General features: G+C 67.9%; 32 protein-coding genes, 1 tRNA gene and 5 pseudogenes. 23 read left to right on the forward strand and 15 right to left on the reverse strand.

Going from position 1 to position 81,101, the window contains the following annotated elements:
• Nucleotides 1-92: 92 nt before the first annotated feature.
• From ACFXHE_RS39235 to ACFXHE_RS39245, 3 genes and pseudogenes are all read right to left on the reverse strand, one after another.
• Nucleotides 93-21,449 (reverse strand): SDR family NAD(P)-dependent oxidoreductase, encoded by a 21,357-nt coding sequence (locus ACFXHE_RS39235; protein WP_379390037.1) that lies wholly within the window; start codon nucleotides 21,447-21,449, stop codon nucleotides 93-95.
• Nucleotides 21,450-21,501: 52 nt separating this feature from the next.
• Nucleotides 21,502-37,164, reverse strand: a pseudogene (locus ACFXHE_RS39240) (SDR family NAD(P)-dependent oxidoreductase); the annotation flags it as partial.
• A gap of 110 nt (nucleotides 37,165-37,274) precedes the next feature.
• Nucleotides 37,275-51,008 carry a type I polyketide synthase gene (locus tag ACFXHE_RS39245; RefSeq protein ID WP_379390039.1) on the reverse strand — a complete coding sequence of 4,578 codons (13,734 nt, stop codon included), beginning with the start codon at nucleotides 51,006-51,008 and terminating at the stop codon, nucleotides 37,275-37,277.
• 613 nt (nucleotides 51,009-51,621) lie between these two features.
• Here ACFXHE_RS39245 and ACFXHE_RS39250 point away from each other — a divergent pair.
• Nucleotides 51,622-51,852, forward strand: a complete 231-nt coding sequence (locus ACFXHE_RS39250; protein ID WP_379390040.1) for a hypothetical protein — start codon at nucleotides 51,622-51,624, stop codon at nucleotides 51,850-51,852.
• Between the two features lie 133 nt (nucleotides 51,853-51,985).
• Nucleotides 51,986-52,062, forward strand: a tRNA-Pro gene (locus tag ACFXHE_RS39255).
• Between the two features lie 81 nt (nucleotides 52,063-52,143).
• Here the strand turns inward: ACFXHE_RS39255 and xerC are convergent.
• Complete coding sequence (gene xerC / locus ACFXHE_RS39260; RefSeq protein ID WP_379390042.1) at nucleotides 52,144-53,385, reverse strand: tyrosine recombinase XerC; 1,242 nt, start codon at nucleotides 53,383-53,385, stop codon at nucleotides 52,144-52,146.
• 906 nt (nucleotides 53,386-54,291) lie between these two features.
• Between xerC and ACFXHE_RS39265 the strand changes: the two genes are divergently transcribed.
• Both ACFXHE_RS39265 and ACFXHE_RS39270 read left to right on the forward strand, forming a co-directional pair.
• Entirely contained in the window at nucleotides 54,292-54,681 is a 390-nt protein-coding gene (locus ACFXHE_RS39265; RefSeq protein ID WP_379390044.1) for a hypothetical protein, read from the forward strand.
• Nucleotides 54,678-54,968, forward strand: a complete 291-nt coding sequence (locus ACFXHE_RS39270) for a hypothetical protein (protein ID WP_379390046.1) — start codon at nucleotides 54,678-54,680, stop codon at nucleotides 54,966-54,968. The genes ACFXHE_RS39265 and ACFXHE_RS39270 overlap by 4 nt, the downstream gene beginning before the upstream one ends.
• Nucleotides 54,969-55,047: 79 nt before the next feature.
• Here the strand turns inward: ACFXHE_RS39270 and ACFXHE_RS39275 are convergent, their stop codons facing one another.
• A complete protein-coding gene (locus ACFXHE_RS39275) occupies nucleotides 55,048-55,263 on the reverse strand; it encodes a hypothetical protein (protein WP_379390048.1) in 216 nt (71 codons plus the stop codon).
• 186 nt (nucleotides 55,264-55,449) lie between these two features.
• Between ACFXHE_RS39275 and ACFXHE_RS39280 the strand changes: the two genes are divergently transcribed.
• The 4 genes and pseudogenes from ACFXHE_RS39280 to ACFXHE_RS39295 all read left to right on the forward strand — a co-directional run bounded on the left by ACFXHE_RS39280 (nucleotide 55,450) and on the right by ACFXHE_RS39295 (nucleotide 58,988).
• Nucleotides 55,450-55,602: a CopG family transcriptional regulator gene (locus ACFXHE_RS39280; RefSeq protein WP_379390050.1), complete on the forward strand. Its 153-nt coding sequence runs from the start codon at nucleotides 55,450-55,452 to the stop codon at nucleotides 55,600-55,602.
• A 44-nt stretch (nucleotides 55,603-55,646) separates the two neighbouring features.
• A pseudogene (locus tag ACFXHE_RS39285) lies at nucleotides 55,647-57,122 on the forward strand (DHA2 family efflux MFS transporter permease subunit).
• 24 nt (nucleotides 57,123-57,146) lie between these two features.
• The gene (locus ACFXHE_RS39290; RefSeq protein WP_379390052.1) at nucleotides 57,147-57,494 is read left to right on the forward strand and encodes a VOC family protein; all 348 of its coding nucleotides are present in this window, start codon (nucleotides 57,147-57,149) and stop codon (nucleotides 57,492-57,494) included.
• Nucleotides 57,495-57,524: 30 nt separating this feature from the next.
• Entirely contained in the window at nucleotides 57,525-58,988 is a 1,464-nt protein-coding gene (locus ACFXHE_RS39295) for an aldehyde dehydrogenase family protein (RefSeq protein WP_379390054.1), read from the forward strand.
• 293 nt (nucleotides 58,989-59,281) lie between these two features.
• Here the strand turns inward: ACFXHE_RS39295 and ACFXHE_RS39300 are convergent, their stop codons facing one another.
• Nucleotides 59,282-59,428 carry a hypothetical protein gene (locus ACFXHE_RS39300; RefSeq protein ID WP_379390056.1) on the reverse strand — a complete coding sequence of 49 codons (147 nt, stop codon included), beginning with the start codon at nucleotides 59,426-59,428 and terminating at the stop codon, nucleotides 59,282-59,284.
• Between the two features lie 564 nt (nucleotides 59,429-59,992).
• The gene (locus tag ACFXHE_RS39305; protein WP_379390058.1) at nucleotides 59,993-60,592 is read right to left on the reverse strand and encodes a beta/gamma crystallin domain-containing protein; all 600 of its coding nucleotides are present in this window, start codon (nucleotides 60,590-60,592) and stop codon (nucleotides 59,993-59,995) included.
• A gap of 641 nt (nucleotides 60,593-61,233) precedes the next feature.
• Here ACFXHE_RS39305 and ACFXHE_RS39310 point away from each other — a divergent pair.
• From ACFXHE_RS39310 to ACFXHE_RS39320, 3 genes are all read left to right on the forward strand, one after another.
• Complete coding sequence (locus ACFXHE_RS39310) at nucleotides 61,234-62,025, forward strand: alpha/beta fold hydrolase (protein WP_379390060.1); 792 nt, start codon at nucleotides 61,234-61,236, stop codon at nucleotides 62,023-62,025.
• Between the two features lie 302 nt (nucleotides 62,026-62,327).
• The gene (locus tag ACFXHE_RS39315; protein WP_379390061.1) at nucleotides 62,328-62,726 is read left to right on the forward strand and encodes a hypothetical protein; all 399 of its coding nucleotides are present in this window, start codon (nucleotides 62,328-62,330) and stop codon (nucleotides 62,724-62,726) included.
• An 87-nt stretch (nucleotides 62,727-62,813) separates the two neighbouring features.
• On the forward strand, nucleotides 62,814-63,500 hold the full coding sequence (locus ACFXHE_RS39320) for a hypothetical protein (RefSeq protein WP_379390062.1): 687 nt from the start codon (nucleotides 62,814-62,816) through the stop codon (nucleotides 63,498-63,500).
• A gap of 506 nt (nucleotides 63,501-64,006) precedes the next feature.
• Here ACFXHE_RS39320 and ACFXHE_RS39325 read toward each other — a convergent pair.
• The 3 genes and pseudogenes from ACFXHE_RS39325 to ACFXHE_RS39335 all read right to left on the reverse strand — a co-directional run.
• On the reverse strand, nucleotides 64,007-64,666 hold the full coding sequence (locus ACFXHE_RS39325) for a hypothetical protein (RefSeq protein WP_379390064.1): 660 nt from the start codon (nucleotides 64,664-64,666) through the stop codon (nucleotides 64,007-64,009).
• A gap of 819 nt (nucleotides 64,667-65,485) precedes the next feature.
• A complete protein-coding gene (locus tag ACFXHE_RS39330) occupies nucleotides 65,486-65,686 on the reverse strand; it encodes a hypothetical protein (protein WP_379390066.1) in 201 nt (66 codons plus the stop codon).
• 411 nt (nucleotides 65,687-66,097) lie between these two features.
• Nucleotides 66,098-66,217 (reverse strand): annotated as a pseudogene (locus tag ACFXHE_RS39335) (NADP-dependent oxidoreductase); the annotation flags it as partial.
• Between the two features lie 130 nt (nucleotides 66,218-66,347).
• Between ACFXHE_RS39335 and ACFXHE_RS39340 the strand changes: the two are divergent.
• Nucleotides 66,348-66,926, forward strand: coding sequence for a TetR/AcrR family transcriptional regulator (locus ACFXHE_RS39340; protein ID WP_379390068.1), 579 nt, complete (start codon nucleotides 66,348-66,350; stop codon nucleotides 66,924-66,926).
• Nucleotides 66,927-67,297: 371 nt separating this feature from the next.
• Here ACFXHE_RS39340 and ACFXHE_RS39345 read toward each other — a convergent pair whose 3' ends face one another.
• Entirely contained in the window at nucleotides 67,298-67,978 is a 681-nt protein-coding gene (locus tag ACFXHE_RS39345; RefSeq protein ID WP_379390070.1) for a hypothetical protein, read from the reverse strand.
• 603 nt (nucleotides 67,979-68,581) lie between these two features.
• Here ACFXHE_RS39345 and ACFXHE_RS39350 point away from each other — a divergent pair.
• From ACFXHE_RS39350 to ACFXHE_RS39385, 8 genes are read left to right on the forward strand one after another with little or no spacing between them, the layout of a single operon-like run.
• Nucleotides 68,582-69,127 carry an MSMEG_0572/Sll0783 family nitrogen starvation response protein gene (locus tag ACFXHE_RS39350; RefSeq protein ID WP_379390093.1) on the forward strand — a complete coding sequence of 182 codons (546 nt, stop codon included), beginning with the start codon at nucleotides 68,582-68,584 and terminating at the stop codon, nucleotides 69,125-69,127.
• 10 nt (nucleotides 69,128-69,137) lie between these two features.
• Complete coding sequence (locus ACFXHE_RS39355) at nucleotides 69,138-70,196, forward strand: MSMEG_0568 family radical SAM protein (protein ID WP_379390072.1); 1,059 nt, start codon at nucleotides 69,138-69,140, stop codon at nucleotides 70,194-70,196.
• A gap of 40 nt (nucleotides 70,197-70,236) precedes the next feature.
• Nucleotides 70,237-71,667 (forward strand): MSMEG_0567/sll0787 family protein, encoded by a 1,431-nt coding sequence (locus ACFXHE_RS39360; RefSeq protein ID WP_379390095.1) that lies wholly within the window; start codon nucleotides 70,237-70,239, stop codon nucleotides 71,665-71,667.
• Nucleotides 71,664-72,587 (forward strand): carbon-nitrogen hydrolase family protein, encoded by a 924-nt coding sequence (locus ACFXHE_RS39365; RefSeq protein WP_379390074.1) that lies wholly within the window; start codon nucleotides 71,664-71,666, stop codon nucleotides 72,585-72,587. The genes ACFXHE_RS39360 and ACFXHE_RS39365 overlap by 4 nt, the downstream gene beginning before the upstream one ends.
• Nucleotides 72,580-72,900, forward strand: a complete 321-nt coding sequence (locus ACFXHE_RS39370; RefSeq protein ID WP_379390076.1) for an MSMEG_0570 family nitrogen starvation response protein — start codon at nucleotides 72,580-72,582, stop codon at nucleotides 72,898-72,900. Before ACFXHE_RS39365 ends, ACFXHE_RS39370 begins: the two co-directional genes overlap by 8 nt.
• Entirely contained in the window at nucleotides 72,897-74,168 is a 1,272-nt protein-coding gene (locus ACFXHE_RS39375) for an MSMEG_0569 family flavin-dependent oxidoreductase (protein ID WP_379390078.1), read from the forward strand. The genes ACFXHE_RS39370 and ACFXHE_RS39375 overlap by 4 nt, the downstream gene beginning before the upstream one ends.
• A gap of 10 nt (nucleotides 74,169-74,178) precedes the next feature.
• Nucleotides 74,179-75,030: a carbon-nitrogen hydrolase family protein gene (locus ACFXHE_RS39380; RefSeq protein ID WP_379390080.1), complete on the forward strand. Its 852-nt coding sequence runs from the start codon at nucleotides 74,179-74,181 to the stop codon at nucleotides 75,028-75,030.
• Nucleotides 75,030-76,154 carry an MSMEG_0565 family glycosyltransferase gene (locus tag ACFXHE_RS39385; protein ID WP_379390081.1) on the forward strand — a complete coding sequence of 375 codons (1,125 nt, stop codon included), beginning with the start codon at nucleotides 75,030-75,032 and terminating at the stop codon, nucleotides 76,152-76,154. Before ACFXHE_RS39380 ends, ACFXHE_RS39385 begins: the two co-directional genes overlap by 1 nt.
• Before the next feature lie 111 nt (nucleotides 76,155-76,265).
• On the opposite strand, the gene ACFXHE_RS39390 is transcribed toward ACFXHE_RS39385, so the two are convergent.
• Together ACFXHE_RS39390 and ACFXHE_RS39395 are read right to left on the reverse strand one after the other, a co-directional pair.
• Nucleotides 76,266-76,751, reverse strand: coding sequence for a PAS domain S-box protein (locus ACFXHE_RS39390; RefSeq protein WP_379390083.1), 486 nt, complete (start codon nucleotides 76,749-76,751; stop codon nucleotides 76,266-76,268).
• A 64-nt stretch (nucleotides 76,752-76,815) separates the two neighbouring features.
• The gene (locus ACFXHE_RS39395) at nucleotides 76,816-77,364 is read right to left on the reverse strand and encodes a flavodoxin domain-containing protein (protein ID WP_379390085.1); all 549 of its coding nucleotides are present in this window, start codon (nucleotides 77,362-77,364) and stop codon (nucleotides 76,816-76,818) included.
• A 330-nt stretch (nucleotides 77,365-77,694) separates the two neighbouring features.
• Between ACFXHE_RS39395 and ACFXHE_RS39400 the strand changes: the two are divergent.
• Nucleotides 77,695-77,925 (forward strand): annotated as a pseudogene (locus ACFXHE_RS39400) (cytochrome ubiquinol oxidase subunit I); the annotation flags it as partial.
• 155 nt (nucleotides 77,926-78,080) lie between these two features.
• On the opposite strand, the gene ACFXHE_RS39405 reads toward ACFXHE_RS39400, so the two are convergent.
• A complete protein-coding gene (locus ACFXHE_RS39405) occupies nucleotides 78,081-78,308 on the reverse strand; it encodes a hypothetical protein (protein ID WP_379390087.1) in 228 nt (75 codons plus the stop codon).
• A 178-nt stretch (nucleotides 78,309-78,486) separates the two neighbouring features.
• Nucleotides 78,487-78,940 (reverse strand): annotated as a pseudogene (locus tag ACFXHE_RS39410) (acyl-ACP desaturase); the annotation flags it as partial.
• A gap of 766 nt (nucleotides 78,941-79,706) precedes the next feature.
• On the opposite strand from ACFXHE_RS39410, the gene ACFXHE_RS39415 reads away from it, so the two are divergent.
• Together ACFXHE_RS39415 and ACFXHE_RS39420 are read left to right on the forward strand one after the other, a co-directional pair.
• Nucleotides 79,707-80,435: a hypothetical protein gene (locus ACFXHE_RS39415; protein WP_379390089.1), complete on the forward strand. Its 729-nt coding sequence runs from the start codon at nucleotides 79,707-79,709 to the stop codon at nucleotides 80,433-80,435.
• Nucleotides 80,436-80,512: 77 nt separating this feature from the next.
• On the forward strand, nucleotides 80,513-80,899 hold the full coding sequence (locus ACFXHE_RS39420) for a hypothetical protein (protein WP_379390091.1): 387 nt from the start codon (nucleotides 80,513-80,515) through the stop codon (nucleotides 80,897-80,899).
• The last annotated feature ends 202 nt before the right edge of the window (nucleotides 80,900-81,101 follow it).

The following is an 81,101-nucleotide window of genomic DNA, read 5'->3' on the forward strand; positions in this document are numbered from 1 at the left end:
CTCGCGATCAACGAATCCAGTTCGGCCACAGCATGATCCAACACCACCCGACAGGTCTACCAGCAACGAATCACGCGAGTGCAGTTGCAGTACTAACCCGCGAGCCAGCCCTCGATCACGTCCGCGGCATCCGCCGAGCCGTCCTCCAGGATCGTGAAGTGATCGGCCTGGACCGGCACGACGGAATGCGTTGCGTCCCAGGGCTGGGCCTGCCAGTCCGCACGCTCTTCCGAACCTCCCAGGAATGACTGGGCGCACTGGACGAACAAGGTCGGCGTGGCAACGGGACCGGGCGCCATCTCCTGGAGCAGCCGGACATACCAGCCCATACCGGACAAGCGGGCCTGGTCGAAGCGGCCGAAGGTCGCCTCGTTGGACACCATGTGCTCGGCCATCGCCCGCAGCAGCCATTCGCCGCCGCCATCGTCCACCCGGTAGGTGTCGAGCATGACCACGCTCGCGGGCGCGGGTCCGCCCACCGCCTCGAGGTGCTCAGTGAGGAGGTAGGCCAGCAGGCCGCCCGAGGAGTACCCGAGCAGCACGAACGGATCTCCCTGTGCCGCTTCGAGAACATTGCGCGCCAGGGCCTCCAAGGCTGCCGTCGGCGTCGCCGGCAGGGGTTCTCCCGTCCGGCAGCCGACCGGCGACAGCGCCACGACCTCACGGGCAGTGCGCAGGTGCGAGGCGATCCTGGCGTACTGATGCGCGCCGCCGGTGGCCAGTGGCGGTGTGAGGCAGATGATCCGCGGCAGAGCCGAACCCGCCGCGACTCGCGCCGGCACCGGTAGCCGATCCAGCTCGGACGCCGACGCGAACTGCTCGCGCAGCTCCGCCGCCAGATTCAACAGGGCGAAGCCGGTGCCGACCCGGCCGGATTCCACTGCACCACGGAACATTCCGTACAGCGAGTCGTCCTCGCTCACCCGCTCACTGTCGGTTCGCGTGGATGTGGTGAGCTCCTTCCGCAGGTATCGGGCCAGTGCCGCGGGCGTTTTGTGATCGAAGATCGCGGCGGTCGGCAGGGTCAGGCCGGTGGAGGCATTCAGCGTGGTCCGCAACTCCATGGCGGCCAGTGAGTCGAACCCGGCTTCGAGGAAGTCGCGCTCGGGGTCGAGAGCATCGGCGCTCTCGTGCCCGAGCAGTCTGGCGGCGTTCTCGAGGATGTGGGTCCGGAGCCACTGTTCCTGTTCGGACTCCGAGAGCTGTGCCAGCTGCCTGCGCAGCGCGCCCGCGTCCTGTGCTCCGCTGCTGTGCCGACGCCCGGACCGCTTGGCCAGGTCGCCGAGCAGCGCGGGCACCGCGTCCCGGGCGCGCAACGCCGCCAGGTCGATCTCGACCGGCACGTGCACCGGACGCGTCGTGGACACGGCCGCGTCGAACAATTCGAGCGCCTTGTCCGCGGCCAGCGGCGGCATGCCCTGGCGACGCATGCGCAGCCGGTCGGCCTGGCTGAGCCACTGCGACAGTCCGGTTTCGATGTCCCACAGGCCGTAGGCGAGCGAGGTGGCCGGTAGGCCCTCGGCGTGCCGGGAGGTGGCGAGGGCATCGAGGAACACATTGGCCGCCGCGTAACCGCCCTGCCCGGCAGGCAGGATCGAACCTGCTACCGAGGAGATCATCACGAATGCGGACAGTCCTGCGTCGCGGGTGAGTCCGTGCAGATGCCACGCCGCGTCGGCCTTGGCACCGAGGCAGTAGTCGATCTGCTCAGGCGTCAAGGTGTCGACCAGACCGTTGTGGGCGACGCCCGCCACGTGGACGACCGCACCCAGCGGATGCTCCGCCGGTATCGAAGCGAGCAGGTCCCGCAACGCATTTCGGTCGGTGACATCGCAGGCGGCCACGCGAACCCGGGCGCCGAGAGCGCCGAGTTCGTCGATCAGATCCGCAACGGCGTCCGGTCCGCGACGACCGGCCAGCAGCAGGTGCCGCACACCGTGTTCGGTCACCAGATGCTCGGCGAGGTGGCGACCGATGCCGCCGGTGCCACCGGTAATCAGCACCGTCCGTTCGGGATCCCACGGTGCCTGCGGCTCCGTTTCAGGCGACGCGGCGCGCACCAGGCGCGGCACCCGCGCCCCGTCGGCGTCGACCGCCAGTTCCGGCTCACCCGAGATCGCCGCGGCGACAAGGCGATCCGCCGCTGTCTCCGCACGCGCCTCGATGAGCACGATCCGCCCGGGGTTCTCCGCCTGCGCCGCGCGCACCAGACCCCACACCGCGGCCGCGGCCGGGTCGGCCCCGGAGTCGGTGATCACAGCCAAAGTGGTTGCAGCGTACCGCTCTTCGCTCAGGAACTGCTGGATGACGCCGAGCGTGCGGTGCAGCGCCGCACGCAACCGGACCGGCACGTCGTCGCCGTCGACCGGGGGCCGGAAGAACAGGACCGACGCCGGCTCCGCCGCGCCCCATTCGGCCCACGAGACTCCCGCCGCCGGACGCAGTTCCGGACCGGGCCGCCAGGCGAACTCGTACAGCGCGTCCTGCGAGGACAGGGCCGCCCCCGAGAGCAGTTCGACCGACAGCGGGCGCAGGGCGAGCGACCGCACCGAAAGCAGCGGCGCACCACCGGAATCGGCCATCGCCAGGGTGACTTCTCCCTGATTCAGCCAGGTCAGCCGGACCCGCACCCGCCGGGCGCCGTCCGCGTGCACACGCACCGAAGACCACGCGAACGGCACCAGGGTCGGCCGCTCGGCCTGCTCGCCCACGCCCTCGGGCAGGCCGAAGGACAGTGCGTGCATGGCCGAGTCGAGCAGCGCGGGATGCACACCGTAGCCCTGGGCCGAGGTCAGCTCGGGGAGAGCGACTTCGGCGAAGAGGTCCTCCCCGCGACGCCACAGGGCCGAAAGCCCTTGGAAGGCGGGCCCGTAGTGGTACCCGTTCTCCGCGAGTTCGTCGTAGGCCCCGTCCAACGGGACGACCGTGGCACCGGCCGGTGGCCACTGCACGAAGTCGGCCCAGCCGTCGTCGCCGGCCGCCTGGCCCGGGCTCACCGTGCCGTGCGCATGGTGGGTCCACGAGAGCGACGGATCGTCCTCGTCCTTGCGCGAGTAGATGTCGAGCCCTCGGCGACCGGTCTCATCGCTGTCACCGACGATCACCTGGATCTGCACTCCGCCATGCCCGTGCAACACCAGCGGGGCCAGCAGTGTGAGTTCCTCGAGTTCCGGGCAGTCGACCTGGTCTCCGGCGTGCACGGCGAGCTCGACGAACCCGGTGCCGGGGAGCAGCACCGTGCCGAGCACGTCATGATCGGCCAACCAGGCATGGGTGGCCGTGGACAGGCGGCCGGTGAACCTGACGCCGCCGCTCTCCGGCTGTGCCACCATCGCGCCGAGCATGGGGTGCTCGGTGGACCGCAGGCCGAGCGCGTGCGCCTCGCCGGTGTGCAGTGGGCCGGTGGCCCAGAAGCGGCGGTGCTGGAAGCTGTAGGTCGGGAGGTCGGTCTTCGTGCCACCGACTCCGGCGTAGTAGCTGGACCAATCCACCGTCGCACCGGTGACGTGCAGACGGGCGAGGCCCGTCAGCAGTGTCACGGGGGTCGCGTTGTCCCGTCTGGTGAGAGCGATTGTGGTTGCGGTGTCGAGAGTTTGGGCGATCATCGGGGTCAGCACCGCATCGGGACCGACCTCGGCGAACCTGGACACGCCGAGCTCGGCGGCCGTGGCGACCGCGTCGGCAAACCGGACGGTCTCCCGGACCTGACGCACCCAATACGACGGATCCGACATCTCGTCGGTCACCCGTGCAGCGGTCACCGTCGACACCAGCGGGATCCGGGGGCGGGCGAACGTCAAACCCTCTATCGCCGTGGCGAATTCGGCCAGCATCGGTTCCATCGACGCCGAATGGAAGGCATGCGAAACACGCAACCTGCGCGTGCGCCAGCCCTTTTCGGCACAACGGTCGGCGACAGCGACGACATCGTCCTCGACGCCGGAAAGCACCACCGACGCAGGGCCATTCACCGCGGCGATCGACACCTCACCGGCCAGCAACGGCAGCACGTCGGCCTCGGGCGCACCGACCGCGACCATCGCTCCGCCAGTGGGTAGTGCCTGCATCAACCGGCCACGCGCGGCCACCAGCACACACGCATCCGTCAGAGACAGCACCCCGGCCACATGCGCGGCAGCCACCTCACCGATCGAATGACCGGCCACCACATCCGCACGCACACCCCAGGATTCGAGCAGCCTGAACAACGCCACCTCGAACGCGAACAGGCCCGCCTGCGCAAACACGGTCTGGTCCACGAGGTCAGCACTGGCCAACGCGGCACTCAGCGAAACCTGCTGTCCCAGGAGCGGATCCAGCTCGGCGACAATTGCGTCGAATGCCTCGGCGAACACCGGGTACGCGGCGCGCAGCTCAGTGGCCATACCGGCCCACTGCGCACCCTGACCCGAGAACACCAGACCCGTCGAGCCCGACGCCACGCGGCCGGTCACCACACCGGGGGCCTGCTCACCGGCAGCCAACGACCGCACGCCCGTGAGCAGGCCATCACGGCTCTCGGCCACCACAACCGCGCGATGCTCGAAAACAGCACGCGTGGACGCCAGGGAGAAGCCGACATCCGCCGGATTCAGGTCGCGATCACCCACATGGGACGCCAGGCGAGCAGCCTGACCGCCGAGCGCCTCGCCGCTTCGTGCCGAAACCACCCAGGGCAGCAGTCCATCTGCACGGTCCGTCGTCACCGGCGCCTGATCCACCACCGGAGCCTGCTCGACGATGACGTGAGCATTCGTGCCGCTGATACCGAACGAGGACACACCCGCACGACGCGGACGATCCACCTCCGGCCACGCCACCGACTCGGTCAACAACCGGATATGGCCTTCGCTCCAATCGACTTTGGTGCTGGGTGCATCGACGTGCAGGGTCTTGGGCAGCACGCCGTGGCGCATGGCCATCACCATCTTGATCACGCCACCCACACCGGCCGCGGCCTGAGAGTGACCGATGTTGGACTTCAACGACCCCAACCACAGCGGACGATCCGCCTCCCGGTCTTGGCCGTAGGTGGCCAGAAGCGCCTGGGCTTCGATGGGATCGCCCAACGTCGTACCCGTGCCGTGGGCTTCCACCACATCGACCTCGACCGGCGAGATCCCGGCGTTGGCCAATGCTTGGCGAATCACTCGCCGCTGTGAGGGCCCGTTGGGTGCGGTCAGACCATTCGACGCGCCATCCTGATTCACCGCCGAACCAGCGATCACCGCGAGCACCTGGTGGCCGTTGCGGCGGGCGTCGGACAGTCGTTCCAGCACCAGCATTCCGGCGCCCTCGGACCACCCGACACCATCGGCGGTGTCGGAGAAGGACTTACACCGTCCGTCGGGTGCGAGCCCGCGCTGACGGCTGAACTCCACGAAGGTCTCCGGGGTGGCCATCACCGCCACACCACCGGCCAGCGCCAGGTCGCATTCACCCGACCGCAGCGACTGCGCGGCCAGATGCATGGCCACCAGGGACGACGAGCAGGCCGTGTCGACCGAGACGGCCGGGCCCTCCAATCCCAGGGTGTAGGCGATGCGACCGGAGACGAGACTGCCGGTCGCGCTGTTCCCGCTGCCCTGGGCGTAGTCGTGGTACATGACGCCGGTGAACACACCGGTCGAGCTGCCGCGCAGCACCGCCGGATCGACACTGGCGCGTTCCAGCGCTTCCCAGGTCGTTTCCAGGAGTTGCCGCTGTTGCGGATCCATCATCGTGGCTTCGTTGGGGCCGATGCCGAAGAAGTCCGCGTCGAATTCCGCAGCGGTGTGCAGGAATCCGCCTTCCCGGGTGTAGGACTTGCCCGCGCGGCCCGGTTCCGGATCGTAGATGCCGGTGATGTCCCAGCCTCGATCGGTCGGGAGGGTCGACACCGCATCCCCGCCCACCCGGACCAGTTCCCACAGTTCCTCGGGGGACGTGACGCCTCCGGGGTAGCGGCAGGCCATGCCGACGACGGCGATCGGGTCCGTGTCGACGGCTCTGCTGGCGGTCACCTCGACGTCGCGGCTGGTGCCGGCGAACTCGTCGGCCAGATATTTCGCGAGGGCCTGAGGTGTGGGGTAGTCGAATACCAAGGTCGCGGGCAGCTGCAACCCCGTGACGGCCTTGAGAGCGTTGCGGAACTCGATAGCGGTGATCGAGTCGAAACCCAACTCGCCGAAGGCTTTGTCCGCCGCGACCGTGTTCACGTTCTGATGCCCCAGAATCGTGGCGACCTGCGCACGCACGATCTCCACGAGCACGTCGAAACGTTCGCTCTCGGGAGTGTTCGCCAGCCGAGCCCGCAGCGCCGTGAAGGCGCCCGAGGCCGCCTTGCGGCGAGCCGGGATGAGGCCCGCGAAGAGCGCCGGCGCGGCAGTACCCGCGCTGCGGATGCTCTCGAAATCGAGACGGGCAAGAACCGGAGCCGCCACGTCGATGTCGAGAGCGGCATCGAACAGTGCGAGGCCCTGTTCCTCCGACAGCGGCAGCATGCCCGAACGCGAAAGGCGTTGACGGTCAACGTCACTGAGTTGCCCGGCCATGCCACCGTCCCACAGGCCCCAGGCCAGGGAACTACCGCGGCCACCCGCAGCCCTGCGGTGCGCCGCCAGCGCATCCAGGCATGCGTTGGCCGCGGCGTAGTTGCCCTGGCCGGGGTTGCCGAAGGCTCCGGCGACCGAGCTGAACAGCACGAACGCCTGCAATGGCAGTCCGGCGGTGAGTTCGTGCAGGTGCAGCGCGGCATCGACCTTGGGCCCCAGCACCGTATCCATGCGTGCCGGGGTCAGCGAGGCGATCGCACCGTCGTCGAGGACGCCGGCCATGTGGAACACGCCGGTGAGCGGACGATCGGCGGGCACGCCCGCCAGCACCTCGGCGAGGGCGCCACGATCGGCGACATCACACGCGGCGAACTCGACCTCCGCACCCAGCTGCCGCAGCTCTGCGCCCAGTTCCGCAGCACCGGGCGCGGATTCGCCGCGCCTGCTCAACAGCAGCAGGCGACGGACGCCGCGGGTGGCGACCAGATGCCGGGCGAACATCCCGGCGAGCAATCCGCTCGCGCCGGTGATCAGAACGGTGTCGTCCGGATCGAAGGCGGGAGCGGCGGTCGCCGCGGTGGCGGCCGCGCGGCCCAACCGCGCGATGTGCACCTGCCCGTCGCGCACGGCCAGCTGCGGTTCGGCGGCGGCCACGATCCCGCCGAGCAGCCCGTCGAGTGCGGAGTCGCTGTCGATCAACACGATCCGGCCGGGGTTCTCCGCCTGCGCGGAGCGGACCAGACCACCCACGGCGGCACCGGCCAAGTTCGTAATGTCTTCCCCGGCAACCGAAACCGCGCCGCTGGTTCGAACCACCAGCACCGATTCGGTGAATCGCCGGTCTGCGATCCAAAACTGAAGGACCGCCAGAACGTCGTGCGTCGCAGCATGAATGGCGGCCAGATCGTCGCCCGTGGGGCACTCCAGCACGACCACCGGCGGGACCTGCTCACCGAGATCCAGCCACACTGCGGCGGTGACCTCGGTAGGACGCACCGTGATCGGCGTCCAGTCGATCTGGAACAGCCCATTGCCGACGACGGATGCGCCCGTGGTCAGCTGCGCGGGATCGATCGGCCGGGAGGCCAAGTGCCGCACGGTGGCCACCGGAGCACCGGTCGAGTCCGCCAGATCGATGGCGACGCCATGCTCACCGGCACGGGTGAGCCGGACACGCAGGGCATCGGCGCCGGCCGCGTGCACGCTGACACCGGACCACTCGAACGGCAGCGCCAGCTCGGCGCCCTGCGCCGATGTGTCCTCGGCAAACCGCAACGCGTGCAACGCCGCATCCAGTAGCGCCGGATGCAGACCGAACCGCTCCGCCTCGGCGCGGGCCGCCTCGGGCAGTTCGACCTCGGCGTAGAGCAGCCCGTCCGCGGTGCGCCACACCGACTTCAGTGCCTGGAACACCGGACCGTAGTGGTAGCCCTGCGCATCGAGCGAGTCGTACGCACCGTCGATGTCCACGGCGACCGCACCGACCGGCGGCCATTGCACCAGATCGTCAGGCGCACTGCTGATTCCGGGTGTAAGCACACCCTCGGCGTGCAAGGTCCACGCCGGCGCCGCATCGACACCGTCCTCGGGGCGGGAGAAGATCCGCACTGCGCGACGGCCAGCCTCGTCCGGAGCACCGGCCACCACGCGCACTGCGAGTCCTGCGGACTCCGGGAGTGCCAGCGGGACCTGGAGGACCAGTTCCTCGAGGGTCGAGCAGCCGACCTGTTCGCCGACGTGCAGGGCGAGTTCGACCAGCCCGGTGCCGGGGAACAGCACGGTGTCCATGACCGTGTGGTCGGCGAGCCAGGGGTGCGCCTGCACCGACAGCCGACCGGTGAGGGTCACCGCGTCGGAATCCGGTTGGGACACCACCACCGAGGCCAGGGGGTGTCCGGTGGCGGCGAGACCCATGGCCCGGGCGTCACCGCCGGCGGCGGAGCCGTCGAGCATCCAGTAGCGGCTGCGCTGGAAAGCGTAGGTGGGCAAGTCGATTCGCCCGGCTCCGGTACCGGCGTAGAAACCGGCCCAGTCGACGGGAGCGCCCGCCACGAACAGCCTGGCCACCGCGTTCAACACGGCTGACGCATCGGCATGGTCTCGACGCGCCAACGCCACCACCGCGGCAGCACCGTCATCGAGGGTCTGGGCGACCATCGGGGTCAGCACCGCGTCGGGACCGACCTCGGCGAATCTCGACACACCCATACCCGCCATCGCGGTGACCGCATCGGCGAAACGCACGGTGTCCCGGACCTGACCGACCCAGTACGACGGAACCGTCATCTCGTCACCGATCCGGGCGCCGGTCACCGTCGACACCAACGGGATGCTCGGGCGGGCGAACGCCAAACCCTCGATCGCCGAAGCGAACTCGGCCAGCATCGGCTCCATCAACGCCGAATGGAAGGCATGCGAAACCCGCAACCGGTGCGTCCGCCAACCCTCCTCGGCACACCGCTCAGCAACAGCCACGACAGCCTCTTCCACGCCGGAGAGCACCACCGACGACGGGCCGTTGACCGCCGCGATCGACACCTCACCGGCGGGCACGTCACCGGCCGCCAGCAGCGCCCGAACGTCGCTCTCGGAGGCACCGACAGCGACCATCGCGCCACCGGTGGGCAATGCCTGCATCAACCGGCCACGCGCGGCCACCAGCACACACGCATCCGCCAGAGACAGCACACCCGCCACGTGGGCAGCGGCCACTTCCCCGATCGAGTGACCGGCCACGACATCGGTACGGACTCCCCACGATTCGAGCAGCCGGAACAACGCCACCTCGAACGCGAACAAACCCGCCTGCGCGAACACTGTCTGGTCGATCAGGTCGGCACCGGCCAAGGCTTCACTCAGCGAAACCTGCTGCCCCAGCAGCGGATCCAGCTCGGCGACAATCGCGTCGAAAGCCTCGGCGAACACCGGGTACGCAGCACGCAGCTCGGCAGCCATACCGGCCCACTGCGCACCCTGACCCGAGAACACCACACCGGTCGAACCCGGCATCACACGACCGGACACCACACCCGGAGCCGTTTCGCCGCGCCCCAGCCCTCGAGTGCCGGCCCTCAGGCCGTCCTGCTCGGGGGACAACACCACGGCGCGATGGTCGAACAGCACTCTCGAAGTCACGAGCGAGAAGCCGATGTCGATCGGGTCGTGATCGTGGTCGTCCGTATGGGACGTCAGGCGGGCAGCCTGCTCGGCAAGAGCTTCGTCGGTACGTGCCGAGAGCACCCACGGCAGCACTGCACCGGCCGGGGCGGTCTTGGCCGCCGGAGCCGGGGCTGCTGCCGGAGCCTGTTCGACGATGAGGTGGGCGTTGGTGCCGCTGATACCGAAGGAGGACACACCGGCACGACGCGGACGATCAACGTCCGGCCACGCAACCGCCTCGGTCAGCAACCGGATATGGCCTTCGCTCCAATCGACTTTGGTGCTGGGCTGATCCACGTGCAGCGTTCGCGGCAGCAGGCCATGGCGCATCGCCATGACCATCTTGATCACACCACCCACACCGGCCGCGGCCTGAGCGTGACCGATGTTGGACTTCAACGAACCCAGCCACAGCGGACGATCCGCCTCGCGGTCCTGTCCGTAGGTCGCCAGTAGCGCCTGGGCTTCGATCGGATCGCCCAAAGTCGTTCCCGTGCCATGAGCTTCGACCACATCCACGTCGGCCGAAGTCACCCGGGCATTGGCCAGTGCTTGGCGGATGACCCGTCGCTGCGAGGGACCGTTGGGTGCGGTCAGACCATTCGACGCGCCATCCTGATTCACCGCCGAACCGGCGATCACGGCGAGAATCTGGTGACCGTTGCGCTGGGCGTCGGAGAGTCGCTCCAACACCAGCATTCCGGCGCCCTCGGACCAGGCGACGCCGTCGGCGGCGTCGGCGAAGGACTTGCATCGTCCATCCGGTGCGAGCCCGCGCTGACGACTGAACTCGAGGAACATGTCCGGGGTGGCCATCACAGCGACACCACCGGCCAATGCCAGATCGCACTCCCCCGACCGCAGCGACTGCGACGCCAGATGCAGCGCCACGAGCGACGACGAACACGCCGTGTCCACCGAGACGGCCGGGCCCTCCAATCCCAGCGTGTAAGCGATCCGGCCCGAGACCAGACTGCCGCCGGTGCTGGCTCCGGTCCCGGTTCCCTGGGCGTAGTCGTGGTACATCACGCCGGTGAACACACCGGTCGAGCTGCCGCGCAGCACCGCCGGATCCACACCGGCGCGCTCCAATGCCTCCCACGAGACCTCCAGCAGCAATCGCTGCTGGGGGTCCATCATCGTGGCTTCGTTGGGGCTGATCCCGAAGAATTCCGCATCGAATTCCGCTGCGGAGTACAGGAATCCGCCTCGGCGCGTGTAGGTCCTGCCTGCTTTGCCGGGTTCGGGATCGTAGATGCCGTCGATGTCCCAGCCACGATCCACCGGCAATTCACCGGTGGTGTCGGCACCCGAGACGACGAGGCTCCACAGATCCTCGGGCGACATGACGCCACCCGGATAGCGACATCCCATCGCCACCACGGCAATCGGCTCGTCGTCGGCTCGGACTCGACTGGTCGCGAGCTCTTCGACGACTCCGGTGCCGGTGAGTTGCGAGCCGATGAACTCCGCGACGACCTGCGGATTGGGGTAGTCGAAGACGAGGGTGGCCGGTAGGTGCAGACCGGTCGCGGTATTGAGTTTGTTGCGGAACTCGACAGCGCTCAGCGAGTCGAAACCGAGCTGCTGGAAAGCCTGCTGGGGTTCCACAGCTGCCATGGAGGCGTGCCCGAGAATGTCTGCGGCAGTGGACCGGACGAGTTCGAGCAGCGCGCTGTCGCGATCGCTGTCGGAGAGACCGGCCAGCTTCCGCAGGAAGGCCTGGCCTGCCGCTGTCCGACTCTGGCGGCGCACGGACGTCGGGACGACCGAACGGAGGAGCGCCGGGATCCGCTCGCCCTGGGTTCGCAGGATGGCCGGATCGACTCGCAGCGCGACCAGTTGGGCCTGGTCGGTGGCAATCGCCGAGTCGAACAGTGCCAGGCCCTCGGCCTCGGTCAGCGGCGGGTAGCCCTGCCGCCGCATCCGGTCGAAGTCGCTCTCGGACAGCTCAGCGCCGAGCGCGGTGGACCGCGCCCACAACCCGTAATCGATGGATGTCGCGGGCAATCCCAGGCCGCGACGGTGGGCGGCGAGCGCGTCCAGGAAGACATTCGCGGCGGCGTAGTTCGCTTGGCCGGCGGCCAGCACCAGGCCACCCGCCGACGACACCAGGACGAACAACTCCAGCGACCGGTCGCGGGTGAGTTCGTGCAGATGCCACGCGGCGTCGACCTTGGGCCGGAAAACCTGCTCGATGCGGTCGGGCGTGATCGATTCGATCAGGCCGTTGTCGGCGGTTCCGGCCGCGTGGATCACTCCGGCCAGCGGGTACTGGTCGGAGATGGTGGCGAGCAGGGCGGCCAGCGCGTCTCGATCGGACACGTCGCACGCGGCGATGGTGACCTCGGCGCCGAGCTCGACGAGTTCGTCCCGAAGTTCGGTGGCTCCCGGCGCATCCGGGCCACGACGACCGGTCAGAAGCAGTTGGCGCACACCGTGTTCGGTCACCAGATGCCGGGCGATCACCGCACCGAGGCCACCGGTGCCGCCGGTGATCAGCACCGTGCCCGACGCCGCCGATCGAACAATCGTGCCCGATGCGTGGCGGCTCAAACGCGGCACGAGCACGCTCGTGCCCCGGAGGGCGACCTCGGGTTCCGAAGCGACCGCTGCCACCGCGGTCACGGCAGCGAGCAGCTCACCGTTGTCATCCAGATCCAGAAGCTGGAATCGCCCCGGATGCTCCGCCTGTGCGGCCCGCACCAACCCCCACACCGGGGCCTGATCCAAGCGCACCTGCTCAGCATCGGCGACGGTCACCGCTTGCCTGGTGAGCACCACCAAACGGGAACCGGCGAAACGAGATTCGGCCAGCCACCGCTGAACGGTATCGAGGACGCCGGTGACAACCTCCCGTGCGGCCTCCGGCTCGGGGCCGTCACCGCGGGGGCAGTCCAGCAAGACGATCTCAGGGACAACCGCGTCGGGGTTCGCATCCAGATCGGCGATCAATGCCGCGAGATCACGGTGGCCGGGCACCCCGTCAGCGCCCTGACCAGAACCCAGGAGCGCCAACCGATCCGGCTCGACCGCCGCCTCCGCCGACAACCCGGCGGCGACCCACTCCACACCGAACAGGGCTTCCGACGTGCGCCGGCCGCCGAGCCGATCGGCCGACACCGGCCGGGAAACCAGAGCATCCACCGACAACACCGGTTGCCCTTGGTCATCGGCGAGCTGGACGGCGAACCTGTTGTCCTGCAGCGCGATACGCACTCGCACTGCGGCAGCGCCGACCGCGTGCAGCGCCACCCGGTTCCAGGTGAAGGGCAGCACCGGCGAGTCACCGCCGCCGTTGCGACGGCCGTGCACGATTCCGGCGTGCAGAGCGGCGTCGAACAATGCGGGATGGATGCCGAAACCGTTGGCTCCCTGCGGATCCGGGAGCGCGACCTCGGCGAACAATTCTCCACCGCGCTGCCATGCGGCCTGCAAACCCTGGAACAGGTGGCCATAGCCGTATCCGAGATCGAACAGCTCGTCGTAGACACCATCGATATCCATCGGCTGCGCACCGGCCGGAGGCCACGCGGCAAGATCGAAATCCGCCGTCACCTCGTCCGGCGCGAGCACACCTTCGGCGTTCAACGTCCATGACGACGCGGAATCGACGCCACTGTCGGGGCATGAGAAGATCCGCACACCGCGCCGACCCGCGCCATCGGGGGCAGCGACCACCACGCGCACCGCGACCCCGGCCGACTCCGGCAGCACCAGCGGCGCTTGCAGAACCAGCTCGTCCAGGGTCGGGCAGCCGACGTGTTCTCCGGCCTGCAGGGCAAGTTCGACCAGTCCGGTACCGGGCAACAGGACAGTGTCCATGACCTGGTGATCGGCCAGCCATGGCTGGGTCTGCGCCGACAAACGGCCACTGAGCGTGACCACCTCGGAATCCGGCTGCGCGACCACGGCCGAAACCAGCGGATGCCCGCTGGCCACGAAACCCATCGACCGGGCGTCGCCACTACCGGTGGACGTCGGGGCCATCCAATGGCGCCGACGCTGGAAAGCGTAGGTGGGCAGGTCGATTCGCCGAGCGCCGGAACCGGCGTAGAGAGCGGCCCAATCGACCCGGGCGCCGGTGACGAACAACCCGGCCACTCCGCCCAGCAGAGTCATCACATCGGCCCGAGCCCGACGCGCCAATGCGACCGCCGCGGCGGCGCCGTCATCGAGGGTCTGGGCGATCATGGGGGTCAGCACCGCGTCGGGACCGACCTCGGCGAACCTGGACACGCCCGAATCAGCCATTGCCACAACAGCATCCGCGAAGCGCACCGACTCCCGGACCTGACCCACCCAGTACGACGGATCACACATTTCGTCGGCAATCCGAGCGCCGGTCACCGTCGACACCAGCGGGATGCTCGGGCGGGCGAACGCCAAACCCTCGATCGCCGTGGCGAATTCGGCCAGCATCGGTTCCATCAGAACCGAATGGAAAGCGTGCGAGACACGTAGTCGGTGAGTGCGCCAACCCTGCTCGGCGCAACGATCGGCAACAGCCACGACGTCGTCCTCGACACCGGACAACACGACCGAGGACGGGCCGTTGACCGCCGCGATCGACACCCCACCCGCCACCAGCAGCGGGAGCACATCTGCTTCGGAGGCACCGACGGCGACCATCGCCCCACCGGTGGGCAATGCCTGCATCAACCGGCCGCGAGCGGCCACCAGCACACACGCATCGGTCAGAGACAGCACCCCGGCCACATGCGCGGCAGCGACCTCACCGATCGAGTGTCCGGCCACCACATCGGCACGCACGCCCCAGGATTCGAGCAGCCTGAACAGCGCCACCTCGAACGCGAACAGGCCCGCCTGCGCAAATACCGTCTGGTCGGCCAGATCACCGTCCGCCAAAGCCTCGATCAGTGAAACCTGCTGCCCCAGCAGCGGATTCAGCTGCCCGACGATCCCATCGAAAGCCTCGCCGAACACCGGGTAAGCCGCACGCAGTTCGGTAGCCATACCGGCCCACTGCGCACCCTGACCCGAGAACACCAGACCTGTCGAACCCGACACCGTCCGACCGGACACCACACCGGGTGCCTGCACACCGGCAGCCAACGACCGTAGTCCCGAGAGGAGACCTTCACGCCCCTCGGCCACGACGACCGCACGATGCTCGAGCACAGCGCGCGTGGACGCCAGCGAGAAGCCGATATCGATCGGATCGTGTTCGCCCACAGACGATGCCAAACGGGCAGCCTGGCCGGCGAGAGCGTCACTACCGCGCGCCGAAACCACCCACGGCAGCGCCGCCGGAACGGTCTCGACCACCGGCACCGGCTCCGCCACCGGAGCTACCGGAGCCTGCTCGACGATGAGGTGAGCATTGGTGCCGCTGATACCGAAGGACGACACACCCGCACGACGCGGACGATCCACCTCCGGCCACGCCACCGCCGCGGTCAGCAACCGCACATGGCCCTCGGACCAATCGACCTTGGTGCTGGGCTGATCAGCGTGCAGCGTTCGGGGTAGGACCCCGTGCTGCATCGCCATCACCATCTTGATCACGCCACCGACACCCGCCGCGGCTTGGGCGTGACCGATATTGGACTTCAGCGACCCCAGCCACAATGGCCGGTCCGCGTCACGATCCTGGCCGTAGGTCGCAAGCAGCGCTTGGGCTTCGATCGGATCGCCCAGCGTTGTACCGGTGCCGTGGGCCTCCACCACATCGACCTCGACCGGCGCGATCCCGGCATTGGCCAGCGCTTGGCGAATCACTCGCCGCTGCGACGGACCGTTCGGCGCGGTCAGACCATTCGACGCGCCATCCTGATTCACCGCCGAACCAGCGATCACCGCGAGCACCTGATGGCCGTTGCGGCGGGCGTCGGACAGGCGCTCCAGCACCAGCACACCGGCACCTTCGGACCAACCGACCCCATCGGCGGTGTCGGAGAAGGACTTACACCGACCATCCGGGGACAAGCCTCGCTGACGGCTGAACTCCACGAAGGTCTCCGGGGTGGCCATCACCGCCACACCACCGGCCAGCGCCAGGTCGCATTCACCCGACCGCAGCGACTGCGCGGCCAGATGCATTGCCACGAGCGAGGATGAACACGCCGTGTCCACGGTAACCGCAGGGCCTTCGAGGCCGAACACATACGAGACCCGGCCCGAGACCAAGCTCCCGGTTGCATTGTTCCCGGATCCCTGCGCGTAGTCGTGGTACATCATGCCGGTGAAGACACCGGTCGAGCTGCCACGCAGCACATCCGGATCCACACCGGCGCGTTCCAGCGCCTCCCACGACACCTCCAGCAGCAACCGCTGCTGCGGATCCATCATCGCGGCTTCATTGGGGCTGATCCCGAAGAAGTCCGCGTCGAATTCCGCTGCGGAGTACAGGAATCCGCCTTGGCGGGTGTACGTCTTGCCCGCGTGACCGGGTTCGGGGTCGTAGATGCCCTCGATATCCCAGCCTCGATCCGTCGGCATCTCACCGGTGGCATCGATGCCGGAGGTGACAAGATTCCACAGGTCTTCGGGCGAGGCGACGCCGCCGGGATAGCGGCAGCTCATCGCTACCACCGCAATCGGCTCGTCGTCGACGGCCGCGCTGGCGGTAACCTCGACGTCGCGGCCGGTGCCGGTGAATTCGTCGGCCAGATATTTCGCCAGCGCCTGCGGTGTCGGATAGTCGAATACCAGTGTCGCGGGCAGCGATAGGCCGGTGACGGCTTTGAGGGCATTGCGGAACTCGACAGCGGTGATCGAGTCGAAGCCCAGCTCGCCGAAGGCCTTGTCAGCCGCGATCGCGTTCGTGTTCTGATGACCGAGAATCGCCGCGACCTGACCGCGCACGATCTCCACGAGCACACCGAAACGCTCGCTGTCGGGAGTGTTGGCCAGACGAGCTCGCAATGGCGTCGCCGCACCCGAGGCCGCTCGGCGGCGAGCCGGGATCAAGCCGGAAAACAGTGCGGGCACGGCGAATTCGGCGCCACGCAGGCTATCCAGGTCCAGGCGGGCGAGGACCGGGGCGGTCACGTCGCTCGCGGTGGCGGCGTCGAAAAGCGCCAGGCCCTGGTCCTCCGACAGCGGCAACAGGCCCGAACGCGAAATGCGGTGCAGGTCAGCGTCGCTGAGCTGCCCGGCCATGCCCCCGTCCCACAGACCCCAGGCCAGAGACTGCCCGTGGCTGCCCGAGGTCCTGCGGAGTGCCGCGAGCGCATCGAGGCACGCATTGGCCGCGGCATAGTTGCCCTGTCCGGCATTGCCGAACGCACCGGCCACCGAGCTGAACAGCACGAACGCCTTCAACGGAAGCTGGGCGGTGAGTTCGTGCAGGTGCAGCGCGGCATCGACCTTGGGCCCCAGCACCACATCCATCCGGGCCGGGGTCAGCGAGGCGATGGCGCCATCGTCGAGGACGCCGGCCATATGGAACACGCCGGTGAGCGGGTGCGCGGCAGGCACATTCGCGATCGCCTGCGCGAGTGCGTCGCGATCGGCGACATCACACGCGGCGAACTCGACCTCCGCGCCGAGCCGCTGCAGCTCCGCGCGCAACTCCGCGGCGCCGGGAGCGGCCTCTCCGCGTCGGCTCAGCAGCAACAGGCGGCGCACGCCATGGGTGTCGACCAGGTGCCGGGCGAACAGTCCACCGAGCAGACCACCCGCACCGGTGATCAGAACGGTGTCGTCCGGATCGAAGGGGTCGGTCGCCGAAGCGGTCGCCGCGGTGGCCCGGCTCAGCCGCGCACCGTGCACCTGCCCGGCACGCACGGCCACCTGTGGTTCCTGCGCGGTGAGAATCCCGCCCAGCAGCCCGTCGAGCGCGGAGTCGGTGTCCACCAAGACGATCCGGCCGGGGTTCTCCGCCTGCGCGGAACGAACCAGGCCGCCGACAGCAGCACCGGCCAGGTTCGTAATGTCCTCCCCGGCGACCGATACGGCTCCACTGGTCCGAACCACCAGCGTCGACTCGGCGAACCGAGAATCGGCGATCCAGGACTGAACCACCGCGAGAGCTGCATGGGTCGCGGCGTGGATGGCCGCGAGGGCGTTGCCCTCCGGGCAATCGAACACGACCACGGCCGGAATCTCGTCACCCAGATCCGCCCACGACACCGCGCGGACTTCGGCCTCCCCCACCGAGATCGGCGCCCAGCCGACCTGGAACAGCGCATTGCCGACCGCGGATGCGCCGCCCATGAGCTGCGCGGGATCGATGGGCCGGGAAGCCAGCTGCCGCACCGTCGCCACCGGGGTACCGGTCGGGTCCGCCAGATCCAGGGTGACCGCGTGCTCGCCGACGCGGGTGAGCCGGACGCGCAGCGCGCCCGCTCCGGTCGCGTGCACGGCGACACCGGACCACTCGAACGGCAAGGCCAGCCCGGCACCCTCCGCGGGCATGCCATCGGCGAAGCGCAGGGCATGCAGGGCGGCATCGAGCAATGCCGGATGCACGCCGAACCGCTTGGCGTCCGGACGGGCCTGCTCCGGCAGCTCGACCTCGGCGTAGAGCAGGCCGTCGGTGCCCCGCCACACCGAGGTCAGCGCCTGGAACACCGGACCGTAGTGATAGCCCTGCGCATCGAGGGAGTCGTACACACCGTCGATTTCGACGGCGGTGGCGCCGGCGGGCGGCCACTGCGCCAAATCCGCTGGCGCGCTGTCGAATCCCGACATGAGAACGCCTTCGGCGTTCAAGGTCCACAACGGCACCGCATCGACACCGTCATCGGGGCAGGAGTAGACCCGCACTCCGCGTCGGCCTGCGGCGTCCTGGGCACCGACCACCACGCGCACCGCGACGCCGGCCGACTCCGGCAGCACCAGCGGCACCCGCAGGACCAACTCCTCGAGGGTCGAGCAGCCGACCTGCTCCCCGGCCTGCAGGGCGAGTTCGACCAAACCGGTGCCGGGGAACAGCACAGTGTCCATCACCCGGTGATCGGCCAGCCATGGATGCGTCAGTGCCGACAGTCGGCCGGTGAGGGTGACCGCGTCGGAATCCGGTTGCGACACCACCACCGGGACCAGGGGATGTCCGGTGGCCGCCAGGCCCATCGCCCGGGCATCGCCACCGACAGCGCCTGCGGCGATCCAGAAGCGCCGATGCTGGAATGCGTAGGTGGGCAGGTCGATTCGCTGAGCTCCGGAGCGGGCATAGAAACCGGCCCAATCGACGTCGGCACCGGATACGAACAGCCCGGCCACGCCGGACAGCACGGAGAACGAATCGGCCCGATCCCGGCGCGCCAAGGCCACCACCGTGGCGGCGTCGTCGAGAGTCTGGGCGATCATGGGGGTCAGCACGGCATCGGGTCCGACCTCGGCGAAGCGGGACACACCCGAATTCGCCATCGCGGCAACCGCATCGGCGAACCGCACGGTGTCGCGGACCTGACCGACCCAATACGACGGATCGATCATTTCGTCGGTGATCCGGGCGCCGGTGACCGTGGACACCAACGGGATGATGGGGCGAGCGAACGCCAAACCAGCTATCGCCGTCGCGAACTCGGCCAGCATCGGCTCCATCAGAGCCGAATGGAAAGCATGCGACACCCGCAACTTGTGTGTACGCCAACCACGCTCGGCACACGCCTCGACGACGGCGGCGACCGCGTCTTCGACACCGGAGAGCACCACCGACGCAGGACCATTCACCGCCGCGATCGAAACCTCGCCGGCCAGCAGTGACAGCACATCGATCTCGGACGCACCGACAGCGACCATGGCCCCACCGGCGGGCAGCGCCTGCATCAACCGACCACGCGCAGCGACCAACACACACGCATCGGTCAGAGACAGCACACCCGCCACATGCGCGGCAGCCACCTCACCGATCGAATGACCGGCCACCACATCAGCACGGACTCCCCACGATCCGAGCAGCCGGAACAACGCCACCTCGAACGCGAACAAACCCGCCTGCGCGAACACCGTCCGATCGACCAGATCAGCGCTCGCCAACGCCTCGCTCAACGAAACCGACTGCCCCAGCAACGGATCCAGCTCGGCGACAATCGCGTCGAACGCCTCGGCGAACACCGGGTACGCGCCGCGCAGTTCGGTAGCCATACCGGCCCACTGAGCACCCTGACCGGAGAACACCACACCGGTCGAGCCCGCCACAACACGACCGGACACGACGCCGGGAGTGGTTTCGGTGCGGCCCAGCGCCCCGACTCCCGCCAGCAGACCATCGCGGTCCTCGGCCACCGCAACTGCACGATGCTCGAAAACAGCACGCGCGGATGCCAGCGAGAAACCGAGATCGATCGGATCATGGTCGGCCGCATGCGATGTCAGGCGAACAGCCTGATCGGCGAGAGCCTCGCCGCTGCGTGCCGAAACCACCCACGGGAGCAGCCCACCGGCCGGAACGGTCTTCGCCGCCTGCACCTGATCCACGGCGGGCTCGGACGCCGGGGCCTGCTCGACGATGACGTGTGCGTTGGTGCCGCTGATACCGAACGAGGACACACCGGCACGACGCGGACGATCCACCTCCGGCCACGCCACCGACTCGGTCAGCAGACGCACATGGCCCTCGGACCAGTCCACCTTCGTGGAGGGCTGATCCACATGCAGGGTCTTGGGCAGCACGCCATGGCGCATCGCCATGACCATCTTGATCACACCGCCCACACCGGCCGCGGCCTGGGCGTGACCGATATTGGACTTCAGCGAGCCCAACCACAATGGCCGGTCCGCGTCACGCTCCTGCCCGTACGTCGCCAGCAGCGCCTGGGCTTCGATCGGATCACCCAGCGTCGTACCGGTGCCGTGGGCTTCGACGACATCCACCTCCGCCGGGGACACCCCCGCATTGGTCAGAGCCTGGCGGATGACCCGTCGCTGCGAGGGACCGTTGGGTGCGGTCAGACCATTGGACGCGCCATCCTGGTTCACCGCCGAACCGGCGATCACAGCGAGAATCTGATGCCCATTGCGCTGGGCGTCGGAGAGTCGCTCCAACACCAGGACGCCGACGCCCTCGGACCAGCCGACCCCATCGGCCGTGTCGGAGAAGGACTTACACCGCCCATCCGGAGACAAACCCCGCTGACGGCTGAACTCCACGAAGGTCTCCGGCGTCGCCATCACGGCCACACCACCGGCCAGAGCCAGATCGCACTCCCCCGACCGCAGCGAGGCCGCCGCGGAGTGCATTGCCACCAATGAGGACGAGCACGCCGTGTCCACGGTGACCGACGGCCCTTCCAGGCCGAACACGTACGAGACCCGGCCGGAGGCAATGGATCCCGAGTTCGCATTGGCCGGATAGTCGTGGTACATCATGCCGACCCATACGCCGGTCCGGCTGCCCTTCAGTGAGCCGGGGTCGACACCGGCCCGTTCGAACGCCTCCCAGGAGGTTTCCAGCAGCAGGAACTGCTGCGGATCCATGAGTGCGGCTTCATTGGGACTGATGTTGAAGAACGCGGGGTCGAATTCACCTGCGGAATGCAGGAATCCGCCCTCGCGGGTATAGGTGCTGTTCGGTGTCTCCCCGCTCGCGTCGTAGAGGCGATCGATATCCCAGCCACGATTGCCGGGGAACTCCGAGGTCGCGTCCGTTCCCTCCGCGACCAGATTCCACAGCTCCTCAGGCGAACTGACCCCACCCGGGTACCGGCAGGCCATACCCACAATCGCGATCGGTTCGCGAAGAGCCGCGTCGAGCTTGCGATTGCGGGCACGCAACCGCTCCGTCTCCTTGAGCGAGACGCGCAATGCCTGAGCGAGCTTCTGAGTATTGTCTTCGGGCTTCGTCATTAGTGTGCTAGCTCTTCCTAGGGTCAGCGTGACTCGTCGGCGAATTGCGCCGTCAGTCTTCTGAGGAGTTGTTGTAAGCCAGGTCGATCAGGTCGTCGATATCGAGCTCGTCGATCGATTCCTCGGTGATGCTCTGCTCGATCTCGCCGGGGCTGTCCTGCCCGCCGGCCAGTTTCATGAGGGCATCCAACAGGCCCGCGTCGCGCAGGCGGGTGAGCGGAATCGTCTGGAGAGCTCGGCGAATATCGTTCTCCGACAGATCTGTCGATTGGCCGGCGTGGTGCTCGTCGGTGAACTCGTCGGCCAGGTACTCGGCCAGCGCCTGCGGCGTCGGGTAGTCGAATACCAGCGTGGCCGGCAAGCGCAGCCCCGTCGCGGTTTTGAGGGCATTGCGGAACTCGACGGCGGTGATCGAATCGAAGCCCAGGTCGCTGAAGGCCCGGTCGGCCGCGATCGCATTCGCGTTCTGATGACCGAGTACCGCCGCGACCTGACCGCGAACGATTTCGGCGAGCACACCGAGGCGTTCGCTCTCGGGAGTATTCGCCAAACGAGCCCGCAGTGCCGCGGGCGCGTCCGAGGCCGCTTTGCGGCGCGCGGGGACCAGGCCGGACAACAACGCCGCGGCGAACCCCGCATTGCGGAGGCTCTCCAGATCGAGACGGGCGAGGATCGGAGCCGCCGTATCGATTCCGGTGGCCGCGGCGAACAATGTCAGGCCCTGTTCTTCCGACAGCGGCAGCATGCCGGAACGGGACATCCGCTGCCGGTCGACGTCGCTGAGCTCCGTCGCCATACCGCCGTCGGTGCCCCACAGACCCCACGCCAGCGACTGTCCACTACGCCCGGATGCCCTGCGGTGCAATGCCAAGGCATCCAGGCAGGCGTTGGCCGCCGCATAGTTGCCCTGACCGGGGTTGCCGAATGCACCAGCCGCCGAACTGAACAGCACGAACGCCTTCAACGGCAGATCGGCGGTCAGCTCGTGCAGGTGCAGGGCGGCGTCGACCTTGGGCCGCAGGACCGTGTCCATGCGATCCGCGGTGAGCGAACCGATGGCGCCATCGTCGAGCACACCGGCCGTATGGAACACACCCGTGAGCGGGCGGTCCGCCGGGATGGCGGCCAATACCTGCGCGAGCGCGCCACGGTCGGTGACATCGCAGGCGACGAACTCGACCTCGGCACCGAGATGTTCCAGTTCCGCGCGCAACTCGGCTGCGCCCGGAGCGGATGCACCGCGTCGGCTCAGCATCAGCAGGTGCCGGACACCCTGGGTGTCGACCAGATGCCGGGCGAACAGTCCGCCGAGGAAGCCGCTGGCGCCGGTGATCAGAACGGTTTCGTCCGGACCGAGAGCGGAACTCGGCGCTGAGGCGGTCGACGTAGCTGCTCGGGCGAGTCGCGCGACATGCACCTGACCGCCACGTACCGCGGCCTGGGGCTCCCCGGAGGCCAGGATTCCGCCGAGCAGCCCGTGCAGGTCGGAATCGGTGTCCACCGACATGATCCGGCCCGGGTTCTCCGCCTGCGCGGAACGCACCAGACCACCGACGGCGGCACCGGCCAGGTTCGTAATGTCTTCCCCGGCAACCGATACCGCGCCACTGGTCCGAACCACCAGCACCGACTCGGTGAACCGGTGTTCGGCAATCCAGGATTGAAGTACTTGCAGCACACTGTGAGTCGCGGCACGAACTCCGGCGGGATCATTACTCGCCGGGCAGTCCAGCACTACGGCGGCCGGAACCTCGTCACCGAGATCCGCCCAGGACACGGTGCTGATCTCGGACGTGGATACCGAGAGCGGTGTCCAGTCGACCTGGAACAGCGCGTTGCCGACGGTGGATGCGCCGGTGGTCAGCTGTGCGGGATCGATTGGCCGGGAGGCCAGATGCCGCACCGTCGCCACCGGAGCGCCGGTCGGATCTGCCAGCTCCATGGCCACCGCATGCTCGCCGACGCGGGTCAGTCGGATGCGCAACGCGCCCGGTTCCGCCGCGTGCACGGTGACACCGGACCACTCGAATGGCAATGCCGGTCCGGTTCCCTCCGCGGACAGGTAGCCCGCCAGGCGCAGTGCGTGCAGCGCGGCATCGAGCAGCGCGGGATGCAGTCCGAAACCCTTGGCGTCCTGCGGATCCGGAAGTGCGACCTCGGCGAATACGTCATCGCCGCGCTGCCATGCCGCCTGCAATCCCTGGAAGAAGGGACCGTAGCCGTACCCGGCATCGAGCAGCTCGTCGTAGATACCGTCGATGGGCAGGGGCTGCGCACCGACCGGAGGCCATGAGGTGAGGTCGACGGGGGTCGCCACCTCCTCCGGCGCAAGTGCGCCTTCGGCGTTCAGCGTCCACGACGTGGCGGAATCGACGTCGCCATCGGGGCAGGAGTAGATCCGCACCGCGCGACGGCCGGTTTCGTCCTCGGCCGCGACCACGATGCGCACCGCGACACCGCCGGACTCCGGCAGCACCAGCGGAGCCTGAAGCACCAAGTCCTCCAAGCTCGTGCAGCCCACTCGCTCTCCGGCATGCAGGGCGAGTTCGACCAAACCGGTGCCGGGGAACAACACGGTGCCCAGGACCCGGTGATCGGCCAGCCACGGATGGGTCTCCACCGAGAGACGACCGGTCAGGATCACCGCGCCGGAGTCCGGTTGTGACACCATCGCCGAAATCAGGGGGTGTCCGGTCGCCGCCAGACCCATGGCCCGGGCGTCACCGGTACCCGCGGACCCCTCGCGCATCCAGTAGCGGCGACGCTGGAAAGCATAGGTGGGCAGGTCGATTCGCTGGGCTCCCGTCCCGGCGTAGAAGCCGGCCCAGTCGACGGGGGCGCCGGCCACGAACAGTGCGGCCACGGCGTTCAACGCTGCCGACGCATCGGCATGGTCTCGACGCGCCAACGCCACCACCGTTGCGGCCGAGCCATCCCCGTCATCGAGGGTCTGGGCGACCATCGGGGTCAGCACCGCGTCGGGACCGACCTCGGCGAATCTGGACACACCCATACCCGCGATCGCGGTGACCGCATCAGCAAATCGGACGGTCTCGCGAACCTGATCCACCCAGTACGACGGAACCGTCATCTCGTCACCGATCCGGGCGCCGGTCACCGTCGACACCAACGGGATGCTCGGGCGGGCGAACGCCAAACCCTCGATCGCCGTGGCGAACTCGGCCAGCATCGGCTCCATCAAGGCCGAATGGAAGGCATGCGAGACGCGCAACCGATGCGTCCGCCAACCCTGCTCGGCACACCGCTCAGCGACAGCAAGGACATCGTTCTCGACCCCGGAGAGCACCACCGACGACGGACCATTCACCGCCGCGATCGAAACCTCGCCGGCCAGCAGTGACAGCACATCGATCTCGGACGCCCCGACAGCGACCATGGCCCCACCGGCGGGCAGCGCCTGCATCAAACGACCACGCGCAGCGACCAACACACACGCATCGGTCAGAGACAGCACACCCGCCACATGCGCGGCAGCCACCTCACCGATCGAATGACCGGCCACCACATCCGCACGCACACCCCACGATCCGAGCAGCCGGAACAACGCCACCTCGAACGCGAACAAACCCGCCTGCGCGAACACCGTCCGATCAACCAGATCAGCACTCGCCAACGCCTCGCTCAACGAAACCGACTGCCCCAGCAACGGATCCAGCTCAGCGACAATCGCATCGAACGCCTCGGCGAACACGGGATACGCCGCACGCAATTCGGCAGCCATACCGGCCCACTGGGCACCCTGACCCGAGAACACCACACCCGTCGTACCCGCCACCACACGACCGGTCACCACGCCGGGTGCCTGCACACCCGCAGCCAGTGCCCGCGCTCCCGCGAGAAGACCATCACGGTCCTCGGCCACGACCACAGCGCGATGCTCGAACACGGCACGCGTCGATGCCAGCGAGAAGCCGATATCGATCGGATGATGGTCGGCCACAGCCGATGTCAGGCGGGCGGCCTGATCGGCGAGCGCCTCGTCGCTGCGTGCCGAGAGCATCCACGGCACTGCAGTCGGCACAGAGTCCGCCACGGGAGCCTGTTCCACCGTGGGCGCGGTCGCCGGGGCCTGCTCGACGATGACGTGCGCGTTGGTGCCGCTGATACCGAACGAGGACACACCCGCACGACGCGGACGAGCCACCTCCGGCCACGCCACCGACTCGGTCAACAACCGCACATGGCCCTCGGACCAATCCACCTTCGTGGAGGGCTGATCCACATGCAGGGTTCGGGGCAGCACCCCGTGCTGCATCGCCATGACCATCTTGATCACACCACCCACACCGGCCGCAGCCTGAGCGTGACCGATGTTGGACTTCAACGACCCCAGCCACAGCGGATGATCGGCATCCCGGTCCTGCCCGTAAGTCGCCAAAAGCGCTTGAGCCTCGATCGGATCACCCAGCGTCGTACCGGTGCCGTGGGCCTCGACCGCGTCCACCTCGACCGGCGAGACACCGGCATTGGCCAGCGCTTGGCGAATGACACGCCGCTGCGACGGACCATTCGGCGCGGTCAGACCATTCGACGCGCCATCCTGATTCACCGCCGAACCAGCGATCACCGCGAGCACCTGATGCCCATTGCGCTGCGCGTCGGACAACCGCTCCAACACGAGAACACCAGCGCCCTCGGACCAGCCCACGCCATCGGCCGCGTCAGCGAAGGACTTGCAGCGTCCATCCGGGGACAGACCCCGCTGACGACCGAACTCGAGGAACATGTCCGGGGTGGCCATCACAGCGACACCACCGGCCAATGCCAGATCGCACTCCCCCGACCGCAGCGACTGCGACGCCAGATGCAGCGCCACCAGCGACGACGAGCACGCCGTATCCACGGTGACCGCAGGGCCTTCCAGGCCGAACACGTAGGACACTCGGCCCGAGACCAAACTGCCTGCGGCGCCGCTACCGGTGCCGGTCGCCTGGGCGTAGTCGTGGTACATCACACCGGTGAACACACCGGTCGAGCTGCCGCGCAGCACCGCCGGATCCACACCGGCGCGCTCCAACGCCTCCCACGAGACCTCCAGCAGCAACCGCTGCTGGGGGTCCATCACCGTGGCCTCATTGGGACTGATCCCGAAGAAGTCCGCATCGAATTCCGCTGCGGAGTACAGGAATCCACCCTGGCGGGTATAGGTCTTGCCCGCCTTGCCGGGTTCGGGATCGTAGATGCCGTCGATATCCCAGCCACGGTCTATCGGCATGTCGCCGGTGGTGTCGATGCCCGAGGTGACCAGCCCCCACAGGTCTTCGGGCGAGGCGACGCCACCGGGGTAGCGGCAGCTCATCGCCACTACCGCGATCGGGTCATCGCCGGTTCGGACCCGGCTGACCGCGACCTCCTCGACGACTGCGCTGCCGGTGAGCTGGGAGTCGATGAACTCGGCGACGATCTGCGCGTTGGGGTAATCGAAGACGAGCGTCGCGGGCAGTTGCAGACCGGTCGCGGCATTGAGCTTGTTGCGGAACTCGATGGCGCTCAACGAATCGAAACCGAGCTGCTGGAAGGCCTGCTGGGGTTCGACAGCTGCCATGGAGGCGTGCCCGAGGATCTCGGCGGCCACTGATCGGACGAGGTCGAGCTGAGCGGTCCTGCGATCGGCGTCCGACAGTCCGGCCAGCGTGCGCAGGAAGGCCTGACCCGCCTCCGGCGTCCGGCGGCGGACCGGGGCCGGTACGAGCGCGCGGACCAGGGCGGGAATCTGCTCGCCCCGGGTCCGGAGCACGGCCTTGTCGACCCGCAGCGCCACCAGCTGGGCGGTATCGGTCGATATCGCCGCATCGAACAGCGCCAGACCCTCGGCCTCGGAGAGCGGCGGGAAACCCTGTCTGCGCATCCGGTCGAAGTCGTCCTCGGACAGTTCGGTCCCGAGTCCGCTCGAGCGCGCCCACATTCCGTAATCCAGGGACGTGGCAGGCAATCCCAGGCCGCGGCGATGAGCCGCCAGCGCGTCCAGGAAGACATTCGCCGCGGCGTAGTTCGCTTGGCCGGCAGCCAGCACCAGGCCGCCCGCGGACGACACCAGCACGAACAATGACAGCGAGAGGTCGCGAGTGAGCTCGTGCAGATGCCAGGCCGCGTCGACCTTGGGCCGGAAGACGCCGTCGATGCGATCCGCGGTGATCGACTCGATCACACCGTTGTCGGCGGTTCCCGCCGCGTGCACCACACCCGTCAGCGGATGCTGATCCGACATGCTGTCGAGTAGCGCCGCGAGCGCGTTTCGATCGGACACGTCGCACGCGGCGATGGTGACCTCGGCACCCAAATCGGCCAACTCCTGTCGCAGCTCGGCAGCGCCAGGAGCATCCAGGCCACGCCGAGAGGTCAGAAGTAGATGGCGCACATCGTGTTCGGTCACGAGGTGCCGTGCGATCACCGCGCCCAGACCACCCGTGCCACCGGTGATCAGAACAGTGCCCGGTGTGGCCGAACGATCGATCGTGCCGGGTGCGTGAGCGGTCAGACGCGGCACGAACACGCTCGCGCCCCGGAGGGCCACCTCCGGCTCCGACGCGACAGCGGCGGCCACGGTCGCCACGGCGGACGGATCGTCGTATTCATCCAGATCGAGAAGCTGGAAACGACCCGGGTTTTCCGCCTGCGCGGCACGCAGCAAGCCCCAGACCGGCGCCTGCGCCAGATCCACCGACTCGGAATCATCCACGGACACTGCGTGTTTGGTGAGTACCACCAAACGAGAACCGGCGAAACGAGTGTCGGACAACCAACCCTTGACGGCGTCGAGGACGCTGGTCGCGACCTGGCGTGCGGCTCGAGGCGGCACATCGTCGAAGTGAGGGCACTCGAACAAGACGATCTCGGGAACACCCGAATCGGGATCGGCATCCAGATCGGCGATCAATCCCGCGAGGTCACGATGATCGACGGTCGTCGGCGACGGCGCGACAGCGACCCAATCCACCCCGAAGAGGGCTTCCGACACCCGGTCCGTGCCCAGGCGTTCAGCGGATACCGGCCGAGAGACCAAGGCCCCCACCGACATCACCGGCCGGCCCTGCTCATCGGCGAGCTGCACAGCGAACCGGCCCTCTTCACGCGCGATGCGCACCCGCAGCGCGGGAGCACCGGCCGAATGCAACACGACCCGGTTCCAGGTGAACGGCAGCACGGCGGCGCCACCGTCACGGCCGTGAACGATCCCGACATGCAAGGCGGAGTCGAACAGTGCCGGATGGATCCCGAAACCCTTGGCGTCCTTCGGGTCCGGCAGCGCGACTTCGGCGAACAACTCATTGTCGCGCTGCCAGGCCGCCCGCAATCCTTGGAAGAACGGGCCGTAGCCATACCCGATGTCGAGCAGCTCGTCGTACACGCCATCGACGGGCAACGGCTCCGCACCGGCCGGAGGCCAGGCGGTGAGGTCGAAGTCGGCCGCCACCTCGCCCGGGGCGAGAACACCTTCGGCGTGGAGCGCCCACGGGCCCTGCGCCGTCTGCTGCGAATGGACGGTCAGCCGTCGACGACCGGCGTCGTCGGCCGCGGCCGCCACCACCTGCACTGCGACACTGCCGTCGGCCGGCAGCGTCAGCGGGGTGTGCAGCACGAGCTCCTCCACCACCGCGCAACCCAGCAGACCGCCGACGTGGCCGGCCAGCTCGACGAAACCGGTTCCCGGCAGCAGCACGGTGCCGAGCACGCTGTGGTCGGCCAGCCATTCGACGGAGTCCAGCGACCATCGGCCGGTGAAGCTCACCGCACCCGAATCCGGGTGCGGCACCAGCGCACCGAGCAGGGGATGGTCCACCGCGTCGAGACCGACCGAGGTGACTCCGCCCAGTTCGGCGCCGAGCCACGACTGGGCCAGCATCTGCCGGGCATCGAGCCAGAAGCGCTCGTGCTGGAAGGCATAGGTGGGCAGGTCGATTCGCCGAGCCCCGGTACCGGTGTAGAAACCGGCCCAGTCCACCTCCGCGCCGGAGACGAACAGCCCGGCCACCGCACTTACGACGGTCGTGGCGTTCGCGTTGTCACGCCTGGTCAGCGCGATTGCGGTTGCGGTATCGAGAGTTTGGGCGACCATCGGGGTCAGCACCGCATCGGGGCCAACCTCGGCGAACCTGGACACGCCCAGGCGGGCCATTGCGGTGACCGCGTCGGCGAACCGCACCGTGTCCCGGACCTGACCGACCCAATATGACGGAGCCGACATCTCGTCGCCGACCTCGGCGCCGGTCACCGTCGACACCAAGGGAACACGCGGACTGCCGAAGGTCAAACCCGCTATGGCCGTGGCGAATTCGGCCAGCATCGGCTCCATCAGGGTCGAGTGGAAGGCATGCGAAACGCGCAGCCGATGTGTCCGCCAACCCTGCTCGGCACACCGCTCGACGACAGCGGCGACGTCGTCCTCGACGCCGGAAAGCACCACCGACGCAGGGCCATTGATCGCCGCGATCGACACCTCACCAGCCAGCAACGGCAACACATCGAACTCGGGAGCACCAACGGCGACCATCGCCCCACCGGTGGGAAGAGCCTGCATCAGCCGACCGCGCGCCGCGACCAGCACACACGCATCGGTCAGAGACAGCACCCCGGCCACATGCGCGGCAGCGACCTCACCGATCGAGTGTCCGGCCACCACATCAGCTCGCACGCCCCAGGATTCGAGCAGACGGAACAGCGCCACCTCGAACGCGAACAGGCCCGCCTGCGCAAACACGGTCTGGTCGACCAGATCAGTGTCCGCCAGCGCCTCGCTCAGCGAAACCGACTGCCCCAGCAGCGGATCCAGCTCGGCGACAATCGCGTCGAACGCCCCGGCGAATACCGGGTACGCCGCACGCAGTTCGGTAGCCATACCGGCCCACTGCGCACCCTGGCCCGAGAACACCACACCGGTCGAACCCGACACCACGCGACCGGACACCACTCCGGCGGCCGGTGCACCCGCGGCCAATGCCCGAACACCTGCCAGCAGACCATCGCGGCCCTCGGCCACGACGACCGCACGGTGCTCGAAAACACTGCGCGTCGACGCCAGCGAGAAACCGATATCCGCCGGATCCTGGTCGCCCGCAAGCGATGTCAAACGCTCGGCCTGAGCGGCGAGAGCCGCGCCACCGCGCGCCGAGACCACCCACGGCAGCACTCCACCAGCCGGGACGGTCTCGACCACAGCCGGAGCCGGGTCCGCCGCCGGAGCCTGCTCGACGATGACGTGAGCATTCGTGCCACTGATACCGAACGAGGACACACCCGCACGACGCGGACGATCCACCTCCGGCCACGCCACCGCCTCGGTCAACAGCTGGACATGGCCCTGGGTCCAATCGACTTTGGTGCTGGGCTGATCGACATGCAGCGTCTTGGGCAGCACGCCGTGGCGCATCGCCATCACCATCTTGATCACGCCACCCACGCCCGCGGCGGCCTGGGCATGACCGATGTTGGACTTCAACGACCCCAGCCACAACGGACGATCGGCATCCCGGTCCTGCCCGTACGCGGTCAAGAGCGCTTCGGCCTCGATCGGATCACCCAGTGTCGTGCCGGTGCCGTGGGCTTCCACCACATCGACGTCGGCCGAGGACACCCCGGCATTCGCCAGCGCTTGGCGGATCACCCGACGCTGCGACGGACCGTTCGGAGCGGTCAGACCATTCGACGCGCCATCCTGATTCACCGCCGAACCCGAGACCACTGCGAGCACGTCATGACCATTGCGCTGGGCGTCGGACAGCCGCTCCAGCACCAGCACACCGGCGCCTTCGGACCACGCCACACCGTCGGCGGAATCGGAGAACGACTTGCTCCGCCCGTCCGGGGCCAGCCCGCGCTGGCGGCTGAACTCCACGAACGTTTCCGGCGTGGCCATCACCGCGACACCACCGGCCAACGCCAGATCGCACTCCCCCGACCGCAGCGACTGCACGGCCAGGTGCATCGCCACCAGCGACGACGAACACGCCGTATCCACGGTGACCGCCGGGCCCTCCAGCCCGAACACATACGAAACCCGGCCGGAGGCAATGGATCCCGCGTTCGCGTTGACCGGATAGTCGTGATACATCATGCCGGTGAACACCCCGGTCGAACTGCCGCGCAGTTCCACCGGATCGACACCGGCCCGCTCCAACGCCTCCCAGGAGGTTTCCAGCAGCAGGAACTGCTGGGGATCCATCACCGCGGCTTCATTGGGGCTGATGCCGAAGAACGCGGGATCGAATTCGCCTGCGGAGTGCAGGAATCCACCCTCACGCGTGTAGGTCGTGTGCGGCGTCTCGCCGGTGGGGTCGTACAGACGGTCGGTATCCCAGCCTCGATTCACGGGGAACTCCGACGTCGCGTCGGTCCCGTTCGCGACCAGATTCCACAGCTGCTCGGGAGAACTCACCTCGCCCGGGTACCGGCACGCCATGCCGACGATCGCAATCGGCTCGTCGTCGGCGGCCTTGGTGGCGGTGACGGCGATGTCGCGCCCGGTGCCGGTGAGCTCGTCGGCCAGATAGGCGGCCAGGGTGCGCGGTGTCGGGTAGTCGAAAACAACTGCGGCCGACAGTGACAGGCCGGTGGCGGTCTTGAGCCGGTTGCGCAGCTCGACCGCGCTCAGGGAATCGAATCCCAGGTCCTGGAAGGCGGAATCGGGTTCGATCGCTGACGCACCCTCGTGACCGAGGACGGCCGCGATATGGGTGCGCACGGTCGCGAGTACCGCCTGCCGCTGCTGATCGGTATCCAGACCGGTAAGTCGTTGCCGGAGACCGGATGCCGCCGCCGAGGTCGTCACCGCCGGACGCCGGGCCACGGCCGGCGCCAGTTCCCGCAGCAGCGGCGGCAGGAGTCCCGCCTCGGCGCGAGCGCGAATCGCGGTGGTGTCCACGGCCGCGATCACCGCCAGCGCGGTGTCCTGTGCGAGCGCCGCATCCCATCCGGCCAACGCCTGCTCGTCCGGCATCGCGGTGAAGCCGCCGCGGCTCATCCGCGCCACATCGGTCTCACCCAGGTGTCCGGTCATGCTGCTCGAGCGTGCCCACGGACCCCAGGCCAGCGATTGCCCGGCCAGTCCTCGTGCACGCCGGTGCGCCACCAGGGCGTCGAGGAAGGTGTTCGCGGCCGCGTAGTTGGCCTGCCCGGGTCCGCCGATGGTGCCGGACACCGAGGAGAACACCACGAACGCAGCCAGATTCAGATCCGCGGTGGCCTCGTGGAGGTACCAGGCGGCGTCTGCCTTCGGCGCCAGGACCGCGTCCACCCGCTGCGGGGTCAGGGACGCGATGATCCCGTCGTCGAGCACACCCGCGGCGTGGATCACGGCGGTCAACGGCTCGGGTGCGTCGGCCAGGAGTCGGGCCACCGCGTCGGGGGCGGTGACGTCACAGGCCGCGACTCGCACCTGTGCGCCCAGGTCGGTCAACTCGTCGCAGAGCGCTGTCACGCCCTCGGCCTGCGGACCGCTGCGGCTGACCAGCAGCAGCGACCGCACGCCGTGCTCGACGACCAGGTGCCGGGCCACCACGGCACCCAAACCGCCTGTGCCGCCGGTGATCAGCACCGTTCCCGCGCCGAAGGCGGATTCCTCCCCGCGTGTGGATGACACGGGTGCAGGCCGGGTCAGTCGAGCGGTGTGGGTGACGCCGGCGCGCACGGCCACCTGGGGTTCGTCCACGACCAGGACGGTGGCCGCGAGTCGCTCGTCGAGGCCGGTGTCCGCGTCCACCAGGACGATTCGGCCCGGGTCCTCCGTCTGCGCGGTGCGCACCAGGCCCCACACGGCGGCACCCGCGAGGTCGGTGAGATCTTCACCGGGCAGGGCGACCGCGCCGCGTGTGGCGACCAGCAGGGTGCTCGAGGCGAACCGGTCCTGATCCAGCCACGCCTGCACCACCTCGAGGATTCGTGCGACCTCGGTGTGGGTGGTGGCCACCACGTCGGTGCCGGTGTGTTCGTTCCAGCCGGACCCGGCCTCGACGATCACCACCGGGGGCACCGGCGACTGCGGATCCAGCCGATCCCACCGGCCCACAACGGCATCCGCCACCACGGGCTCGGACGCGGTCGGCGACCACACCAGTTCCAGCAGCGGATCGGCCGCGCCGCTCGCACCGGCGGCGGCCAGCTGCGCCAATGGCATCGGGCGGGGCGTCACCGAACCCGACAGCACGGGCTGCCCCTGCTCGTCGCCCGCCCACACCGATACCGACGATCCGGTCGTGGTCAGACGCACGCGCAGCACCGACGCTTCGGCCGCGTACAGCGACACCGACTCCCAGAAGAACGGCAGCACCACCTGGCCCGCCGCCACCGTGAACGGTGAATCCGGCTGTCCCGCAGCCTCTTCGGACACCCCGGCCAGCAGTCCCGCCTGCAAGGCCGCATCCAGCAGCGCCGGATGGATCCCGAAACCCTCGGCCCGCATCCCGGAGTCCGCATCGATGGCGACCTCGGCGAACACCTCGTCGCCGCGTCGCCACAGCGCCCGCACGCCTTGGAACGCCGGGCCGTAGTCGTAACCACGTGCCAGCAGGGCCGTGTACGCGGCCGAGACATCGAGACCGGTCACCTCGGCAGGCGGCCAGGTCTGCGATGGGGGTTCGGTCGCGTCGTCGCGGGCGGTCAGCAGACCCCGCGCGTTGAGTACCCACTCTCCGTCTCGATCGTGTTCGGCGCGAGAGTAGATCGATACCGGCCGTTGCGTGAGTTCGCGTTCCGGCCCGCCGACAACGACCTGGATCTGGACACCGCCGGACGCGGGCAGGACCAGGGGCGCCCGCAGCGTCAATTCCTCGATCGCCGGGCACCCGGCTTCGGCGCCGGCGCGCAATGCCAGCTCCACGAAACCGGTCCCGGGCAGCAGCACCGACCCGGCCACCGCATGGTCGGCCAGCCAGGGATGGGTCGCCACCGACAACCGGCCGGTCAACAGTACGCCACCGGATTCGGGTTCTGAGACCACCGCGCCCAGCAGCGGATGCTGCACCGCACCCAAACCGGCGGACTCGACACCGGCGGCGCCCTGCGCAGGCTCGAGCCAGTAGCGGCGGCGCTGGAAAGCGTAGGTGGGCAACGACACTCGCGAGACCGGCCGACCGGCGAAGAACGCCGTCCAGTCGACCTCGAGGCCGACCGTGTGCGCGTGGGCCAGGCAGGTGACGAACTGCTCGACCTCGGCCCGGCCTCGGCGGGCTCCGGCGATCACCGACGACTGGGATTCGAGGTCCTCCGGCAGGCATTGCCGGGTCATGGCCGTCAGGACCGCATCGGGACCGATCTCCAGGAACCGGCGCACACCCGAGGCCGCGAGGGTCTCGACGCCCCGGGCGAACTGAACACTCGCCCGCACCTGCTGGACCCAGTACGCGGGCTCGAGTACCTCATCACCGGCGATCCGGCCGGAGAGATTCGAGACCAGGGGAATCTGCGGGCGGCGATAGGTCACTTCCCGTGCGACAGTGGCGAACTCGGCCAGCATCGGGTCCATCCGGTGGGAATGGAACCCATGCGACACCCGTAGCCGCGAGGTCTTGCGGCCACGGTCGGTGAACCACTGCTCGAGCGCCGTCACCGCGTCCTCGTCACCGGAGACCACCACGGCCGCAGGCGAATTCACGGCCGCGATGGACGCGCGGTCCGTGTGGTCGGCGAGCGCCTCGGACACCTCGCGCTCGGTGGCCGCGACGGCCAGCATCGCGCCGCCCTCGGGCAGCCGGCCCATGAGGCGGCCGCGCGCCGCGACCAGCCGGCACGCGTCCGGGAGCGACCACACACCGGCGATGTACGCGGCGGCCAGCTCACCGATCGAATGGCCGATCAGGAAATCCGGTGTCACATCGAAGGATTCCAGGAGCCGGCACAGTGCGACTTCGTAGGCGAACAGTGCGGGCTGGGTGAACTCGGTCCGATCCAGCACGGCGGTATCGGTAGCGCCGACCTGCCGGCCGGTGAACATCACCTGCTTCAGCGAACCGCCCAAGAGCGGGTCGAACTGCGCACACACCTCGTCCAACGCGGCGGCGAACGCCGGGAACGCCTCGGCCAGTTCACGTCCCATTCCGGCCCGCTGTGCGCCCTGCCCGGTGAACAGGAAGGCTGCCTTGCGCGTAACCGCCTGCGCTGCGGTCACGCCCGCGGCGGTGCTCGCCGATCCGTGTTCCGCCAGCGCGGCCAGTCCGGCGAGCATGGTGTCCCGGTCGCCGGCGACCACCGTGCCCCGCCAGTCCAGCCGGGCGCGGGTCGTCAACAGCGAATAGGCGATCTCGTCGGTGGTCAGGTCGGGGTGTTCGGTCACCCACTGCCGCAGTTTGCCCGCCTGCGCACGCAGGCCGTCCTCGGTCTTCGCCGAGACCAGCCAGGCGGAGACATCGGACGCCACGACCGGCGCACCCTGATCGGGGGCCTCGTCCGCCGGTTCGGAGGGGGCCTCCTCCAGAGCGGGGGCCTCTTCCAGGATCAGATGAGCGTTCGTGCCGCTGGCGCCGAAGGAGGACACGCCGGCGCGACGCACCCGCTCCCCCGCCGGCCACGGTTCAGCCGCGGTGAGCAGCCGCACCGAGCCCGCCGACCAGTCCACGTGCGGGGTCGGAGCGTCGACATGCAGTGTCGCGGGCAACGTTTCGTGCCGCAGCGCCTGCACCATCTTGATCACGCCGCCGACACCGGCCGCGGCTGAGGTGTGCCCGACGTTCGACTTGAGCGAGCCGAGGCGCAGCGGAGCTCCGACGCGACCGCGACCGTAAGCGGCGATCAGGGCCTGCGCCTCGATCGGGTCGCCGAGAGTGGTGCCGGTGCCGTGCGCTTCGACCACATCGACGTCGCCGGGCGTCAGACCGGCATTGGCCAGGGCCTGCGCGATCACCTTTTCCTGCGACGGACCGTTCGGTGCGGTCAGACGGTTGCTGGCGCCGTCCTGGTTGATCGCGCTGCCGCGGATGACCGCGAGAACGGGGTGGCCGAGACGGCGGGCATCCGAGAGTCGCTCGACCGCGAGCATGCCGAGACCCTCGGAGAATCCGGTCCCGTTCGCCGCCGCCGCGAAGGCCTTGCACCGCGCGTCCGGGGACAGTGCGCGCTGGCGGCCGAAGGCGATCAGCAGGGCCGGATCGGACATCACGGTGACGCCGCCGACCAGGGCGAGCGAGGTGTCGCCCTGCCGCAGCGCCTGGCACGCGAGGTGCAGGGCGACCAGCGACGACGAGCACGCGGTGTCCACCGAGAGCGCCGGACCCTTGAAACCGAAGGTGAAGGCGACCCGGCCGGAGAGGATGCTGGAGGAAACACCCAGGTAGGCATGGCCTTCCGCCTCGGCGGTCAGGCCCGGCGAACCCACGCGGGGGCCGTAGTCCTGATGGATCACACCCGCGAACACGCCGGTATCGCTGCCGCGCAGCGACACCGGATCGATGCCCGCATCCTCCAGGGCCTCCCAGGCCGCTTCCAGGAACAGGCGCTGCTGCGGATCCATCGCCAGGGCCGCGCGCGGGCCGATCCCGAAGAATCCGGCGTCGAAATCGCCTGCCGCATCCAGGAATCCGCCTTCGCGGGTGTAGATGGTGCCCGGCGTATCGGGATCGGTGTCGAACAGCCGCTCGAGGTCCCAGCCGCGGTCGGCCGGGAAGGGCCCGATGGCGTCGGTGCCCGAGGCGACCAGATCCCACAACTGCGCCGGAGTTTCGACCCCGCCCGGATAGCGGCAGCTCATGCCGACGATCGCGATCGGTTCGCCGGCCCGGTCCTCCAGATCCTGGATGTGCTTCTTGGCGGCGCGGAGGTCTCCGGTGAGCTTGCGCAGATACCGGCTGAGCCGTTCCTCGTTGCTGGTGCCGGGGTTGCTCATGCTGGGCCAAACTCCTCGTCGATCAGATCCAAGAGCTCACTGTCGGATAGCGCAGTGTCGGAATCGAATTCGAGATCGTCGTAGCCGCTGCGCGCCCACGTACCGCCCAGGTGGGCGACGAGGCGCTCGTTGACGCCCCGCAATCCGGTGACGATCTCGTCGTTGTCGCTGCCGTTGGCGATGATTCGCTCGAGCAGTGCCTCGAGCCGCGCCAGGTCGTCGGCCGTCGCCGACGGCGGTTGCGCCGGCGCGGTCACCACGGTCTGCGCCAGCAGGTAGTCGGCGACATCACCCGCCGTCGGATAGTCGAATACCAGGGTCGAGGGCAGCGACAGCCCCGTCACCTTCGCCAGCCGGTTTCGGAATTCGACGCCGCCGAGGGAATCGAAACCGAGTTCGTTGAAGCCCCGATCGGGTCCGATGTCGTCGGCCGAGCCGTAGCCCAGCACCGCCGCCACATGCTCGCGCACCAGGTCCAGGACGAACCCGCGGCGCTTCGCCTCCGCCACACCGTGCAGACGGTCCCCGAGCGACTGCGCACTGCTCGGCGCGGTGACCGACCGGGCGCGGGTGCGAACGAATCCGCGCAGCACCGCGGGCACCGGACCGGAATGCGATTCCATACGCAGTTTGTCGGTGTCCAGCCGCGCCGGCACCGACACCGGTTCCGCCGTGGTCAGCGATTCGTCGAACAGGCGCAGGCCCTCGGCACGATCCAGCGGGGCCAGGCCCAGTCGCTCCAACCGGTTCATGGCGGCACGATCCAGGACGCCGGTCATACCGATGTCCTGCTGCCACGGCCCCCAGGCGAGCGCGAGCGCCGGGAGTCCCGCGGCGCGGCGCTGCACCGCGAGGGCGTCCAGGAAGCTGTTCGCGGCAGCGTAATTCGCCTGCCCGGCCGAACCGATCATTCCGGCGATCGACGAGAACATCACGAATGCCGACAGCTTCAGGTCGCGGGTGAGCTCGTGCAGAGTCCACGCCGCCTCGGCCTTGGGGGCGAACACCCGGTCGATCTGGTCGCCGGTGAGCGTGTGGAACGCGCTGTCGTCGAGCACGCCCGCGGCGTGGACGACGCCGGTCAGCGGATGCTGCGCGGGCACGGCGGCCAGCAGGTCCCGAAGCGCGTCGCGGTCGGTGACGTCGCAGGCGGCGATCCGCACTTCGGCACCGGATCGCGCCAGTTCCGCCGCGAGTTCTGTTGCACCGTCCGCACTCTCGCCGCGGCGTGAGACCAGCAGCAGGTGCCGCACCCCGTGTTCGGCGACCAGGTGGCGGGCCAGCAGCGCACCCAACCCCCCGGTACCGCCGGTGATCAGCACCGTCCCGGGACCGAACGACACCCGCTCGGCCGCCGAGGATGCCAGCGCCTGTAGTCGCGGCACCAGGACACCATTGCCCCGTACCGCCGCCTGCGGTTCTCCGGTCGCGATCACGGCTCGGATCGAGTCGGCCGAAAGGTGCTGCACACCAGCGGATTCCTCGGCGTCGAGCAGTACGATCCGCCCCGGATACTCGGTCTGGGCGCTTCGTATCAGCCCCCACACCGCGGCCGATCCGGTGTCCGGTGTCTCTTCGGGCAGCGCTGCCGCCCGTCCCGTCACCACGACCAGCTGCGACCGCGCGAATCGCTCGTCGGCCAACCAGTCCCGCACCGTACGCCGGGCGGCATCGACCCGTTCGCGTGCGGATGGCTGCGAATCATCGTGCAGCGCTAGGGCTTCGGACCACACCACGACAGCTGGAACGATCGGAGCCGAGGCGAGTGTCGCCAGATCCGGGTACTGCTCATCGATTCCGGCCACGTGCCCGGCCCCGAGCACGGCCATGCTCCCGGCCGAAGCGTCGGCGAGCACCTCCGCCGGTGCCCAGCGCAACCCGTACCGTGCCGCGCGGCCGCCGGGCAGCGCGGCCCGGAACTGCTGGACGTCGTAGGAGCGCATGAGTACTTCGTCGATGCTGACGACCGGGTTGCCGTCCTGGTCGACGGCCACGACGGAGATCGCCTCACTGCTGCGCTGGATGGCCATCACCCGCAGCCTCGTCACCGTGGACGTGGTGTGGAATTGCGTTCCGCCCCAACGGAACAGCAACTTGCCCTCGGATGCGTCGCCCTGGTGGTCGGGCCAGATCAGACAGGCGAGTCCGGCATGCATCACCATGTCGAACAGCGCCGGGTGCAGCTGGAACCGGTCGGCCGGGGTGTCCTCGGTCAGGGCGACCTCGGAGAAGACCGTGTCGCCGCTGCGCCAAGCGGCCTCGATGCCGAAGAACGCGGGTCCCCATTCCAGTCCGGCAGCACGCGCAACCTGGGCCGGAATCCATTCGGGGTCCACCGGTTCGGCATCGGCGGGCGGCCAGGAAGCGGCGCGCACCATGTCCACCAGCCCGATGTCGATCAACTGCCGGGCGCTGAGCACGCCGCTGGCATTGCGGGTCCATTCGCCGTCGGCGGCATCGCCGGTCAGGCGGTAGTGGAAGGTGAACGATCGGCGTCCCTCGGCGTCCGGTTCCCGCACCAGGACCTGGAGTTCGACCTCGCCCTCCGCCGGCGGCAGGATCGGCGCCTCGAGGGTGAGCTCCCCCACGGCGTCGCAGCCGATCCGCCGACCGGCGACCAGCAGCATCTCCATGAGCGCGGCGCTCGGGACGAGCACCACGCCGTAGGTGGTGTGGTCGGCGATCCAGGGCTGGGCGCGCAGCGACAGCCGTCCCGTGAACAGCCACTCGTCACGGTCGGCCACCCGCACCACATCGGTGAGCAGCGGGTGTTCCGAGGCAGCGCCACGGTGCTCCTCCGGACCGGGTTCGAGCCAGTAGCGCCGATGATCGAAGGCGTAGGTGGGCAGGGCGATTCGCGCCATCGGGCGGGCGGTGAACAGCTGATTCCAGTCGACCGTCACCCCGGCGTTGTGCGCCTGGGCGAGCATCGTCAGGAACTGCTCGACCTCGTCGTGGTCCCGGCGGGCCGCCGCGGCGACCACCGATCGGGCCTCGGCCTCCGCGGAGAGCGTCTGTCGGGTCATCGCCGCCAGCACCGCGTCGGGGCCGATCTCGAAGAACCGGCGCACGCCCGACGCCGTCAGCGTCTCGACACCGTCGGCGTAACGCACCGCGGCGCGCACCTGGGACACCCAGTACCCGGGCGCCAGGATCTCGTCGCCCGCGATCCGGCCGGAGACGTTCGACACCAACGGAATCCGCGGTGCATTGAACGTTATGCGCGCGACGAAGGTCTCGAACTCGGCCAGCATCGGCTCCATCCGAGGCGAATGGAACGCGTGCGATACCCGCAGACGGTTCGTCTTGCGTCCCTGCTCGGTGAACCGACGGTCGATCTCGTCGACGGCGTCCTCGTCACCCGAGACCACTACGGCCGCAGGCGCATTCACCGCGGCCACCGAAACCCGGTCACCGTATCCGGCGATCATGGCAGCGACTTCGGTCTCGGTCGCGGCGACCGCGAGCATCGCACCGCCTGCGGGCAGCGCCTCCATCAGTCGTCCGCGGGCCGCGACCAGCTCGCAGGCGTCGTCCAGGGACCACACACCGGCGACGTACGCTGCAGCCAGCTCGCCGATCGAGTGCCCGACCACCAGGTCAGGGGCGAGGCCGAAGGACTCGAGGAGCCGGTACATCGCCACTTCGAACGCGAACAGCGCGGGCTGGGTCAGTCGGGTCCGATCCAAGGTGCCGGTCTCCGCGGCGACTCTGTGATCGTCGATCAGGTGTCCGGTGAACATCACTTGCTTCAGGGAACATCCGAGCAAGGGATCGAACCGGGCACATACCTCGTCCAAGGCCGCGGCGAACACCGGGAAAGCGGCGGAGAGACTCGCGCCCATACCGACTCGCTGCGCGCCCTGACCGGTGAAGAGGAAGGCGGTCTTCCCGGAACCCACGGTGCCGGAAACCACTCCCGCAGAGGCGGATCCGGCGGCGAGCTTCGCGAGCCGCGCCATCAGTTCGTCGCGATCACCGCCGAGGACTGCTGCTCGCCACTCGTGCCGGGCACGTGTCGTGACGAGCGAGTAGGCCACGTCCGCCGCGTCGGCGTCGGGGTGATCGATCAGCCACCGGTGCAGTTTCGCCGCCTGTGCGCGCAGGGCGTTCTCGCTCTTGGCCGACACCAGCCACGGCAGCACCGTGCGCGGGCCGTCGGCGGCCGGTGACGAGACGACCGGTGCGGTGGGCGCTTCCTCCAGGATCAGGTGGGCATTGGTGCCGCTGACTCCGAACGACGACACACCGGCCCGGCGGGCCATTCCCCCGGCAGGCCAGGGTTCCGGGCGGGTCAGCAGGCGCACCGCCCCGGCCGACCAATCCACGTGCGGAGAGGGAGTTTCCGCGTGCAGGGTCGGGGGCAGGGTCTCGTGGCGCAGCGCCTGCACCATCTTGATCACGCCGCCGACACCGGCCGCCGCGACGGTGTGACCGATATTCGATTTGATCGATCCCAGGCGCAGCGGCTCGCGGTCGCCGCGATCCTGCCCGTAGGCGGCGATCAATGCGTTGGCTTCGATGGGATCACCCAGCGGGGTGCCGGTCCCGTGCGCTTCGACCGCATCCACGTCAGCGGGTGTGAGCCCGGCATTGGCGAGGGCCTGCGCGATCACTCGCTCCTGCGACGGGCCGTTCGGCGCGGTCAGGCCATTGCTGGCACCGTCCTGATTGACCGCGCTGCCGCGAACGACGGCCAGGATGTCGTGGCCCAGTCGCCGCGCGTCCGAGAGCCGCTCCAAGACCAGGACGCCCACGCCCTCGGCGAAGGCCACGCCGTCTGCTGTGGCGGAGAACGCCTTGCAGCGGCCGTCCGGCGACAACCCGCGCTGCCGCGCGAAATCCACGTAGAGATACGGGGTTGCGGCCACGGTGACGCCGCCCGCCAACGCCAGCGAGGTCTCGCCCTGACGCAATGCCTGACACGCCAGGTGAAGCGCGACCAGTGAGGACGAGCAGGCGGTATCGATGGTGACCGCCGGTCCCTCGAGGCCGAACACGTAGGCCACGCGGCCGGAGACGACGGAGTGGGTGGTGCCGGTCAGCCGGAATCCCTCCAGGTCGCCGGTGACGTTGTCGACATAGCCCGAGGCGCACGCGCCCGCGAACACGCCGGTGTCGCTGCCGCGCAACGTGATCGGGTCGATGCCGGATTCCTCCAGTGCTTCCCAGGAAGCCTCCAGCAGCAGCCGCTGCTGGGGATCCATCGCCAGGGCCTCGCGCGGGCTGATTCCGAAGAAGCCGGCGTCGAAATCTCCTGCGTCGTCGAGGAATCCGCCGCCGCGGCTGTAGACCGTTCCGGGCTTGTCCGGATCCTGGTCGATCAGGCGCTCGAGATCCCAGCCGCGATCGCCCGGGAATTCCGTGGTGGCATCGGTCCCGGACCGGACCAGGTCCCACAACTGCTCCGGGGTACGGACGCCGCCGGGGAATCGGCAGCTCATGCCGACGATCGCGATGGGCTCGTCCACGCGGGCGCGGCGCGAGACGCGGGTCGGCCTGGAACCGGATTCGGTTCCCTCGATCTTGCTGTGCAGCAGGGCGGCGACCGCCGCGGCGGTGGGGTGGTCGAAGACCAGGGTGGACGGCAGTTGGACACCGGTGGCCTTCGCCAGCCGGTTACGGAATTCGACGCCGCCGAGCGAGTCGAATCCCAGGGCGTCGAATCGTTCGGTGGGACTGATGTCTTCGGCGGAACCGTGTCCGAGCACGGCTGCCGCGTGCTCGCGGACCAGGTCGAGCACCACCTCGGCACGGTCGGCCTCGGGTACCCGGCTCAGGCGCGCGCCCAGCGAACTCGACGGGGCCGCAGCCTGAGTCGTGGTGCGGGGCAGGAAACCACGGAGCACCGACGGCACATCGCCGGTGCCCGCTTCGCGGCGCAGTTCGGCCGGGTCGAACCGGATCGCCGCCAGGTGCGCGGCGGCGCGGCCGGTGGCCGCATCGAACAGCCGCAGGCCTTCGTCGTGCGCGAGCGGGTGCAGGCCGAGCCTTTCCCAGCGGGCGAGGGCGCTGCGGTCCAAGCCACCGGTCATGCCACCGGCGGAGTTCCAGGGCCCCCAGGCCAGGGAAATCGCCGACAGCCCTTCGGCGCGGCGACGGTGCGCCAGGGCGTCGAGGAAGGCGTTGGCCGCCGCGTAGTTGCCCTGTCCCGCCGAGCCGATCGTTGCGGCGACCGACGAGAACAGGACGAAGGCGGACAGGTTCCGGTCACGGGTGAGTTCGTGCAGGTGCCATGCGGCGGCGGCCTTCGCGGTGAACACGCGCCGCAATTGCTCGGTGGTCAGGCCCGCGAGGGTGCCGTCGTCGAGGACGCCCGCGGCATGGACCACGGCGGTCAGCGGATGATCGGCGTCGAGGGAATCCAGCAGCGAGACGAGGGCGTCCCGATCGCCCACATCGCAGGCCGCCGCACGGACGGAAGCACCGGCTTCCGACAGCTCGCGCACCAATTCGGTTGCGCCGTCGGCGGTTTCGCCGCGCCTGGACACCAGCATCAGATGGCGGACGCCGTGCGCGGTGACCAGATGCCGAGCCAGCAGTGCGCCGAGGCCACCGGTGCCGCCGGTGATCAGGACGGTGCCGGCGCCGAACGAGGATCCGGGCTCGGCGTCGTGGTCGGCTCGCGTCTTCGCCAGCCGGGGCACGAGCAAGGCTCCGGCGCGCACCGCGACCTGCGGTTCGTCTGTGGCGATCACTGCGGCGACCAGAGCTTGGTCGACAGCGGGCACGTCGGCCGACGGGTCGGTGTCGAGGAGAACGAATCGGCCCGGGTATTCGGTTTGGGCGCTCCGCATCAGGCCCCAGACCGTTGCCGCGGCGAGATCCGGTGTCTCGCCGGTCAGCGCGGCGCCGTTCGAGGTCACCACGACCAGTCGGGTGTCGGCCAGACGTGGTTCCGTGAGCCAGGACTGTACCGTCGCCAGCACCGATTGCAGGTAGCCGCCGACGGCCGTGGGATCGCCGGCCGCGGCGTCGCCGTGCGGAAGCCAGGTCACGATATCTGGAATCGATTGTGCTGCAATGAGTTCCGAGGGGGCCGCGTAGGTGGCGATACCGGCGACTGGCGCTGAACCGAGCACGGCCATCCGGTCCGCGGCGGGACCCGGTGTCGCTGCTGCCGTCGGCGTCCACTGGATGTCGTAGAGGTCGGCGTCATCCGCGGCGAGGGTGCCGCGCATCTGTTTCACGTCATAGGGCCGCATGACGACGGCATCGACGGAGACTACGGGTCGCCCCGAATCGTCAACGGTCGCAACGGAGATGGTCTCCCGGCCGCTCTCGACGGCGATGACCCGCAGCGTGGTTGCCTTGACCAGCGGCTGATGTAGTCGCGCGCCGCCCCAGCGGAACAGCAATCGGCCGGTGTCGGGGTCGCTGTCCTGATCGCGCCAGATGAGTCCGGCCAGCCCGGCATGCATCACCAGGTCGAGCAGGGCCGGATGCAGATCGAATCGCTCCGGTTCGGGCGCGGCGGCCGTATTCAGGGTGATCTCGGAGAAGACGGCCCCGTCCCGCTGCCAGGCGGCGTCGACACCGAGGAATGCCGGGCCGTATTCGAGTCCGGATCCCTTCGCGATCCGCTCGGGAATCCATGCGGTATCGAGGGTTTCGGCGTCGGTCGGCGGCCATGCCTCGTCGCGCAGCTGGTCCAGCAGGGCGTCATCGCCGTCCCAGGCGGGGGCGAGGACACCGCTGGCGTTGCGGACCCATTCGCCCGCGCGGCCGGCCTTGCGGAAGTAGAAGCTGAACTGGCGTCGACCGGTCGGGTCCGGCTCCTGCACCGATACCTGGAGTTCGACCTCGTCGGTTTCCGACGGGAGGATCGGAGCCTCCAGGGTCAGCTCCTCGACGACGCCGCAATCAATTCGGCTGCCCGCGACGAGCAGGAATTCGATCAGGGTCGCGCTGGGCAGCACCACGGTGCCGTAGGTCATGTGGTCGGCGACCCACGGGTCGGTGGGCAGCGAGAACCGGCCGGTGAAGACGAACTCGTCCTTACCGGCCACCGGGAAGACACCGGTGAGCAAGGGGTGAGTCTGGGGGTCACCGGTGGCTTCGCGACGCGGCGGCAGCCAGAATCGCTGATGCTGGAAGGCGTAGGTGGGCAGGGGAATTCGTCGGGTCGACCGGCAACCGAGCAGGGGTGTCCAATCCACCCGCACACCGGCGGTGTGAGCGTGTGCCAGCATCGTCGAGAACTGTTGGGGCTCATCGTGATCCCGGCGCGCGGCCGCGGCCACCACCGAAGCGGACTCGACGTCCTCAGGAAGGGTCTGCCGGGTCAGCGCCGCCAGCACCGCGTCGGGGCCCACCTCCAGGAATCGGCGCACCCCCGAGGCGATCAGCGTCTGGATACCCGGCGCGAATCGCACCGCGCCCCGCAGCTGGCGAACCCAGTAGGCGGGCTCCATGATCTCGTCCCCGGCCAGCTGACCGGAGACGTTCGAAACCACGGGAAGCCGGAGCGGGTTGTAGGTCAAATCCTGTGCGACAGACTCGAATTCGGCCAGCATCGGCTCCATTCGATGCGAGTGGAAGGCGTGGCTGACCCGCAGCCGCGACGTCTTCGCGCCTCGCTCGGCGAAACGGGCCTCGATCTCGGCGACGGCGTCCTCGTCACCCGAGACCACCAGGGCCTGCGGCGCATTCACCGCTGCGACCGAGACGCGCCCCGGATAGCCGGCGACGACCTCGTTCACCTCGGACTCGGGCGCTCCGACAGCCAGCATCGCACCGCCCTCGGGCAGCGCGCCCATGAGACGGCCGCGCGCCGCCACCAATCGGCAGGCGTCCTCGAGCGACCACAGACCCGCGACATGCGCGGCCGCGATCTCGCCGATCGAATGACCGATCACCACATCCGGGGTGACGCCGAACGACTCCAGCAGGCGGTACAGCGCCACCTCGAAGGCGAACAAGGCCGGCTGGGTGAACTCCGTCCGATCCAGGACAGCGGTACCGCCATCGGGGGAACCGTTGAACATGACGTCCCGGAGCGAGCACTCCAGCAATGGATCGAAGTGGGCGCACACCAAATTCAGCGCGTCGGCGAACACCGGGAATGCCTCGTACAGCCCGGCTCCCATGCCGATCCGCTGTGCGCCCTGCCCGGTGAACAGGAAGGCCGTCGTCCCTGTGCCGATGACACCCGTGACAACACCGGCACCGGTCCCCGATTCGGCGAGATTCGCCAGCTGCTCGAGCAACTCCGCGCGATCGCGACCGAGGACCACGCCGCGTGAATCCAGCTGCGCCCGCGAATTCGCCAGCGCCTCGGCCGCATCCGCGATGTCGATGTCGGGGCGCTCGGACAGCCATGCACCCAATCGAGCGGCCTGAGCACGCAGACCCGCCTCGCCCTTTCCAGACACCAGCACTGGGATGAGCGGTGCGGTACTACCCGGCTGGCCTTCGGCGGCCACCACCGGTACGGCTGGCGCTTCCTCGAGGATCACGTGTGCGTTGGTGCCGCTGATCCCGAACGACGACACACCGGCCCGGCGTACCCGATCGCCCGCGGTCCACGGTTCGGCGTCGGTCAGCAGGCGCACCGCGCCCGCGGCCCAATCCACGTGTGGCGACGGCGTTTCGGCGTGCAGTGTCCGCGGCAGGCGCTCGTGCCGCAGGGCCTGCACCATCTTGATCACGCCGGCCACACCGGCGGCGGCCACCGCATGGCCGATATTCGATTTCAATGAGCCGATCCGCAGCGGTTCCCGCTCGCCGCGATCCTGGCCGTAGGCCGCGATCAACGCCTGGGCCTCGATCGGATCACCCAGGGCGGTGCCGGTTCCGTGCGCCTCCACCGCGTCGACGTCGACCGCGGTGATGCCCGCATTGGCGAGGGCCTGGGCGATCACTCGCTGCTGCGACGGACCGTTCGGCGCGGTCAGGCCATTGCTCGCACCGTCCTGGTTCACGGCGCTACCGCGCACCACGGCCAGGACATGGTGACCGAGCCGCTGTGCGTCCGAGAGTCGCTCGAGGACGAGCACACCCGAGCCCTCCGACCACGCCACACCATCGGCGCCCGCCGAGAACGCCTTGCACCGGCCGTCCGGTGACAGGCCGCGCTGGCGGGCGAAGTCCACGTACAGGTACGGGCTGGCCGCGACGGTCACGCCACCGGCGAGCACCAGCGAGCTGTCGCCCTGGCGCAGCGCCTGGCAGGCCAGATGCAATGCCACCAGCGACGACGAGCACGCCGTATCCACCGTCACCGCCGGGCCCTCCAGGCCGAACGCGTACGCGACGCGGCCGGAGATGACGCTGTGCGAGGTGCCGGTCAGGCGGAAGCCCTCCAGGTCGCCGGTCACCCGGCCGGCGTATCCGGACGAGCAGGCGCCGGCGAAGACACCGGTGTCGCTGCCCCGCAACGACACCGGGTCGATGCCCGCGTCTTCGAGTGCTTCCCAGGATGTTTCGAGCAACAGCCGCTGCTGCGGGTCCATCGCCAAGGCTTCGCGCGGGCTGATGCCGAAGAATCCGGGATCGAAATCTCCTGCGCTGCTGAGGAATCCACCGTGACGGGTGTAGACCTTGCCCGGCTTGTCGGGGTCGGGGTCGAACAGCCGGTCCAGGTCCCAGCCACGATCCTCGGGGAATTCACCGATCGCGTCCCGGCCCGCCGCGAGCAGGTCCCACAGGTCCTCGGCGGAACGCACACCGCCGGGGAATCGGGCGGCCATGCCGACGATCGCGATCGGTTCGTCCGTATTCGCGCGCCGCGAGATCCGGCGCCGACCCCGATCGGCCCCGGTGACCCGGGCCTGCAGCAGTGCCGCAACCGCATTCGCGGTCGGGTGGTCGAAGATGAGCGACGACGGCAGGGGCACACCGGTGGCGCGCGTCAGGCGGTTCTGCAACTCCACGCCGCTGACGGAGTCGAAGCCGAACTCGGTGAAGGGCAGGTCGGGGTGAATGGATCGGGCCGACTCGTGGCCGAGGATGGCGGCGGCCTGCTCACGGACAAGCTCGAGAACGACGGTGCCGCGCTGATATTCGGGGGTCGCCTGCAATGTCCGTGCCAGCGGGCTGTCATCCCACGCCTGCTCACTGCCCTCGGGCGTGTGGTCCTCGGTGACCTCGATGATGTCGGTCGAGCCGCCGGACATGGCCGGCGTACCGGCCCAGAAGTTGCGGCGCTGGAACGCGTACGGCGGCAATTCGATCCGCGCCCCGCCGGAGACCAGCGCACCCGGATCCACCTGCACGCCGGCGCAGTGCGCCTGTGCCAGCGAGGCCAGGAAGCGGTCCGGGCCGCCCTCGCCACGCCGCAACGAGCCGACAACGGCGACGTTCTCGGCCGCGTCGGCGGCCTCGGCGGTCACGCCGATGCCCATCGTGAGCACCGGATGCGGACTCGACTCGATGAATCCGTTGACACCGTCGGCGATCAGCGCCGTGACGGCATCGGCGAATCGGACCGGCTCCCGCAGGGATCGATACCAGTATTCGGCGTCCAGTTCCGCGGTATCGAGCCGGTCGGCGGAGACCGTGGAGAAGAACGACACGGACCCGGATTGCGGGCGGATCGGCGCGAGTTCCGCGAGCAGGCGATCACGCAGCCGCTCGACCGCTTTCGAATGCGACGCGTAGTCCACCGGAATCGGGCGGGCCCACACACCGTCGCGGGCGCAGGCGGCGAGGAAGTCCTCCATCGCGGCGACATCGCCGGCGATCACGGTCTGCGCCGGACCGTTCACGGCCGCGAGCGAGAGCCGATCCCCGTACGCCGCCAACCGTTCCCGGACCGCATCCGCGCCGAGTCCGATCGAGGCCATACCGCCCTGACCGGCCAGTTCCTCGGCGACCGCGCGCGATCGGAGCGCCACCACGCGCGCCGCATCGGGCAGCGAGAGTCCGCCGGCGACATAGGCGGCGGCGATCTCGCCCTGGGAGTGGCCGATCACCACGTCCGGCTCCACGCCGGCCGCTCGCCACATCCGGGCCAGGGAGACCATCACCGCGAACAGCACCGGCTGCACCACGTCCACGCGATCCAGCGGGGGCGCGCCGGCCTCGCGGCGCAGTACCGCGGTCAGCGACCAGTCCACGTACGGCGCAAGCGCCGCTTCACATTCCGCGATCGACTCCGCGAACGCGCCGCCCGCGTCCAGCAGGCCCAGCGCCATACCCTCCCACTGGCTGCCCTGCCCCGGGAAGACGAACGCGATGCGGCGCTGCTCGGCCCGCCCGGTGGCGGGCTCGATCGCCACGGCGGGTGCGGTCGGGTCGGCCAGGGCCGCCAAACCGGCCAGCAGCTCGGAGCGATCCCGGCCGACAACGCTTCCACGCCACTCCATCTGGGCGCGCGTGGCCAGCAGTGAGTACGCCACATCGACCGCGGTCGAATCGGGATGCCGGAGCAGCCACTCCCGCAGCCGGGCCGCCTGCGCACGCACACCGGCCTCGCTGCGGGACGACACCACCCACGGCACCGCACCGGCCTCACCGGCGGCTGCGGCGGATCCGACGGCGGGCGCCTCCTCCACGATGACGTGGGCATTCGATCCACCCATGCCGAACGACGACACGGCCGCCCTGCGCACATCGGTCACGGGCCAGTCCTCGGTGCCCGTCACCACCCGTAAACCCAGGTCCTCGAGCGGAATTCGCGGATTCGGCGTATCGAAGTTCAGGCTGGCCACCAGTTCCTGGCGGCTCAGGCAGAGCACCGTCTTGATCAGGCCCGCGATACCGGACGCACCTTCCAGATGCCCGATATTCGTCTTGACCGATCCGACGGCCAGCGGGGCGTCCTGCGCCCGGCCCACACCGTAGGTCTCGCCGAGCGCGGCGGCCTCCACCGGATCACCGGCGGGTGTGCCGGTGCCGTGCAATTCGACGTACTGCACCGACGGCGCCTCGACGCCCGCGGCGGTCAGGGCATCGCGAATCGCCGCGGCCTGCGCATCCCGGCTCGGGGCGCTCAGCACTCGGCGCTCGTTGCCGGTGTTGATCGCGCTGCCACGGATGACGCCATGAATACGGTCGCCGTCGGCGATTGCCTGCGCGAGGGGCTTCAGCAGCACCATGCCGCCGCCCTCGCCGCGCACGAACCCGTCGGCCCGCGCGTCGAAGGTGTAGCAGGCGCCAAGCGCCGACTGCGCGCCGAACTGCTCGATCCGCTCACCGCTCGTCGGCGACAGAATCAGGTTCAGGCCGCCGGCCAGGGCCACATCGCTCTCGCCGCTGCGCAGGCTCTCACAGGCCAGATGCACCGCGACCAGCGAGGATGCCTGGGCGCTGTCGACCACGATGCTGGGGCCGCTGAAACCGAAATAGTTCGAGATGCGGTTCGCGATGATGCCGCGCCCGACACCCCACAGCGAGTGGCGGCTGACCCCCGGGCCGCCCCGGGAGGCCAGAATCTCGGCGAAATCGCTTCCGGTGCAGCCGAGGAACACACCGCAGCGCCGAGCCTCGCGCGCCGTGGCGGCCAAGCCCGCGTCCTCGAGCGCCTCCCAGCTCAGCTCCAGCGCCAGCAGCTGCTGCGGATCGAGTGCCCGCGCCTCATTCGGCGAGACCCCGAAGAAATCCGCGTCGAACTCCCCTGCGGTGCCGACGAATCCGGCCCGCTCGGTAATACTCCCCCGGCTCTCGGGAGCCGCGCCGATCGCGGCGCGCCCCTCCGTGAGCAATTGCCAAAAACTGTCGAGATCGGCCGCCCCCGGCATCCTGCAAGACATACCCACGATAGCGACGGCAAACGCCGATCCGGTCACCTCTGCAAATCCTTCCTCATGGCACGCACCCACTTCGCGCCCTCATCCACCGCCGGACAGTCGAAGACGACCGCGGCCAACAAGTTCCGTTCTTCTACCCTGGCCAACCCGCGGCCAAACACCATCGCACCGAGCGCTCAGCGTCCGGATCCAGTCGACAGCATGCCGACGACACAGATGATTCCTCTTTCGACACAACGGATTTCGATGCGACAGCGACCTAGAGAAGAGCCCGCATGATATGGGGTGCTTCCGCAGGGACCCTGGCCGAGGAGATGTTTCAGACCAGGTCAACCGACCCAGCTGTGCCGCCAGGCTCAGTCCAACAATTGATCAGCAACGATGCTGAAGACTGCCACACTACGTGGCCATGCCAACCCAATGAGGCATGTGTACCAGGGGTTTTCGAGCGGCGGGGGTCATCGTACTGAACAGTAGTTCGAACGATCTTGACTTGTCAATCGTCCAATTGCCCCCTAAACCACCGGCAGCACAGCCGAGGCAACCCACCCCACTTAGCCCCCGAGAGCGGCAATGAAAGCCGCACCCTTTTGCACTTTATTACCCTGCCGCACAAACGATTTCGAACATATGTCGAAACTATTGCCGTCCCATGACCGCCGCCGCAGGCACGCGGGTCCCGGCCGACACGTCGACCACCTATGCCGCACCCCTCCGGCACATGGAACCGACATCGCTCGAGGAGGATTCCGACCACCACGCCAGCGAGGGATCATGCGCCACACCGAAGCCTCGGATCACCCTCGGCTCGGTATACCCGCCCGACTCCGAGGCCATCCAGGACGAGGGACCACGCGGTGCGCGCAACCCGAGCACCAGATGAACCCAACCCTGCGACCACTTGACCCCCGTTCAAGTGCGCCCCACTACCCCACCACACGCCAAGTACCAGCCGATTTGGATGTTCAGGGGGGTCCTGGGGTAATCTCATCGAGCACAAGCGAGAGCGAATGCAACGGGCTGTGGCGCAGCTTGGTAGCGCACTTGACTGGGGGTCAAGTGGTCGCAGGTTCAAATCCTGTCAGCCCGACCAAGAAATCCCCTCCGACCAGGGTCGGAGGGGATTTTTTGTGTCACCGAACTCGTCCAAAATCGACCGTTTCTCACAGAAATCTCACGTTTTCGGCCGCTCTCCCCGCGCCCACCGCTCGAGAACCTCCCGGTTGTCGGGTGCCGTTTCGGGGATGTCGATGTAGTGAGCCTTGGCAACCGCTTTGGTGTTGCCGAGTTGTCGCGCGGCCCGCTCGGGATCGCCGTAGGCGTTGTCGACCGCCGTGCCGACCCCGCGCCGGAACGTCCGCGGAGTGACCCAGGAGTAGTTCTCCCCGCGGGCGGCGCGCCAGCTGCGCCCGAAGTTGGTGGGGTTGCGCAGCGACCCGTTACGCGCGGGAAACAGGACCCCGTGGGGGTTGGGTTGCCCGGTGACCTCGAGGTCCTTCAGCGCTTCGCGGCAGGCCTGCGCGGAGTGCTCCGGCAGCAGTATCCGCCGCCACCCGTTCGCCGACTTGGGGAACGGCTGACGCACCCACCCGCCGGTGCCGGATCCCTTCACCTCCACCAGCGTCCCCGTGACGTCGAGGTAGGGAATCGTGGCATCGAGATCGATATCCTCGAGCAGGACCGCGAACACCTCGTGCGGCCGCAGCCCGGTGCCGCAGATCAGGTCAGTCACCCACACCACCGACCAATCGCGCGGTGGGCCCGACGTGTATGCCGGCGTGCCGGGAACAGCCTCCCCAGATGCCCAGGCACGCACCTGAGCCCTGAAGCCCGGCAGTGCATCCTGGTCTCCGGCCTTGCCACGGGCGCGGGTACTGCGCCGGGTGAACGGGCTCACTCCGTCGACGGGATTGGTATCGACAGCACCGTGCCGGACGGCGATCTGCATCATTGCTCGCAGAATAATCTTGTGCTGCTTGGCCTTACGACGCATTCCCATCGCAACCAACCGCTTGAGATGACGGTCGAGCTCGCCAGCAGTCGCCTGCCACACCTGCAGATTCCCAATAGAATTCTCGATCTTGATGGTCTTCGGATCCGCGCGCTTGTCGGTCGACACATAGATCTCACGCCGGTAGTCCTCGACATTGCCGGCTGTGTAGGCATTATCGGCCTCGAGTTCCGTGATGAGCTCGGCCGCAAGCTCGATCAGCTTCGTGCTGCGCGTGATTCGTTGATACCCCAGCTGCTCTCGGTAATCGCGCATCGCCTCGGCGAGTCGGTTGCTGGCGTCGTCGGCACTGCGGCCGACACGCTCGATCTGATGAGACCCTGCCGCGCCATAGAAGCGAACAGTCGTGCGCCATCGCCCGTTCTTCTGCTTCTTCGGCTTCGTCGGAACACCGAACGTGCCCACCGGCTTCGGTATCCGACCTCCCATCTGTTACCTCCGTAAGTCTGGACCGTTGCGGGCGTCCGCTCGATCAATCAGTTGGGCTGGTTGTGATTTCTGTGCCTGCAAGCCGCGATGTCGGTGCATCGCGGTCAAATGTCGAACGTCTCAAACTGCCGACACCCACGGCGCTCAAGCCTGAGGGCCGCCAGGAAGTCGATCAAGAGTCAAAAGTTTGCTATCTAATTGCTCCCATGCCGGGTCATCGGCCCGCTCCCGAACAGTTGGCCGTTCCGACAAGGGCCGACTGTCCGGCGCGGATAGGAGGCGCTCACCTCGATCGTCATCCCCGCCGCACAGTTTGCCAAGAGCTTCATCAGGTCGTGACCGGCTGTGTGGACGCTGCGCCGATCGAACCAGGCAACGACACACCAAATGCCATCAGCGGCCCCGCTCGCCCTTGCCCATGAATCCCGGTCCGCCACAAGTCGACGGTGGGTGAGAACCGTAGTCGGACAAACCATTCGCCAGCACGAACATCTACAACGCGCCCCGATCAGTACCAGAAGGTGTACCGATGACTTCAGACTCCTCGACCACGAAACCCACTCGACAAGCGCGACAGCACGGTGTTCGATGGACCCACGCAACGCATCATCGAGAACCAAGACAGGCGTGGTTCGCGGCGACCGTGACCCCCGCGGCGCAACCGCACCGGGACGGAACGTCACCGTGGGAATCGACATCACATGTCGGACTTGCGGCCACTACGACCAGGTTCAGAGCGTTCCTGCGATCCGGGCGTCCGGCACGTCGACAGTCCACGGCATCGACTACCACTCAGGAATCGGCCTCAGCTCCGTAGGCCTGATTCCAGTTGTCAGCTCGGGCCGCGGTGTGGCGGGGACCCTTCTGCGGTGGGAGCAGCCCATGTCGATGACCCCGTTGGTGACAATCGCGATCCTCACACCCGTGGTGGCGGTGGCCGCCGCCTACGCGACGGTCGCGGCGACATACTGGTGGGAAAGCCGCCGCCGGGCAACACCGCTGAGCGCGCCCAACTCGGTGAACTACATCCGGATCGAGGACGTGCCGGCGCGGCTGCGGATCCACTGGCCTGACGCTCGGATGCTCCGACATGACATGGTGTCACCGAGTGATCGCACTGCACACTTCAGGGGGTATCAGTTAGTGGAGTCGCTGACGACCGTAACCCGCTGCGGGACAAAAGGTCGGAACACATGTAGCTCGGGACACGGGCTCGAATTCCCGCCGAACCTGTCGGCTGACGGTGCCATGCTGGGTTCGCTTTCGCCATGAAGGCGAGGTTGGTGATGATCTGCTACGCCTGCACGAACCCGACGTGCCTGGATTCGTGGCAGTACACCTCGGTATGCCCGCATGAGCAGCCGCGGCTGGGATCGTTCACGGCCGCTGATCGGGATGTCCGTGACCATCTGCGCAAGCTGAAGGCCGATGGTGTCATCGAGGCGCCGCTGCCGGGCGAGACCAGCCTGTTCCGCTGGATGCTGCCGTTCCTGCTGCTGTTCGAGCTGCCGGTGGCGCTGTTCTTGTTCTTCGTGGTGGTGCTGGTGTTCGCCCGCTGACCACTTCCGGTCTTGAATACGAGGCAGCCCCGGCAAATTCGGCCCGCCGGGGCTGCCTCGTTTTGAGCGTTACCGAAGGTTATCGGCCGATCTCGTGGTAGTTCTTCCGGTGGGTGGCGGTGCGGGCCTGCGGGCGCTCCTGCACAAGCTCAAAGCCCAGGTCCAAACCCGGTGGGGTGTGGTGCCGCTGATCGACATCCTCAAAGAAGCGATTCTGCGCACCGGGTGCCTGCGGCCGGTCACCTCCGTCGCCGATCGTGGCACTGCCCGAAGACGTTCTGGCGGAACGGAACACGGGGTTCTCCTCGGGCTGCTGGTTTTCCGCGCCAACGTTCGCCCTCTACGACCTCGAATGAATCAGCCACTGCTGCGCGCACTGATGGACTGACAAGGTCGCGCTGATTGCGCCCTTGGGCGGCTCGGCCGAACATTCCTGCTAGCATGCTAGTCAGACAGATTGCTAGCATGCTAGCATGACCGAGTGGGTGAGAAAGACGTCAAACAGTTCAACGTGTATCTGCCTGCCGAGCTGATCAAGCAGGTCAAGTTCCGCTCCATCGAGACCGGTATGTCGCTGTCGGCACTGGTCGCGGAGGCATTGCGGGCCTATCTGACGGAAGACCCCGGGCATTGATGCCGGGTTCTCGGCTTCGCAGGAATTGAAGATTGGTGAAATTCGTGATCGCGCAACGTAATCCATGGCTGGCGCTGGGTGCGCTGGTTCTCGGGTTCTTCATGATCCTGCTGGATTCGACCATCGTTTCGGTGGCCAATCCGGCGATCATGCGGGATCTGCACACCGATATCGTCCAGGTCATCTGGGTGACCAGCGCCTATCTGCTCGCCTACGCGGTACCACTGCTGGTGACCGGGAGACTGGGCGATCGCCTGGGGCCCAAACAGGTCTATCTGGCCGGGCTGGGCGTTTTCACCGTGGCTTCACTGTGGTGCGCCAGGTCCGGCAGTATCGAGATGCTCATCGCGGCCCGCACCGTCCAGGGCTTGGGCGCGTCCATGATGACGCCGCAGACGATGGCGGTGATCACCCGAACCTTCCCGCCGGAGCGACGCGGAGCGGCCATGGGACTGTGGGGCGCGGTGGCCGGTCTGGCCATGCTCGTGGGCCCGATCCTGGGCGGTGTGCTGGTCGACCAGCTGAGCTAAAACTGGATCTTCTACATCAACGTGCCGTTCGGCGTGGCCGCCTTCGCGCTGGCGTACCGGCTGGTGCCCACACTGGAAACGCATCCGCACCGATTCGACCGGGTCGGCGTGCTCCTGTCCGCGGCCGGGATGTTCCTGCTGGTCTTCGGCCTGCAAGAAGGCAACAGCCACAACTGGAACGGCGGGATCTGGGCCTTGATCATCACCGGGCTGGTGGTGCTGGCGCTGTTCGTGATCAGCCAGGCCCGCAATACCGCCGAACCGCTGGTGCCGTTGCGCTTGTTCGGTGACCGCAATTTCGCGCTGTCCAGCATTGCGGTCACCACGATGGGCGTATCGGTCACCGCCATGATGACCCCGTGGTACTTCTACCTGCAGGCGGTGCGTGGCTATTCGCCGACCGAATCGGCATTGGTCTTCGCGCCGATGGCGGTGGCCACCGCCATCAGCGGACCGGTGGTCGGGAAGTACTCCGACCGGCTGCCGCCGCGGGTCGTGCCGACGACAGGATTCGTCCTGTTCGCGGCCTCGGTATTCGCGATCGCCGCCGCCATGCGGCCGAGTGCGCCGATCACGATATTCCTGCTGGCCGGATTGGTTGCCGGCGTGGCCAATTCGTGTATCTGGGCGCCGCTCGCCTCGATCGCCACACGCAACCTGCCGATGTACCAGGCCGGCGCGGGCGCCGGGGTGTACAACACCACCCGGCAGCTGGGCTCGGTGCTCGGCAGCGCCGCCGTCGCCGCACTGATCTCCGCCCGCATGACAGCAAACGGGCTGAGCAGCACGGACACCGCCGGTGGGCACCTGCCCGCCGCGGTAGCCGACCGATTCAGCACCGCACTCGGCCAAGCCATGATCCTGCCGGCCGCCGTCCTGCTGTTCGGCGTCGCCGCCGCAACGCTGTTCGCCGGATCGCCCGCATCGATCCGCGACCAAGAATCAACCGCACGCACCGTCCCGGTCGGCGGCCGGGACGCCCGTCAGTAAACACCTCACACGAAGGAGAAACCTATGAGTACCAACGGCATCGAAATGATCTTCCTCGAGACCCACAACTGGGGCAAGGCAGCGAAGTTCTTCCAATCACTGGGCTACGAACTGGAATTCGACACCGGCCACGGCTCCGGGCAATTCCGCAACGCGACCGGCCCGGCCATCTTCATCGCCGAGGTCCCCGAAAGCCAGGAAACCCACATGCAACCCGTCCTCAGCGTGAACAGCCCCGACGAACTACGGATGGACCTCGACGTCGACGTGGTTTCCGCACCCGAGGACACCCACTACGGAACCCGGGAGATGGTCGTCCGCGACCCGGACGGGCGCACCTGGACGCTGTCGACACCGCTGAAGGACCAGTAGGCACCACCATCGACGTGAACGGATCCTCTTATGTCGGTAGACATCGCTCTGGCCCGTCCCGATGCGGACCTTTTCATCAATGGCACTTGGACCCGTGGTGACGCGGGCAGCCAGGACGTGGTCGATCCCGGAACCGGCAAGGTGATCGGCCAGGTGTCGCTGGCCGGCGAGGACCAGCTCGACGCCGCCGTCGCGGCTGCCAAGGCCGCCTTCCCGGCCTGGTCGGCCACGTTGCCTGCCGCATGGGGGGACGTCCTGAAGAAGGCGGCGTCCTTGCTCGCCGAGCACATCGAGGAGGCTGCGGCCACCATCCTGCTGGAGACCGGCAAGACCGAGGCCGACGCCCGCGGCGAGATCGTCCGCTCGATCGATACGCTCCAGTGGAACGGAGAGCACGCCGGCCGGATTGCAGCGACCACGTTCCCCGGTGCCGCACCCGGATCGCGGCGGCAGTCGATCCCGACGCCGCTGGGACCGGTTGCGGTCATCACCGCCTGGAACTTCCCAGCCGTGCTGGCGACCCGCAAGCTCGGTGCCGCGCTGGCCGCCGGATGCACCGTGGTGTTCAAGGCCGCGGAGTTCGCGCCCGCGACCGCGCGTCTCATCGTGGAGCTGCTGACGGAAGCCGGCCTGCCCGCGGGGGTCGTCAATCTCGTGTTCGGCGAACCCACTGGTGTGTCGGCGCGGCTGACGGCGTCGACGGACATCAAGGCGCTGTCGTTCACCGGTTCCACCGCCGTCGGCAAGATCCTCGCCGCGCAGGCCGCACCGAACCTGATCCGCACCGTGATGGAACTCGGCGGGCACGCGCCGGTCCTGGTCACCGACACCGCCGATGTCGACCAGGTCATCGCGACCACTGCGGGCGCGAAGTTCGGGTCGGCGGGCCAGTCCTGTGTCGCGCCTTCGCGCTACTACGTACATGAATCGCGCTACGACGAGTTTGTGGAAAAACTCACCGCCCGGGCGGCCTTGTACGTTCTCGGCCACGGCACGGAGGAGGGCGTCACGCTCGGCGCCGTCGCCCACCAGGGCCGGGTCGACGCGCTGTTCAGGCTCACTCAGGACGCGGTCGCGCACGGCGCCACGGTGACCACCGGCGGGAAACAAGTCGACCGGGACGGGTTCTACTTCGAGCCCACCATCGTGGCGGGCCTGCCCCTGGACTCCGATGCGGAGATCCTGTCGGAGGAGCCGTTCGGCCCCATCGCGACCGTCTCGTCGTACTCGACTCTGGATGAGGCGATCGAGGCTGCCAACCGCGCCCCGTACTCGTTCGCCGCTTACGTATTCACCACCTCGTTGCGAGTGCGGGACGAGACGGTAAAGCGTCTCAATGCTTCCAACATCGGCATCAACCAGCTGGCGCCGTCGCTGCCCGATGTGCCGCTCGGCGGTCTCGGGAACTCCGGGTACGGCTACGAGGGCGGCACCGAGGGGATCCTTGCGTTCACCCAGCTGCGGCTCGTGTCCGAGACGCCCGGGTCGGCCTGACCGGGCCGTTGGACCCCACGTCCCGTGTCATGTGCCTGGTGACACGGTTCTTACCTGCGAGCATCCGCCGACGGCCCCGGCTTCGCGGCTGGTGACACGATTCTTACTGGCACCCCCACCGCGAGGAACGCGCAGCCGCACGGCGGAGTCCTCGTCTACGTCCCGATGCCCTCAATCGTCTCGCAGTCATGGCAGCTAAGCGTGACTTTTCTCGTCACTGGCCTCACGGGCCGGGAACACCGCTATCTACCGCTGCGAGTCGCACGAATCGAGGTGGGAGGCGGCGTATCTCGCTACCAGGCATGGGGCTCGTGCACCGCGGGCCCAATCGCGACGTGTGCGAGCAACCCCGGCAGGTCGATGCCCAGATGCTCGGTGACCTCACACAGCGCGTTGTCCAGCGCCACCCGCGTGGACCCCGGCTGCGGGTGCAGCCGCACAATGGTGTCCTCCCAGCGGATTTCGACGCGGCAGACCTGGTCACCGCGGGCGGACCCGGCGACCGGCCGGGGTGCACCGATGACGACGTGGCCTCACTACCGCAGCAGCTGACCCGGCCGCTGATGAACACCTGCACCCGAGCACTCCCCCTCGACCGATCACGCATGGGACCGTTCGATAGTTCGACGCCGCACACGCCGCGGATTGCTCGACTCGGTGAATTATCTGCGGTAGTGGCGTAACCGCCGGATCCCGCACGTTATGCCACTACCCCCATCGTCATCAGGCAGGCGAGGTCGGCGCGATCATGCTGTTGTCCAGCCGGGTCCTGCCCTTCCCGACGAAGAAATCAGCACACCACCGGAGAACATCTTCACCGACGGCCAGAACGGCGACCGACCTGGCGTGACAAAGGCCAGCGAGCTGTTTCGCGGGCCTTTGTCGCCATGGTGCACAACATAATTCATCGGCGGGCTGGGGGTCGAGTTCGAGCAACCATTACCGCGCGGGCGGGGGACACGGGTCGGCCCTGCCTCGACCAACGCTGACCGAACGGGTCGGCGTTATCGGGTGGCGGTCAGATGGAAGGTGAATCGATTGTTTCCGGCCCGTTCGTAGGTCATGTTCTCGGGGAAGTGGGTGTCGTCGGAGACGTCCACAGCCGAGGTCTGGGGATTCCAGACGAAGTAGACCGAGCCGATCGCGACGTACTCTCCGGTGTGCTCATCGCGGACGTAGATCGCCGTGGTGACCGGTGGACCGCCGGCGGGCATGAAACCGATCAACGCGTACTCGGGATCACCGGAGTGGGTGGTGATTTCGCCGACCTCGTAGGAGACGACCTTGAGGCTGTAGCGTCCCGGCGCGGCGCCGGTATCGTCCTGGAGGCGAACAGCAATGGCCAGGGTGGTCTTTTCGACCACGCGGAAGGTAGACAGGCCGCCGATATCGGTGATGTCGGGTGTATCGACCTCCCATTCCCGGTACCGGCCCGACTGGCCGTAATGCTGCCAGGCGAGCACCTTCACCAGCTCTCCCACTCGGACAGACCGGAATCGGTCGTTGAGATCACCGGGCAGCGACTCTTGCGTGCCGAGCTTGTAGGCATGCGGCTCCCCTGCGTAGTCGACGTTGCGGTAGAACGTGGCTTCATCAACGCTCATGGTTTTCCTCCCTGCGACTGACTTGGTGTCGGCACCGGACGAACCAACCCCCCGGTTGCACTCACCCACGAAAAGACCGACCGGCATGAACGAAACCCGAGATCCGTTGGCTCCGTGGGACTTTCGACCGACAAACCCAGTTTACGAAGACGCCTCCGATCCAGTGGCCGATTGCTGCGATCCGCTACGATTCCTGCGCCTCGAGGTGGTGGGTCAGTAGTCCGGTCAGGGCCTCGTCGACGGTGTTCCAGGGGCCGGCGCGCAGGACGGTGTTGTGTGGGTCGAGGGCCTGCCAGCGTCGGCGCCAGCCGGTCGCGGTGAACTGGCAGGCGATGCGGCCGAGGTATTCGTCGCCGTCGGTGACGCGATAGTCGCCGGTGTCCGGGTCGCGGGTGAGGGCGACCAGCTCCCGTACCGGTACCTCCGGGCGGAGCCATCGTTCGCGTCGTGACTCCGGTTGCGGGCCACGTGAACTCGACCGTCGGCGGCGCGGCGGCGCGGGTGCTGCTGCAGGCGTGGAGATCTCGCTCGCGGCACATGTCAGGTCGATGTCAGGCCGGTATCAGCCGGGTTGGCGAAGGTAGTCGCATCAACAGCGATCGCGGCCTGCGGGCCGCGGCCAGCCAGCACAGGGAGTCGAAATGAACGCCATCACCACCGACCGCTCGAACACCACCGCCTGGACCGGTCTGGTGCAGGTCGAGGACACCGCACTGGCGGTGAGCGACACCGGCGGCGAGGGCCCCGCTGTCATCTACCTCAACGGTTCCTATGCCACGCAGTCGAACTGGAAGAAGGTGATCGCCGACCTCGGTGCGGGCTACCGCCACATCACCTTCGACGAGCGGGCCCGCGGCAAGTCGCGGACCTCGGCGGACTACTCCTTCGAGGCGTGCCTGCGCGACGTCGACGCCGTCCTCGCGGCGCGGGGCGTCCAGCGCGCGATCCTGGTCGGCTGGTCCTACGGCGCGCTGGTCGCGGTGCATTGGGCCGACCGTAACCCCGACCGCGTTATCGGCGTGGTGTCGGTCGACGGCGCGCAGCCGTGGGGCCTCACCGACGAGGCCGGCAAGGAGCGAATCCGCAAACTGTTCGCCCAGATGCGCTACTTCATGCCCCTGCTGCGCCCGTTCGGCCTGGCCGCCCGCATGAGCGCCGAACAGCACGCCGAGGTCAACATCGAACTCAACGACCTGTGCGCCGCTGTGGCCCCCACCCTGGAACGCCTGTCCCGCCCCGTCCGCTACGTCCTCGCCACCGGCGCCAACCTCGGTGCCAGCGAGGAAGAAATGGAAGCCGTCCGGGCCTCCCTCACCCCCGTCCTGGCCGCGAACCCTAACCTCACCATCACCGCCAAGGTCCCCAGCAACCACAGCAAGATCCTCACCAAGGACTTCCACGCTGTCGCCGACGCCATCCGCGCCACCGCATGAATCATTGAGTGGCACACCCGCGCCCGTGCCGCTGGCGCCTCCTGGGAAGCAATCGCCCAGGCCGCGAACATCACTCGCCAGTCCGCCCAAGAACGCTGGTCAAGGATCACCCGCTGATCGTTTTCCGAACACCTCGGCTTGGGTCGCGGTGTCTGCACCTCGGGCAAAGAACCTATGTCGAGCGCGGTTCGAGCACCCCCCAATTCCTTGGCCTTGTCACCCCTTCCACCCCACCCCAATATGAAACAACTGCATTTCATATGGGGTCCGGCGAAATCCGGGCCCCGCTCGGGGAGGAAACCTTGATCAACCGACTGGCACCCCTGACCGCGATCGCCGCAGGCGCACTGTTCTTCCCCGCACTCCTTGCGCCCCCGGCATCGGCGGCAATCGACTATTTCACCGCCGAGACCTCTTCCGGCATCCGCGAAGGCGGCTTCGTCCCCTGCACCACCACGTGGAAAGTATGCATGGTCACCGCCGTGTTGGTAGGTGAGGATCAGTACACCCCCGCATCACTGAGCATCAACGGCCGCGTGGTCGCGAGGAACGACGACGGCACCACCTTGCTGAGATACGACTGGACGCCCGCCACCACGGGCACCTACACCCTCACCGCAACCCAGGGCGCATCGACCAAAACCATCACCGTCGACATCACGAAGGTCGGCCCCGGATTCCCCACAGGCTCGGCCAGCTGACAAAACGCGGCCCGCGCCTCCATCGACCGGACCACATGGGCCGTAACGGTCTCATCATCAATAGGCCACGACGAGCGCGGGCGGCTGGTGCTGCTCGGGGCGGTCGGGACCGGGTTCAGCGACGCCGCCCGCCGCTCACTGCAGCGTCAGCTCCTCGCCCTGGCCGTTGCCACACCGGCGGTCGTCGGTGAGATCCCGCCATCGATCACGGCCACCGCGCACTGGGTCGCCCCGCATCTGGTCGGCGATGTCGCCTACCGAACGCACCGCCACCGGCCTGCGCCACCCGTCCTGGCGAACTCCGATCCGACCGCTCACCGGCGGAAGTCTCGGTGCCCGAGCACAACTGACCTTCCGCCGAGGAGGTCGGCCATCGTTTTCCCAACCCGGTTTCCAGGCAGGCCACCACTTCCGCGGCGGCGTGGTGAAAGGCCTGATCGGGGCGACGCGCCTACGATATTTCTCGGTCACCTCCCCTCCGGTGGCCATCTGTGGAGTGCATACCCAGGCACCCCCGCCCGGTTCTTCTCCCGGAGGCCGGGCGGGGCCACAGACCGGGTCCGTCGGATCGATGACCGTCCGTGCTTGTCGGCATCGTTCGGGATGCGTTCCGGCGACCGATGTTTCACAATCTTGCTTACCGGCGTTTTACCCGGCGCCGGTGTCAGCTCGGCTCGTGTGGTGCAGGCCGGGGCTCGGCTGCCGCGCGGAACTGCTGCACCCCTTGTCACCGGCGGCGACACGCATACCCCGACCGCTGATCGTGTGGGATGAGCCAACTGCTTGGTGGCTCGAGATGCGTTGAAGCACAGCCTATTCGGGGTAACGCGGGTGCGATATCGGCCGCAGTGTGGCGGGGACCCTTCCGCGGTGGGAGCAGCCCATGTCGATGACCCCGTTGGTGACAATCGCGATCCTCACACCCGTGGTGGCGGTGGCCGCCGCCTACGCGACGGTCGCGGCGACATGCTGGCGGGAAAGCCGCCGCCGGACAACACCGCTGAGCGCGCCCCCGCCCGGTAGTATTCGCGGAATAAACCCGGCACGATCGGTCAGGACCACGCCCCATGTCGTCACCGTCCGGGCCTGCCGGGGAGCCGAATACCTGCCAGCTCCATCACTCGTGGGGTCGATGCGCCTGCCCGCACCCATCCTTCGGACACCGCAATCCAGACAATGCGTGCAGGCGCATCGCAACACCACCACCCGAACGCTCGTTGCTGTGAAGCAGGGGCCCTCTGGGTTTTCGACACAAGGCGGGCAGTAGGCCGCCCAGCCGGTCAGGGCAGTCGTTCGAGTAGCCAGTTGCCTTCTTCCTCGTTGACCAGCGAGGTTTCCGAGGCCGGGCCGGATGCGTAGAGGGCCTCGTCGAACCGGGAACTTGCCGGATCGTCGCGGGGGCCGAGGCCTTCGAGGTCGCGGGTCCCCGCGCTGGTGATCTTCTCCAACCGCGGCATCTGGGGCATGGCTCCGACGGCGTTGAGCGCGTACTGTTCGGCCGCGGTCGGTGTCGTGCTGTCGAGGCTGAAGAAGGCACCCACCCCATGAGGCATCCGCTTGTTCTCGAGGCGGGCCAGGGCGTAGCGGGTCAGCAGCGCGGCCCGGCCGGCGCCGACGACGGCCGTGGGCTTGCTGCCAAAGCGCGTCGCCTGCGTGCGCAGCGCGGCCTCTTCGATCACCTGCTCGGCGGTGTCCCAGTCGGATTTGTCGCCGTAGCCCACCAGGATGACGTCCTTGCCGCGTTGGGTCAGTTTCGTCCGCAGTGGGTAGTCCGGGCCGTCCACCCGGCTTGCGAACGCGTCGAGGTCGGTGGGTCCTGGACCGGGCTCGGCGACCACGATCACCGGATCGACGACCCGCGCCACACCGTTGGCCGGGTACACCCAGGCGGTGCCCCCGCGGAATTTCCACCGATCGTACGGAATGTTGTTGCCAGCCATGATCGAACTCCTCTCACGTCGGAAAACGAAAAAGGAATCTCCCATCACGCATCCGTGACGGCGTGCAGCAGCGCCCCCGTCACCGGCCACCGAACAGACGGTCACGAGGTGATCTTGATTCTAGGAGAGGCCACACCACCGCGGGCCCCGGGCCCGCGGTGCACGAGCCCCAGGCCCGGCACCTCGTCAGAGGAACTCTTCGAACGGTGGACTCTGATTCGACCGCTCACCAGCGGAAATCTCGGTGCCCGAGCACAACTGACCTTCTGCCGCGGGCGGTTGGGCATCGTTTTCCGAACGGCTGTCGGCATGCCCAGACCGACACTCCGCCCGTTCGAATCATCGGCGCGGGCCGAGCCAGATCCGGCGGTGCCGATTTCGGACACGTACTCGTAGATCGACATCGATGTGCGTTCCAGAGGCCGAGATGATCTCGGGTCGTTGGCCTTCCAGAGAGGCGGCCGACCATCCCGAGCCGAGCACTCAGCGGGCATTAGCGAGTGGTCGCTCGGGTCCTTTGCCTGGATCGCGTTGGCCCCCTTCATTGGACGTACAGGTATGACGGGCTACGGGAAGTTCAAGATTCCGCCGCGGCATCGCATCGGGCCGCCCATGCCCATATGCTGCGTGCCACCGGTGAGTAGGCACAAAAGGCTTCCCGACCAATCTGTAACGGTTCCCGTCTGCAGGAGCTGACTGACGCCACTCCCGGTGTCCGCATCCGTGTCCATCTCACGGCACCGCAGGCGGCCTGAAACATCTACCAATTCGGCAGTGTCGCCAGCCGACCTGGTCTGAATCCCGTTTCATCGCTGGAAATCATCGGGATGTCTGCCGCAGTCCGGGGAATCGCTGGTGGAGGTTGTGGATCTGCTGGTGGACCTGCGCGAGTTCTGCCTCGATGGCCTGGTTGCGTTTGTCGTCTCGCCACTGGCTGCGCCGGCGGACGAGGCGTTGGGCGTGGTACTCGAGTTCAGCGGGAAACATGCGCGCCTGGGCGGTTTCGGGATCCTCATTCACCGGCGGCTCGTATCAGCCGGTTGCCGAAAGCCTGCGCAGTGCGCCGCGCTCGACGAGCAGCGCAATGACTGTTCGTCTGCCGATCGAACAATTCCCAGGCATCATCCCGAATCCGAGCGCTCTCGTCCGGCCATTCCGGGCCCGGAAGCGCATTCGACGACGAGGCGCCGCCGCGGATGGCGCGCACGGGTCAAACCCGCGCACTCAGCCCGGCCGTGTGGAATGTCAGCAGCTGCAGGCGAATACGCGGCCCAGTAATTGGGACAAGTGATCCACAATGACGGCGGGTGGTGTGCCGTCGGCGATCAAATGCATGACGACGGCACCGCGCACGGTGTTCAACGTGAGCCGGACGTCGATACCACTCGCCTCCAGCTGCAGAATCTCACCGCGGGCCGCGGCCCGGTCGAGGTTCACTCCTGCCGCTCGCACGGCGATGCGTATCTGGCCGGGGCCGGCGTGGGGCTCGGCCACATCTACCGGTTTCAGGACTTCCGGGCCGCCGTACTCGGCGAAGCGCATTGCCTTCATGTCTCCACGTTATGACTAACGGTTAGTTTTTTGCAACGGTTGTTATTTCGTAGCGGGTGGCGCTATAGTCGCTTGCCTAACCGTTAGGAGTTCGAAACCGATGCATTTTTGCAGCTGATAGCATCAACCGATGACCGTGCCGACCGGGCGTCGTGAGCGCAAAAAGGCCGCGACCCGCCAGAAGATCGCCGACACCGCGCTCGCACTGTTTCTGGAACGCGGATACGACGCGGTGGGCATCCGCGACGTGGCTGCCGAGGCCGACGTGGCCGTCACCACCGTCTTCTCCCACTTCGTCTCGAAAGAAGCCCTGGTCTTCGAGCAGGACGAGAACTTCGAGCAGCGCCTCACCCAGGCGGTCACCGGCCGGTCGGCCGACGAGCCACTGATCCCCGCGCTGCGGCACGAGATCCACGCGATGGTGCGGCACTGCGCGGCCGAGGGCGCCGCCCCGATCTGGCATCTGATCGACCGGACACCCGCCCTGCGCGAGTACGAGGAGTCGATGCGGCTGCGCCACGCGAAGTCGCTGGCGGCGGCCATCGCCGCAGATCTCGGCCAGCCGCCCACCAGCACGGCAAGCCAGGCGATCGCGCGGTTCGTGATCGACGCCTACTCACTGGCCCGTGAGGCAGCCGATCCACACGCCGCGGTGGACGAAATCTTCCGGATGATCGAAGCGGCCTGGGAGACCGCCCGACCCGCCTGAACGCTGTTGCCATTGCAGTACTTGCCGCTGGACCCCAACGGGCCCAACGCGGACCGGGCCACCCTCGCTGCCATCGATCTTCGGCGGTGTTGCGGCAAAATAGTGCGCGACCGCTGACTACGTGCTCAGTTCGTTGAACGGGAACGCATCCCGGAACCACTGGAGGACATCAGGTCTCATCAGCAATACCCGCTTCGCCCCGGCCGGACTCAGCGGCGGGTCGAACATGTCGGTTGCCGGATTGAACGCCCTCAACTCGGCATGCGCACTGCCGGCGGCCGTGAGACGCTCTGCTCGTTGATCTTCCGGCACCCCGCGGTATGCGGCATTACCGGTCGGTGCCCCGATCGTGTCCGCCTCTGATGAGGTCGTTACCGGCTCTCCCCATCCCGTCCGCTCACGTCATATAGGCCGAGGGTCTGCTCGATGATGTCGGCGCCCAGTTCTTCGGTGAACAGCGGGTCCCGGTCGGCCACCGCGCCGATAACGAGGTCGTCGAAATCGCTGTTCTCGTAGTCGAACGAGTCCGCGCTGATGCCGGGGCCTGTGACCTCGAGTTTGCGAGGCATGACCGGCCAGGAGCCGACCCTGTCGAGCGCGCCGGCCTCCGCGGCCGTCGGGGTGGTGCAGGCGTAGGACACGAAGGCCCTGACCTGGTGGTCGATGCGGTCGAGTTCGAACCTTGCCAGGGTGTAGCGCAGTTGCAGGGCTCCGCGCCCGATGCCGCAGACCGTGAGCGGAGTCGAGCCCAGGCGCTCAGCGATCGCGCGGAACAGGACCTCCTGAACACTGGCATGGGCGCCGCCGTCGAGGGTGTCACTGATGCCCAGCGACACCAGGATCAAATCGGCGCCGGCGGCGCGCAGCGCTTCCCGGAACGAGTACCTCGGGCTGTCGAGTTGCCGAGCGAAGGCGCCGAGATCGACAGCCGTCATGTCCGAGTCGCCCACCAAGATGAACGGTGCTCTCAGCACGGCGCCGCCCTGGGCGGGAAACACCGCTGCGCTGCCGAGCATGAGAGGCCAGTTACTGGATGGTGCCACAGTCGTCATCGTCGAACTCCTCACGTGGTCGGGAAGATCCGGAGAAGGGCCGAACTTGCAGCAGACACCCCGCAGCGCGACATCGTGCGCAACGCGCCAGGGCGCAGCCTATGCTACCTGCACCGATATACCTGCAAACGCATCTGGCCACTCGGCCACATACGGTGCCGGATCCCGCCCACCCGACCAGATCCGGTCGGTTTCAGAAGGTGAACTGGTCGCCGTAGGCGGTGGTCTGCCAAGTCCCGCCGCGGCGCTCACCGTGCCGCCCAGTAGCGGTTTCGTCCATGTTTCCGATCGAGGGAGGTACTGGGTCGAGGCGATTAACAGAACACCGAAAAGTCCAGGACGACGATTACACCGCATCGACTTCGCACAAACCCACGCAGCCCGCGCTACGCTGGAGGCTCAACTAATTACGTTGTGCCACAGTATGATTCGTGAGCCGATCCACATACGTGCGTGGTGAACATCCGGAAACCTTCAATTGTTCCGCAGGCGACCAACCGGAAACACAGCGGGCGTGAACTTGGTCCATCGGTGACCACCCGGACACCAACGGGCGCACTGCCAATCACCGAATTCACACCGACCACGCCCAGGAGACGAACCATGTCGGCACCCACCACATCGACCTCCGAGATCGACAAGGCGATCGAGGAGAACATCGTGAAATCGCTCGCCGAAATCCCGCACCCGGCCCTGCCGAAGGGCACCAGTATCTACGGCGGCACCAAGATCTTTCCCGACTATCAGGCGGAGGCGGGTGAAACCTATTTCACGCTGGTTCACGGTATCGCCCATGAATCGTCGGTGAGTTTCGTGGCCATTCTGCAGGCGACGCGCGCACTCCGCAAAGGTTTCGAGTCCGCCATCTACTTCTACGGTCCCGGCGCGATCAACTGCCTTGCCACCCGCGGCTTTCCGACCACCGGCGACAGCGGGTTCCCCGGTGAGCAGAACATCAACGAGGCGCTCGGCACCTTCATCAAGGAGGGCGGGAAGGTGTTCGCCTGCCGGTTCGGTCTCGCCTTGCACGGTGCCCGCGAGGAGGACCTCATCGAAGGTGTGATCCCGGCGCATCCCCTGGACGTGCAGGACGCGCTGATCCACTACGCCCGCAAGGGCGCCATCATCAACTCCACCTACCAGCTGTAGGCCGACCGTCATGACCGAGGTATCCACGCGAGTAGATCTCGCACTCTTGGGCATCAGCGTCGATGTGCCGGTGCAGCGCCGTTCCGGCGCCGGCCCCAGCGACGACGGTCATGTGCTGTTCGGGGGTGCCGGCGCTGCCATCCCCCTCCGCCAGGAGAGCCCATACACGATTCGTGCCGATCGGCTGCTTTACGAGGGCACCGATCTCGGCGTGACCGTCGAACCGGTGCGCCGACCCCGTTTCTACGACCTGCGCACGGCCGACGGCGTGGCGTACGAGCAGATCGCCAGACTGCACGGCAAGGATGTACTGGCGACCACGGTGGTGCAGACCTGCATCCGCTACGGCGAAGACCAACGGTGCCGATTCTGTTCCATCGAGGCATCTCTCGCGTCCGGCAGCACGATCGCCGTCAAGCGACCGGATCAGCTCGCCGAGGTCGCTGAGGCGGCAGTGCGGCTCGACGGTATCCGGCAGCTGGTGATGACCACCGGCACCTCGGCCGGAAAAGACCGTGGCGCAAGGCATCTCGCCCGCTGTGTGCGAGCCGTCAAGCAAGCGGTGCCGACCCTCGCGATCCAGGTGCAGTGCGAGCCTCCCGGCGACCTGGCGACTCTGAGCGAGCTCCGCGACGCGGGAGCCGATGCGATCGGCATCCACGTCGAGTCGCTCGACGACCGAGTGCGTGCTCGATGGATGCCGGGAAAGTCCACCGTGCCGCTGTCGGAATACCGGGCGGCCTGGGCCGAAGCGGTGCGAGTGTTCGGCCGTAACCAGGTCTCCACCTATCTGCTCGTCGGTCTGGGCGAAGACCCGGACGAATTGGTCTCGGGTGCGGCGGAACTCATCGCCATGGGCGTGTACCCGTTCGTGGTGCCGTTCCGGCCGCTCGCGGGAACCCTGGCCGTCGACGTCGACGGTGCGAGCCCGCCGACCGCGGCGGTCCTCGAGGACGTGACCCGGCGAGTGGCAGCGGAGCTACGTCGGGCCGACATGCTCGGCACGGACCAGAAGGCCGGCTGCGCGGCGTGTGGGGCGTGCAGTGTGCTGCAGACCGCAGGAGGCTGAGATGACGACGACCGAACCGACGGCCGCACCCCGATCCTGGATCGACGAACTGTCCGGGGTACGTGCTTCATCACCGGATTACTGTGTCCTGTCCGGATATACGGCCCCGGCCGACCCCGCAGACGGATTCCTCATCCAGCTCGCCGATACCCGACATATCGCCGCCTATCGCGCATTGCGCCGACAGAACTTCGTCACCGAACAGGGCTTGTTCGCCGGCAGCGACGCCGACGACATCGACGACGACCCCCGGGCCCAGATACTGGTCGCGATCGCCCCGGACGACGGAGCCCTGCTGGGCGGAGTGCGCCTGGCACCGGCCACCGCCGAAGATCTCGGGTGGTGGACCGGCAGTCGATTGGTGGTGGACTGCAGGCGTCGCACCCGTGGTGTGGGCCGCGCACTCGTGCAAGCGGCGTGCGCTTATGCCGAAACCCATAACGTGCTTCGGTTCGAGGCCACCGTGCAAACCCGCTACCGATCGCTGTTCGCCCAACTCGGGTGGACAGCGCTCGCCGAAACCACCGTGGCAGATACACCGCACCTGAAGATGCGCTGGCCGATCGACCGAATCGAGCGGCTGGCGCGATCCACCAAGGCAATGCTCGGGCAAGCGCTGTCCGAGTTGGGCGATACACCGATGACACTGGGCGGCACCGGATTCCGAGGCGATGACGGCGCACCGGTACCGGGCTGCGACCTGGTCGCCGCGTGCGACGCGATCCTGCCGTCCATGGTCGAACGGGACCCGGAATGGGCCGGATGGTGTGCGGCCCTGGTCAACCTCAACGATCTCGCCGCGATGGGTGCAGAACCGATCGGACTTCTCGACGCGGTCGCCGCGCCCACCCGGTCGCTGCTGACCCGGGTGCTCCGGGGCCTGGGTACGGCCAGCCGCATCTGGGAGGTGCCGGTGCTGGGTGGCCACACCCAGTTGGGTGTCCCGGCGGCGCTGTCGGTCACCGCGCTCGGCCGTACCGCCCGGCCGGTGCCCGGAGGAGGCGGCGAGGTCGGCGACGAACTCCGGCTCACCGCTGATCTGGGCGGCGGCTGGCGGTCCGGATACACCGGGCGACAATGGGATTCGTCGTCACACCGGAGCGGCGCAGAGTTGCGGGCACTGGGCCGGTTCGTCTCGGACACCGGTCCGAAGGCCGCGAAGGATGTCAGCATGGCCGGCATCGCCGGGACCGCGGGCATGCTCGCCGAGGCCAGCGGTGTCGGGGTCGAACTGGATGTGGCGTGCATCCCGCGCCCGCCGGGCGCCGAGTTGGCCGACTGGATCACCTGCTTCCCCGGCTTCGCGATGCTCACCGCCGATCGCCCCGGCACCCCCGTCAACCCCGTAGGCCCGGCGACCACCGCCGTGTGCGGCGTGCTCAGCGCGACTCCCGGCGTGCGGCTGCGCTGGCCTGACGGAGAAGTCACTCACGCGCTCGAAAGCGCGGTAACCGGATTGGGACACTCATGACCGAACTATCGATCTCCGTGGCCGCCGCCGAATTCGGCCGCGACATGGAGGCGTGCTACGCCACCATCGGCTCACTGATCGAACAGGCGCAGGAACACGGTAGCCGACTGCTGGTGCTGCCCGAGGCCTGCCTCGGCGGCTATCTGCCCAGCCTGGGCGGCGGCGGGGAGAGCGAGGAGGCCAAGCAGCGCCGTCTGCGCAGTCTGCCGCCTGCTCTCACCCTCGACGGCCCGGAACTACGCCGCATCGCGGCGATGGCAGGTGAACTCGTCGTCACTCTCGGATTTTGCGAAGCCGATGGCGATCTCCGCTACAACGCCGCCGCGACCGTCACCGGCGACGGGGTTCTCGGCTCCTACCGCAAGATACATCAGCCCCTCGGCGAAAACCTTTGCTACGCTGCCGGATCCGAATACCGCGCCTTCGACACCCCGGTCGGCCGCATGGGCATGCAGATCTGCTACGACAAGGCATTCCCCGAAGCCGCACGAGCGCTGGCACTGGACGGCGCGGAGATCATCACCTCGCTCTCGGCCTGGCCCACCGCCCGCACCGCCACCACCGAACGACTCGAAGACGACCGCTGGACCCAGCGCTTCGATATCTTCGACCGCGCTCGCGCAGTCGAGAACCAGGTGGTGTGGGTCGCGTCGAACCAGGCCGGGACCTTCGGCTCGTTGCGCTTCGTGTGCAGCGCCAAGATCGTCGGCCCCGGCGGCGACGTGCTCGCCACCACCGGTACCGAACCCGGTCTCGCCACCGCGACCCTCGACGTCGATCACGCACTCGAATTGGCGCGCGGCGGCGGCATGTACAACCTGCGCGACCGACGCCCCGAGCTCTACCACAGCGTCGTCGCCCGCCACGGCGTGGTCGGACAGCCCGCAGTGCCCGAAGAGCTGGAGGCGATCCATGCCTGAGATGACATTCGACATCCGCTGGCCGGACGGCAATGTCCAGTCCTGCTATTCGCCCTCGCTGGTGATCCATGATCATCTGGCCACCGGCGTCGACTATCCGATCGACGACTTCCTGACCCGTGTCTCGAGCGCTTTGAACACCGCAGCCGAGCGGGTGCGCGAGAAGTTCGGCTTCTACTGCACCTCCGCCATGCAGACCCTGGACGCCATCGAAGCAAGCGCAGCACAGGCCCGGACATCCCCGGGCACGGTACGCGTCCTGTCGATGACTCCGCCGTCGGTCGAGGCGGCAACCACCGGAGGAAAACCATGACCCCCCAGGCAGACTCGGGTACTGCCGTGGAACACCGCGACGTCGTCGTGATCGGCGCCGGACAGGCCGGACTCTCCATCAGCTGGCATCTGACCGCACGCGGCATCGACCACGTCGTCCTCGAGCGCGACACCATCGCCCACGAGTGGCGCGACACCCGCTGGGACAACTTCACTCTCGTCACCCCCAACTGGCAGTGCGTGCTGCCCGGATACAGCTACAACGGACCGGATCCGCACAGCTTCATGAAACGCGATGAGGTCTACGCATGGGTCCGCGCCTATGCCGACACCTTCGATCCGCCGGTTCGCGAACACGTCGCCGTCACCGCGCTCACGGTAGCGGTCGACGGCGGCTTCGACATCCAGACAACCTCGGGCCCAATGCATTCCGATCAGGTGGTGGTCGCAGTAGGCGGTTATCACACGCCGACCGTGCCCCGCTTCGCCGAGCGGTTGCCGAGCTCGATCCGGCAACTCCACTCCGCCGAATACCGTAGCTCCGCGGACCTGCCCGACGGCGCCGTCCTCATCGTCGGTACCGGCCAATCGGGAGCACAAATCGCCGAGGACCTCCATTTGGAGGGTCGGCAGGTGCATCTCGCGGTCGGGACCGCGCCCCGCGTCGCCCGCTTCTATCGGGGCCGCGATTGCGTCGCGTGGCTGGAGGACATGGGACACTACGACATCCCGATCGAAGATCAGCCCGGTGGGCTGGGCAAGCGGGAGAACACCAACCACTACGTCACCGGTCGAGACGGCGGCCGCGATATCGACCTGCGCCAATTCGCGGTCGAGGGTATGGCACTCTACGGCCGGATGGTCGATGTCGCCGACGGCACAGCGCATTTCGAGCCGTCGCTGGAGCGGGACCTCGATGCCGCCGACGCCGTCGCCGAGAGCATCAAGGACTCCATCGACGCCCATATCGCCCGTGCGGGGATCGACGCGCCCACCGAACCGCGCTACCGCCCGGTGTGGCGTCCCGAGCACGTGATCACCGAAATCGATTTGTCGGCAAGCGATATCACGTCGATAGTGTGGTCGGTCGGGTTCCGCACCGACTACCAGTGGCTGCGCGTCGGCGTCTTCGACGGTGAGGGCCACCCGTGCCACAACCGCGGCGTCACGACCACGCCCGGGCTGTACTTCCTCGGGCTGCCCTGGCTGCACACCTGGGGCTCGGGCCGCTTCGCCGCCATCGCCCGCGACGCCGAGCACCTCGCCGGGCAGATCACCGCCATCGCCCGCACCACCGCGGCGGCCTGAGGCGCAACCCATGGCCGTCACCCGAATAGCCGCTGTCGCAGCACATTTCGGCGCAGACATCGCCCGCGCCCTGGAGAAGATCGCCGGTATCATCGACCGGCTCACCCAGGACGGCGTCGACCTGCTCGTGCTGCCCGATGCGAGCCTCGGCGGCTACATCGGAGACCTCCGCAACCCGGATCCAGCCGCCGGGCCGGAGGCCATCGACCCCGATGGACCCGAGTTCCGGCTGTTGTGCCGGTTGGCCGGGGATATGACGATCTGCGTCGGCTATGCCGAACACGCGGACGGTGCCCGCTACAACGCCGCGGTGTGCCTCACCGGCGACGGGGTGCTCGGCCGCCACCGCAAAGTACACCAGCCGGCCGGGGAACACCTGGCGTACGCGGCCGGAGATCGCTTCGCGGCCTTCGATACCCCGGTCGGCCGGATCGGCATGCTCATCGACTACGACAAGACGTTCCCGGAATCCGCGCGCGCTCTCGCTCTCGACGGTGCCCGCACCATCGCGGCGCTGTCGGCCTGGCCCGCCAGCGTCACCGATCGCGCCTCCCGGATGCCCAACGACCGGCAATCCCGCCTCTTCGACCTGTACGACCAGGCCCGCGCCGCCGAGAACCAGGTGGTGCTCGCATCATCCAATCAAACCGGAATCACCGGCAACCTGCGCTTCCTCGGCCAGGCCAAAGTGGTCGGACCCGGCGGTGACATCCTCGCCAAAACCTGGTCCAAGGGCGGCCTCGCGGTGGCGGAGCTCGACATCGACGCCGAGGTCGAGCGAGCCCGGCGCGTCCTGCGGCACCTGGAGGAACGCCGCGTCGACGCCTACCACAACCTGATGACCGAAAAGAGCGGCTACTGATGCGGATCGCACTCCTCACCTACTCCACCAAACCCCGTGGCGGGGTGGTGCACACGCTCAATCTCGCCGAGGCACTCGCCCGGCTCGGCGCGGATGTCACCGTATGGACGCTCGGACGTGGCGGTGATGCCGCCTTCTTCCGCCCCGTGGATTCCTCCGTGGCAGTTCGCGTCGTTCCCTTCACCGGTGCCGACGGCGAGCAGGTCGGGACGCGAATCATGCGCTCCATAGACGCATTGCGGCAGGCGTTCACTCCTGAGGACTACGACATCGTGCACGCACAGGACTGCATCAGCGCCAACGCCGTCGACCGCCGCATCCGCACCATCCACCACCTCGACAACTTCACCACCCCCGAACTCGCCCGCTGCCATGAACGCGCCATCGTCGAGCCCTACGCACACATCTGCGTGTCGGACGCCGTCGCGGCCGAGGTCCAGGCCGGATGGGGCCTGCGCCCCACCGTGATTCCCAATGGTGTCGAATACGACCGCTTCGCCGCCGCCGCAGACGACTCTCCCAACGCCACGGATGCTCGCGCCGCCTGGCGACGCCGACTCGGACGGTACATCCTCGCCGTCGGCGGCATCGAACCCCGCAAAGGCAGCATCGACCTGCTCGAGGCGTTCGCCCTGCTACGGAGCGATCATCCGGACCTGCACCTCGTCTTCGCCGGCGGCGAAACACTCTTCGACTACCGCGACTACCGCGCCCAGTTCGACGCTCGCGCAACCGAACTCGACATCCGTCCCACCATCCTCGGCACCGTCCCCCACACCGAACTCCCCGCACTCGTGGCGGCGGCGGCCCTCCTCCCGTTCTTCTCCACCAAAGAGGGATTCGGACTGGCCGCCATGGAAGCCCTCGCCACCGGAATCCCCGTCGTAGCACGCGACCTCCCGGTGCTGCGCGAGGTATTCGGCGACACCATCAGCTACGCGGCCACTCCCGCCGAGCTGGCCACGGAACTCGCGCGAGCGTTGGTTCCCGACCCGCGCCGCACCGAGCACGGCAAAGCCCTCGCCGCGCAGTTCAGCTGGGACCGAACCGCCCGAGCCCACCTCGAGTTCTACCGCACCCATTCCACAGCAGTACCGCGCCGAATGCTCACCACACACCGCTGAACCGCAGATAACATGGAAATCCCACCAACCTCGCGCACATCCAGTCGGTCGACTCGGCCCGAATCCCCAGGGACACACCGCTCGTCGAACAGACCGGCGCGAAAATACCTGTCAAACCCCTGCCATGAACTCGTCATAGGACGCGAAACCCCTATCACGCAAGGCTTCTTCGACCACTGCGCGCCCGAGAGCGGCCCGCCCGAGACGTCCGGCACCGGCCTGCCGAGCCCTTTCCTCGATCGCCCGCGCGTGCGCATAGACGGGCTCGATCAGCTCGAAAAGGCCACTGCGCGACGCGATTCGGACCGAGAGATAGCCGTCACGCGGCGGGCTCATGGTGGCGAAGACCCAGTAGCACGAGCCGTCTCGATCCTGGTTCTGCACGAACGCCTCCACCGGCCCACCGGACAGCAGTCGCTCCCAGGCCAGCTCGAACACACCGGCGGGCATGTCCGGGTGGCGGACGATATTGTGCGGTGCTCCCGCAAGCTCATCCGGCGCGTACCCCGAGATGCGGGCGAAAACCGAGTTGCCGAGGCGGATTACGCCGTGGCGGTCGGTAGTGGAGAAGAACAGCTCGGTCAGCCCCAAGGGCACAGTGCCGACGAGAGCTGGCAGCTCTGGGAACCGATGATGATGTCGTCGGTGATCGTCATCCCGGTCAGATACTCGCGTCCGCGGCGCGGTGCGGGGAATCAGCGGCGATACCGGTGGCCCACGAGGTGATCGCGTCCCAATCCCGCAGGTCACCGTAGCGGCGTCCGCCCAGCAGGCGGTACCGCAACCGGGCGCGCAACGGTAGCTTTGCCCGTTCGTAGCGCCCGGCGAAGGCGCGGTAACCGCGTACCGCCAGCGCATCCCGCACAGTCGCAATCTCTTTCGGCACCGCGCGTGCCAGCCGCCGGCCGATGCGACCCGTCAGCGCCGGTGCCATGCCGACGCTGAACAGCCAGACATCCGGCGTCGCGAGTTGGTCGAGCCGCTGGTAGGCGAAGACGACGAATGATTTCATCAGGGCATCGTGATACACGGGACTGCCCAGCACCACCGTGTCAAATTCGGCCAGGTCGGGCACCTGGTGACCGATCGGCACCACCTCCACCACCACACCGGAGGATTCCAACTCCCTGCCGATCACTTCGGCGACTTCCTTGGTCGTACCTTGCCCCGTCGCGTACACCACGGCAATACGCCGCACCCTCGAACCCATGCGCGCCAGCCTGCGGACCGAACACGAACATCCAGCAGAGGCTCGAGACCCCGACCGAAGGGACCAATGTCCCCTACTGGCTATCCAGTACCGATCTCACACTCGAGGGCCCTGGTCGAAGGTCATTGCCACCCTGGGGCAAAGGTCTCAATCCCCGAGCCGAAGGTCAGGGGCTGCGCGTCTGCCCTATCTCCAACGCGCTGTAGTTGATTACTTTGCGGTAGCCAGAAGGCATGTGCGAGTTAAGCGTTCCTAATACGAACGCAGGTTCCGTACGAAGTTGTGAGGAGGGATGCTGGTGACGGCGGTTTCCCCGAAACCTGAACACCAGGCGCGTCGATGCTGCCGTTCCTGTGGAACGTCTTCAACTCCTACCGCTACGGCGAGACCGTGACCGTCGACGACCCGTGGGGCTACGGCAACTCCCTCGAGTGGGCCACCACCTGCCCGCCCGCGCTAGCCCGGATCTCCTCTGATCGTGCGGATGAGCTGTCCCCCGCAGCCATCCGTACACCGGTGCGGCAGGCAGCGTCCGCACCGGGCCGGTGGGACCACGCATAAACCCTGCCCGCGCGGTCCCATCGGCGCACCCGTGAAAGCTACGTCGGCTGGGGTAAAACCACGCCGTTACCGAATCGGAGACAGTCTCCGACCCCACGGCCGACGTACACGAAGCCCGGGTCCGGCTCTCGGACCCGGGCTTTCGTTCCATATCGTCACTCACGCGTCGCCCGACGCTGCTTCTCCGCCCATGCCACCCTTTTCAGTGCCGCGTCACACAGTTCGAGCAGTCGTCGCCGCTCATCGTCGACGTAGGGGGCGTCCTCCACTTCAGATCGCAATCGCGCGAGGCGGTCCCCGAGAGTGCCGACCTCGCCCAGCGCGAGCGTTTGCCGGGCATCCAGGAGTGCTTGGCGGACACGGTGTTCCAACTCCCCTGTCATCGATCTCCTCCCGAGACCCAGGAATACCGCGTCCCTCATGCGGCCGCTCGCGTCGACGCGTGGCGAACCGGCCGACTACTCGATGGTAGGTCGCGAATCATCCGTGTGTACGCCAATTCGTGTGTGTGGCAGTGCGATTCCTCGATATCAACGCTGCCTCACCACCGCGGGGACTACGTCAGACCCGGGCAGCTTCGCGGGCGAGAGCGCGGTCGCGTTGTTCTTCGAAGCGGGGGATCTGGATCTTCTCGAGGTTCTCGGCGAAACCCGCCAGGCGTTCGCGAGCCTGTTCCCCGCGGGGTCCGAAGTCGGTGCGATCGAAGATGTTCCATTGCCGCATCACCGGCTGGAGTACTTCCTCGAAGTGCTGACAGGTCACGCCGTGCGGCGAAAATTCGGCATCCCGGCGCCGGGCATGCGGAAGTTCTCCACGATCAGACCGATGGCGGCCATCGCCTGATCGGGACCAGGTCCAAGGCCGCCCCGCACATCGTGCGGTAGAAGATCATGTGCAGGTTCTCGTCGAGGGCGACGCGCTGCAGCGTGCGGTCGGCGATCGGGTCGTCGCAGACGCCGGCGGTATTGCAACGCCAACGACGGGCGCGCGCCTGCAGAGTGATCACGGCAGTAGCGGCTATGGGATTCCGGCCGCGCCGTCGCCCGGGGTGGGAGCGATGAGGCCAAGGTCCGCGTCATAGCGGCGGTACAGCAGATGCCCACGACCGGTATCGAGGTCGGTGTAGAACAGGAACGGCTGGCGACAGTTCGCAGTCGCGAGTTCCTCACCCTGGATCTTGTATCCGAACCACCGTCAGCGGCCGAAGGCGTATCGCGCGAGGGCATTTGACCAACTCCGCCCGAGCACGATGGTTCCCGACACCCGGCAACTGGCGGCCATCGAGTTCGATCGGGCCTGCGTCGTCGACGACCTGCGGCCCCTTAAGGTGGTCGTATGGCGCGGGGTTGCGAAGTTGATGGAGTATGCGATCGGTGAGTTGGCCGATGCGCCTGCGGTTGAGGGTTTTTCGGCGAGCGGCCCGTTGGACGAGATGGGGCATCGGAGCCGGGTATGTGCTCGCTGTCATGGTTGGCGGCGTGGTTCGTGAGTCCTGAGTCGGGGATCCCAGGCGCGACTACCGCGGCCATAGCGCAGGTGACGTCCGAGCAGGTGGCACGAACTGTCGGTGCCTGATCCGGGCCGGGCGCCGCCATGCTGGTGTTAGCGTGGCGGCGCCCAGCACCACGTCAGCTACCAACGGGGTATACATGTTGTCTCGCTGTACCCGCGTCACAGTTCTGGCTCTGCTCGCCCTTGCACCGCTATCAGCGTGCTCGAAATCCTCTGCCCCCGAAGCCTCGCCGAGCACCACCGCCTCGACCACGGCGACCGTGGCGCCGATGTCCAATCTGCTGGCGGTCGGGCAGCCGGTGACGTTCACCCGCATAGACACTGGCGGCAAGGTCGGCGAGATCCGATTCACCGCAGTGAAAGCCCTTCCCGCCGAATGCATCGCGTCCTCACGCCCCGGGGTCACCCTCGCCATCGAAGTGGCGATCAGCAACGGGCCCGGCGAGCAGCTGCCGGTGCCCGATAGCTATCAGATGCTGTACGACGACGACGGCGAGACCAGCAGCCCGGTCGAGACCGCCAGCATCTACGGCTGCGAGTCCGACTTCCCACAGGTGAAAACAGCGCCGCCCGGACAGCAGACGCACGGCTGGTTCGCGGTGCGCACCAAGGTTGCACCGAGCCAGCTGATCTACACCCCGATGGTCGGTGACCAGACCTCGACCGCGGGCAACATCAAGATCCTGGCGGTCGCTCCGGCGATGGTGATGCTGAGCCTGCCCGCCCAGCTGACCGCCGAGACCGCCAGCGCCAGCCCTTCGGCACCGGCGGCGGCCAGCAGCGCGCCGGTCGTGGCCCCCACCACTACCACCGCTGCGGGCCACGCCATGCCGGTGGCGCCGCCGACCGGACTGGATTCGGAGGGCCGGCCGAACGGCAGCGGCGGGCGGCTGGTCGGCTGCGCTGACGAAATGACCTACCAGCCGGGGACCGGTGTCTATGAGGACGGCAGCCGCGGGTTCGCGGCCGAGTGCCTGCCCGGCGGATCGCTGCGCTGACCATGGGCACAATCTGGGTAACCGAGGTATCGGTTCGGATGGACTGCAGCCTTCCGGCGCTAATCGAGGCTGTGCGGATGAAGGTGGCGGGCGAGCCCGTAATCACGCGCCCGCACCCCGCGATCCACACAGTGACCTACACCAGCATTCGGGATGATCACGGTTCCACGTTCTACTCCCTGATGGAGGGCACTGTCACAGCAGTCACCACCGCAGGGCTGCTATCGAACATTCCCCTTGAGGTCGCCCGCGTTCAGGGAACAACATCGAGTCAGGCCCTCCTTATCGGGCCGCGTGGCGCTCACGATCTGCTCACACCGGACGAAGCGGCCACGCTGCTGGGTGTCCGCAGCCCTGGCGCCCTTCGGGGCAAGCTGCCGACCGTCGTCTGGAACGGCTTCGAGTACTACGAATTGCCCACGGTCGCAGGCTTTTACCCGCGCAGGTTCGAACTGCGGCGCTGAGTCGGCGGCGGTTCAGAAGGGGCTGCTGCAGGGGTAGGTGACAACCGAGATGGCTTGCCGAAAGGCCGGCCTGAGAGGATGTCGCAGTGCTCAAGCCGTATCCGAAGGAGTTCCGCGACGACGTCGTCCGGGTCGCCCGCAACCGCGACGACGGGGTGACACTGGAGCAGATCGCGGCCGATTTCGGGGTGCATCCGATGAC

Source organism: Nocardia sp. NPDC059229, from assembly GCF_042754165.1.
In the GTDB taxonomy this organism is placed as follows: domain Bacteria; phylum Actinomycetota; class Actinomycetes; order Mycobacteriales; family Mycobacteriaceae; genus Nocardia.

What these genes read in the sequence shown, in the direction of transcription:
- ACFXHE_RS39235 (WP_379390037.1), bottom strand. Translation starts at nt 21,449, where the DNA reads ATGACGAAGCCCGAAGACAATACTCAGAAGCTCGCTCAGGCATTGCGC.
- ACFXHE_RS39250 (WP_379390040.1), top strand. Translation starts at nt 51,622, where the DNA reads ATGACCGCCGCCGCAGGCACGCGGGTCCCGGCCGACACGTCGACCACC.
- ACFXHE_RS39265 (WP_379390044.1), top strand. Translation starts at nt 54,292, where the DNA reads ATGTCGATGACCCCGTTGGTGACAATCGCGATCCTCACACCCGTGGTG.
- ACFXHE_RS39270 (WP_379390046.1), top strand. Translation starts at nt 54,678, where the DNA reads ATGAAGGCGAGGTTGGTGATGATCTGCTACGCCTGCACGAACCCGACG.
- ACFXHE_RS39290 (WP_379390052.1), top strand. Translation starts at nt 57,147, where the DNA reads ATGAGTACCAACGGCATCGAAATGATCTTCCTCGAGACCCACAACTGG.
- ACFXHE_RS39295 (WP_379390054.1), top strand. Translation starts at nt 57,525, where the DNA reads ATGTCGGTAGACATCGCTCTGGCCCGTCCCGATGCGGACCTTTTCATC.
- ACFXHE_RS39305 (WP_379390058.1), bottom strand. Translation starts at nt 60,592, where the DNA reads ATGAGCGTTGATGAAGCCACGTTCTACCGCAACGTCGACTACGCAGGG.
- ACFXHE_RS39310 (WP_379390060.1), top strand. Translation starts at nt 61,234, where the DNA reads ATGAACGCCATCACCACCGACCGCTCGAACACCACCGCCTGGACCGGT.
- ACFXHE_RS39325 (WP_379390064.1), bottom strand. Translation starts at nt 64,666, where the DNA reads ATGGCTGGCAACAACATTCCGTACGATCGGTGGAAATTCCGCGGGGGC.
- ACFXHE_RS39340 (WP_379390068.1), top strand. Translation starts at nt 66,348, where the DNA reads ATGACCGTGCCGACCGGGCGTCGTGAGCGCAAAAAGGCCGCGACCCGC.
- ACFXHE_RS39345 (WP_379390070.1), bottom strand. Translation starts at nt 67,978, where the DNA reads ATGACGACTGTGGCACCATCCAGTAACTGGCCTCTCATGCTCGGCAGC.
- ACFXHE_RS39350 (WP_379390093.1), top strand. Translation starts at nt 68,582, where the DNA reads ATGTCGGCACCCACCACATCGACCTCCGAGATCGACAAGGCGATCGAG.
- ACFXHE_RS39355 (WP_379390072.1), top strand. Translation starts at nt 69,138, where the DNA reads ATGACCGAGGTATCCACGCGAGTAGATCTCGCACTCTTGGGCATCAGC.
- ACFXHE_RS39365 (WP_379390074.1), top strand. Translation starts at nt 71,664, where the DNA reads ATGACCGAACTATCGATCTCCGTGGCCGCCGCCGAATTCGGCCGCGAC.
- ACFXHE_RS39370 (WP_379390076.1), top strand. Translation starts at nt 72,580, where the DNA reads ATGCCTGAGATGACATTCGACATCCGCTGGCCGGACGGCAATGTCCAG.
- ACFXHE_RS39375 (WP_379390078.1), top strand. Translation starts at nt 72,897, where the DNA reads ATGACCCCCCAGGCAGACTCGGGTACTGCCGTGGAACACCGCGACGTC.
- ACFXHE_RS39380 (WP_379390080.1), top strand. Translation starts at nt 74,179, where the DNA reads ATGGCCGTCACCCGAATAGCCGCTGTCGCAGCACATTTCGGCGCAGAC.
- ACFXHE_RS39385 (WP_379390081.1), top strand. Translation starts at nt 75,030, where the DNA reads ATGCGGATCGCACTCCTCACCTACTCCACCAAACCCCGTGGCGGGGTG.
- ACFXHE_RS39395 (WP_379390085.1), bottom strand. Translation starts at nt 77,364, where the DNA reads ATGGGTTCGAGGGTGCGGCGTATTGCCGTGGTGTACGCGACGGGGCAA.
- ACFXHE_RS39405 (WP_379390087.1), bottom strand. Translation starts at nt 78,308, where the DNA reads ATGACAGGGGAGTTGGAACACCGTGTCCGCCAAGCACTCCTGGATGCC.
- ACFXHE_RS39415 (WP_379390089.1), top strand. Translation starts at nt 79,707, where the DNA reads ATGTCCAATCTGCTGGCGGTCGGGCAGCCGGTGACGTTCACCCGCATA.
- ACFXHE_RS39420 (WP_379390091.1), top strand. Translation starts at nt 80,513, where the DNA reads ATGAAGGTGGCGGGCGAGCCCGTAATCACGCGCCCGCACCCCGCGATC.